The organism is Staphylococcus sp. LKG4-2, from assembly GCF_050955665.1.
Classification (GTDB): Bacteria; Bacillota; Bacilli; order Staphylococcales; family Staphylococcaceae; genus Staphylococcus; species Staphylococcus saprophyticus.
The window spans coordinates 1,384,118-1,499,460 of record NZ_CP194532.1 but is presented as its reverse complement, the minus strand read 5'-3'; the positions used below and the strand labels follow the sequence as shown (position 1 = coordinate 1,499,460).

Below are 115,343 nucleotides of genomic sequence, written 5' to 3'. Positions count from 1 at the left end.
ATAGAGCCTCCGCCACGACCGATAATAATTGTATCAACATTCAAAGCATCAGCTTGATTAATTTTTTCAATAATGTCGCTTTTAGCTTGTTCTCCTTGAACAAGTGTATTGATCTGAACTTGTTCTGCTAACGGATACCTACTATTAATAGTCGTATGAATATCTCGTATTGCAGCGCCAGTTCCGGCTGTTAGCACAGCTATTTTTTGGGGGAATTTAGGTATCACTTTCTTATGATTTTGATCAAAAAAGCCTTCTTTAGTTAATTTCTTTTTTAACTGCTCTAATTTTTGATAAAGATTACCTATTCCATCCATATGCATTTTATTAACATATATTTGATAATTACCACGACGTTCATAGACAGAAACACGTGCTTCTAATAGCACTTCGTCCCCTTCTTTAGGTTCAAAATCAATTTTTGATGCATTTCCTTTAAACATCATTGCACTGATGACACTGTTTTTATCTTTTACATTAAAATACAGATGTCCACTACTATGCTTTTTAAAATTAGATAATTCGCCTTTAATCAATACGGATTGTAAATGAGGATCTTGATCAAATTTATATTTAATATATTTAGTTAACGAAGTTACACTTAAATATTCTGACATGTTATATCACTCTTCTATTCAATATTGCTCAATACACCGTTTATAAATTTGTAATGATCATCATCACTGAATTGTTTTGCTAATTCAACAGCTTCATTGATAATTACTTTTTGTGGTGTTGAACTATGTAACATTTCAAATGTAGACATTCTTAAGATAATTCGATCAGATTTTAACAATCGTGCTAAAGTCCAGTCCTTTAAATGAGGTTGGATTTTTTCATCTAGCACAACTTCGTGATCTTTAACACCAGTTACTAACCAACTGATGAATTCGAATTCTAAATCTGGATTATCATCTTTAATAAAACTGATTGCTTCTTCAATTGTTAAATCGCTATTTTTCATTTCAAGTTGAAATAGAGTTTGAAAGGCTTGCGTTCTGGATTCTTTTCGACTCATTATAAACTCCTTCAAGCATAGTATTATAGTAAACCATTAACGAAAAGAGATGCTTAAAATAGAAGCAATCGCTTTTCGCAAAATGAATTTAAAGTAAATTTGCTTTTATAATTTTAATTTATTGGTTCTATATGTGTAATATGAATATTGATTTGACTAGGTTCAATTGTTGTCATCGTCGTTAACGAATTATAAATAGCTTGTTGAATTTTTTTAGCAGTTTCCGATATATTGATACCATACGCTAATGAACAATATACATCGATATAGATGCCTTCATCATTTGTATCTACTTTAACACCGCGACTAAGCTGTTTTTTGCTAATGTTTTCAATGCTGCCTTTTTTTAATTCTTTAAAATGCCCTTGTATACCTTTTACTTCTGAAGTGGCAATACTAGCTATGACTGTTAATACCTCGGGTGCTATTTCTATTTTACCTAATTGGGAATGTGAGGTTTCTGAAACTTTGACCATGTCAATTACCTCCTATTTAGATTGATCATCCATAATATTATGTGTTTCTAAAAACTTCGTATTAAATACGCCGCTTCTAAAAATATCATTATTTAGTAAACGAATATGGAATGGGATTGTTGTATCAATGCCAAGAACAAGATACTCACCTAGTGCGCGTAAACCTGTCATAATTGCTTCTTCTCGTGTTGGTTCATGAACAATGAGTTTCGCTACCATAGAATCATAATAAGGTGGAATCGTATAATTAGTATAACAAGCTGATTCAATTCTCACACCAAAACCGCCTGGAGCTAAATATTGAGTGATTTGACCTGGAGAAGGCATGAAATTTTTATATGGATTTTCAGCATTGATTCTGAATTCCATTGCATGTCCCTCGATTTTAATATCTTTTTGTTTGAAAGGAAGTTTTTCACCCATTGCAACCTTCAATTGTAGTTTAACTAAGTCTACACCCGTAACCATCTCTGTAACTGGATGTTCAACTTGAATTCGCGTGTTCATTTCCATAAAATAAAAGTCATTCGTATCTAAGTCATAAATGAATTCTATCGTCCCAGCATTTTCATAATTTACGGCTTTTGCTGCTCTGACTGCTGCATTTCCCATTTCTTGGCGTTTTTCTTCGGTAAGTATCGGTGAAGGAGCTTCCTCAACTAATTTTTGCATTCTTCGTTGAATTGTACAGTCACGCTCACCTAAATGTACAACATTACCAAAGCTATCACCCATAATTTGTATTTCAATATGACGGAAATTTTCAATGAATTTTTCTAGATATAAGCCATTATTGCCAAATGCGGTTTCTGCTTCTTGTTGTGTCATTTTAAAACCAGTTTCAAGTTCTTTTTCGTCACGTGCCACTCTAATCCCTTTACCACCGCCACCAGCAGTTGCTTTAATGATTACTGGATAGCCAATTTCAGTAGCGATTTTTTTAGCTTCATTGATATCTTGAACTAACCCCTCGCTACCAGGAACTACAGGTACTTCTGCACGTTTCATTTCTTCTTTAGCTACATCTTTAATCCCCATTTTTTGAATTGATTCATAGCTAGGTCCAATAAATTTTAACTGGCATGCTTCACATAATTCTGCGAAATCTCCATTTTCTGCTAAAAACCCGTACCCTGGATGAACACCGTCGCATCCAGTAGAAGTTGCTATTGATAAAATGTTTGGGATGTTTAAGTAAGAATCTTTAGATTGAGTTGGGCCAACGCAATATGCTTCATCAGCAATTTGAGTATGTAGTGCGTCTTTATCTCCTTCAGAGTATATTGCCACTGTTTGCAATCCAAGTTCATGACATGCACGAATAATTCTTACTGCAATTTCTCCTCTATTTGCTATTAAAATTTTATTCATTATTTCACCTTAAATAACGGTTGGCCATACTCTACCATTTGACCGTCTTCTACTAAAATTTCTGCAATTTCCCCAGTTACTTCGGCTTGAATTTCATTAAATAATTTCATCGCTTCTAATATACAGACAGTTGATTCGTTTGTAACAGAATCACCAACTTGTACGTAAGCACTTTCTTCTGGTGATGGCGATTTATAAAATGTACCTACCATTGGCGCATTAATAGTTTGTAGGTTATCGTCAGTTGTACTTGCATCGCTAGTAGTTTCTTCTGTACTACCTGTAGCTACTGGATTTGATGCTACACCTTGTTGCGGCGCTAATTGTTGCATCGGTTGTTGTGAAATTTGTGGTGTAATGATTTCAGTTTCTTTTTCTTTTTTTAAATTAACAACATTGCCCTTGTCTTCTATATTAATTTCAGTCAAACTTGATTGATCAAGAATTTCAATTAATTCTTTAATTTCTTTAAAATTCATAAATACTGACTCCTTCAGATTGTTTTCATTTACCTAGTTTATTTTACTTTAGAGATATGCTCAATTCAAGCATATACATACTTTCTATATTAAACTGATTCACTTTTGTAGTGTTCCATATAACTATACCTTATTTCAAAAGTAAACTATTAGTGCAATTTTAAATAATATTATTTGATTCTATCTATTTTAACATAATAAAAACCTTTCCAAAGTATAGCGCATTGGAAAGGTTTTTTTAAATGTAATTTCGATAAGTAAATACAAAATTAAACTATTATGCTCTTGAGATGTAACTACCGTCACCAGTATTAATCACAAGTACATCGCCTTCATTTACAAATAAAGGTACATTTAACGTATACCCTGTTTCTACTGTTGCTGATTTAGTTGCACCATTTGCAGTATCACCTTTGATACCAGGTTCTGTTTCAGTTACAGTAAGTTCAACTGTTTTAGGTAATTCAACACCTAATGTTTCATTTTCATAAGACTGAATTTGAACTTCCATATTAGCTTTTAAGAAGTTAAGTTCATATTCTAAATAGTCAGCTGGTAATTCTGTTTGTTCAAACGTTTGATTATCCATGAAAACATGTGTATCACCATCTGCATATAAATACTGCATACGACGGTTTTCAATTAAAGCAGTTTCTACTTTCTCTCCGCCTCTAAATGTTTTCTCCTGGATTGCACCCGTTCTTAGATTACGTAACTTAGAACGTACAAAAGCAGAACCTTTGCCTGGTTTTACGTGTTGGAAATCTAATACTTTCCAAATACCATTATCTACTGATATTGTTAAGCCTGTTTTAAAATCATTAACCGAAATCATTCAGTTTCCTCCTCGATTATAAGGTCTTCTATAAAATAATAAGGTTTTTAGAGCATTTAGTAAAGCGTTCACAGCCATTTTCTTTAATTAAAATGTCATCTTCTATACGAACGCCACCTAGACCATCTATATAAATGCCAGGTTCAATTGTAACACAATTATTGACGTCTAATTCAGTTTCAGATTTTCTAGAAAGATTGGGACCTTCGTGAACATCTAACCCTATACCGTGACCTAACGAATGTCCAAAGGCATCTCCATACCCTTTTTCCGTAATGTAATCTCTTGCTACTGCATCTAGAGCTTTACCTGTAATGCCTTTTTTAGCTGCTTCTATTCCTTTTAAGTTCGCTTCTAAAACAATATTGTAGATTTCTTTAAGTTGTGGGTCTGGCTCACCGATTGCAAATGTTCGTGTAATGTCTGAACTATAGCCCTTGTAATAAGCACCAAAATCTAAGGTGATCATTTCACCATGATTAATTACTTTATCGCTAGCTACACCATGTGGTAAAGCTCCTCTTACGCCTGAAGCGACTATGGTATCAAACGATGTCCCTTCTGCGCCTAATTCTAACATTTTACTTTCTAACTTTGCTTTTAGTTGCTGTTCCGTCATACCAGCTTTTGCAACAGTTAATATATACTCAAATGTTTCATCAACAATGTCTGAAGCTTTTTGTATTAGCTGAATTTCTGCTTCATTTTTTACTTCACGAATTTTTTCAATTACACCACTAATACTAATTAAACTAATGTAGGCTTTACTCAATTGTAAGTAAGTATCATAACTAACTAGATTACCTTCAAATCCGACATTTTGCACACTTAAGTTTTCAAGTTGTTGCTTTATTTCATCAATTAAGGAACCTTGTTGTTTGATGATTTTAAAATCTGGTGCTTGCGCAGTGGCTTGCTCTATGTATCTAAAGTCAGTAATTAATAAATTTTGTTCTTTCGTTATTATTAATGCACCACTTGTACCTGTGAAACCGGATAAATATCTTCTGTTAAAATCTGATAATATGACTGCTGCTTCTAAATGTTTTGTTTCTAAGGCAGAATTTAATTTTTCAATTCTAGTCATCTTTCTTCCTCCTATTTAATAAATTTGTACATTTTCCATTTATACATTAAAATGATAGCATAATTATTATATAAATTTATAGTTTTTGAATTAGGAGCGTATTATGAAGAAAAAAATTGTAGCTATTTTAGGTGCTTCATGTTTGTTAGTTGGTTGTGGTAGTCAAAATTTAGGGCCACTAGAAGTAAAGACCACGCAACTTCGCGATGAAAATCATAAGTTGAAAAGTAACATTCAGGATTTAAAACAACAAATTAGTAAAGAAAAAAGTAACATCACAGCTTTGGAAAAAGATAAAAAAAACATAGCTACAGCTAAAAATAACAATAAGAAAGTTACAAACTTAAAAGCATCTTCTACATATTATCAAGACATTGCTAAATCTATTAAACAGTACGATGTAATTGAAAGTGATGTCACGAAAAATAAAGATGATAAAAAAATTCAAGAAAAACTTACCGATATCACTAATAAAATTGATACAGCCTTTACTACGTACAAAAACGATATAAATAAAGAAAAAATGAGTAGTGATGACAAGGAAAAAAATAAAGACATTACTAAACTCAATAAAAAATTAAGTGATGCAATGAGTGATATTAGAGAAGGTTACAATGGCAAAGATAAGAAAAAAATTCAAAAGGGACAAAATGCTTTATCAACTATAAGTATCAATAATAGTCAAAGTTAGAATCACATAGGAGTGTTTTAAGTGAAACAAGCGATATTTTATATTGTCATCGCCGTGGCAGTAGTTGGATTAATTCTTAATTTAGATGCATTTATTTTTAGTTTTGTAAGAATGGCAATTAGCTTAGCGGTATTTGCTGGAATTATTTACGCAATTTATTATTTCTTCTTTTTGACAGAAGATCAACGTAAATATAAGCGTGCGCAACGTAAATATAAAAGACAAAATAGAAAGAAAAAATAAGTGCTATTTTAAAAGCGCAACGACATTGAATGTCGTTGCGCTTTTTAATACTTTTTCATTTATTTTCTATAATTCCATTCATCCGATTTATACTTTTCAATTAAGGTATTTATTTCTTCTTTTTGGTTTTGATTAAGCTCTAGTGGTTTGAAATTGATGTCTAAGCCTTTTTTAAATCCAATTTCAAAAGCTTCTTCCATTTCTTCTAGTGTAATATATCGATCTGAAATATCATTAATGGCGACTGCTTTGTCTACAAAGGCTTGTTTCATTTTATCTTTTAAACGCTCATTTTTGAATATAAACATGTCAAATAGATCGTCAATGTCCACATCTTGCAATAACGAACCGTGTTGTAAAATAACGCCTTTTTGTCTAACTTGGGCGCTACCTGCTATTTTTCTACCTTCTACTACTAATTCATACCAGCTCGGAGCATCGAAACATACAGCACTTCTTGGTTGTTTGAGTTTAGCTCTTTCTTCTTTCGAGCGAGGAATGGCAAATGAAGCATCAAAACCTAAATGCTTAAACCCTTCTAACAATCCCTCAGAAATTACTCTATAAGCCTCTGTAACCGTCGAGGGCATGTCTGGATGTGATTCTGGAACAATGACACTATAAGTTAATTCTTTGTCATGTAGCACACCTCTACCGCCTGTTTGACGTCTGACAAGTCCATATCCTTTTTCTTCAACTTTATCGATATCAATTTCTTTTGTAAGCCTTTGAAAGTAACCAATAGATAATGTTGCAGGATCCCAAGTATAAAATCTAATGACAGGATCTATTTCCCCTCTGGAAACAAAATTCAGTAAGGCTTCATCCATCGCCATATTAAAATAAGGATCTTTACTCCCAGTATTGATAAAATTCCATGTTTCTGTCACATTCAAAACTCCAATCGCTAAATTAAATTGTGATAACATATATTTTGTGTTATCGTTTTCAATAATTGTATAAGTTTGTCAGTCTTTCTTATTAATCAAAAGCAAAAATATTTTGATAAATTGGGCTAACAGTCTTATAATATATAATATCGGTTAATTAGGGAGGATGCAAGATGAGTAATTTTTGGTTTATAGCGTTAGCAGTTTTAATAATTATTATCGCTTACATGCTAATCAATTATCTTCTTAATAAAAGAGCAGTCACAGAATTAAACCAAAATGAATTCCATAATGGTTTGCGTAAAGCTCAAGTTATTGATGTAAGAGAAAAAGTAGATTATGATTACGGCCACATCAATGGTGCGCGTAACATACCAATTACTATGTTTAAACAAAGATATCAAGGTTTGAGAACAGATCAACCTATTTATCTGTGCGATGCTAATGGCATTGCCAGTTATCGTGCCGCTAGAACTTTAAAGAAAAATGGGTATAAAGATGTTTATATGCTTAAAGGCGGATACAAAAAATGGACTGGTAAAATCAAATCTAAAAAGTAGTTTAAATATTTCACTTAATAATAAGCGAGTCACTATATTTCATGTATAGTTACTCGTTTTTTATTAAAATAGACAAAAATAAATCCGGATAATTAATTATCCGGATTTATTTAATATAATACTTATTCTTTTTCAGAACGAAGATTTTCAAATTTTAAAACAGGTTGTCTAGCTGCTTTAGTTTCATCTAATCTATCTATGATTGTTGTATGTGGTGCTTCTAAGACTTTATCTGGATCTTCTTTTGCTTCATTTGCAATTTCAATCATTTTATCACAGAAATAATCAAGGGTTTCTTTAGATTCTGTTTCAGTTGGTTCAATCATCATACCTTCCTCAACATTAAGTGGGAAGTAAATTGTTGGTGGATGAACACCGAAATCAAGTAATCGTTTAGCCATATCTAACGTTCTGACACCGTGTTCTTTTTGTTTTGAACCACTTAATACAAATTCATGTTTACAATATTGTGGATAAGGGATTTCGAAATGATCCTTCAATCGAGCTTTAATATAATTTGCATTTAATACAGCTGCCTCAGAAACTTCTTCAAGTCCTTTATTCCCCATCGTACGAATATAAGTATAAGCTCTTAGATAGATACCAAAATTACCGTAAAAAGGTTTTACACGTCCTATAGAATTTTCGATATCATTATCATATTTATATACATCGTCTTCTTTGACTACCATTGGTTTTGGTAAGAAACTAGCTAATTCTTTTTTCACACCGACTGGTCCAGAACCTGGTCCACCGCCACCATGAGGTCCAGTAAATGTTTTGTGCAAGTTAAGATGTACCGCATCAAACCCCATGTCTCCTGGCCTTACTTTGTCCATAATGGCATTTAAATTCGCACCATCATAATATAATAATCCGCCAGCTTCATGAACAATATTTCTTATATCCATAATATTTTTTTCAAATATACCTAATGTATTAGGATTTGTAAGCATAATTGCTGCAGTGTTTTCATTTACAACTCTTTTTAAGTCGTCAATATCAACTTCACCGCGTTCGTTCGATTTAACTGTAACCGCTTTGAAACCAGCAAATGCTGCAGAAGCTGGGTTAGTACCATGTGCGGAGTCAGGTACAATAACTTCATCACGATGTCCTTCACCATTTTTTTGATGGAATGCCTTGAATATCATCAATGCAGTCCATTCACCATGTGCACCGGCAGCTGGTTGCAACGTTACTTCATCCATACCGGTTATTTCTTTAAGTTCTTCCTGTAAACTATGAATTATTTCTAAAGAACCTTGAACTTGTGATTCATCTTGCAGTGGATGTGACTCGGCGAATCCTGGTATTCTTGCTATTTTTTCATTGATTTTTGGATTGTATTTCATTGTACATGAACCTAAAGGATAAAATCCTGAATCAACACCAAAGTTTTTATTAGAAAGCTCAGTATAATGACGTACTAAATCTAATTCAGCGACTTCAGGTAGTTCTGCTTTATTTTTTCTTATAAATTTGTCGTCTAATAATTTTTCTACTGCACCGTTATCTATTTCTTTTTTGGGTAACGAATATGCATAACGACCTTTTTTAGAACGTTCAAATATTAATGGACTAGATTTACTTACTACCATTTAATTCACCTGCTTTCTTAACAAATGTATCTATCTCATCTTTAGTTCTTAATTCTGTTACTGCTACTAACATTTGATTTTCATAATCCTTTGAGACTTCACTTAAATCAAAACCGCTAATAATATCTTGTTGTAGTAATGCATCATTAATATCTTTTACAGGTTTATTAAACTTCACGACAAATTCATTAAATGATGTGCCATTTGAAACTTCTAAACCAGCTTCTTTAAATTGTGCTTTTGCATAATTAGCATTTTCAAAGTTTTGTACTGAAATGTCATAAATACCTTGTTTACCTAATGCGGACATGCAAATTGAAGAAGCTAATGCATTTAATGCTTGGTTTGAACAAATGTTTGAAGTGGCTTTATCTCGACGAATATGTTGTTCACGTGCTTGTAGCGTTAAAACGAAACCACGATTTCCATCTCCATCTTCAGTCTGTCCAACCAAACGTCCCGGTATTTTTCTCATTAATTTTTTCGTTGTTGCAAAGAAACCACAATGCGGACCACCAAATTGCGCTGGTATACCAAATGGTTGTGTGTCTCCTACAACAATATCCGCTCCAAAACTACCTGGCGGTGTCAATAAACCTAAAGCAAGTGGATTGGCATAAACAATAAACAGTGCCTTTTTGTCTTCAATAAATGAATGTATTTTTTCTAAATCCTCAATAGATCCATAAAAGTTTGGATACTGCACAGCAACTGCCGCTGTATCATCGTCAATTGCATTTTCTAATTTTTCTAAATCTGTAATTGTACCATCAAGGTCTACTTCTACAACTTCAAATTCTTCTCGAGTTTTAACGTAAGTTTTTAATACTTGCAAAGCTTGATAATGTAGTCCTTTTGAAACAACTATTTTATTTTTACGCGTTTGATTAAATGCTAAAATACATGCTTCTGCGAAACTTGTAATACCATCATACATAGATGAGTTTGCAATATCCATATCTGTTAATTCGCAAATTAATGTTTGGAATTCAAAGATAGCTTGTAATTCACCTTGCGAAATTTCTGGTTGGTATGGAGTATAAGCAGTATAAAATTCAGAACGAGAAATCATTGCATCTACAACTGCTGGTGCGTAATGATCATAAACACCTGCGCCTAAAAATGAACTATGCGTTTCTTTAGTTACATTTTTGCTTGCAATTCTGCTTAAGCGTTTTGTCAATGTCGTTTCAGCTTCACCATCTGGTATGGCCAACTCTCTATTTAATAAAATATCTTTTGGAACATCTCCAAATAATTCACTTATAGAGCTTGCTCCGATTGTATCCAACATTTCTTTTTTATCTTGTTCAGTTAATGGAATATAACGATGACTCACAGTAACACCCCTTTGATTTATTTACTAATCTGATTTTTTTTAACAATTTTAGCTTTAACTTGTCTTTTTCTAACCTGTACAACAACTTCTTTTCCCATTTCAAAAGCATCTCGATTGATTAGGGCTAGTCCAATTGATTTACCAGTTAAAGGTGATTGCGTACCTGAAGTAATTTCTCCAATTTGATTACCGTCTAAATCATATACTTCATACCCTGTTCTTGGAATACCTTTGTCGATCATTTCTAATCCTACTGTTCTTCGTTTAGAACCATTCTCTTTTTGATCTTTTAGTACTGATTTACCAATAAAATCGGCTTCTATTAATGGTTTTGCAGCAAATGCTATACCCGCTTCATATGGTGTGATTGTTTCGCTTAAATCTTGACCGTGTAATGGCAGTCCAGCTTCTAATCTTAATGTGTCTCTAGCACCTAAACCGCATGGTGTCACATCATTTTTTAGAATTTCATCCCACAAATATGGTGCATCGTCTGCATTACAGTATATTTCAAATCCATCTTCACCTGTGTATCCAGACTGTGACAGTATTACATTTTTACCAAAGAATTCAACGTTTTGTTCAAATTCAAATGGTTTCATTTCAGATACATCAATATTTACATATTGTTGGACTAAATCACGTGCTTTTGGCCCTTGTATAGCTAGTTGACCATATTCAGTTGATACATTAATAACTTCAGCATCAAATGCTTTAGCTTTTTCGTACATCCACTCAAAATCTTTTTCAGTATTTCCAGCATTAACAACTAAAAGATAAACATTTTCTTCTAATTTATAAGTAATTAAATCATCAATGATGCCACCTTGTTCATTACATAAAGCTGTATACTGCGCTTTATGCGTTGTTACATTGTCAGTATCATTTGAAAGCAAATACTGTACTAAATTAGAAGCATCTGAACCTTTTATGATAATTTCTCCCATATGACTTACGTCAAATAAACCCATTTCAGTTCTAACTGCATTATGTTCTTCTTTAATACTAGAAAATTGGACTGGCATAGCCCATCCACCAAATTCTACGATTTTAGCCCCACTATCTACAAAAGTTTGATATAGTGGTGTTTTTTTAAGTTCATTGGACATGAAGAAACCTCCTAAAGATTATATAATAAAAAAACAGGGTAGCCTAAACTACCCTGTTGTAATATTTCAGGAATGCGTTACAGTATTATCCTTTTGCCTGAGAGTTTCGTAAAAACTTGCACCTTCGGCGATGGACTAAAGTTAAGTTATATTAAGTATAACTACCATTCTCTCTAATACTGATCATTCGCAAACAATCGCTTCCATGATATCATTTTGTAAATCTGAAAGAGATTGACTACTATTTACTTTTATGAATGCGATTTCATTATATCTTGAAACCCTAGATGAATACAAGCTTTTTAATTCAAATAACGATTTATTATTTGCATTTGGTCTATTGCTGTCATTTTTAATTCTTTTGTAAAGAATTTCTATATCACAATCTAACCAGATTACTTTTGGCTGTTCTTTTAATATTCGGAATGATTCATCGCCTTCTATTATACCACCGCCGGTTGAAATGATATCATAACGTTGAACACATTCTTGTAGATATTCATTTTCTAATTTTCTAAATCCTTGCTCACCAATGGCTTCGAAAATTTCAGGGATAGATTTATTTTCCTGTATTGCTATATGTTCATCTAAGTCAATATAGGAGAGTTGATTATTACTTGCTAGAAATTGACCCAAAGTTGTCTTACCTGTTCCCATAAATCCAATAAGTATGAGTGGTTCTATTTTATTATTCAAAACTAACTTCCTTTTTTATGTATGTGTTTATTTGATCTTTATAATACGATTCAATATTATCTAAGATTTTTAATTGTAATCCAATTTGAAATGTATAAATCGTAATTAAAGATAAATATAGCATAAATATGACTAGCATAAAAGGATACATATAAGCAGGATGATTAGAAAACAATTTTCTTTTCATAATAAATACCTTTCTCAAAAATTTTAAAATTAATTACTACAGATTTATCATTAACAATTTTGAACTTTGCACTAACAACATTATGTAATGTAGTAATGTTTCCTTTTCCATCTAACGTTTTAATTAATTTGTTATTTTTAAATTCATAAATGATGTTTCTCTGTTTATTTCTAATTACAATATGGTGTTCATCGGATTGATTTTTAAGAACATAAGCATTTTCTTTAATTAAATCTTGTGTCAAATCTCTTGAGAAAAATGCCAAGTCTACTTCTTGAGCATTCATAATTTGCTCATTGATGGTGCCTGTCGTTCTAATTAATGCGGGTAATATTGAAAAAATGAGTATAGTTATAAAAAGTGCAAACAAGACTTCTATATATGTAAAAGCTCTAAATTTATTTGAAGAAACATTTTTCATATGCTTCTCCCTTTTTGAAAACACAAATTTTGTCGTTACTCATTTTAACGCTATAATCTTCAATCATAATTCCACTTTTCAATTCCTGTCTTTTATAGTGGTAAAGTGAATTAAGTAATATTCTAGTTAGATCTATTTCATGGCTTTTGTGTTGAATATCCAACTTTAATTGCAATATCATAGGTATAAATAAGATACAAATCAGTGTGATAATTGAAAAAGATAAAAGACTATCCATCAATAACGAGGCATTAACATTAAATTTTCTCATATCTAATACGTCCTTTTTCAATATGAAATATGATTTTATAAAGATTTTTATTCGTTTTTAGGTAGACACTTCCAAATTTGTTTGTTTCTCCAATTTTATTAAATGTTATAAATTTCAAATTTGTTCTTGGATGTATAAAGCTATTTAAAGGGAGTATTATTGCTTTGGCGCTTTTATTAGAGGGGAATTGTTCATTAATAATAATTTTATTAGAGTAATCATTAAAGACCAGTGTAATTGATTGGTTATCTTTAATCGCTTTAGATTTAATATAGTTGAATTGCATAATTAAATTATTAATTTTACGTTGTTCTATTTTGTTATTATTAGTATCGAAAGCACTGATATTAAATAGTTGGAAATATAAGAGTAAACTAATAATACAGACCACAAAAAGCATTTCTATATAAGTAAATGCGCTTTTAATTTGCAACAGCTTCACCATTGTTAATAGTGATGGCTGCACCAGATTTACATGACTTTTGATTTTCTTTAATGTATCCTTCTGTAACTAAGTCTTCTATAGACGATGGCTTTTTATTAAACTTTAAAGCATACGCTTCAATTTGGCTATCAATCATTTTAAGTTGTGCCTCACATCCAGTATTTTGCAAATGAGACGATTGTTTAGCTATATTGGGTATAATTAATATTAATAATAAGCTAATTATTAATAATACAAGTAACATTTCTATTAATGTAAAAGCATTTCTATTAATTTTTAGTTTTTTCATAATTGATTTAACTTCCTCTATTCGTAATTATTTAATTGTTTGCATTAAATCAAACATAGGCAACATAATAACTAGATATAATGACACTATTAATATAGCAATTAAAGAGAAAACAATAGGTTGTATGAACTTTATGATTAAATGAATCAACTGTTCTATTTGAGACAGTATCATTTCACTATATAGTTTCATTTCTATCTCTAGCCTCCCTTTTTTCTCACCTTCTTCAACAAAAATAATCAAATTTTTTTCAAAACACTGTAAATGCTTTAATACTTCACTTAAATTTAATCCTTGTTGTATCCCTTTTGAAATTTCATTTGCTAAAAATATTAAATATTCATCTTGCTGTTTAGCGTATATTTCAACAATCTTTTGTAAAGTTATACCATTTTTATAAAATAAAGATAATTCAGAAGCTAAGCAAAATGTTTTATAATACTTGAAAAATTTCGAAATAATGGGTATTGATAAGAGGATTTTATGCTTTATTTCTATAGATGACTTTCTATATATGATGAAAATACCTAAAATGATTAGTATAAAAATTATTGAACTATATAGGAAATACGATGGGAGGTTTGTGATGAATAAAGATAGATAGAGTTGTAATGGGGAAATACTTACATCCATACTACTATATAAATTTTGAAACTCGGGGATGATTGTATGGTTTAAAATAATTAACATTATCAAAAAAACGATAAGTAACAACGCGGGGTATTGTATTGTTTTTAAAAAGCGTTGCTTCGATTTATAGTTTTTTACTAAATATTCATAAGCGTGTGGCAAAGTAATAGTTAAATCTCCAAATATTTCTGCAAAATTGATTAACGTTACGATGGATTTAGGATAATTTAGTAACCTTAATATTTTTGCGCAGCCAGCACCATTATTTAATTCTGTTTCAATTTGCAACTTTAATTGGCGATTTTTAATGTTTGTATATTGAATTAAAAAAAGACATGCTTCACTTAGCGTATAACCGCGGTCTAACAAATCTTTTAATTTTATCAATAACGTTATTTTGTTTTTTTCTGATAAATTGAAAATATTTTTAAATTTAAATATAGCGCTCCATAGTTTCCTCACAAATAACACCTGCTTTGGCTAATTGAGTTAATTGAGTAGACAAATTAGAAAATGAACTAGGTAATGTATAGTCATTGTCTATTAAATGATTTATTTGTGCTTTAGTAAGTTGTTCATATACAAGTTTTCTTTGATTATTATAAGTCGTAATTAGTCTTTGGTTTAAAACGGTTAATAAAGCTTGTTTCATTTCTTGCATCGTTAGTCCCATTTCTTTAAGCCTTAATAATGCGCCTTTACAGTTATTAGCGTGAATTGTTGTTAATACTAAATGACCACTTAGACTCGCATGCATTACTTGTTTAGCTATTATGGCATCTCTAATTTCACCAATCAAAATAATGTCAGGATCACATCTTAAAATCGCTTTAAAAGTATTTGCATAATTGATACCTGCTTTTTCATTAATCGATACTTGTGTAATTCCAGATACTAGCTGCTCCACTGGATCTTCAACTGTTATGATATTTAAATCTAACTGCTCTTTTGCATGCATGACCATTTGATACATTAAAGTGCTTTTTCCGGAACCAGTGGGTCCACTTAATAATATAAGCCCCTGTTTTTTATTCATTAATTTATATAATGTACCTAAATTACTTGTATCACTTCCTTTTTGAAAATACTGTGGAACAATTCTGATAACACAACTTTCTATTCCCAGAGATAAAGGTAGCGTGGATATTCTTAAAAAGTAAATTTGCTTGAATTTGTAAGTATATCTACCACTTTGAGCAACATTATGTTTAGACACATCTAAACCAGCTTGATATTTCATATAGGTTAATAATTTCAAATAAATATGTTGCTGTATGGATTCAATTGGTGCAAGCGTATCTTGAACTCTGAATTTAATATATATTTTGTCATTTGAAGGAATAAAGTGCACATCAGTGGCCTTTGTACTAATCGCTTTTTTAAGTATATTATTAAATAAAAGTTTCAAAAAATCCACCTCCTACTTATATACACGTAAGAGATGGATAAATTACTTCTAATCTACTTATAAAGTTTGCGTTAAATTGAAAGCTATTCACCCATGCAAATATGGGTTAAGTTGTTCATCTTCAACAGTTGTATATGGTCCATGTCCAGGGAATAATGGTAGGTCCTCTTCAAGCGTAAATAATTTATCAAGTATCGAATCTACTAAAGTTTCATAATCTCCTTTATATAAATCCGTTCTACCGATACCTTGTTTAAACAAGGTGTCTCCTACAACTGCAAAATCTTTAAATACAAAAGTTAAACTACCTGGTGAATGACCTGGCATATGCAGGACATTGAACTCAAAGTTAGCAATATTTGTCTGGCCTTCAGTTAATGATTGTGGTGTCACTGAACTAATAACTTGTGGAAGGCCATATTGTTTGAATTTTTCTGAACCGTTTTTTTGAGTATCTGTTAAAAAATCAAATTCTGCTTTATGCATGTACACGGGTACTTGATACTTTTCTACAATAGCATCTAATGCACCTATATGGTCAAAATGTGCATGCGTTAATAAAATTGCAGATAATGGCTTATTAATTTGATTTAATTTTTTAATAATCAAGTCGCTATCACTTGCAGGATCAACTAAAAGTACATTTGTCTCATTTTCTATAAAATAAGCATTTGTATCGACCAATCCTAAAGTTAAACTTGATATTTTCATTATGCTTGCCCTCCATTATTCAAATGGTTTTCCACAGATTTTAGTTTATCATTCATTTTACGTGATTTATCTCTTCTATCATCAATTCTAATATTTGTACAAACACGATCTAATCCTTTGTCAAAAGGTAACTCATGAATTGCTTGCACAACTTCGAATAGATCTTTCAAGTCACCTTCAATTAAAGTATTCATAGGTGTCAGTTGATAATCTATTTTCCCTTGATTTTTATACTCTTTTAATTTCGTTTGTATTTCAGCAATATATTTACTTACACTTGGCCCTTCTGTACCAACTGGTATAACGACTACATCTACAATTGCCATTATTTTGCACCTTCCTTTTCAATTACATAAGTATATATTAAACCTGCAGCACCTGTAATGCCTGCATCATTGCCAAGTTGCGCTTGTACGATTTCAGTATCTTTCTGTGCTGGAGTGAAAGTTAAATTATGATATTCCGTTTTAATGTTTTCAATCAAAATAAGTCCCGCAGTTGACATACCACCACCTAAAACAATGTATTTAGGGTTACTCGTTACACTTAAAATACTACATAAATAAGCAATATAATTAGCAACGCGTTCTGTGATAAATATGCAGAATTGATCTCCTGCTTTCGCCGCATCAAAAACAGCTTTTGCAGTTACATTATTTTCTTTTATTAATTGGAGTATAGATGACTTAAAAGTTAATTTTGGATAATAAAAGTTAACAAGATTAACTACGCCTGTAGCAGATGCAACTGTTTCAATACAACCCGATTTACCACAATTACATTTAAAACGTTGGTCATGGTCTACTCGGAAATGACCAATTTCAGCTCCTGAACCATTGTGTCCATGTACGATTTCGCCATTCGAAATAATACCTCCGCCAAGTCCTGTGCCAAGTGTAATTGCAACTACATCATCAACACCATTACCTGCACCTTTATGTTTCTCTCCTAGTGCAGCTACGTTAGCGTCATTATCAACATAAACTGGACAATCAACAAATTGTTTGAAAATATTCCTAACATTTACTGGTTCCGTCCAATATAAATTGACTGCACCGTTAACTTCACCCGTTTCAAAATTAACAGGACCAGGAACTCCTATACCAACACCGATAACATCAGAAAAAGTATAATCAGATTGATCAATATATGCGACAAAAGCATTATAAATATTTTTCAACAATTGATAACCCGTTGTATCTGATGTATCCGTGTTAATTGACCATTTTGAAATACGATTTAAATTTTCATCAAAACAACCTAATTTACAAGTTGTACCACCTATATCTGCTGCTAGTATGATTTTATTCATATATTACTTACTCCTTCTCTGACTAATGATTAATCTGCATTTTAAATATTCATCTTTTGATATAAGATTATAATCATATAAAGATTTTATCTCTTGTTCCATCATTTCATACATATCCGCTTTATCTTTAAAGTATATAATAAAGCCGAATTTTTTTAAAAGTTGCTGAACATCGTAAAATGAATTAATTTTCTGAATCACTATTATCGCTCAATTCTTTATTTAAATTAATATAATCTCTATTATTTGGATTAGCTTTTAATGCATTTTTGATATACTTTTTAGCTTTATCATTATTATCCAATGATTTATTTGCAATTGCGAGTTGGTAATTTAAGATACCTGAATTAGGGAAATATCGTAAGCCACGTTCCCAAGATGCGATGCCCTCAGCTTTAGAATTTTGTGTTGTTTTAATCAATCCACTTAAATAATATGTTTCATCATCTGCATAGCTTTTATTGATTGTACGTTGAACCATATTTTTCGCTTCATCATAATTACCTTGTTTCATTTCTTTAGTAATAATGCTGTTATAGATATTATCTTCCTTAATGGTGAAAATTCTAACCTGAGCAGCTAAAAATAAAACAAGAATAGTAATTAAAATAATCCAAAAACGTGTTTTATTCGTTTTGAAATAATATCCCATTAATGTAATCAATAATCCGCCAATAAATCCACCAATATGGGCCACGATATTTATATTTTGCATAAATAAAGATAAACCAATCATAATGACAAGTACAATTAATAATTGACCGATAAGCTTACGATTAAATTGTTTGCCTATATACATAAATGTGAAAATTGCACCAATAAGGCCAAAAATCGCACCGCTAGCTCCTACCGAAACGGTATCAGTATTAAAAGATAAAGAAGCAAAGTTACCAAATAAACCAGCTACCAAATAGATAACGAACATACGCCAATGACCTACAATTGATTCAACTATTTTACCAAATATGAATAAACTCAACATATTCATTAATATATGTTCAAAATTATAATGTAAAAATATAGATGTTATCAAACGATACCATTCACCATGAACAACATTAAAATGCACTAATCCACCAACATCTAAAAGCTTTAAATCTGAGGAACGATTTAAAAACAATACCATAAATAACCAAATCACAACATTTAATATGATTAAAGCATAGGTCACTGGAGAAAACTTCAACATGTGTTTTTCAATTGGATTCGTATTTAAAGCACGCTGTTTATAATACCCTTTTGTTTGCTTTGTATTTCTTTTATATAATTGTTTGATAAAGACATTAGGGAGCAAGCGTTCCATATGATCTACTTCTCTAATTATCTTGACCTTAAATTTTACTGGATGATTTTCATTTAAATTTTCATCTGTAAAATGCTTATCAGTAAAAATAAACAATTCATAATTATTAGGTTCAAAACCTAGAAAAGTACTGATATCTTGCTGATTTTCTTGGATTCTGCTTTTATCAAATCTCACTTCTTGTGTTGAATTTGCTCCATATTTGAAAATAACGATACTACGCTTACGTTGATTCGCTAACCAAACTTCGTTAGTTTCTTGATTTTTATGTACAACATGATAATTTAGATATTTAATCCAAGTGTAAATACACTTCCAATAATGCTTTTCTGTAATCATTTTCCCCTCCATTATCTTGTTGTCGCTATGATTAGTTTTTCTACAGGTTGATCATGTGTTTCAACTTTAAAGTCACTTAATTGAAAATCATAAATTAAACTCATCGTTAGTTGATTATATGTACTGATAAATTTATCAAAGTAACCGCCACCATAACCAATTCTATAGCCACTATCATTAAAAGCTACCCCAGGAACAACTAATAAATCTAATTCATTGGATATTTCAGTCTTTGTATTTATATGATTTATCCCTTTAGCATCTTTATCAATATGCTTTAAATCGTCAATATGTTTAAAAGACATTTCACGCAATTGGTAATTTGTTTCAGGTACAAATACTTGTTTACCATCGTCTAGCATCTGTTGAATCAAAGTATATGTATTAACTTCGTGTGGCATGGATAATACAATACCTATACGAGAAGCAGTGCGGTATTCATCGGTATTAAAAAATTGATTAGCTAAAAACTGATCTGCTCGTTGTTTTTCCTGTTTGTTTAACATAAAAGATTTCATTAATTCAATATGTTTTTTTCTCAATAATTTTTTATCCATTTTGTACACCTTCCCGTAATTCATACTTTTATCATTATAACGTTAATGAATTATAATGTCATTAAACTGCAATTTGAATCACAATTTTTTTATAAGATTTAAGTTATGAAAATTTAAAATGTTAATTATAAATTGATTTATTCACTCATTTTAATAAACCAGATAAAAATAACCAGATTCTAATAGAATCTGGTTTAAATAATATTAATTATTTTGTTTCACGGTGCATAGTGTGCTTGTTATCACGTGCACAGTGTTTTTTCATTTCTATACGTTCAGGATTAGTACGTTTATTTTTTGTAGTGATGTAGTTTCTTTCTCCACATTCTGTACAAGCTAGAGTTACGTTTACGCGCATGCTAATTCCTCCTTACCTTTTCAAAATACGACTAATTAATCATACCATTTAGTTATAAAATTGAAAAGTATTATTTTTCAATAAAGGCGACTATACCAGTATTTTCAATAAAATTGATGCTAAAATATTAATCTTTTGACTTTTCTTTGAAATAGTAATTAATAACATCTCGTCCTAAATCGCCACCATTTAACCATGGCTCAGGTACTGGTTGGTTTGTATATACAATAGAAAATGCAAGCTGTGGATTTTTGATTGGCGCATAACCAATGTAAGTTGAATTAACTCTTGGTTCGCCATCTTGAAATACTTCCGCAGTTCCAGTTTTACCAGCTGATGGTACTTCTGTATCTTTGAAACTTTGATAACCAGTTCCATCTTTTTCGTTAAATGCCATTTTGAATCCTTCTTGTACTTCGTTCACTTCATTTTGTGTATTATTAACTTTATTCAACACTTGACCTTTCACTTTTTCTTTAACTGGCCCAAGCGTTTCTTTGTTAGTCGCTTTTCTAATTTCTAAACCAACATGTGGTTGAACTCTATAACCATTATTACCGATTGTTGAAACGTATTGAGATAATTGCATAGGAGTGTAGGTATCATATTGTCCTATGGCTAAATCAAGGTAATTACCAGGATTGTCTGTTAATGGCTCAATTTGTCCGTTTGTTTCATTTGGTAAATCAATACCTGTTTTCACTCCTAAACCAACCTGATTTAAACCTTTACGCAATTTTTGTCCAGCGCTCGTAATATCGGTTGGTAATGACATATTCGGAGTATAAGGTGATCCGGCTAATTTTAATGCTGTTTTGAACATATAAACGTTTGATGAATGCATGAGTGCTTCTTTATCGTCAATTCTTACTTTACCATCTTGGTTGAAATAAGAATGTTTTGTTAAACCACCAGCGAATTTAAGCGGCTCATCAATCATTTCTTCTCCAACTTTAATTGCATTATTTTGATAGCCAGCAAGTAGCGTGCCGCCTTTTACTGAGGAACCAACTGCATATTGAGAAGTAAATGTTCCAATATCATAATCTGTTAAATCACCATTTTTATCTATTTGCTTACCTGCCATTGCTAAGATATCACCATTATTTGGGTTTTGCACAACAATTAATGCATTGTCCATATCTTTAGCGCCTTCACTACGCAATTTTGAGATTTGCTTTTCTAAATATTCTTCAGTTTTCTTCTGTAAATCTATATCAATACTTAATACAAGATCATCGCCACGTGAACCTGGATTAATTACTTTAGAGTCTATAACTTCACCTGATTTATCAGTGGTATATTTCATTTCTTTTTTCTTACCTTTTAAAATATCATCATATTGATATTCTAAATATGATTTACCTACACGATCGTTTCGAGAATACCCTTTGGCTAAATACTGCTCAGTCAATTCTTTTGGAATACCTTCTTTAGTCGTAGAAACGTCACCGAAAATGCCTCTTAACGTATCACCATATGGATATTTTCTATCCCAATCCATAGTCGTATTTACACCCGGCATATCAGATAATTTTTGCGAAACGGCTGCATACTCTTCATCACTTACATCTTCATTTTTAATTGTTTGTGGATCAAGTGCAGAACCAGACATCATTTCTCTATAAATAGCAAGGATTTGTAAATCTTTATCATTTAGTGAGTTGATTTGATTTTTACCTACTTTATTATATAAAGCATCATCATATTCATCTTGGGTAATATTACCGTCATCTAACAATACTTGCTCGTTTTTCATTAAACTTTTAGCTTTATTTGGATGAAGTTGTATCCAATAATCTTGTTTATCACGATCAGTAATTTTATCTGTATCCATTTTAATAAGTTTTGATAATTTTTCAGCAGTTTTCAATACTTCTGATTGTGAAGTTTTTCTTCCTCTTGCATATGTAATCGCTTTTTTAGAAGCATTGTCGACAAGGACTTTGCCATTCCTATCTAGAATACGACCTCTAGGAACAGCTTCGTTGACTGTCAGGTTTTCACTATTTTTAATAAGTTGCTTATAATGAGAACCTTGTGCAATTTGTAAATATCCTAATCTTAAAACAATTATCGCAAAAATGAATACAATGATTCCAAATATAAAGCTAATTCTTTTATTCATCGTATTTCTAATTTTTTCATCATTTGATTTTTCTTTTAATCTTTTTAGCAAAACAGCATACCTCTATTCAATAGTTCTCACTACAAATGATATATGAAATCAGTCAATATTTCTATTATTTTAGTTAAAAAAATGACGACCTTTGAAAAGGCCGTCATAATCGTCCGCGCAATTATTTTGCAGCGTTATATAATTCGTCAACTTTTTCCCAATTAACAACATTCCAGAAAGCACTAATATAGTCTGGACGTTTATTTTGGTATTTAAGGTAATATGCGTGTTCCCAAACATCTAATCCTAAGATTGGTGTTTTACCTTCAGTTAATGGGTTATCTTGGTTAGGTGTTGTAACGATTTCTAAGTTACCGTTATTCACAACTAGCCATGCCCAACCTGAACCGAAACGAGCTGCTGCTTTGTCAGCAAATTCTTCTTTAAATGCATCTAAAGAGCCCCATTGTTCTTTAATTTTATCAACAACAGTACCTTTTTCTTCTGAGTTTGGAGTTAATAATTCCCAGAATAGTGAGTGGTTTAAGTGTCCACCACCATTATTTCGAACAGCTGTTTGAATATTTTCTGGAACACTGTCTAAGTTTGCAACAATTTCTTCGATTGATTTAGATTCTAAATCAGTTCCTTCTACTGCTGCATTTAATTTAGTTACATAAGTGTTATGGTGTTTGTCATGGTGAATTTCCATTGTTTGTTTATCAATGTGTGGTTCCAATGCATCAAAACCATAAGGTAAATTTGGTAATTCAAAAGCCATAAATAATCATCCTCCTAATTAATCTTTAAATAAAGCATAACAATTATTAATGATGACAACAATTAATATGCTTAAACATTAATTGTAATGTCATAATATAGTATTTGTTATCTTTAGTTACTCTATTAGTATATCTCAAAAACAGCTTATTTAAACATGTTTATCAAACAATTTTAAAAATTCACTTTAATTCATACTAATGACCTATGTTTAAAAAGAGATAAGCTTGTAGAAAGAATGAATTTGTCACGTTTTACATTAAATCAATTACTCATATATTATGCTTTTTGGCACGATTCGCATATGCCATAAACTTCTAATTTATGTGTGTGAATATCTACTTTTGGTAAAAATGCTTTAATTTGATCAATTGGACAAAAATCTATTACTTTTGTATCGCCACAGGATTCACAAATAAAATGATGGTGATGATGATCAGTACATGCAATTCTGAATTTCATTTCTCCATCTAATTCAGTACCTTCTACAATACCTAAATCTTTAAATAAATGTAAGTTTCTATAAATTGTATCGAATGAAATGCCAGGGTAATTTTTGTCCATTTTTTGTTGTATTATTTTTGCATTGATGTATTTATCTTCTTCTACAAAAATATCAATCATTTCACGTCTTTTATTTGTATATTTGTGTCCATGATTTTTAATAATGCCAATAGCTTCTTCAGTCTTCATCTTTAGCAACTCCTTTAATCGATTTTACTTTTAATCTTTGATACATCATCGTTATTGCTAAAATAAGTACAAGTAGTACTACTATTACACCGCCAGGAGATATATTCATATAAAATGCTAGAACAAGTCCAGCGATAACAGAAAACTCTCCAATAATCACGCTCAATATAATTAATTGTTTAAATCCTTTAGTTATTCGCATTGAAACTGCTACTGGTAACGTAATTAAAGCACTTACCAATAATATGCCTACAACACGCATAGAAGCAGAAATTACCATTGCAACGATAATTATAAATAAAAATTGTATCCATTTTGGAATTCCAATTACTTTACTATATTCCTCATCGAACGATAATATAAATAGTTCTTTATAAAATGAGAAAATAAATATGAGTACGATAACTACAATCACGATAATAGTTGATAAATCACTTAATGTAACAGCACTGATTGAACCAAATAATAGCCCAACTATTTCTTGGTTAAATCCATCAGCGAGTGATATAAAGATAGCACTTAATGCAATACCTGCGCTCATGATGATAGGTATCGCAATTTCCTGATAATTACTATAAGATGTTCTTAAATTCTCTATAAGTAAAGCGCCTATAATAGCAAATAAAATACCAAACCACATTGGGTTAATAAATACAAATGCTGGTATCACCGTTATAATGAACATGCCAAAGGAAATACCTCCCAGTGTAACATGACTGAGTGCATCGGCAATGAGTGACAATCTTCTAACAACGATAAAAGCACCAATAAGTGGTGCAATGAAACCAATTAATATACCACTGATAAGTGAATATCTCATAAAATCAAAATTCAGTAGGGCTTCTATCATGATGAACAACACTCCCTACTATGTTGATGATCAACAAATTGTATTGGATGACCATAAATTTTTGAAATTTCTACTTCGTCTAGAGATTTAAATGCTTCTGTTGTTCCATGGAAATGTAAATGTTTATTGAGACATGCAACCTCTGTAGCTGTATCGGCAACCACACCAATATCATGCGTTACTAGTATAATTGTTACGCCTTCATTTTTGAGTCTTTTCAACGTTTCATAAAATTCACTAACATGTTTTGCATCAATACCACTGGTCGGTTCATCTAAAATTAATACCGAAGGCTCACTTATAAGTGCTCTAGCTATTAAGACGCGTTGTTGTTGTCCTCCGGATAATTCAGCAATGTTTTTATCTATTAAATGTTCTATATTCAGTCTTTTTAATACAATTTCTACTTTTCTCTCATCTTTTTTATTGAACCATTGAAACAGTCTTTTACGTTTAGTTAGACCACTTATCACAACTTCTTTAACACTTGCAGGGAACCCCGCTTTAAAGGCTTGTGCTTTTTGTGAGACGTAACTTATTTTTAACAATGATTGTTTGCCATTATAATCTTTTCCATCCACATATATTTGACCTTTTTGGATAGGTAATAACCCTAGGATAATTTTCAATAGTGTTGATTTTCCAGCACCATTGGGTCCTACAATTGCAACAAACTCTCCTCGATTAATTTTTATATTTATATTTTCAAGTACTTGTTTGTTATCAAAATAATAATCAATATTTTTTAATTCGAATACTGGTGTAGTCATGTTTTCACCTCGTTCTATACTATACAACGTCGAACCCAATATGTAAATAGTAATGTTTCCGAATTAACAAAAAAGAGTAAGCACAAATAGCCTATTTTATATCTAGGATACTTACGCTTACTCAATTCAATATATTAGTTTAATTTTAAACAAACATTATTGTTGTAATATTTTATTTTTTAAATCTTCATCAAATTTTTGCTGTTTTAACATTTCAATTTCTAATTTATATGGTGGTTTTTTATTTTTTTTATCTTCACCTACATAAGGTGTTTCTAATATCTTAGGTATATCTTTAAATGTATCATGATGTACGACATAATTTAATGCATCAAAGCCAATATATCCAAAACCGATATTTTCGTGTCTATCTTTATGTGCACCAATATCATTTTTACTATCATTGACGTGTACTACTTTAATTCTATCTACACCGATAATTTTATCAAATTCATTTAGTACACCATCAAAATCTTCTTTAACATTATAGCCAGCATCATGTGTATGACATGTGTCGAAACAAACCGATAAACGATCATTATGGTTTACACCATCTATAATTCTTGCTAGCTCTTCAAAGTTTCTACCTACTTCAGAACCTTTTCCAGCCATCGTTTCTAATGCAATTCTTACATTATTATCGTTCGTTAAAACTTCGTTTAAACCTTCTATAATTTTTTTAATACCAGCATCTGTACCTTCTCCTACATGAGAGCCTGGGTGTAAAACAATATCTTGTGCACCAAGTGCTTGTGTTCTTTCGATTTCACTTTGAAGAAACTCTACACCCAATTCAAAGACATGGGGTTTAACAGTATTTGCGATATTTATAATATAAGGTGCGTGAACAACAATATTGGAAAGACCATGTGCTTTCATTATCTCATGACCTTTTTCAATATTTAATTCTTCGATAGGTTTTCTTCTAGTATTTTGAGGTGCACCCGTGTAAATCATAAAAGTAGATTCGCCAAATTTATGTGCTTCTTCAGCTGAACCTTCTAACATTTTTTTACCATTCATAGATACATGTGATCCTAATAACATAAAATTCACCTATCCTTTTCTATTTTTTCTATCTTGACGACTTTTCTGTTTACTAAATTGTTTACGTTCCTTACGTTTTAAATCATCTAAATCTCTTTTGAATTTTTTCTTATAGCCTGGCTTTACTTTTTTCTTATTCGTTTTAACTTTATATTTCAATTGATTTGTTAAGTGATCGTCTTTATTTTTACGCGTTTGTCGCATATTATGCGCTTTTATTGGTTTTAATTCATCGTCTTTGATATCTACATTTTCGAATTTATAACCTCTTTGCTCAATTAATGCAATATTATGCTCTTCATCAGGACTGTACAATGTAATTGCTACACCTTTGTATTGACCACGTCCTGTACGTCCAACTCTATGTGTAAAGAAATCAATATCATTAGGCACATCGAAGTTAATTACATGGCTTACACCGTCAATATCTATACCACGTGAAGCTAAATCACTTGCAATCACAAATTGGAATTCTAAATTTCTAATTCTTTTCATTTGTTGTTTACGTTCTCTAGGTGTAAGACCACCGTGAATCATCCCTAATTTTAAACCAGCAGCATTTAATTGTTTTGCTAATTCATCTGCACTATCTCTACTGTTACAGAATATAATACATAAATATGGATTTAATATATCGATCAGTTTTAGTGTTTTTTCTATTTTTGCTTCACCTTTTGTAGGTATTAAATAAAATTCGATATTTTTCTTATTTTTTTCTGTGTTTTCAATTTCTACAAATTCTGGATTTTCTAAATATTTATTTAAAAATGGGTGCAATGACTTAGGAATAGTTGCACTAAATACTGCAATATGTGCATTTTCATCTAGTCTTGTTGCTACGTAATCCACTTCATCTATTAGTCCTAAATCAATCATTAAATCTGCTTCATCAATCACCAAATAAGAAGCTAAGTGTACATGTAAATCCCCATGTTTAGCTAAATCGTTAATTCGAGTTGGTGTGCCTATGATAAGTTGCGGTTGGTTCTTAACTCGGCTACGATCTTTTTCGATATCTGTGCCGCCAATGAAGAGTTTTACAGATACGTCTTCTTTGAATCTTGTTAAATGACTTGCTACATCAAATAGTTGTTGTGCTAGTTCACGTGTTGGTGCAACAACTATTGCTTGTGGTTCTTTATAGTCTGTATCGATTGAATTTAATAATGGTAATAAAAACGCATGTGATTTTCCTGTGCCTGTTTGTGATTGACCAATTAAATTCACTTGTTTAATTATCTTTGGTATGACACGTGTCTGTATTTCAGTCGGTTGATTAAAATTCAAATCTTTCACAGCATCTATAAGACCTGCTTCTAAATTAAATTTTTCAAATGGGTGATTTGCCATGTCTTGGCCTCCTTAAATCTTCATCTTGTCTATTATAAAGCAAAACACTATAATTTTGAACTAAATTATTGATTTGGAATCTGACTTTGAACCTTTAAGTAGTCTTTGTAGAGAAATACGCACCTTATCAAAATAATTTCGCAGAACAATCTTACTTTTTACTCTACAGCATTTAAAATGGTTGAGATACTTATTTATATCTCAACCACTTATTAACTTATTTAGTGTATCTACCATAAAAAAGTATCCCTAATAATTCATATAGTATTTTACTATTTGTTGTTTCTATTGATTCGGGCATATTTTGGTTTAAGATAACCTATAAATTTTTAAAATTTTAATTATAGATAGTTGAAGGGATCTGTATTAAGTTTTGACGCTATAATTTTAAAATCTTCTGTTTCATTATTTAACCAATCTACTAATAACTCACATAAACCTTCTTTCATTACATATTCACTGTAATGATTAATATCTAATAGATTCATACCTGCGATTTTTGCATCTAAAGCATCATGGTGTTTTATGTCTCCTGTTACAAATATATCTGCACCTTTATTTATAGCGTCAAATTCAAATCCAATACCTGAACCACCAATAATTGCTACTGTTTTAATGTCTGCATCTAAATTACCTGTAAATCTAACACTAGGCATTTTCAAATTCGTTTTCACATGGTTTACAAATGCCATTGTATTCATCGTTTCTTCCAATTCACCAAGCATTCCCAAGCCATAATCTGCTTCTTTTTGTAATTCTATAAAATCAAATACAGGTGTTTCATATGGATGGTGTTGCATTATAAGTTGTTGAGCTAGTTGTTTCTGATTATAATCAATCATAAATTCTAATTTATATTCTTCAACAGATGAAATTTGGTCTAATTCACCAATGTGCGGATTGGCACCCTCAATCGGTTTGAATTGTCCATTTCCTGGGGTTTCAAAGAAACAATATTGATAATCCCCTTCTTCTGCTAATCCTGCTTCACTTAATTTATTTTTAAAGTCTATTAAATTTTCTTTAGGAATAAAGACTTGAACTTTATAATAGGAGCGTAACTCAGGATTTAAAATACGTTGATGATTTAACTTAAGTTTATTGGCAAGCATTGCATTAACGCCTTTAGGGTAAACATCTAAATTTGTATGTAGTGCAATGACATTCATATCATGTTTAATTAATTTTCTTAAAATTGCACCATAACCATCATCTTGTGTTATTTGTTTGATTCCTTTGAAGATAAGTGGATGGTGACAAATAATGGTATTACAGTGATTTTTTAATGCGTCATCTACTACTTCTTCAGTACAATCAAGTGCAGTCATAATGCCTGAAATCGTTGCGCTTTTATTGCCAATTAACAATCCTACATTATCCCAAGATTCAGCAGAAGCAAATGGAACATGCTTATTAATGATATTCAGTAAATTTTCTATGTTCATTTAAATCACCTCATTAATTAAATTAATATCCTTATCAATTTCTCTTAAACGTTCTGTATGTACATTTGGATTCAAATTACTTTTTATTTTTAACAATGCGTCATGTTCGCGTTTCCATTTTTTATAAAATAATGGGGTTTTATTTTGGAGTAATTTTGGGCCAAATTTTATTTCTTGTTCAGTCATAGGTTCACAATGATTATTATAATCAGCAACAAGTATTTCATAGATGTGACCTTTTTCTTCCAAAATTTCTTCTGCGATTATAGTGTAGTTTAACTTTAATAGTTGCTCACGTATTGCACTAGATTGAATATTACTTTGTAATATCAGTCTAGGTTTGTTTTCTAATTTTTCAGTGCCTTCATTTAATATTTTAGCGATTAATGGACCACCCATGCCACAAATTGATACAGAAGTGACATGGTCTTCGGGTCTTATAACAGTTAAGCCATCTCCGAGCCTAACATCAATTTCATGACTCAGTTTATAATCTCGTACATTGCGAATAGACGCATCAAATGGTCCTTTAATCACTTCCCCAGCAATTGCAGAATCAATTAAATGATTTTCAATGGCATAAATTGGTAGGTAGGCGTGATCTGATCCAATGTCAGCTAAACAATTACCTTGAATAAAAGTACTTACTTTTTTTAATCTCTGATTTAATGGAATCATATTGTTACTCCTCTGATATATGTAAAAAAGGAGCGGGATTGAAATCTAAAAATGTAATTAGATTTCGTATGCCCGCCCCCTACAAAGATAAATTGATTTCAAAATACTTAGCGTGAGTGAATTTAGAAATCAGTCAGTCATTGCTTTAACAATTTATACACAATAACGTGTGGTTTCCAATTTATGTTTATATTACTTGTTAGTCCATAAAGTCTTTTAGACGTTTACTTCTGCTTGGGTGTCTTAGTTTTCTAAGCGCTTTTGCTTCTATTTGACGAATACGTTCTCTAGTAACGCCAAATACTTTACCTACTTCTTCTAATGTGCGCGTACGTCCATCATCCAAACCAAAACGTAAGCGTAGTACATTTTCTTCACGGTCCGTCAATGTATCTAAGACATCTTCTAATTGTTCTTTTAACAATTCATAGGCCGCATGATCAGAAGGACTTTGAGCCTCTTGGTCCTCAATAAAATCACCTAAATGACTATCATCTTCTTCACCAATTGGTGTTTCAAGTGATACAGGTTCTTGAGCAATTTTTAAGATTTCTCTTACTTTTTCTGGTGGTAAATCCATTTCTTCCCCTATTTCTTCAGGTGCAGGATCTCTACCTAAATCTTGTAATAATTGTCTTTGAACACGAATTAATTTGTTAATTGTTTCTACCATGTGTACCGGTATACGAATTGTACGTGCTTGGTCAGCAATCGCACGAGTGATTGCTTGACGAATCCACCAAGTTGCATAAGTTGAAAATTTAAATCCTTTATTAAAATCGAACTTTTCTACTGCTTTGATTAAACCCATATTACCTTCTTGAATAAGGTCAAGGAAAAGCATGCCACGACCTACATATCTTTTAGCAATACTTACTACAAGTCGTAAATTGGCTTCAGCTAATCGAGATTTCGCAACTTCATCGCCCTGCTCAATTTTTTTCGCCAATTCAATTTCTTCTTGAGCGTTTAATAAATTTACTCGTCCGATTTCTTTTAAATACATACGCACTGGATCATTTATTTTTACGCCTGGAGGTGCACTTAAATCATTTGGATTTAATTTGGAATCTTTATCTGAACTATCTTTTTCATTAACTAAACTTATGTCATTATCAGTTAATTGATCAAATAATTCGTCCATTTGATCAGAATCCATTTCGAAATTTTGCAGTTTTTCTGCAATTTCTTCATGACTAAGGTGCCCTTCTTTTTTACCTTTTTCAATTAATTGTTTTTTTACATCTTCTAAAGTTAGAGATGGATCAATCGTTTGTTTTTTAACTTTAACGTTATTTCCAGACATGAAATGGCCTCCCGAATATAATATCAAATTGATATCAAAATATTTTTATAGATAAAATTAGTGAAATCTACTCAAAATATTTACTTAGTATACATTTTAGCAACCCCATATAAATAAATATACAGACAAATACATAAAAAATTAATTCATTCTATTTTTATTGTGATTTACAATTTTTTCTAAATAATATTTTTGCAGTTCTAAATCACCTAACCTTGAAGCTTCCCGCAACTTTTGATTAAGCGATTCAATCGTTTCTTCATTTCTATTAGATGTCAGTGTATTTATATAATCGTCAATCTCATATTCATAAGGTTCTTCATTTATCATATAATTATCTAATGATATAAATGCTTCTTTGATTTCATTGATATCGATATACTGTAACACATCACTAATATTAAACGTATCATTTTCAGAGTAAAACTCATGTAAAACATTAAATATACGCTTAAAATATTGATTTGTAAAGTCCTCTGTTTGAAGTAATTTATGATAATTCAAGAAAGTGTCTTTATCGTTCATAAAATGTTTTAATAAAGCACGTTCTGCTTTTTCATGTTTGCTCAAATTATTAAATTCAGGAACAGTGGGTATTTGATAATTGTGTGGTTGATAATAATCTTGTTGCTGTCCTACTTCATTATTTAGACTATCCAAGCTAACTTTAAACAATTCAGATACTTCTTGCAATATTTTTTTGCGTAAAATCGTTGATTGCATAAATGAAATATCATTAGTTATCTCTTTTAAATATCTTTCATATGCTAGATCATTGTTTTCTATTTCGTCTTGATGCGTGTGAATTTTGTAAATGATGAAGGACTTCTTCTCATGTTCAACATAATAATTAAAAGCGTCTGCGCCATGTTTACCAATATATTCATCAGGGTCCATATTTTTAGGAAGTTGTACTACAAAGACGTTAAAGCCTTGTTGTAATAGAGCCTGTCCTGATTTCAAAGTAGCTTCAGTACCCGCAAAATCACCGTCGAACATCAAAGTGACATTTGTTGTTAATTTCTTTATAAAGGCAATATGTTCATTTGAAATCTGTGTACCCATACTAGCAACAACTTGTTTCAATCCTGCTTGATCTGATTTGATTACATCCATAAAGCCTTCTAATAAAATAATTTCATCATTTTTACGTATTGATTTTCTTGCTTTATCTACATTGTAAAGTAATCTTCGCTTTTGAAATATGGGTGTTTCTGGACTATTTAAATATTTTGGCTCTTGATTTGTATATGTTCTACCAGAATAACCAACAGTTCTTCCTTGTGCATTATTTAATGGAAACATGATACGATCACGAAATCGATCATAATAACTAAAATTCTCTTCATTTCGTGACAACAAACCAGATTCATAAGCTAGTTCAATGTCATATTCTTTTTTCTTTAAAAAATCATGACAGAAATGCGCATTATTAGGTGCATAACCAATTTTTCTTGCATCTATTAATTCATCTGTAAAACCACGTTCTTTTAAATAATTTAATGCCGCTTCACCTTCAACAGTTTTCTTCAGTGCGTAATGGTAATAATCTTGCATTAATTCATGCATTTCAATCATTTTTAAATCATCTGAAGCGACTTGATGCCCATTGTCTTGATTAGCATAACTTTGATCGGTTTCAACTTTAATATTTACACGTTCACCTAATTCTTTTACTGCTTCTGTAAATGGGATATCTTTAATTTCTTGTGTGAATTGAAAAACATTACCACCTTTTTTACAACCGAAGCAGTGACAAATTTGTTTATCTTCAGAAACTGTAAATGAGGGTGTTTTTTCATCATGAAAAGGACACAAACCTATATAATTGCGTCCTCTCTTCTCTAACTTCACATACTCACTAACTAAATCAAGTATATCCGTTTTATCTTTTATTTCATTTATCGTGGATTGATCGATTCTCAATATTATCACCTATTAAACATTAGTCATACTATTATAATTGTTTTCGTTAATTTTTGAAATTATTTTGCTCAATAAGACTGATAATATCATTTGCTGTTTCTTCAATAGCCTTATCTGAAACATCAATTATAGGACAACCAATTTTATCAACTAATTCATGGAAATAATTCAGCTCTTCTTCTATGCGTTGTTCAGTAGCATATCTTGCACTTTCACCTAAGCCAAGTTGTCTGAGTCTTTCTTTACGAATTCTATTTAATTTTTCTTCACTAATTTTTAAAGCGATACATTTAGAAGAATCTATATTAAATAAATCATCTGGAGGTGTTACTTCAGGTACGATTGGAATATTCATAACTTTGTAACTTTTATGTGCTAGATATTGTGATAACGGCGTCTTAGACGTTCTTGAAATCCCTAACAATACAATGTCAGCCTTGAATAAACCTTTTGGATCTTTACCATCGTCATATTTAACTGCAAATTCAATTGCATCAATTTTTTTGAAATAAGCTTCATCTAGTTGATGGACTAAACCTGGTTCAAAATACGGCTTTTCATCTATTTGATCTAATAAAATATTCATTAGTGGCCCCATAATATCCACTGCTTTAATTTTAAATTCTGCTAATTTCGCTTCCATGTATTTTCTAATTTCTGGTTTAACTAGTGTATATACCACTATCGCTTCGGTATCTTTTGCTACTGAAATCACTTCATCCACATTTTCTAGTGCTTCTATATAGGGATACCTACTTATTTCACTTTCACATTGTTTAGGATTAAATTGTGAAATGCAAGCTCTTGCTACAAGTTCGGCTGTTTCACCTACTGAGTCGGATGCCACGATTATTTGAATATTTTTCATTTACTTAAAACCACCTATTCATTTAGTAAGGATACAAAGATTTTAGTGATCGTAGTTTTAGAAATACGACCTTTAACTTCATATTTATCATTATCTTTCTTTACTACAATTGGTAATGAATCAATTTCTTTTTCGATCATAAGATTTGCTGCATGTATGACTTTCTCACCTTCAAGTACAAAACTCAAATTCGGCATTCGTGTCATAATAATATTAACTGGCATTGTATGTATATCATCACCAATCATAGAAGCTCTCAGTAAATCTTTACGAGAACAAACACCCATAAAGTCACCATCACTATTAATAACAAACAATGTGCTGACATCTTCTAAAAATATGGTGCAAATTGCATCATAAACTGACGTCTCACTTTTAACGACGACAGGGTGAGACGCATAATCTTTCACAACATATTGCTTCAATTCATCCGCAATTAATTTATTCTGAGGTTTGCCAGAATAATAATAACCTACACGTGGTCGAGCTTCTAATATGCCAGACATTGTTAATATGGCTAAATCCGGTCGCAATGTAGCTCTAGTCAAGCTCAGACGATCAGCAATATGTTCTCCTGTAATAGGCCCATTACTCTTTACTATTTCAATTATTTGTTGTTGCCTTTTACTTAGTTCTATAACACTCACCCCTTTATTCATTCTTCTTAATTATACATTGAATTTTTAATTGCTACAAATACATATATTTACTTGCTTATAAACTATCAATACATTAAAATTAGACTTAAAGCGAGTTAAGGATGGTGAAAGCTTAACAAGTAACAATGGCTAAAATTAAATGATAGTTAAAAGCGAGTGTACACACTAATTTGGGTGGAACCGCGGGTTAACATGAATCTAGTAAATAAACACATATATTACATATGTGATTAAAAAGATTAACTCGTCCCAAGATATAGATTAAACTTTTTGGCTTATTCTGTGTCTTGGGGCGTTTTTATGTAAAAAAGGAGAGTTATATTTAATGACAAAAGATATGGAAACAATCGTCTCATTAGCAAAACATAGAGGTTTTGTATTCCCTGGTAGTGACATTTATGGTGGTCTATCAAATACATGGGACTACGGCCCACTTGGTGTCGAATTAAAAAATAATGTTAAAAAGGCATGGTGGCAAAAATTCATTACACAATCACCATATAATGTTGGTATTGATGCTGCAATTTTAATGAACCCTAAAACTTGGGAAGCATCAGGTCATTTAGGTAATTTTAATGATCCGATGATCGATAACAAAGATAGTAAAATTCGTTATCGTGCAGATAAAATCATTGAAGACTACATGTTAAATGAAAAAGGTGACGAAAACTTTGTCGCTGACGGTTTAAGCTTTGATGAAATGAAACGCATTATTGATGAAGAAGGTATCGTTTGTCCTGTAAGTGGCACAGCGAATTGGACTGATATTCGTCAATTCAACCTTATGTTTAAGACTTTCCAAGGGGTTACTGAAGATTCTACTAACGAAATTTTCCTACGCCCTGAAACTGCACAAGGTATTTTTGTTAACTATAAAAATGTACAACGTACTATGCGTAAAAAATTACCTTTTGGTATAGGACAAATCGGTAAATCATTCCGTAATGAAATTACGCCTGGTAACTTTATCTTTAGAACACGTGAATTCGAACAAATGGAATTGGAATTCTTCTGTAAACCTGGTGAAGAAATTGAATGGCAAAATTATTGGAAAACATTCGCGAGTCAATGGCTTAAAGATTTAAATTTAAGCGAAGAAGCAACGCGTTTACGTGATCACGATGCAGATGAATTGTCTCACTATTCAAATGCGACTACTGATATCGAATATCGTTTCCCATTTGGTTGGGGTGAACTTTGGGGTATCGCGAGTCGTACGGATTTTGACTTGAAAAAACATAGTGAACATTCTGGTGAAGATTTCCAATATCACGATCAAGAAACAGGAGAAAAATATATCCCTTACTGTATAGAGCCTTCATTAGGTGCTGACCGTGTTACTTTAGCATTTTTATGTGATGCTTATGATGAAGAAGGAGTCGAAGGAAGCAAAGATTCAAGAACAGTACTTCACTTCCACCCTGCACTTGCACCATATAAAGCAGCTGTATTACCATTAAGTAAAAAATTATCAGGCGATGCAATTAAAGTGTTCGAAGAATTAAGCGCTGATTTTGCAATTGATTTTGATGAATCACAATCAATTGGTAAACGTTACCGTCGTCAAGATGAAATTGGAACACCATACTGTATCACTTTTGATTTTGATTCTTTAGAAGATGAAAAGGTTACAGTTCGTGACCGTGATACAATGGAGCAAGTTCGTATGCCAATCACTGAATTAAAATCATTCTTAGCTGAAAAAGTTAAATTTTAATTTTAAGAATGATATATTCAAAATCAAATAAAACTTAAATAGCAATTTAAATATTTATGGGACAAGAAACTAAGATTATTTCATTGTAATGGATTAATTTTTCTTGTCCCATTTTTTTATATAAAAAAAACAAACCTATGGTCTGGGCCAATAGGTTTGAATATAAATAATTATTATAAGTTATCTAATCGATATAATTGATTAATTAGTTTTTGACTTTTGAAATACATACCCGCATACTCTTTATACAATAAGATAACAAGTTCTGACATTTCATCGACAATTGTTTCGTGTATGCTCAATGAACTCATTTGATTAATTGGTAACTTCTGAAGGATATCTAATAAATACAACGTTTTGTTTGATAACTGAAATGCGTGTGTATCTTTATATGCAACATTTTCAGAAATTGCACCATCATATTTAAAACTATAACCGACTAATTTTGATTGATCTTCACTTTGAGTTATCACACATCTGTCAAATACTGCATTAAATCCAAATTTTGTCATACATTTTAACAATACAACAACTGACATGAGTTGTGCTGAAATCCCCTGCCTAATCTTATCTAATACAAAATGCAATAATTCGTAACTATTTTTAGAGATTTCATCTGTTTCCATGGAACGGTCGATCGTTTCAGTACACAAACTTGCATAGCTACTTTCATATATATCTAGTCGCAGATGGTAATTTTGGTCAATGACATCAACTGAACTTAAGGTGCCCATACCTTTCCACTTTGAATAAATAAACAAGCCATACACAAATAATTGCGTATTAGCCTGCAAGCCGCTCTTACTTTTCTTGGCTCTTCTTACCATAAGTGGGACTTTAGCACCATATTCATTTAAGATAGTTATAATTTTATCGGATTCGCCATAATCAATGGTTTTTATAATAATCCCTTTTTGTTTGATTAACACACGAATTCACCGACTTTCAACTTTAACTTAATCTCTATCTTCTAAATAACCCATTTGGCGAATGAAATTAACTTTATTTCGCCAGTCTTTTTGTACTTTAACCCATAGTTCCAAGTAAACTTTCGAGCCTAATAAACGCTCTATATCTTGACGCGCACGTTTACCAACCTCTTTTAATTTTTTACCGCCTTTACCAATGACAATCCCTTTTTGAGAATCTCTTTCTACGTAAATAGTAGCTTCAATTCTCACTCTATCTTCATCTTCTTTAATCATACGGTCTACATTAACACCAATCGCATGAGGAATTTCTTCACTTGTTAAATGTAAAATTTTCTCTCTTATCAGTTCTCCAACAACAAATTGTTCTGGATGATCTGATATTTGATCATCAGGATAATATTTAGGGCCTTCTGGTAAATATGATTTTATAACATTAATAAAATGATCTACATTTAAGCCTTCAAGTGCAGAAATAGGTACGATTTCTGTAAAATCCATATATTTTTTATATTTTTCAATTCTAGGCATTAATTCATCGGGATGAACCAAGTCAATCTTATTTAACACTAAAAATACTGGCGTTTTGATTGTTTTTAGCATATCCATAATATATTCGTCGCCTCTACCAATATCCTCATTGACGTTTACCATAAACATAATGGCATCTATTTCAGATAGTGTATTCGTCGCAACGCGCATCATATAATCTCCTAATTTGTGCTTAGGTTTATGAATACCTGGTGTATCTAGGAAAATAATTTGCGCATCTTCTTGTGTCATGACACCTTGAATTTTGTTTCTAGTTGTTTGTGCTTTATCGGACATTATCGCAATCTTATGTCCTATTACACGATTTACAAAGGTTGATTTACCAACATTGGGTCTACCAATGATAGATATAAAGCCTGATTTGTGTTCTGTCATTAATTTAAATCCTTTCCTGAAAATCCTAAAGGCAATAACTCGCCTACTGATAATTCTGTCATATCACCTTTATGATTGGTCATATAAACTGGCATTTCGTCATCACAAAGCTCTTTCATTACTTGTCGACATGCGCCACATGGTGAGGACGGTTCATCTGCATCTACAGTTACAGTAATTGATTCAAAATCTCCTGGGCGGTATCCATCAGCAATTGCCGCAACTAAACTTGATCTTTCAGCACAAATCGCCATTGGATAAGCTGCATTTTCAACATTACCACCGTAATAAGCTTTGCCATCTTTCGTTCTTAAATACGCACCAACTTTAAAATTACTGTAGGGTGCGTACGCATTTGCCTGTGCTTTTCTTACTTCTGAAAAATAATGTGGTTGGTATGCCATTGCTTCATCTCTCCTGTTCAATATTCAACACCATGGAAATGGGTGTATAACTATATTTTATTAAAAGCTTTATTCATTAAGTATAAACAACTTTTGTGAATTTGCACTATTATTTAAAAATATACGGTAAAAAAACAATCAGCCCAATTAAGACAGCTATAATAGCCGCAATAATCACGCTAAAAGCAGCAACGTCTTTCGCTTTCTTAGCTAAAATATGATAATCCGTTGTTACCAAATCGACTACATATTCAATAGCTGTGTTTATCGTTTCAAATGCTAGCACAAGTCCAATCGCTAACAATATAAAAAGCCATTCCACTTTTGTAATATGAAATATAAATCCACAAACAATGACTATCAAACCAAAAATAAGATGAAGTAAGAAATTCTTATCTTTTTTTAATAAAACTATCATGCCTTGAAATGCATATTTAAATCTATCCATACGCGCCTCTAATCTCTAGTTAAGCCGTATGCATTAAGAATTTGATCTTGGCGTCCGAACATTTGTTTCTCATCTTGCTCATTCATATGATCATAACCTAATAAATGTAAAAAGCCGTGTAATGCAAGGAAGCCCAATTCTCTTTCAAATGAATGTCCGTACGAGTCTGCTTGTTCTTGAGCAACATCAGTACAAATAATAATATCGCCTAAAACTCTCGGCATTTCTATACCAGTTATTTCAGGTTCATCTTCCTCTAATGCAAAAGATATAACATCTGTGACTTTGTCTTTATCTCGATACATTTTATTAATTTCTTGAATCTCATCTTTATCTACAAAAGTAACTGACAATTCAGCCTCTTCTTCGATATTTTCTTGTTCCTTTGCAAACGTTAGCAGCTTGTCAATTTGTGTAAACCAATCCTCTTTCACTAAATTAGTATGGTCACTAAAATCTATCGTAAACATTTATTCATCTCCCTCATAACGATCAATAATTTTACTTACTAATGGATGACGTACCACATCTGTTTGGTCTAAATGATGAATACTTAAACCTTTAACGTTTTCTAATTTTTTAATCGCTTCTTTCAAACCACTCTTTACACCTTTTGGTAAATCTACTTGTGTTTTGTCACCAGTGACTACCATTTTTGATCCAAATCCTAATCTAGTTAAGAACATTTTCATTTGTGCATGTGTAGTATTTTGAGCTTCATCTAAAATGACAAACGCATCATCTAATGTTCTACCTCTCATATAAGCTAATGGGGCAACTTCAATGATACCTCTTTCTATAAATCTAGCAGTTTGTTCTCTACCTAAAACAGTATTTAACCCGTCATAAAGCGGTCTTAGATAAGGATCTACTTTTTCTTTTAAATCTCCTGGTAGAAATCCTAAAGATTCGCCAGCTTCAACTGCAGGTCTTGTCAAAACAATGCGTTTTACTGACCCTTTACGTAACTGTTTAGCAGCATAGACTACAGCTAAAAATGTTTTACCTGTACCAGCTGGTCCCACACCAAAAACTAAATCATTATGGTGCATCGCATTTACGTATAAACGTTGTCCCATTGTTTTAGCACGAATCGTCTTGCCAAATGCATCTTTAGTAATTTCATCTTCATATAAATCTAATAAGTATTGAATCGTACCATTTTGTGCCATTTTCACTGCTGCTTCAACATCTTTAATCGATATTGTTACACCTTGTTGTATGACTTTTAATAAATTAATTAGTACGGATTCCGCTTTTTCAACATGCTCAACTTGCTCTCCTTTTACAGCAATTTCTTGACCACGAGCATGTATAATGACATCAAATCCTTCCTCAATTGATTTAAGGTGTTCATCATTATTACCAATGAGTGCTTGCGCTTCATTGATGTCATTTATTTGAATAATTCCAGGCATATAGGTGCTCCTTTACAAGTATATTCGTTTCTTTTATTTTATCCTATTAGATTTTAAGTTACAAAATGATTGTTAACAAATAAATAATCAGCTTGTATAAAAATATACAATTACTGTTTAAAACTATTGATTATACATCTCTATTATATCACGAATACTCAATATATTATTTTAAAGTGAATTGAATAGGACAGAATTTCATTAATTTTAACAGAAGATTTACATTCTATCTAATTTTATAATAAAACGAAAGCTTTATAATGTATAAATATGATTGTGATAATCAGATAAATAAAAGTTCTTACTACGATTATAATATTAAAAACGCCTTATAACATCAAATTACATTGATTTATAAGGCGTTAACTTAAAACATTATATTATAATTGTTTCGGTCTTTCTAATACTTCTGACCAAATAATACCATTAACAACTTCGTCCTCAGCAAACCTGAATTGTTCATTTGTGGCTGTTCCTTGTATCGCATGAGCATTCATAAGTTGTTTTAAACGAAAACGCTTTGTTCTTTCTGATAAATATTTATCAGCTATAATTGCACGTGCTTTTCGTTCAGTTCGTTGCAACTTCTTCTCAGTTTCGCGATCAATTTCACTACGTACATCTTGCATTTGTCCTATTAAATCGGATTCTAATTCTTGTTGTAATTTATCATCTTGCTGTTGTTGTGAACGTTTTGCTTTTTCAGCTTCAGTTTCATTATCCGTTCTCATCGTTCTTGATGAGCGCTCAGGACTCGGTGTTTCCATTTTTTCTGCACGTGTTTCAACCGGTTCTGCTTGTGTCTTAGTAGGTTGAGGAGCGCGTGGTTTTTCACGTTCTTGCGACATAGGGTCTTCATTTAATTGTTTCTCTATTTCTTTAAATGTTTTTCCTATTTCATCAAAAAAGCCACGTTTCTGTGGTTCTCCTCCATGGTCATTTGACCGTTTGTTGACTGGTGGTTTTTGGTTTTGTCTTTCTTTATGGCTATTATCACTAATAGCACCAATTATTGTCACAATCACAGATATTACAAAGATAATAATACCTATACTCATTTAATCACCCCTAATTATTTATCCGGTGATTCATCATCTTTTTGATTCGTACGTTGATTAATAGAATTTCTCATGCCTGTGTCAGCTTCAACATTTTTTAAATTGTAATAATCTTTTACGCCTAAGTTGCCAGAACGTAAAGCTTCAGCCATAGCCAATGGTACTTCTGCTTCTGCTTCAACCACTTTAGAACGCATTTCTTGTACTTTTGCTTTCATTTCTTGTTCTTGAGCTACAGCCATCGCACGACGTTCTTCTGCTTTAGCTTGTGCAATATTCTTGTCTGCAAGCGCTTGTTCAGTTTGTAAATCTGCACCAATATTTTTGCTAATATCAACATCAGCAATATCAATTGATAAAATTTCAAATGCTGTACCAGAATCTAATCCTTTACTTAAAACAGTTTTAGAAATATTATCTGGATTTTCAAGAACTTGTGTATGGTGTTCACTTGAACCTATTGTTGAAACAATACCTTCACCAACACGTGCGATAATTGTTTCTTCACCTGCACCACCAACTAAGCGAGCAATGTTGGCACGAACTGTAATACGTGCTTTTGCTTTAACTTCGATACCATTCATTGCTACACCAGCAATAAATGGTGTTTCAATGACTTTAGGATTAACTGACATTTGTACAGCTTCTAATACGTCACGACCCGCTAAATCTATAGCAGCCCCACGTTCGAATGGTAAGTTGATATCAGCTCTTTGCGCTGCAATATTAGCATCAACAACGCGATCAACATTACCTCCAGCTAAATAATGCGATTCAAGTTGATTTGTAGTTAAATGCAATCCAGCTTTGTGCGCTTTAATTAGCGGTGAAATCACTTTACGTGGAGATACTCTACGTAATCTCATACCTACTAAAGTACCGATGCCTACTTTAACACCAGCAGCAATTGCTGAAATCCATAATCCTACTGGAACAAATGAAAATAGCAACAACAATGCTACTAATACAATAACGACGATTATAATTAATCCGATCATACTTTCTCTCCTTTATGATTCGATTTCTCTTACAACAACACGTGTACCTTCAACTTCTAAGATGGTAACCTGTTTATTCCTTAAAATAAATGAACCATCTGAAACAGCATCGATTCTTTCATTATTTAATGTAATAATCCCTGCTGGTCTTAAGTCCGTTGATGTTGTTGCAGTTTTTCCAACTAAATGAGAGCGATCTTCATGTGAAGTGTAACCTGCCTCTGCATTTGTAGAATCTTTCAGTACAACTTTGTCTAAAAATGGAATTTTGCGTTTAAATCCTTTCACAAGTATCACCCACTCAATAATAGATAAGATTAATGCAAAGACAACATTAGCAATCATGAAGATTAAATTGTCTCCTAAAGTAATAATACTGAAAATAATAAAACCCATACCAATGATGCCAATAACCGCACCGACAACAAATAATTCAATGATAACTAATATGACTCCTACTCCAAAAAGTATCACAGAATAGAAATTAACGTCGCCTTTCACAAAAAATCCTAAGAAAAATATCAATAACGCTATCGTTGATATGATACCAACAACATTAATCTTATTAGAATATAATTGATATAGAAAACCAAGAAAGATAATACATGTTAAAATCAAAGCGCCAATTGGATGTACTATAAAGTTAGCTATATTATCAATCCAATTTCCATCCTCGACTAAATTGGAAGGAAAAATTGTATGTAAACTACTTGAAAGAATCACTCTATCACCTCGCTCTCAATTTGATTATACATGAAACTAATATGCGATTATACCGTTTACACTATAAAAAACTATTATCTTCAAAGAAATTTTCATTATTACTTTTTGCTTTAATAATGGTTAAGTACTACATGCTATGTATAATAAAAAATATGTTGATTTAAAAAGTACAATGGTTTTTTATAAAAAAATAATAGCCTTAGCTGTATATAACAACTAAGGCTATTATGGTTTATAATTAATGTTGGTGTTGAGGGAGTCAACGAAACTATTAATTATTTGAATTTACGTTTACGTGCAGCTTCTGATTTCTTTTTACGTTTAACGCTAGGTTTTTCGTAAAATTCACGTTTACGTACTTCTTGAATAGTACCGCTTTTAGAAACTGTACGTTTGAAACGACGTAACGCATCTTCAAGTGATTCGTTCTTTTTGACTACTGTTTTAGACATGTGTATTTCCCTCCCTCCAAATATCAACGAAACTTTATTATCAATACACGGTATGAACCATGTATAATCTAGTATAATATATCTGATTAATGTGGTCAATTACTAAAATTCAGATTTTGTTATTTTGAATAAATTCTATTAATACATGATTAAATTTATCCGGTTATGGATTTTTATCGTTGTATCATCTTATTCTTTATAATTCATATAACACGCTATTAGCACACATCAATACATTAAACTAATTGTGTAAATCCTTTTCGAAACTCAAAGCACTTAAAACATATAAAGGTGCTGTTTCAGCCCTTAAAATTCTAGGACCTAAGCCAATTTGGTAACCAACATCTTGTAACAGTGAGACTTCATCCTCATCAAGGCCACCTTCAGGTCCAAATATAATTAATACTTTATCATTTGGTTTAAATTGTTGAACTAACGATTTAAATTGACTTACTTCACCACTTTTAGCGGCATCCTCATAGGCAATTAGAATATAATCATACGTTTTGGTACTTTTAAGTACATCGTTTAATGTTGCTTGATATTGAATCGTTGGAATAGCTAATCTATAACTTTGTTCTGCAGCTTCTTTGATAATCTTCTGCCAACGCTCTAATTTCTTTGCAATTTTATTTTCTGTAAGCTTGACAACAGAACGTTTCATACCTACAGCAATAAATTCACTTGCACCTAATTCCGTTGACTTTTGTAGCATCCATTCATATTTGTCAGACTTGATTAGTCCACTACATATCGTTACATTTTGTGGTAATTCTGTATCCACATCAATACGTTCTTCTAACGAAACCATGATACCTTCTGCACCAATATTAACAAGTTTACATTTATAAACATAATGATCAGCAAATGTAATAATGATATAATCATCAACTTGATGTCTCATGACGTTTGAAATATGATGTATATCACCTTGATCAGTTATACAAAAACGCTGATTTACATCAGCGTTTTGATCTATAAAATATCTTTGCATGTCAATCGCTCACTTTCTGTCCGACGATACAAACCCAACTATTGTCATGGTTAATAGAAACTATTTCAAATCCACTGCGTTTCATATGTTCAACAATAGCCTCGTGTTTTTCTTCTATAATACCAGAAGTTATAAAATAACCGTCTTTATTAAGTGTATTATAAGCATCATCTATCATTTCTTCAATAATATGAGCTAAAATATTAGCGATAACAACATCAAATTTTTCAGTTTCTTCTTTTAATAAATTACCTGGGACTGCTTCAATAGCATATTCACAGTTGTTTTTTTGAAAGTTTTCTTTAGCTACTCTAACAGCCATTTCATCTACATCAAGTGCTTTTATACGTTTAACGCCTAACAAATGTGCTGCAATGCTCAGTATACCTGAGCCTGTGCCGACATCTATAACTGAATCACTAGACTTAACATATGCTTCAATTGCTTTTAGACACATACTCGTTGTCGGATGATCACCTGTTCCAAATGCCATACCTGGATCTAACTCAATGCATAATTCACTATCATCTTCCTGTTGGTATGTTTCCCAACTCGGAACAATTGTGAATTTTTCAGATGCGCGAAATGGATGAAAGTAATGCTTCCACTCATTCTCCCAATCTTGCTCTCTAATTGTTTGCTCATCAAAGCTAAACAAATCTAAATCAAGACTTTCAATGTCTTTTAATGATTGAATTAATTTTTCTTGAAAATCTTTTGTATACTTAATTTCGTTAAAATATGCTTTAACTCTCACACCTTGTGTAGGATAATCTTCTGCATTTAATGCATATATTTCACCATACTTATCTTCGAAATCATGTGTTAAATCTTCTGAATCTTCTATAACAACACCATTAGAGCCATAATCTTCGAGTAAATTGGTTATGATTGGTGATACCTCATGGTTAGCAACGATTGCAACTTCAGTCCAGTTCATAAGTTATTCTCCTTTGAAGAATCTTTTTGCTTTATCTCTAAAATTTGATGGCTGCTCAGAAAGCTCCTCGCCATCTATTTCAGCAAATTCTCTAAGTAATTCTTTTTGGCGATTGCTAATTTTTGTAGGCGTAACTACATTGATGTTAATAAATAAATCGCCATAACCGTAACCATGAACATTTTTAATGCCTTTTTCTTTCAGACGGAATTGTTTTTCAGTTTGTGTACCGGCAGGGATTGTTAGCATGACACTACCTTTAAGCGTTGGTACTTTAACTTCATCACCTAAAGTGGCTTGAGCAATACTGATATCTAATGAATAGTAAATATCATCGCCGTCTCTTTCAAATTTTTCAGATGGTTTGACTCTAAACACAATATATAAATCACCTTGAGGCCCACCGTTTTCTCCTGGAGCACCTTCACCAGCTAATCTAATTTGTTGTTCATTGTCTACACCTTCAGGAATCGTCACACTAATTTTAACATTTTTATTTTCAGTACCTTTACCATGACAAGTTGGACAAGGTTCTTCAAATTCTTGGCCTGAACCACTACATACTGGACATACTTTTTCAGTTCTTACTCTACCAAGAATAGTATTTTGTTCAACTGAAACATGACCAGAACCATTACAGTAATGACAAGTTTTTTTCTTAGTTCCTGGTTTAGCACCTTCACCATCACATGTGTGACAAGCAACATCTTTGCGAATAGAAATTTCTTTTTCGCTACCAAAAACAGCTTCATCAAATGTGACAGTCATCGTATATTGTAAATCGTCACCTTTTCTTGGGGCATTTGGATCTCGTTGCTGTCTGCCACCACCAAAGAATGAACTAAAGATATCTTCGAATCCGCCACCGCCGAATCCACTAAAGTCTTGGCCACCGAATCCTTGGCCGCCAAAGCCACCTTGTGGTCCATCGTGTCCGAATTGGTCATAATTTGCACGTTTATTTTCGTCACTTAATACTTCATATGCTTCTGAGATTTCTTTAAACTTCTCATCAGCACCCTCTTCTTTATTTATATCTGGATGGTATTGTTTTGATAATTTACGATAAGCCTTTTTAATTTCATCTTTAGAAGCGCTTTTGCTAACACCTAAAACTTCATAATAATCTCTTTTGGCCACTCATACCTCTCCTTTCACGGTTTTATTAAATCTATTATAAAAAGGAAAAAGTCAAAGCCAATGTTCAATTGACTTTGACTTAATTTGGCTAAGCAATTGTGTCATATATTTCTGTTAATAACAATTATTTAGTCAATGACTCGACTTATTTTTGGTTATCTTGGTTGTCATCATCTTTAACTTCTTTGAAATCAGCGTCTTCAACATTACTATCTTGAGAAGCATTTGCATCTTCACCTTGAGCTTGTTGTTGAGCTTGAGCTGCTTGTTCATAAACTTTTGTAGACAAGTCTTGAACTACTTTTTCTAAGTCTTCTTTTTTAGCTTTGATATCATCAATATCTTCGCCTTCTAGTGCTGATTTAAGTGCTTCTTTTTTGTCTTCAGCATTTTGTTTATCTTCTTCGCTGATGTTTTCACCTAAATCAGTAATTGTTTTTTCAACTTGGAATACTAAGCTATCTGCTTCGTTTCTCAAGTCACTTTCTTCGCGACGTTTTTTATCTGCTTCAGCATTTTCTTCAGCGTCTTTAACCATACGATCAATTTCGTCGTCTGAAAGTGCAGAGCTAGATTGAATTGTAATATTTTGTTCTTTGTTTGTACCTAAATCTTTTGCAGTAACGTTCACAATACCGTTTTTGTCGATATCAAATGTCACTTCAATTTGAGGTACGCCACGTGGAGCTGCTGGAATATCAGTTAATTGGAATCTACCAAGTGTTTTGTTATCTGCAGCCATTGGGCGTTCACCTTGTAATACATGGATATCAACTGCAGGTTGGTTGTCTGCTGCTGTTGAATAAACTTGAGATTTAGATGTTGGGATTGTAGTATTTCTTTCGATAAGCGTATTCATACGTCCACCCATAATTTCAATACCTAATGATAATGGTGTTACGTCTAATAATACGACATCTTTAACATCACCAGTGATAACGCCACCTTGAATTGCTGCGCCCATTGCAACTACTTCATCTGGGTTCACACCTTTATGAGGATCTTTTCCAACTTCTTTTTTAACAGCTTCTTGAACTGCTGGGATTCTAGTAGAACCACCAACTAAGATAACTTCGTCAATGTCAGAACTTGTTAAACCAGCATCTTTCATTGCTTGACGCGTAGGTTCCATAGTTCTTCTGATTAATGAATCTGCTAACTCTTCAAATTTAGAACGAGTTAAAGTTAATTCTAAGTGTAATGGACCATTCTCTCCTGCAGAGATAAATGGTAATGAAATTTGTGTTTGAGATACACCAGATAAATCTTTTTTAGCTTTTTCTGCAGCGTCTTTAAGACGTTGTAACGCCATTTTGTCTTTAGATAAATCTACACTGTTTTCTTTTTTGAATTCTGCAACTAAGTGATCAATAATTACTTGGTCAAAGTCATCCCCACCAAGTTTGTTGTCACCTGCTGTAGAAAGCACTTCAAATACACCGTCACCTAATTCAAGGATTGATACGTCAAAAGTACCGCCACCTAAGTCGAATACAAGTACTTTTTGATCTTGTTCAGTTTTGTCTAAACCATATGCTAAAGCAGCTGCTGTTGGCTCATTAATAATACGTTCAACTTCTAAGCCAGCAATTTTACCAGCATCTTTAGTAGCTTGACGTTCACTATCATTGAAATAAGCTGGAACAGTAATGACTGCTTTATCTACACTTTCACCTAAATAATCTTCAGCTGTACTTTTAAGATTTTGTAAAACCATTGCTGAAATTTCTTGTGGTGTATATGATTTTCCATCAACATCAACTTTATAATCAGTACCCATGTGACGTTTGATAGATTGTATTGTATTTGGGTTAGTAATTGCTTGGCGTTTTGCAACTTCACCTACTTGAGTTTCATCATTTTTGAATGCTACTACAGATGGTGTAGTTCTAGCGCCTTCAGGGTTTTGAATTACTTTTGGCTCATCGCCTTCTAAAATTGCAATACATGAATTTGTTGTACCTAAGTCAATACCTATTACTTTACTCATAAATAAATTCCTCCTGATATATTTAAAAATTTGGTGTTTTCAACAATAAAACGAATTATTGATTTACTTTAACCATTGAAGGTCTTAAAACTCTTTCTTTCAATTTGTATCCACTTTGTAGTTCTTGAGTGATTTGACCTGATTCGAAATCAGGATTGTCATCTTGAACTACTGCTTGATGTACATTCGGATCAAATTGTTGACCTTCTGTCTCAATTTTTTCTAAACCATTATTTTTTAATGCATTTAATAGACTTTCATGAACCATTTCTACACCTTTTTTAAGTGATTTAAATTGTTCATCTTCGCCATCTATTTGTAAAGCACGTTCAATGTTATCTATTGTTGGTAAAATATCATTTAGTACATCTTGTGCTTTATATGCTTTCATTGTTTGATTTTCTTTTTGAATTCTACGTTTATAGTTTTCAAACTCAGCGTATAATCTTAAATATTTTTCTTCATTTTCTTGAACATCTTTTTTTAATTGTTGAATTTCTTCATCTTTAGGATCTACGTCTTCTGCAATTTCTTGTGAATCGTCCTCCTGCAGATTATCTTGTGATGTTTCTGTAGTTTCATCATTGTTTTCAACTGAATCGGTTTGTGAAGTTTCTTCATTAACTTCTTCATTTTCGTTGAAAGCTGATTCGTTTTGCTCTGTCATAGTCTGCCCTCCAATACAATTCTTAATTACCAAATCGTATTTAGTAATCGAATTACGTTCTGATAATTCATTGCTGTTGGTCCGATAACCGCAATTTGACCTTTCAGCCTATCATCAATATGATACTCACTTGTTACGATAGAAATATCACTTAAACTTGATTCAATTTCATGTCCAATTTTCACATTGATGGAAGTATTGGACATTTCATCAAGTAGTTGTGTGATTTTGTTCGATTCTATATACTGTAGAATCGGTTGAATAGATGATACGTTTGATTCATTCAACGCATCTATGAGTTTAACCTTTCCGCCCATAAAAATGCCATTACTTTGATTATCAAAATGAATATCAATCATATTTAGCATGTCTTTTATAAAATCTTTTTCAGTATCAGATTTTACAAAAGCATTTAATTCATTTTCAAAACGGTGGTTATTCCATTCATTATATTTAGCAGTAACAAAATTTGATATTTTGGTTAATTCGTCATTAGATAATGGTACTTCAGATGCTAAATGTAAATGTTCAACATGACCTGATGTAAACACAACCACCATAATAACCAAATAAGCATTTGCTCTAATCAAATGAATATTATTGATTATATCTTGTTTATGATTTGGACGCATTACCAGCGTTGTATATTGTGATGCAATTGAAAGTTCATTAGCAAAATCACTCAATGTAGAGGAAAGGTCATAATGATTTTCAATTACCAAATCTTTTAAACGCTGCATTTTAGTTTGTTGTTGATGAGATGTTTCTTGTAATAATTGATTCACATAATATCTGATACCTGATTCTGATGGATATCTTCCTGATGAAGTATGTGTTTTTTCTATTAGTTCGAGATCTTCTAATTGTTTCATCTCATTTCTAATAGTAGCAGGGCTAACATTTAATTTATGTCGTTCAATCAGTGTTTTAGAACCAATTGGCTGACCTAAATCAACATAATCTTCAACAATTGCATTTAATATGCTTAATTGTCTATCACTAATCATGTTTTCACCTCATTAGCACTCTTTTGTTTCAAGTGCTAATTATAATTTATCAAATTGGTCAAAGTAAGTCAATGTTAAAGCCTCGGTTTTTAATAAAAACTTATACATTTAGTAAAAAAGACTCAAATACAAGGTTTCCGATGACTTTCCCTCTCTCAGTCATTGAAATAAAGCCTTGGTTATCTACAATAAGTTCTCTTTTAAGTAAATCCTCAATTGTTGTGCCATATACTTCATCTATAGATAAATCAAACTTTTCTTTAAATCTAGCTTTATTGACACCTTGGTTCATTCTTAAACCTAAAAACATTTCTTCTTCCATTTGTTCATTTTTTGTTGGTCTCGTGGACTCTAACAAAGGTCTTTCATTGTTCTTTATTTTCTTTATATAGTGATTTACAGGATTAACGTTACTGTACCTTTCACCGTCAACATAGCCGCTTGCACCTGCGCCAAAGCCATAGTAACCTTCATTTTTCCAATAAACTTTATTATGCTCTGATTCGTGACCCATTTTTCCAAAATTAGAAATCTCATATTGATGTAACTCAGACCTTTGCATGCGTTCTAAAAGATATTCATACATTTCTTCCCCGATATCTTCATTAGGTATTTTCAATTTGCCTTTTTTATACATATTATAAAATTGAGTTTTAGGTTCTAAAATAAGACCATAACTAGAAATATGATCAATATCCATCGCCAATGCTTTTTCTAAACTATCTTTAAAATCATCGATGGTCTGTTTTGGTAAGTGATACATTAAATCTAAACTAATAGAAGGAATACCTACGGCTCTCGCATTTGTAACTGCTTGGTATATATCAGATGTATTATGTGTTCTTCCTAATATTTCAAGCAGCTCTGGTTTAAAAGTTTGAACGCCCATAGATAATCTATTCACACCAAAATCCTTTAATAATTGAACTTTTTCCAAAGTCAATTCATCTGGATTTGCTTCAAAACTAAATTCTCCTTTGATTTCGAAAATATCAGTAATAGCTTTAAGTAAACGTTTAAGTTGTTCATAACTAAGTGCCGTTGGCGTTCCTCCACCAACAAAAACAGTTTCTAACACCTTCGTTTTACTATATTGCATTTCTTTAATTAAACAATCTAAGTATTCATCAACTGGTTGGTTATGAATAAAATATTTATTGAAATCACAATACGTACATATTCTTACACAGAAGGGGATATGTATATATGCACTTTTCACTTCCATATTGTGTTCACCTACTTCCCTATTTAAAAACATGATGTTTCATAAAAAACTGGGGCATAAATCGTTCGGATTTAAGGCCCCAAGTTTAAAGTATTATTAATCTTCATCCATTTTGAGTACTGCAAGGAAAGCATCTTGTGGAATTTCTACATTTCCCACTGCTTTCATTTTGGCTTTACCCGCTTTTTGTTTTTCTAATAATTTTCTCTTACGTGTAATGTCTCCGCCATAACATTTAGACAATACATTTTTCCCCATAGATTTAATATTTGTTCTCGCGACAATTTTTTGTCCTACAGCAGCTTGTACTGGTACTTCAAATTGTTGTCTTGGTATTAATGTTTTCAACTTATCGACAAGAGTTTTACCACGTTCGTATGCAAATTCTTTATGCACGATAAAGCTAAGAGCATCGACTTTTTCACCATTTAATAAAATATCCATCTTAACCAGGTCACTTTCTTTATTATCAATAAATTCATAATCAAAAGAAGCATAGCCTTTAGTATTAGATTTTAATTGATCGAAGAAATCAAATACTACTTCTGATAATGGAATTTCATAAATAATATTCACTCGAATATCATCCATGTATTCCATATTAATAAATTGACCACGTTTACGTTGACACAATTCCATTACAGCACCGACATAATCATTTGGTACCATCATAGTCGCACGTACAAACGGCTCATAAATGGTTTCTATTTTATCGCGATCTGGCATATTCGCTGGATTATCTACAGATACTTCCTCACCAGATTTTAATATACATTGGTAAATTACCGATGGCGCAGTTGCGATTAATTCAATGCCGAATTCACGTTCAATTCTTTCTTGAATAATTTCCATGTGTAACATACCTAAAAAACCAGTACGGTAGCCAAAACCTAATGCTTGAGAAGATTCTGGTTCAAATTCTAATGAGGCATCGTTTAATTGCAGCTTCTCTAAAGCTTCTCTTAAATCGTTATAGTCTTTGTTATCAATAGGGAATAATCCACAGAATACCATTGGATTCATTTTTTTATAACCTTGTAGTGGCGCTTCAGCAGGTCTCTCTGCATGCGTGATTGTATCACCTACACGGGAATCATCAACATTTTTAATACTAGCAATGATATAACCTACATCACCCACTGTTAATTCATCTACTGATAATTGTTTTGGGGTGTTAATACCTACTTCAGTTACTTCAAATTCTTTTCCAGTAGCCATCATTTTGATACGATCTCCAGCTTTAACAACGCCTTCCATAACACGTATGGATGAAATGACACCTCTATATGGATCATACTCAGAATCAAATATTAAAGCTTTTAAAGGTGCTTCTGGATCACCTTCAGGTGGTGGTACTACCTCAACTATTTTTTCCAATATATCTTCAATACCTATGTTTGATTTTGCACTTGCAAGTACGACATCCTCTTTATCAATACCAATAACGTCTTCAAGTTCTTGTTTAACGCGTTCTGGCTCAGCTGCAGGCAAATCAATTTTATTGATAACAGGTAGAAGCTCTAAATCATTATCCAGTGCTAAATAGACATTAGCTAGTGTTTGTGCCTCAATACCTTGTGCTGCGTCCACTACTAAAATAGCACCCTCACACGCTGCAAGTGATCTAGATACTTCATATGTAAAATCTACGTGTCCTGGTGTATCAATCAAATGGAACGTGTATGTTTCTCCATCCTTCGCTTCGTATTTCAATCGTACTGCGTTTAGTTTTATAGTAATACCGCGTTCTCTCTCTAAATCCATAGAATCTAGCAACTGTGATTGCATGTCTCTTGTTTCAACTGATTTAGTATTTTCTAAAATTCTATCAGCTAAAGTAGATTTACCATGGTCTATATGTGCGATAATAGAAAAGTTTCTTATATTTTTGCGTCGATTATAACGATCTTGTTTATCCATGTATTATCCTTCTCACTTTCATAATTCTAGCCCGTTTGTATGTATGACATTCTTTGATATAATAACGTTTTTACAAGTTAATTGCAAACTTGCAAAGCCATTAGTTTATAATAATTCAAAATATTAATTCACTTGTTAACACTTTATCAGAATATTTTATAGAATAAGTGTTTCATAACTTTATACATTATTATATCATTTATATTGAATTTACGGGCGGCTCATAAATAAATGATTGCAGAAAGTCGCTTGTTTTGATAAAATATTTCTTGTTGTAATCAAATTCATTTTGATAGCGAAGATCACTTTTAGGAGGTGACACACATGCCAAACATCAAATCTGCAATTAAACGTGTTAATACAACACATACTGCTGAAGAACGTAATATTTCTCAAAAAAATGAAATGCGTACAGCAGTTAAAAGAGCTCATTCAGCTTTAGAATCAAATGCTGATAACAAAGCTGACTTATTGAGTTTTGCTTTGAAAAAAGTAGATAAAGCTGCACAACGCAACTTAATCCACGACAACAAAGCTGCTCGTATTAAGTCATCATTAATGACAGCTGCTAAATAATATTAAAGTTCAAGCAATTGCTTGAACTTTTTTTATATCTTTTTTTAAATAAGTATCCTTTTAAAATACTCCCAATTTAATGTATGCACAGCGGGATAATATTGCTTTGTTTAAAACTACAGCGATAAAATAAATAACTCTAATATGAGATGTTTATCCATATAAGATGATTTTAATTTATAATCCGTCTCAGCACAGGAATCTATAATATTTAGCAAATTTTCAAGTTGGTAGTTTCTTGCTTGATTAAGCGCTAATTTTACTCTGTATGGGTGTACATTTATTGTCTTGGCAATTTGTTGACCACTATAACCCTTTTGACTTAATATTTTAGACTGATAAAAAAGTCGATAATTACTGGTAATTAATGCTAATAACTTAATTGGTTCTTCTTTCATTGCAATCAGATCATTAACCAATTGAATTGCATTTGATTTTTTATTTTTTTGAATATAATCTGTTAGTAAAAACACATTTTGTTCTAAACTTCTATTAACAATTTGGTACACATCTTGTTTATTAATTGTTGATCTGTCACCTAAGAAAAGGATTAATTTTTCGAGTTCTTGTTTAACAATATTAAAATTAACGCCTGTTAATTCTATAAATAGGTCAAGTGCATCTTGTTTGATATCTTTAAAATTTTCATGAAGCTCTTTTTTCATCCACTGCATAATTTCTTCTTCTGACATTTGCTCTATTTTTTTTAATTGGGCATTCTTTTTTAATGTTTTCACCAATTTCTTACGCTCATCTAATTTACTATGATATACCTCAAAAATAATCAACGTATCTCCATCATATTTTTCAATAAATTCAATGAGTTGATCTATGTTATGATTCAAATCTTTAGGAGGTTTTTCACCAGTGAATAGGTATGCATTTTGAACAAGTACTACTTTTTTATCAGAGAAAAAAGGCATGGTCAATGATTCTTCTATTACGGGTGCCAAATCATGTTCGTATAAATTATATTTTACGAAATTAAAATCATCTTTAGGTGCATTTAAATAGTTATTTATTTCTTCTGCTGACTTTTTTTCTATAAGTTCAGGTACTTCTCCGTAAATTGTTATTATATTATTGCTCATATATAGCACCCTTTCATCTCTATTACACATTAAATTATTATATCACGCAGTATTTGTTCTCTCTACCCAAATCATTTACCAAATTGTGATTTAATTTGTATCGAATTTGATAAAGTAATTGTGACTTCCCCAGAGAGACTTGTCATATATATTTTAGATCCTATTGCTTTCAATCTAGTAATAACTTCGGTACTAGGTAATTTATATCTATTATTTTGTCCAACTGAAATTAAGCTGATTTTAGGATGCATTATATTGACAAAGTTAGAACTAGAACTTGTTTTACTTCCATGATGACCTACTTTTAATACATCCAAATTATTAAGTTTGTACTTATTAAGTAAAAGAGATTCATTATGTTTTGAAGCATCGCCCATAAATAACATTTTATATTTATTATATTGTATGTAGGTAATAATAGAATGTTCATTTAGATCGTCTGAATTTTGTATTGTAGCATCTAACAAACGAATATCTGCTTTGCTAAGTACGATATGATTAAAAGTTTTAAAATCTAATAATTTAACCTTATGTTTTTTACATTGTAACGTTAGCGCTTTTAATTGTTCCAAGCTAAAGCTATTTGCATTTATTATTATATGATCTATTTGATATTTTCCTATTAGATAGCTTAATTCTCCCATATGATCAACATGTGGGTGTGTAATAATCAAATAATTAATTTTAGGTAAACCATGCTTTTTTAAAGTGGGCAGAATCTTTCGTTTTGATAGCATGTGGTTGTCTTTCATACCTTTTTTAATCAATACACCCCCAGTATCTATAAGCATAGATTCCTGTTTATCCGTTTCAAATAATATAGCATCTCCTTGGTTCACGTTTAACATAGTTAATCTGTAATCATTTGATTTCGGTAAAATGGTTAAAATGAAAAATATGCTTATTAGAATCAATAAAAAAAGAAAATAATGCTTATGAACGAATAAAATAAGTGCAACAATGATAAGAAACACAGCAATTGCAATAAAAAATGAAGATAATTCGGGGGTGAACCATTTTAAAGTAGAGAATTTCATAAAAATAGAAACAAAGTAATCATGAATCAAGAGCAATATATTTAGGCATTTTGTAAAAATTGTAACTTTAATAGGAAAATGAAGCGAAGCAAAATAAATTAACGAGGCAGGAAATAAAATAAATGTGTAAAACGGAACAAAGAATAAATTAGCTAAGATACCTATCCATTGGATTTGATTAAAATGGGCTGCACTAATAATGGAAGATGAAAGTTGTGCTATAACACTGACAAAAATCATGCTTTTGACGATATTAGCGTCTTTTAAAATCGGGAGTGCAAAAAGAATACAAAAAGTTATAAAAAATGAAAACTGAAATCCAATATTATATATTAATTGTGGAGAAATTAGTGTGATTAAAATAAAAACACCAAAAAGAACATTCATAGAATGTTTGTACAACTTTTTCGGAAGTAATAGAAGAATAAGCGCAACTAACACTGCACGAATAGCACTTGGAGCCATACCAGTGTAAATAGTATAAATGGGTAACAAAATAAAAATAATAGCTTTTATCAAAAATAAGGGACATCTGACTTTAGTCAAAGTATAAAAAATAATACTAACTAAAGCTGTGATATGTGTCCCACTTATTGCTAGTAAATGATAAATACCAATTTCTCTAATTTGATCTAATTGATGGTCTTTTATCTTGGAAGTATCTCCCGTAATCAATGCAATTATTTTACCTGGATCATCGTTGTGTTCTGTAACAAGACGCTTATAAATATATTGCTTATGTAAATCGACCAGAGACATCCAACCCATTGATATTGACTTACAACTTGATAAATCGAAGCTTTTTATATTGATATATAATTTTCTACTTATTCCTTCCCCATTAAATTTAAAAGCACCATGGATTTTACAATCGCGTCGGTATAATTCAGACGAATCCGAAGATTTAACTTTTCTGTTCGGCTTAAAATAATATTGATAATAATCGCTATCAATTTGGAGTTTACCACTTAGAGTATTGTCGCTAATGACAGGTTTAGTGATAAATTTTGCATTAGCAATTAAAGATTTACTTAACATATCATTTTGAAATTCTAACGTTTGATGATAATACCTATAAAATAATCCAAAAGCTATAAAAGGAACAATTATAATCATAATAACTTGCTGCCATTTGAACTGCTTTATTTTAAGTAAAAATATAAGGAATATAAAAAGAAGTATTGAAAGAAATTTGAGATGTAGCCAAAGAATGCCAACTAAATATGCTATGCCATAATAAACCGTGGCTATTTATTTAATAAGTATTGTGCTACATGCTCTTGATCAAATGAAATTTTTTTATACTCAATACCTGCTTGTTTCAATAACTCCAATGCATATGTATGGTTATGATAATCTTCGGCATAATATATTGTATCAATACCAGATTGTATGATTGATTTTGTACAGTTCAAACAAGGGAAATGAGTAACATAGATTGTAGCGCCATCTGTAGAAACACCTTGTTTAGCACATTGAAGTAAAGCGTTCATCTCAGCGTGTATTGTTCTGATACAATGGCCATCCTCTAATAAACACCCTTCATCAATACAATGAACTTCACCTGAAACCGAACCGTTATAGCCCCCTGCAATGATTCTATTATCTTTCACTATAGTAGCACCAACTGACAAACGTTCACACGTAGAACGCAAAGCCAAAAGATGACTTTGAGCCATAAAGTATTCTTCCCATTTGATACGATCCATGATGATTTACCTCCATATATGTATTATATTTTTTGATTAATTATAGATTAATTTGAATTGAACCATAATGCAACTAAAAGTTATATAGTCAGCTTTGAACCGATTTTTTCTAAAGTCTTAGCTCCAATACCATTTACGTCTTTTAATTGCTCTACAGACTCAAAAGGGCCATGTTGTTGTCTATATTCTATAATAGCCTTAGCTTTAGTCGGTCCAATCCCATTTATCGTTAATAACTGAGATTCTGTTGCATCATTAATATTTATTTGTTCTGAGTTTATTGTACTATTACCTTTTTTACTATCTTCTGTGTGGTTATTCTTTAAAGCAAAATGATTCATATTAATGTCTTTTTGATCTTTGTCACCAATTTTCGGAATATAAATGACTTTCTGGTCTTGTAATTTTTCAGCTAAATTCACACTTGAAAGATCAGCATCTTTTAATAAAATTGCTTTGTCCACTAATTGCTTAACCCTATCCGTATCTTTCATCTTATAAATATCAGGATGCTGTACAGCACCTTTAATATCAACAAAAATAAAGCTACCCTTTTTATCATTTTTTACTGATTTTGCATTATCATTATTAGTAGCAATTGTTTTACTATTGGTACTTTGTTCATTAATTAATGTGGAATCATCATTTGTACTTAAGTTTGCATTGCTGTTGTCATCTGTATTGCTGACATTTAAAAATTTATAACAACAAATAGCAAGCAATAGTACTAACGCGCATCCAACTATGATCACTAATTTATTTTTCTCAAAAATTACTTTCCATTTTGACCAGTCTAATTGCAAAAAATCACTCCTTTATACTTAACACGTATAAGGGAGTGATTTTACTTTTATTTTTTAGCTATGAAAAATAATCTATAACCATTTTCAGTGTGATTGTTTATGTCAAAGTCAACAAAAGTCTGTATATGGTTAAAACCTACTTCTTTTAACATCGCTGTATATTCATTTTCAGTATAAGTTTGCTGATAATGTGATTCATCAAACCTAGTATAATGCGTACTATCTTGTTTAATAAAAAACGACATATCGTGCCAAACACTCAGAGGTTCTTCGCCTTGGACAGCTTCCCACCCTAAGAAAACATCTTCGGATTCGTCAATATAACTTTGATTATTAAACAATGTATTCATTTTATAAGCTGTGTGAACATCAAACATAAAGACACCATCTTGAGATAAATGTCGATAAACATTTTTAAATGTATCTGAAACATTTTCTCTTTCAGGTAAATAATTCAAAGAATCACAAAATATTGTAATGACATCAAAATGTTGTTCAAGCTCAAAATCAGTCATATCTGCTTCAATCCAATTAACAACATTAGATTTTTGAGCAGCTATAGCTAACATATCAACACTAAGATCCATTCCTGTCACTTGCTCAAATTCAGTGAACAGCGATGTTAAACTACCGGTTCCACAACCAATATCTAAAATAGAATGCTTTTTACCTGCAAAATGATTAACAATGCTTAGCCAATCTTCATACGGTTGATCTAAGGTTAGCTGATCATAAAACAAGCTCATTTCTTCATATTGTGCCATTTTTAATAAACAGCCTGTCTGTATGATTCAAGAGGTGCATCTCTATACAGTTTTTCAATATTATAATAATCTCTTTCATCTTTATGGAATACGTGTACGACTACATTTGCCAAATCAATAAGAATCCATCTCGCATCATTAAAGCCTTCCATTCGTTTAACTTCAATTTCCGCTTCATTAGCTGCATCTTTGACTGCACGTGCGATAGACTGAACTTGTTTTTCATTATTTCCGTGGCAAACCACAAAATAGTCTGTCATATCACTAATACCTTGCATATTTAAAGAAATAATATCTTCTGCTTTTTTATTCTCAGTTGCTTCCACAGCTAATTTTAATAATTGATCTGATTTCATTTAATCATCCTTTACTCTTTCGTCACTGTAATTGTAATAATTCAAGCATGCAATCGTCGCGTCATAGACATTAATATCTTTATTAATTAAATATAAAACGGTACGCTTAGATATTTCATATATTATTTTATCTAAGCCACCTTTATTGTATGCTAAATCTCTAATTTCTTCAACGCCTGGGGTTTGACGCCCAGGTTCTATATAGTCTGCAATAAAGACAAGTTTCTCTGTTTTTGTCATTTGAGCACGACCTGTCGTATGGTTTTTTATCGCTAATAATACTTCTTCATCATCGATACCATACTTCTCTTTCATAATAACCGCACAAACAGGTCCGTGTAAAATTTCCGAACCATAACTTAATAGATTGCTATCTAAATCATGTTGCGTAACAACTTGATACATCGTTCCTAAATCATCATATTTAGAATAATCGTGTAATACACCCGCAAGTTCTGCTTTATCTTTATCACCATCATAAATATCTGCTAATTTAACCGCAGTTTCAGCCACTCTTAATGAATGGTTAAACCGCTTTTCAGGCAATTTCTCTTTGACAATTTCTATTGCTTCATTAACTTTCATATAATCCTTCCTCTCGGATATATTGTTCAACACTTGGAGAAACGAGTGCTTGAATATTCTCTTTATTCTTCACTCTTTTTCTAATTAATGTTGAGCTTATATCAATACGTGGAATTGTTATCGATAGCATTTCTGATTCGACTTCTTGTGTCGTTTTATCTCTATTGACGATTACAAAAGTAATGTACGATTTTAATTCATTAATCTTAAACCACTTATGCAGTTGATTATATTGGTCTGTCCCTATCACAAGATAAAGTTTTGCATCAGGATGCTTATCTAAAATGTACATCACTGTATCATAGGTATAACTTTGTCCTCGTCTTTCTATTTCATTTAAACAGATACGACCAAAACCCAGATCATCTATAACAGATTGAATCATATCAACTCTATATCGACCTTCCAAATAATCTGTATGTTCTTTTAGCGGAGATATAAAACTAGGTATAAAATAAAATACGTCCGGTTTTATAAATGCGTTAACTTCACTAGCTACGACCATGTGGGCGATATGAATCGGGTTAAATTGCCCACCATATAAGACAATCGATTTAGCCATTATGGTAACTGAATTTGTTTATTATCTTGTGATTCTTTGTAAAGTACAATCATCGACCCGATTACTTGTACAATATCACTACGTGTTGCATCACTTAATGATTGTGCTAAGTCATTTTTATCTTCAAAGTTGTTTTGCAATACATGTATTTTAATTAACTCTCTATTTTCTAGAATATCTTGTATTTGCGCTACCATATTGTCATTAATACCAGCTTTCCCTATTTGAAAAGTTGGATCTACGTTATGGGCTTTACTTCGTAAAAATCTTTTTTGTTTACCTGTTAACATAATTCAATCTCCTTTTATAAATATTTTAAAACAGTGTCTTTCATTATTTGAATTTGTGGTAATTCACCTGTCCAAATTCTATAACTTTCAGCACCTTGGTATACGAACATATCTAATCCATTATGAATAGGATTTCCTTTAGCTTCTGCAATTTCTAAAATAGGTGTCTTAAATGGTACATAAACGATATCACTCACTAACGTGTGACTATCCAAATTATCAAGGTTAATAATAACCTCTTTATTTTGATTCATACCTGCTGGCGTTGTATTGATAATAATATCAAATTCTGATAATGCTGCTTCAGCTTCTTGTAAACTAATTTTATTCACTTCTAATTGCCAACTTTCAAATCGATCCATAGATCTATTGGCTACTGTAAGTTTGGGTCTAACGAATTTTTTTAGTTCATTAGCGAGCCCTTTACTCGCACCACCAGCGCCTAAAATTAATATATATGCATCTTCTAAATCTGGATATACTTGTCTTAAACCTGTTACATATCCAATACCATCCGTATTGTAACCAATCCATTTACCGTCCACAATTTTCACCGTATTAACTGCTCCAACTGTTTTTGATTGTTCATCGATTTCATCCAGATAGGGTATAATACGCTCTTTATGTGGTATTGTAACGTTAAATCCAGAAAGTGCTTTGTCATTAATTATCTCTTTGATACGATGAAAGTCTTCGTTTCTAATATTAATCGCTTCATAAGATGATAAATCATTTAAAGCTGCAAAATTTGCATTATGCATAACTGGTGATAAAGAGTGATCAATAGGATTGCCTATCACTGCGTACTTCACATTAAACCCGCCTTACATTATAGAATTTCGTAATACGACATCGACATTTTTAGGTACACGAACAATGATTTTAGCACCTTCATCAATGGTAATAAAACCTAATCCAGAAATCATAACATCACGCTTTTCTTTACCTGTTTCTAGACGTACGGCTTTAACATTTTGCAAATCAAAATGATCTGGGTTATTAGGGGGCGACAATACATCCCCTAATTGATTACGCCACAATTCATTTGCATTTTCCGTTTTAGTTCTATGGATATTAAGATCATTTGAAAAATAACATACTAATGGTCGTTTACCACCACTTATATAATCAATACGTGCTAAACCACCGAAAAATAATGTTTGTCCTTCATTTAATTGATATACACGTTGTTTAACCTCTTTTTTAGGCATAATTGTTTTTAATTCTTTTTCCGTTACGTAATGCGTCATTTGATGTTCTTGAATCACACCAGGTGTATCATACATGAACGAAGTGTCATCAAGTGGTATATCAATCATATCTAAAGTTGTACCAGGGAATCGAGAAGTGGTAACTACATTCTTTTCACCCACACTGCGCTCTATCAATTTATTAATCAGTGTAGATTTACCTACATTTGTAGTCCCTACAATATAGACATCGTCATTATTTCTCAAAGTATTAATAGCATTCAATAAATCTTCGATACCCTCATTTTTTTCAGCAGAAATTAAAATGACATCTTCTGCATCTAAGCCGTATTTTCTCGCTGTTTTCTTCAACCATTCTTTTACACGGCGTTTATTAATTTGTTTCGGTAATAAGTCTAGTTTATTACCTACTAAAATGATTTGTTTATTTCCAACAATGCGTTTGATTGCATTAATAAAAGATCCTTCAAAGTCAAAAACATCCACAACATTTACAACAATACCTTTTTTGTCTGCTAAGCCATTAAGTAAATTTAAAAAATCTTCACTATCCAAGCCTACATCTTGCACTTCGTTGTAATTTTTTAACCTAAAGCATCTTTTACAAATAACGTCTTCTTTATAAAGACTACTTTCTGGAACATATCCAGGCGCATCTAAATCTTCAGATTGTAAGGGTGCGCCACAACCGATACATTTTAATATCTCAGTTTCTGCCAATCAATTTTCCTCCCATTTAATATAACCTTTTTTTCTAAAATGCTGTAGTAATCTACGTTCAATCATGCGATTAAACTTCGTTATAAATCCATCTGTTTTTTTCACTGGGACAACCATAATTGTGAATAATCCGCGTCTATTTCCGCCAAACACATCTGTTAGCATTTGGTCTCCAATGACAACTATTTCTTCTGGATTCAAATTCATTAATTTAGATGCTTGATTAAAGGCGCGACCTCTGGGTTTTTTTGCTTTAAATATATAGTCCACATTTAATGATTTTGAAAAATTGCCTACGCGTTGTTCGTTGTTATTTGAAACAATTGTTACAGTTATGCCGAGTTCTTTTGCTCTATCGAACCATTCTTTTACTGCTTCTGTTGGATCAGCTACATCCCATCCTACAAGTGTGTTATCTAAATCTGTAATTATACCTTTTACGCCTGAATTTGCGAGTTTTTCTATATCAATTTGAAAAATAGATTGTACATATTCGTTTGGCATAAAATAGTGCTTTATCATACCCATGTTTTATTTCACCTTTTTATATAGTTTTAATTAAACGATCAACAATTTGACTTGAAGCAATTGCTGCTTTTTCTAAGAATGCTTCGAATGTTATACCTGCATCACCATCTGCTAAATCAGAAATAGCACGTGTAATTATGAATGGTAGGTTAAACTGATAACATGTCTGGGCAATCGCTGTTGCTTCCATTTCTGCTGCCATGGCTTGTGGAAAGTTTGTTTTGATATCTGCGCGTTGTTCTGCAGTGCCAATAAAACTATCTCCACTTACAATTAAACCAGATTTAGCAACCCATTTTTGATCATTTATTGCTTCTTTTGCTAATTCAATTAAATGGCTATCCGCAACAAATTGTGCAGGCATTTGAGGAATTTGACCCAATTGATAACCAAATGCTCTTGCATCTGCATCGTGATAAGCTACCATGTCACTTACTATAATATCTCCGACACCAAGTGATTTGTCTAATGCACCCGCCGAACCTGTATTAATAATTAAATCTGGGTGAAAACGATTTATTAATAAAGTAGTAGAAATTGCAACATTTACTTTTCCAATACCACTTTGAGTCAAGATAACTTCTTTATCATGTAAACGCCCTTTATAAAAAACAACATGAGCAACATTAATTATTTCTAAGTTAACAATTTTATCTTTTAAGATAGCTACTTCTTCTTCCATAGCACCTATAATACCTATCATTATATTTCACCTCATTTTAAAATCCTAGCCTTTGTTATTCTACCATATTTGAACACATAGCTCGATAATAGTTCAATGTTTTTGCATAAAATAATAATTATTGAAATTATTTAAACTTTTTAATTATATTAACTATCATAAATTCGTTTATTTTAAAAATTTAACATGAAAAATACCCTGAACTTAATGTATTGTAACCATAAGTCAGGGTATTATCTATTTTCATTTAGCTACCAAATAATTCAGTTAAACCTTGAAGCGAGAAGATACCAATTACAATCGTTACGACTACTGCAACAATCCCGAACCAAAGCATCCATGTCGGGTGTTTGTAATCTCCTACGATTGATTTACGTTTACTAGCAATTAATATCGTACCTAATGTAATAGGTAAAATCAAACCATTTAGTGCACCTGCTACAATAAGTAACGTGACAGGTTTGCCTAAGAATAAAAATACTAACGTTGACACTACAATGAAACTAATTACAATAATATTCGTTTTATTATAAACAGATTTATGTAATGTTTTTAAGAATGTTGCACTTGTATATGCAGAGCCAATAACTGAAGACATTGCAGCCGCAAATAGTACAATACCGAAAATATTTCGTCCTATAGGTCCTAACACATGTTCAAATACAGAAGCAGGTGGATTATCAGCATTCAATGTAACGCCCGTTACTACTACACCTAATACAGCTAAGAATAATAATGTTCTTAGTACACCAGTTGTTAATATACCTGAAATCGCAGCCTTATTTACAAATGGTAAATAATCTTTACCTTTAATTCCAGAATCTAATATTCTATGTGCGCCAGCAAAAGTAATGTATCCGCCAACCGTACCACCAACTAATGTGATAATTGGTAAAACAAGCGCTAGTGGTTGCTCTGGCATCACTAAATGTTTTGCAGCCTCAGCATAGGGTGGATTGGCTTTAAACATAACAAAAGCGACAACGATAATCATCAATACACCTAAAAACATTGTTACGACGTCCATTATCTTTTGTCCACTTTTACTAATAAATATTGCAATTGAAAGAACGGCAGTAATTGCTGCACCTATTTTAACATCTAACCCAAATATCGCATTCAAACCTAATCCAGCACCGGCTATGTTACCAATATTAAAAGCTAGACCACCAATTGCAATGAGGATTGATATAAATGTACCCAGTCCATTAAAAATTTCATTAGCTACTTCTTGTCCACGTTTACCTGTAACAACGAGTACACGCCAAATATTAATCTGTGCACCAATATCAATTAATATAGATAGTAAAATTGCAAATGCAAAACTAGATGCAAATTGTGCTGTAAATACAGCAGTTTGTGTTAAAAATGCTGGTCCTATCGCGGATGTTGCCATTAAAAACACAGAACCTAATAATAACCTTTTGTGATTTTTAGTAAACTGGAAATCTTTTTCGTCTGACCTTAATTTTTCTCCCATTGCTTAGCCCCCTAGCCTTGTAATTGAAATGCCTTCTTTCGTTAATTGTTCTCTAATTTGTGTTACAAATTCAATTGCATGTGCCCCATCGCCGTGCACACAAATAGTATCTGCTTTAATATCTATTGTATTGTTATTTTTTGTAATTACTTTTTGAAATTTAACCATATTTATCACTTGTTTAATCGCTTCATCTGTATTGGTAATCAATGCATCAGCTTCTTTTCTGCTTACTAACTGTCCATCGTCTTCATAACGTCTGTCGGCAAAAACCTCAGAAGCTGTGGACAATCCTAAAGCCTGTGCTTCTGAAATTAATAAAGTATTAGAAAGTCCCACATAGATTAAAGTCGGATCAAAGTCATAAACTGCTTTTGCAATAGCATGCGCAATAACTTTATCTCTTGCTCCCATTTGATAAAGTGCACCATGCGGTTTAACATGATTAATCTTAACGTCATGAATTCTACAAAAACCATTCAATGCACCTAATTGATAAACAACAATATCATAAACTTCTTCAGGAGATAAATCCATATTTCTTCTGCCAAAGCCTTGTAAATCAGGAAGTCCTGGGTGTGCGCCGATACCTATACCGTTGTCTTTTGCAAGTTTAATGGTATCGTTCATCACATGTTGATCGCCAGCATGAAAGCCACATGCAATATTTGCTGATGTTATTAAAGGAATAATTTGATTGTCACCACCAAATGAATAGTTACCAAACGCTTCTCCTAAATCACAATTCAAATCTACTTTCATTTATACTTCCTCCTTTAAAATTTGATGTCTATCTAAAAATTTAATGTCTACTTGGCTTGCATCACCATCAGCATATTCAGGATAAGATAATACAGCATACAGAAAATCAGCAGTTGTCGTAAAACCATCGATGACCATTTCATCAAGTGTTACTTTTAATTTATTAATAGCAAGTTGTCTAGTGGAAGACTTCACAATCACCTTTGCAACTAATGAATCATAATATGGTGAAACTTTATATCCGTGATATAACAAACTATCAACACGTATATTAAAGCCTTGTGGCAGATGTAAAGCTTCTACAGTGCCTGGTGTAGGTTGAAATTGTTTCTCTGGATTTTCTGCATTGATTCTTGCCTCAATGACATGACCATCAAAAGTAATGTCTTCTTGTGTGAATGGTAGTTCATTATGTTGCATGAGATACAATTGTGCTTGTAATAAGTCTCTGTTTGCTCTCATCTCTGTTACTGTGTGTTCAACTTGAATGCGTGCATTCATTTCTATAAAGTAATACGCATCATCCGTAACTAAATATTCAATGGTGCCTGCACTGCGATAATGAGATGCACGCGCCACTTTAACAGCATCATTACACATTGCTTCTCGCATCGACTCAGAAATTGCAGCGCATGGTGATTCTTCAATTAACTTTTGATTTTTCCTTTGTACAGAACAATCTCTTTCACCTAAGTGAATAAAATTATTTTTGCCATCACCGATAACTTGAACTTCCACATGTTTTGCAATAGGGATGAAAGCTTCAACATAAATACGGTCATCATCAAAATACTTTTCACCCTCACTTTTAGCTTCTTTAAAAGCTTTTTCGAGTGACGCTTCTTCTTTGATAATACGTATACCTTTACCGCCACCACCACTCGCTGCTTTTAACACAAGTGGATAACCAATATCTTGAGCAATAGATTTCACTTCACTTATCGAATCAACAGCACTTGTAGAACCCGGAATAATAGGAACACCGACATTATCAACTGTTTGTCTAGCAGTGATTTTATCCCCCATCATTTCCATAGTTGTCTTAGTAGGACCAATAAAATAAATCTCGTTCTCTTCAACTTTTTGGGCAAACGATGCACTCTCCGATAAAAAGCCATACCCTGGATGAATCGCGTTAGCTTGTGTTATTTTGGCTGCGCTAATAATTCTGTCTTGGTTTAAATAACTTTCAAGTGGATTTGCCTCACCTATACAAACAGCTTGATCTGCTAAACTTACATGCAAACTTGATTCATCACCTATCGCATAGATTGCAACAGTTTCAATATTTAGTTCTCTGCACGCTCTTATAATACGTACAGCAATTTCTCCTCTATTTGCTATCAGACAACGATACAATGCAAACACCCCTTTATTTGACTTATTTTACGTTAACAATCAGTTGATTGTATTCTACGCTCGAACCGTGCTCAACTAAAATTTCTTCTACAACGCCTGAAACATCGCTTGTTACTTCATTAAGCACTTTCATCGCTTCAATATATCCGACTGTATCTCCTTTTTTAATTTCGTCACCCACTTGTATAATAGGGTTTGTTAACTCTTTTTCGTCTTGTAAGAAAAATGTGCCTACCATTGGAGATTTAATTTGTTGATATGTATGCTCATTTGTTGAATCATTCTCTTCATTTTTAGCATTATCTATTTTATTACTATCATTTTTTTCTGCTTGGTTTGATGTAATATGATTTGCATCATTCTCAGTAAAATCAAGTTCGATTTCGTTTTCATAGTCTTTATATTTAAATTTTTTAACGTCGTTCTCTTTAACTAATTTAATTAACTGTTCTATTTTTTCAAAATTCATTATAATTCCCCTTTTAATAAATTTTTGATTCGTGACGCTGTTGGTCGAAGTTGTTTTATTTCAAAAATTGGATTTTTTATTATTTCTTTTCTTTTTTCAGAAAAACATTTTTCTTTTTGCTTTAGTGTCTTGATTGCATCTTCGACTGATATCCATTGGAATCGGATGGTTTCACCTGGCTGTTTTTGTGCCAGTATCGATAAATCAGCTGCACAAACTGTTGCAATTTTAGTATAGCCTCCCACAGTTTGCTTATCATTCAGTAAGATAATGGGATTACCATCGTTAGGCACTTGAATACTACCAAGTGCTACTGGTTCTGAAATGATATCTGCAGAATTGGTTGGCGCAATATTTTCGCCTTGTAAGCGGAATCCCATACGGTCAGATTTTTCTGAAATTTCAAACGATTCAGATGTTAATTTTGCTTTTACTTCTTCTGAAAACTGCTCTATTTGTGGCCCTTCTATAATATGAATCGTGTGTTGTTCATCGTTTTCATTTTCAATACGCGCACTTATACCTATCTGAGATAAATAGTGATCGTTTTGTTGAATAGTCAATACATCACCTTTTTTTAAAGCTCGTCCTTTATAGCCGCCAATTTGATTACGGGTGTGTGTGGCATAACTATTAGCTATCAAAGGTACATTGATAGGTTGTCCAAAAGCTATGTATCCTCTGGCACCATGTAACGCTGAATTTAACTTTAATATATCGCCTTTTTGTGCTTTAATAACCGTTTGATGAGATATAGGTTCATCATTAATAGTAGCGTCAAACTGAGCACCTGTTATAACAAAGGTATTATCTGCTGAAAATTGAATGGACGGGCCGATAATTGTAACTTCTATTGCAGGTCCTTCATTATTAATTAATGTTTGTGCAAGTCTATACGCATAGATGTCTAATGCACCAGCTGTTGAAAACCCTTGATTTTGATAACCAATTCGCCCTTCGTCTTGGATTGTACTAAACAAACCGGGCGTTAATATTTTAATACTCATTACTTACTGTCACCCACTTTTCAATATCAAATTGATTACTTTTTTGTTCCTCTTCAATCTGATTTAAGGTTTGTTCATTAATAGCATAAAACTTAATATAATCTCCTGAGTTGTATAAACACATTGGATCTCGATTTATATCAAACACTTGTATAGGTGTTTGTCCGATAATTTGCCAACCACCTGGAGAAGATTTTGGATATAATCCTGTTTGGTTATTTGCAATACCAACAGAACCCGCAGGAATACTTGTCCTCGGTTCCTCTCTTCTGGGTGTATGTAATTGTTTATTTAACCCTCCTAAAAATGGGAAACCTGGCATAAAGCCCAGCATATATATTAGGTAGGTATTTTCAGTATGTAATTTAATAACTTCTTCTGAAGTTAATTGATTATGTTTCGCGACTGTTTCTATGTCTGGGCCACGGTCACCACCATAGTATACGGGTATATGTAAAATTTTAAATTGTGAGTTTGATGTCAGTCCTGCATCAACATCAACATTGCCTAAGTCCAAGCTGTTTATGATTTCTGTCGCATCGCTTTGAGTGATATCGATAGTCAACATAATTGCGCGATACGAAGGTATTATTTCTAAAATAGCTTTATTACTTTGATCCTTAATATACTGTTCTATTCGCTGTACTTCTTTAAAAGTATCAGGATCAATCTGTTCATCAAAATAAATCATGATGGTTTGTTCATTAATGATTTTATATTCCAGAAACGTTGCCCCCTTTGTTAATTATCACAACTTATTATAAAAACAAACTAAGTTGTACATTCAACATTTCTATTATATCATTTATTATAAATTTCTGTTTAATAGCAAATAATTATCATAGATTATAATAAATAATGAATTCGGCTTATATGAAAAGAATCAATATAGATAGCCTAAATAATTTTATAATTGTTATCAATTTATCAGAATATAGTCTGCAAGTATAGAAATATTTTAGCAAAGTGTAAAATCCCCCCAGACATTTAACATGTGTGGGGGGATTTGCACTAAAATTTATTTGATATTTACGATTTTAACATTTATTTCTCCACCATTTGGTAGTGGAACACGTACTTCATCGTCTAATTTTTTGCCAATTAAACTTTTGGCCATAGGTGATTCGTTAGAAATTTTACCTTTAAATGCGTCTGACTCTGCAGAACCAACAATTTGATATTCTTCTTCTTCTTCACCAGGTAATTCAACAATCGTAACTGTTTTACCTAATTGTACTTCGTTATTATTACCTGTATCTTCGATAATAAGTGCATTACGTAACATGTTTTCTACACGTTGGATATCTTGCTCAATAAAACCTTGTTCATCTTTTGCCGCATCATACTCTGAGTTCTCTGATAAGTCACCAAAAGAACGGGCAATTTTAATTTTTTCAACGACTTCAGGTCGTTTAACAGTTTTTAATTCTTCAAGCTCATGTTCTAATTTCTCAAAACCTTCTTGCGTCATTGGATATTGCTTTTGGTTTTCCATTATGTCATCTTCCTTTACTTATAAATACTATTGTTTACTAACTAAAGTTTGAATCTTCGTCGTCATTATATCGATAGCTACTTTATTACTTCCGCCTTCTGGTATGATAATATCTGCGTATCTCTTAGTTGGTTCTATGAATTGATTATGCATAGGCCGAACTACATTCAGATATTGATTAATAACAGATTCCATTGTACGTCCTCTTTCTTCGGTATCACGAAGCAGACGTCTTAATATGCGCAGATCAGCATCTGTATCAACATAAATTTTGACATCCATTAAATCTCTTAATGTTTTGTTTTCAAGTGCAAATATACCTTCTACGATGATAACATCTTTTGGCTCAAATGCAATCGTTTCCTTACTTCTCGTATGATTTGAGTAGTCATATGTTGGCACTTCAACCTGCTTACCATTCCTCAAGTCATTCAAATTGTCAATTAATAAATCATTATCAAATGCAAATGGATGATCGTAATTGGTTTCTAAACGTTCATCAAAAGTTAAATGTGATTGGTCTTTATAATAATAGTCTTGAGCCAATAGTGCAACACTATGACCTTCTAAATTTTTCATTATTTCGTTTGTAACGGATGTTTTCCCCGATCCTGAACCACCGGCAATGCCTATTATTGTTGTACTTTTCATTATCCAATTTCCTTTCTCATCATGTTATTCGCATAAATTGGATGATCGACTTTAATTTGAACTATCTGCAACGGATGGCGTGCAGCATCAAGTTCATTTCCCTCTTCATCATAAATTGTTTCCACAACTTGTCGAAAAGTATCAATTTCTGGTCCAAAAAATTCAATTTCCTGTCCAGGTTCAAATTTATTGCGTTGTTGTACTGTAGCAATTTTAGTCGCTTTATCATAATCTAACACTAACCCACAGAAATCATAAGCAGAATTTTTCTTATTTTGTTGACCAAACATTTGCTCTTCATAACCTGGTGTACCTTCTATAAATGCAGATGCAGTATCTCTATTAGCGCATTTGTCTAGTTCAATCAACCATTCTGGCTTAATCTTAAAGTTCTCTGGATCACTTGCATATGCGTCTATAACTTTTCTATAAATTGAGACTACTGTCGCAATATAATGTATGGATTTCATGCGTCCTTCAATTTTTAAAGAATCTACACCAATATCCATCATATTAGGAATCGATTCTATTAATTTCAAATCTTTAGGGCTCATTGCAAAAGGTGCAACCTCATGATCACCATAATATAAATCTAATTCCCCATCAGATTCAATATGTAATAAATCATAATCCCATCGACAACTTTGACAACACCCACCACGATTTGAGTCACGCGCAGTCATATGATTACTTAATGTACATCTTCCTGAATAAGCAATACACATTGCACCATGTATAAAAGATTCAATTTCAATATCAACTTTTTCTTTCATCTCTTTCATTTCCATAGCACCTGTCTCACGTGCTAAAACAACCCTATCTAAACCTTCTTCTTTCCAAAACTCAACTGCTTTGTAATTAGAAAGTGATTGCTGTGTTGAAAGGTGGATTTCCAATTCTGGCGCTACTTTTTTACAAGTTTCAATTATAAGCGGATCAGCAACGATAATACCAGTTGCACCTGTTAATGCTAAATCGCGTAAATAGGTGTCTAAGCCGTCTATATTTTCATCATGAGCAATTATATTAGTGGTTACGTATATTTTAGCACCATAACGCTTTGCAAATGCAACACCCTCTTGGATTTCTGGCATTGTAAAGTTATCTGCATTAGATCTCAAACCATATTCTTGTCCACCGAGAAAAACAGCATCTGCACCATAATGTATAGCTATTTTAAGTTTCTCTAAATTACCAGCAGGGGCAAGAAGTTCAGGCTTTTTCATTTTAGGTTTATTTTGAACATTAATTTCTTCTAAAATTTTCACGAGTTAACCTCCATTAGTATACTGTTTGTTTATATAAGAAGCCTTCGTCAAACGGGCGATGTTCCGGTTGTATTGCTTCTATTGGATCGACAAGCATGAATTTTTCATCTTCATATGCATCTGGGTCCTCATTATACAGATCTATTGCTTCTCTGTATTGTTCAGTACAAATATTGATATAACTTTCTGACTGTAAGATGCCGTCTATTTTCAGTGAATCTATACCCGCTTCAAGTAATGGTTCCAATTCTTCTATTAAGCAAATATCGTTTGGTGACATAATATGTGTTCCATTATAATCTTCATAAACTGGGTATTTATTATCACGTTCTTCGTCATATAATAATAAATCATTCGTTTCATCGTTACGGGAGATCTTCATTTGACGTTCTTGGAAAGTGTAATAATTACCTAACAACATACGCTTAGATTGGAACATGCAAGTCATACCATGAACTTGAACTTCAATTTCAACATTCGCATGGGCTTTGATATTAAGGATTTCGTCCAAACTCAATTCTCTAGCAAGTTGTGCACGTGCAGCTCCTTTTTCTCCCCAATAATTACATTGAAAATAATTAGTCACCAGTGCTTCTGCATCCCAATGTAAAGGAATTGGATCTGTGTGTTGTTTAACATACATAACAACAGCTGGGTCTCCAAAGATAATTCGATCAACTTTTATTTCATGAAGAAAATCAATATAAGCTTCAACTGCACTTAAATGATAGTTATGGAATATACCATTTACTGCAGCATATGCCTTTTTACCATTACGATGAATCATATCCACTGCTTCAATCATTGCTGCTTTATCAAATTCTCCTGCTAATCTCAAACCAAATTTTTGCTCGCCAATGACAAAGGCATCAGCACCTTTTTCAATTAATGTTTCGATATGTTTAACCGATTTGGGTGTCACTAATAATTCTGTCATTTAGATTCTCCTTTAATTGAAATGGCTAATCCATCATCAATATTTAAAAAGTTAGTCGTATAAGCTTCGTTATTCATAAGCCATTCGTTATATTCAATCACCTTTTTAACCATTTGGCGCACATTGCGAGTCCGCACAACTGAAATATCAGAAACAAAGCCATGATAGAGTACATTATCCGTAATAACTACGCCACCTTCTTTTAATAAAGGTGTATATAATTCAAAGAATTTCTTAGACTGTGCTTTAGCAGCATCAATAAATATCATATCGAAACTTTCTTGTTCGACATTATGAAATTGCTCTAACGCGTCACCCTCAACCAATGTCACTTGATTTGAAAAATCGTATTTCCTAATATTTTCTTTTGCTTGCTGTTGCATATCTGAATCACGTTCAATTGTCGTAATATGTACATCCTTAGATACAGATGCAAATTGCATTGCACTATAGCCAATCGCTGTACCAATTTCTAAAATATTTTGTGGTTTATGCAGCCTAATCAATTGCTTAATCATTTCTAAAGTAAGTCTGTCTACAATAGGGACGTTATTCGCTTCTGCATATGGTCTCAAAGACTCTATCGTTTCATCGGTTTGTTTATGTAAATTTAATAAATAGGATTGATTATTATCCATTTTCAAAACTTCCTTCGTTATAATATAATACATAAGTTTTAACAATAAAATAGGGAGTAGTATAGAAGCCTTTTGTACATAAGGTTCCTTGCCCCATCCCGGCAAAAATGGCCAATTAAAAACTCAAAATACTTATAGATTTGCGCTAGAATGCGTCATTTTATGTATGACCATCATATTTTCTTTAGAAATTATGCTTTAACATCTATTATCATTGTATTTTCAACTTAATCAGTTACCGCACAGACTATCAATCACACTAGTCATTGGTGCTCGTGCTAGTTTAATTTTAGTAAAGATGAAAAATATATTTACATATAACATTTATATGGTCTATTCCATTATTAATAAATGCAATTTCAAAATCGTATGTGTTTGAATTTAACTTTATATATTTTACCATAAACACCCCGATAATATAAGCATAAATTCCGTAGTTAGTTAACTCTTAAATATATAATTATCATTAATCATTCGATTTTTATTCGTTTATTTACAGAAAAAAACCATACTGCTTTTCCAGTATGGTTTACTTCATAGTGACTTATATTTAAAGAACGATTTTTTAATTATTCGTGGTCATGATCGTGGTCATGATCATCCATTTCTGTATTAACGACTTCTTCAATCATATCCCATTCTTCGTCAGTTTCCACTGGTAAGAATTTGCCACCTTCACCATTTTCATCTGGCTCATTAATCATAGGCACCAATTCAATTAAATCGTCATCATCTGATTCTGCACCTTCTTCAGCAAGAATAACGTATTCTTTTTTGAATTCTGGGTGGAAAAATTCTAATACTTTACGATATAAGACTTCATTACCTTCTTCATCATATAATGTAAGTAATTCCTCTTCATTGTTAATTTCTAATTGAGAATCATGGTTATGCTCTGTCATTATTAAAAGCTCCTTTTTATTGTAATGAGTCTAAATAGCCTTGCAATATAAATACTGCTGCCATTTTATCTATTACTTTTTTTCGTTTCTGTCTAGAAACATCCGCTTCAAGTAATGAACGCTCCGCAGCCATAGTGCTTAGACGTTCATCCCACATAATTATTTCTAATGATGGCAGTGCTTCTTGAAGTTGCTCCTTGTATTGTAACGAAGCCTCGCCTCGAAATCCAATAGAATTGTTCATATTTTTTGGTAATCCAATAACTACAGTACCAACGTTATCTCTTTTTATAATTTTTACTAATGCTTCAATACCTAATTCATTGTTCTCTTCGTCTATACGGAGTGTGTCTAATCCTTGGGCTGTCCAACCCATCAGATCACTTATTGCAATGCCAACAGTCTTACTTCCTACATCTAATCCTATAATTTTATGCTTTAACATAAACTAATTCGATTTCTCTTGCAAATAGTTTGAAACTAATTCTTCCATGATATCATCGCGATCAATACGACGAATTTGATTTCTAGCTTCGTTATTACGTGGAATATATGCAGGATCTCCTGATAATAAGTAACCAACAATTTGGTTCACAGGATTATATCCTCTTTCTTCTAAGGTATGATAGACATTTTGTAATACTGTTTTGACATCTTCTTTTGGAATTTCATCATAATTAAATTTCATTGTTTTATCAAAATTTTCCATTGTTCTTACACTCCTTTGTATCGAGTAAAAAAAGTTCTTACTTATATTCTACATTAGAATCGAATCAACTTATAGAGATTTAATGTAATCTTTAATGAAACGTAATGATTCTGTTATGTTCTTTGGTTCAGTACCGCCGCCTTGAGCCATATCAGGGCGTCCGCCACCTTTACCGCCTACTACAGGAGCCATGTTTTTAATGATATCTCCTGCTTTCACTTTATCAGTTAATGCTTTTGGTACGGTAGCTACTAATGACACCTTACCATCTATATTACTAATAAGTACAATAACAGTATCTTGTAATTTTGATTTAAAATCATCCATAGTTTCACGTATTGCTTTAGCATTAGGAACGTCTACTTCCGTTGCTAAGACTTTCAATCCATTAATTTCTTCTACTTGATTAGTGATGTCACCCATTTTTAATGATGTCACTTCTTTATTCTTTTGTTCAAGTTGTTTTGTAAGCTCTTTTTCTTCGTCTTGCATATGAACGATTTTCTCTAATACTTGGTCATCTGATTTTACTTTTACTTGCGATTTAACTGCGTTAAATTGAGATTGAATCGTTTCTAAGTATAAGAAAGCTGATTTACCAGTCAATGCTTCTATTCGACGCACTCCAGCACCTGTACCAGACTCACTTACTATTTTAAATAAACCGATTTCTGCTGTGTTGTTCACGTGAATACCACCACATAATTCAATTGAAAATGGGGCCATATTTACAACTCTTACAATTTCACCATATTTTTCACCGAAAAGTGCCATAGCACCTAGTTGTTTTGCTTCAGAAATTGGCATTTCTTGAATATCTACTTCAATACTGTTCCAAATTTCTTCATTAACACGACGCTCAACCGTGTCAATTTCCTCTTGTGTCATTGGGCCAAAGTGTGAAAAGTCAAATCTTAGACGATCTGCTTCAACAAGTGAACCTGCTTGATTAACGTGATCTCCAAGGACTTCTTTTAATGCAGCGTGTAATAAATGTGTTGCACTATGGTTTTTCTTGATTGAACGACGTTCTTTGTGATTCACACTCGCTGAAACTTCAGCATTCTTCTTAACAGTACCAAATTGAATCTCACCTTTGTGCAAATTCTGACCATTTGGTGCTTTAGTCACTTCAGTAACTGCGATTTCAAAGTTTTCATTACTAATTGTACCTTGGTCTGCCACTTGACCACCACTAACAGCATAAAATGGTGTCTCACGTAAAATAAAGTAAATCGTCTCTCCTGCTTCTGCAGATTCTACAAGTTCACCATTTTGGATAATATCTGTGATGACAGAGGCTTTGTCCATAACATCATACCCAACAAATGTGCTATCTGTGGTAATCTTTTTCAATACTTCACTTTGAACTTGCATAGATTGTGAATTTTGTCTTGCTTGTCTTGCTCTGTCTCGTTGCTGTTGCATTTCTTCTTCGAATGTTTGCATATCTATTGATAAATTTTCTTGTGTCGCAATTTCTTCTGTTAACTCAACTGGAAAGCCGTAAGTGTCATATAATTTAAAAGCGTCTTTACCACTGATTTCATGGGTAGATGTTTTCGCTTGTGCAACTAAGTTATTTAGAATAGCTAGACCTTCTTCTAATGTTTCATGGAAGCGTTCTTCTTCTGATTTAATGACGCGCTTAATAAAGTCTGCTTTTTCTTTAACATTAGGATAATATGGTTCCATAATGTCAGCTACAATATCAACTAGACGATACATAAATGGTTCATTAATATCTAATGATTGACTGAATCTTACTGCTCTACGTAATAAACGACGTAAAACATATCCTCTTCCTTCATTAGCTGGTAGTGCACCATCTGCAATGGCAAATGCAATTGTACGAATATGGTCGGCAATCACTTTAAATGCCACATCATAGTTATCATTTTCCAAGTATGTTTTACCTGATACTTTTTCTACTTCATGAATGATAGGCATAAATAAGTCTGTTTCATAATTTGTACGCACATTTTGAGCAAGTGATGCCATTCTTTCAAGACCCATGCCGGTATCAATATTTTTATTAGGCAGTGGTGTATAAGTATGATCTTTATTGTGATTGAACTCACTAAACACTAAATTCCATACTTCAAGGAAACGTTCATTTTCTCCCCCTGGATACATTTCTTCTGCAGGATCATCTTGTCCAAAATCTTCTCCACGATCATAGAAAATTTCCGTATTTGGACCTGATGGGCCTTCACCAATATCCCAGAAGTTGCCTTCAATGCGAATAATACGACTTTCCTCAAGTCCAATGTCTTCATTCCAAATTCTATACGCTTCTTTATCCTCTGGATGTATTGTCACATATAGAAGTTTAGGTTCCATTGCCATCCACTTTTCACTTGTTAAAAATTCCCATGCAAATTCTATAGCTTCTTGCTTAAAGTAATCCCCAATTGAAAAGTTACCTAACATTTCAAAAAATGTATGATGACGTGCTGTGAAGCCAACATTTTCTATATCATTTGTACGAATTGCCTTTTGAGAATTAACTATTCTTGGTTTTCTAGGTGTTTCTCTACCATCAAAATATTTTTTCAGTGTAGCTACACCAGAATTAATCCATAATAGTGAATCATCGTCAATAGGGACTAATGGTGCAGAAGGTTCTACCATATGGCCTTTTTCTACGAAATAATCAATAAAATTTTGTCTAATTTCACTTGCTTTTAAGTTTTTCATACTTAAAATTCCTCCATCTCAACTCATGTTAGTTCTTTAAATAATTAAAAAAGAAAATAAAAAACGCCCATCCTCATAAAGGGACGAACGTTTCGCGGTACCACCCTAGTTATAAGTGTTAACAAATTAATTCAATCTTAATTGTAAGTATCACACAGATCAAACGACTGACTTTAATTCCCTAACATACACTTATCACTTAATTAGTTATTATGCTTGCTGACACAAAGTAGCATTCAACTATACCGACTGTACTTTTCACCAACCAGTACATCTCTTTTCGCTCAGTATAATTTACTCATCTTTATGTGAAGTTAATTATATTGTATTTATTTTCTTGTCACATGTCAATCTTCAACGAAGTCATATGGGGAAATATCTCCCATATTAATCATTGGGTTAATTTTAAAAATATTGTCTTCAGTTAGAATGATATCAGCATCAAATGTGTCGCTGATTTCTTCTTCAGTAGATGCATCGTTATTAAAGTAGGCTTTTAAAAATGTGCATAACTGTGTCATTCTCACTTGTCCATGCGTTTTTAAACCAATATCAAAGGCTTGCGGATCACCTAAAAAGACAAGGGATTGTTTAGCCCTTGTTAAGCCAGTATATAATATGGGCTTTTGTAGCATTCTAAAGTATTGTTTTACCATAGGCATGATGACTATTGGGAATTCAGAACCTTGTGATTTATGGATCGACGTACAATAAGCATGAGTTAATTCTATTAAATCTTGACGAACAAAAGTAATTTCATTACCTTCAAAATCAACGACTAATACATCTTTGTTCAACGCATTTTCTTTTGCCCAAAAAACACCCACGATTACACCAATATCACCGTTGAAAATATTATCATTAGGCCTATTTACAAGTTGCAAGACTTTGTCACCTTTTCTAAAAAACACATCACCAAATTCTATTTCACGTGTATCTTTATCCTTAGGATTTAAAATATCTTGTAATACCATATTAAGTTTTTTAATGCCTGCTGACCCTTTATACATTGGTGCAAGCACTTGAATGTCACTCATATCATAGCCTTTATTCACAGCGCTTGAAACAACTTTTTCCACAACTGTCGGAATCTGATCTGTATTACAATTTATAAAATTTCGATCATGAAAACGTTGGGTTATATCAATCGGTTCACCTAGTTTCATCCGATGCGCTAATTCAATAATACTAGAACCATCTTGTTGTCTATAAACTTCTGTTAAATTAACACGAGGTATCACTTTTGAATCAATTAAATCTTTAAATACTTGACCAGGACCTACAGAAGGCAATTGATCTTCATCACCTACTAAAATGATTTGTGCATCTATTGGAACTGCACTTAAAAATTGGTGAAACAGCCAAGTATCAACCATAGACATCTCATCAATGATAATTAATTTTGCTGATATTTCATTATCTAAAATATCTTCCGGTTGTGTATCCTGATTCCATCCGATTAAGCGATGAATTGTCATGGCTTCTAAACCTGTCGACTCTGCCAAACGCTTTGAAGCTCTTCCTGTAGGCGCACCTAATACGACTGGATAATCATCATTTTGATAATCATCATAATTTAATGAGAGACCATGAATTTCTGCATATAATTCTACAATACCTTTTATCACAGTTGTTTTACCTGTACCAGGGCCACCTGTGAGCAGCATAATTTTAGAATTAATAGCAGTCTGTAACGCATCTTTTTGTGAATTTGCATAATTAACTTGATTGCGCTCTTCAATTTCTCCAATCTTCATTAAAAGATCAGACTGTTCTATTTGTTTGAGTTTATTCGTATACGCATAATTGCGATAAAGATTCTGCACACTTTTTAATTCTGAATAATATAAACTCGGAATTGCAACTTCATTTTCTTGTTGAATGAGTTTGGTATCATTTACCAATTCTTGTAATACATGATTCAATTGTTGCATTTCTATTATTTCACTAGGTGCTTGAGAAAGCATATCTTGAGTCATTTCTAATACATTTTGAGTAGGTAAATATGTATGTCCTTGCTTAATACATTCTTCTTCAAGTACATATAACAAACCCGCTTTTAGTCTTTCTGTATCATTGAACTGGATTCCAACATTACGTGCTAAGGTATCAGCTTTATTAAATCCAATTCCTTTTACATCATATACGAGTTGATAGGGTTTATTTTCAACAACATTAAGTGTTTCTCCTAAATACGCTTGGTAAATCGCCATAGCTAGTTTTGGTCCAAACCCTAAATCATGTAAGCGTATGATAATTTGCTCCGTCTCTTGATTACTAGCAATTTGTTCAGCAATTTGTTTTTGCTTTTTCTTAGGTAAACCAGGTACTTGCTCTAATACCGACGGGTCATTCAAGATATCGTTTATAGCATTTTCACCTAGTTTATTAACAATACTTTGCGCAGTTTTTTTACCAATACCTTTAAATAAATCACTTGATAAATAACTAATAATTGCCTCTTTAGTTTGTGGTAATTCTTTTTCAAACGTTTCAGCTTTAAGTTGTTTACCATACTTCGGATGTGTAACAACTTGGCCTTTGAATGTATAAACATCACCTTCAGCAATTTCTGGGAAAAACCCTACAATCGTAGGCATTGAATCAAATGTTTCACTTGACTCAATTGTATCAACTTTTAAAACCGTATAAAAATTTTCTTTATTTTGAAATAAAATCGCATCAACGGTTCCTTTAATCATTGAATTATTAAATAGTGTAGGGTCTCCCATCAGTTATTCCTCCTCTGCGATAGATTTAAATGTTTTTATAGCATGCTGACTCATAACATGTTCTGGATTTGCGTCTACAGCAGCTTCAAAATATTCGATTGCTTGTGCTGTATCTTCAGTCTGCATATAAGTTGCCAAACCTAAATTATATAATGCATCTGAATGTTTATTATCCATTTCTAACACCGACTTAAGTTGCTTTATCGCTTGCTCAAACATTTCTAAATGACAAAGTACAAGCCCATACTGAAATTGAATCTCAACATCATGACGGTCATCTTGTTCTGCTGCAGTCATTAAAAAAGGTAAAGCCTCTTTAAATGCTTCTAATTGACTAAATGACATACCAATCATATAGTTAGTATCGACTTGATCAACGTTAAATTTCAACGCTTGTTGATACAATTTAATCGCTTCATTAAAGCGGCCTTCATTGTAATATACATTCCCGAGATTATAATAGATTGCGCCATTTTGTGGATCTAAAGTAATTGCACGTTGAAAGAATTTTTCTGCTTTATCTACTTCGTTCGCTTCAGCTAATAAAATCCCTGCATTTATGTAATTTTCCACTTCTTTTGGATTTGCTTCTATGTTTTCAAATAATGCTTTTAATGCTTCTTCAAAATTGCCTTGTTTAATTAAATTATATATCTGTTCTTGATTCATTTCTAACCCTCATTTCTGACTACTTATTATAACATTTACCACGGTATTTGAAATAATAATTTCAAAAAAAGAAATCGTTAGTTACTATTTTGAATAGCTTACTAACGATTTCGAATAAAATTCAAAAGTAATATTTATACAACGTAACTTAGTTGACCAGATTCTTTATAAACGTCATCTATCGTTGCGCCACCTAAACATACATCACCATCGTATAAAACGACAGATTGGCCAGGTGTAATGGCGCGAACTGGTTCATTAAATATCACGCGTATAGCATTTTCGTTTTCATTTTTTACAAATACTTTCGTATCTTTTTGACGATATCTAAATTTAGCAGTACATTCGAAACCATTTTCTAGATCTACATCATTTACGAAAGAGATATCAGATGCTATAAGATAATCGCTGTATAATGCGTCATGATGGAATCCTTGTTCCACATATAAAATATTGTCATCTAAATTTTTACCTACAACAAACCATGGATCACCATCGCCACCAATACCTAATCCGTGACGTTGACCAATTGTATAATACATCAAGCCAGCATGAGTGCCGATTTTTTCACCTTTTAGTGTTCTCATTTCTCCAGATTGTGCTGGTAAATATTGTGATAAGAATTCTTTGAAATTACGTTCGCCAATAAAACAGATTCCTGTTGAATCTTTCTTTTTAGCTGTAGCTAGGTCTTGTTCTTCTGCTATTCTGCGTACTTCTTTTTTCTCTATATCTCCTATTGGGAACATCACACGTGACAACTGGGATTGAGATAACTGATTCAAGAAATATGTTTGATCTTTATTATTATCAACACCTCTTAGCATTTCAACATGACCATCTTCATGACGACGCACACGTGCATAATGTCCAGTTGCAACATAATCTGCACCGAGTTTTAACGCATGTTCTAAAAATGCTTTAAATTTAATTTCTTTATTACACATAACATCTGGATTTGGTGTACGTCCTTTTTTATATTCGTCCAAGAAATAAGTAAACACTTTATCCCAATATTCTTTTTCAAAATTAACTGCATAATATGGAATACCTATTTGATTACATACAGCGATGACATCATTATAATCCTCTGTTGCAGTACAATATCCATTTTCATCCGTATCATCCCAATTTTTCATAAAAATGCCAATTACATCATATCCTTGTTCTTTTAAAATATGTGCTGTAACTGAACTATCAACGCCGCCTGACATGCCAACTACTACGCGTGTATCTTTATTTGACAACTACATTTCCTCCCTAAATTTATGGTATATTTTGTGAATTTCTGAAACTATATATTTAACTTCTTGTTCTGTCGTCTGTTCATTAAAGCTAAATCTAACTGAGTGCTTCGCTCGCTCATCATCACTATACATTGCTTGTAACACGTGTGATGGCGTCGTTGTTCCTGCTGTACATGCCGAGCCTGATGATACATAAATATTTGATAAATCTAATAATGTGAGCATTGTTTCAACATCTACAAACGGTAAATATAAATTAATGATATGTCCTGTTGAATCTGTCATGGATCCATTGAGTTCAAATGGAACTGAGCGCTCTTGTAACGACACTAGAAACAAATTCTTTAAATTCATAAGATGCACATTATTTTCATCTCTATGCTCATTAGCTAATTTGATTGCTTCAGCTAAACCTACAATTTGTGGCACATTTTCAGTACCAGCTCTACGTTTTGCTTCTTGTTCTCCACCTAATTGTTGATACTTTAATTTAGTTTCTTCTTTAAGCAAAAGTACGCCGACACCTTTTGGACCACCAAATTTATGCGCAGTAATACTCATAGCATCCATATTAAAATCATGGAAATCAATTTCTAAGTGTCCAATAGCCTGAACTGCATCAACATGGAATAATGCATTCGATTCTGAAACAATTTCTTCAATATCATACATTGGTTCAACAGTCCCAATTTCATTATTAACAAACATAATTGAAACTAAAATGGTTTCTTCAGTAAGTGCATTTCTTAATTGATTAAGGTTAATCAATCCTTCTTTATCCACTTCTAAATAAGTAACTTCGAAACCTTCTTTTTCGAGTTGTTCAAATACATGAAGTACAGAATGATGCTCAATCTTAGTAGTAATGATGTGTTTACCTTTGTGCATGTGCTCATAAGCAATACCTTTAATTGCAGTGTTATTTGATTCAGTTGCACCACTAGTAAAGATGATTTCACTTGGCTTAGCATTAAACGATTTAGCAATTGTACGACGCGCATCATCTAAGTATTTTCTGGCATCCCTACCCATGCTGTGAATTGATGACGGATTACCAAAATGTACGGAATAGACTTCCATCATTTTATCAATAACTTCTTGTTTGACGGGTGTTGTTGCAGCATAATCTGCATATACTTCCATGTTTGACACTCCTTAAATTTTTATCAATGTTCCAATAATAGCACCATATAATTTATTTTTCTAGTCGTCTGTTTCAAAATGGCCATTTTCATCTATATCTCTGAAATCATTTAATAAATTCAACGTATTCTGCGTATTAATCTTTTGTTCACTATTCATTGTAACATTAAGTAATTGTTTGTTTTTTACAACCCAATGTGTCGCATCAAAATGCTTTTGCAAATATGAATCATGTGTAACAATCAACACTTGTCCCTTGAACTGTTTGATCATATTTAAAATTAAGCTTTGCGTTGTAATATCAAAGTAATTCGTTGGTTCATCTAAAATGAGTAAATTAGCATTTGAAAAAAACAATAGTACAAATTGCAATCTGCTTTTTTCACCCATAGATAAAGAACGAATCGTTTGTTGTATTTTATCTTTATCAAAACCGAACGAAGCCAAGATTGTTTGAGCATAACTACGTGTCATATGATCTATTGACATGACCATATCTAATGGTGTTTGTCTGTAATTCAAATTATTATTTTGTTGATCAAAATACGCAATTTTTACTGAAGGCGTTACATAAACTGTACCTTTATCCGGTTTCACTTGTTGTCTTATAAGCGCAATTAGTAATGATTTACCACTACCATTCGGACCAGTTAATAAAATATGTTCATCTTTTTTAATTTCAAAATTTGCTTTGTTATAAATTATTTTTTGTTCAATACTTATACATATATCTTCTAATTTCACTAATTCTCGATTACGCACTAATTGTTCATCATTAAAATGAAACTTTCTATCTTGTTTATCCGGAGACTCAAACTGCTTTTCATTTAATTTATGTGTTAACTGAGCATTTTTTACTTTTGCTTTTTTAGCTAGTTTGCTAAGACGCTTTTGTTGTTTAGGGTCACGCACACTGGTCGTAGCTTTGGCAGTTGAATGCCATTCATTCACGCGTGCAATTGATTCTTCCAGCGCTTTGATTTCTTTTTGTTGCTTATCATATGCATTTTTATGAGATTGAAATTCTAATTGTTTGACTGAATGGTATTGATTATAATCACCTTGAAATTTTCTCGATGTTTTTCTAGTGATTTCATAAACATGACTCGCAGTTTGATTTATAAAACCACGGTGATGTGAAACGTAGAGTATCGTTTGCTTAGACTTATTTATTTCTATAATTAAATTATCTAGCATTGCTTGATCAAGATGATTTGTAGGTTCATCTAATATAATTAGCGGTTTTTCAGATATAAACGCTCTGATTAATGCAACGCTTGTTTGTTGTCCGCCACTTAATAATCGTATTTGCTTATCTAAATCTTGTTCACTTATATTAAAACGCTTTGCGGTAGTAATTATTTTTTATTCTATCTCATAACCATTTAAAGCGATATAATCACTTATCTTGTCATAATCGGTTACAATTTGCGTTTTCAAAGTTGCAACCTCAGGAAATATTGAAATGATAAAGTTCATCGTGGTTAAATCAAATACTTGCGTCAAGTCTTGCTTCATTAAATATGATTGCGTTTCATATTTTAAATTTAAAGCATTTAACAATGTTGACTTGCCGATACCATTATCACCAATCATTGCAACATGCTCACCTAGTTCGATATCAATATTTACGTCTTCTATCAATATTTTACCAAACTGTTCAAATGGTTTTTCTGAAAAATAAAAAGACATATCATCTTCCTCGCTCTCAATAAGGACATGACACATCTTTAAATATTATAACTGTAAAAGATTATAAGGTGCTTTCACATAAAAATACTAACCAGACAATGCCTATCCCATAATAGTTTTATTTTCTTGTACATCGTTGATATTTACCTTATGAGCATTATCCATAGTATTTTTCTTAAGCCACCTCTCGTTTTAATTTCATTAATTATAACAGTGAGCAATTTCTTACGCAAGTTTAAAAACCACTGTTATAATTCTTTATATTAGTTATCTAAAGGAGGATTACGTTAATTATGAAAGATTTAAAGTTATCGGCACTTAACTTAGTGCCAATTCGTGAAGGTCAAAATGACCAGAATGCCATAGAAGATATGGTGACGTTAGCACAACAATTAGAATCCTTAGATTATGAGCGTTATTGGATTGCCGAACATCATAACGCGCCTAATCTAGTCAGTTCAGCGACCGCATTGTTGATCCAACACACTCTAGAACATACTTCAAAAATACGTGTTGGATCTGGAGGAATCATGTTACCTAATCATGCACCTCTGGTTGTCGCTGAACAATTCGGTACAATGGAAACAGTGTTTCCAAATCGTATAGATTTAGGTTTAGGTCGTGCACCAGGAACAGATATGATGACGGCTAGCGCGTTAAGAAGAGACCAGCATAATGGTGTTTATGAATTCCCTGAAGAAGTTGAACAATTGACAACTTATTTCGGACCAGCAAATAAACAGGCTTATGTTCGCGCGTATCCTGCAGTAAACAAAAACGTTCCTATTTATATACTCGGTTCTTCAACTGACTCGGCTCATTTAGCTGCGCGTAAAGGACTTCCTTATGTATTTGCGGGTCACTTTGCTCCTCAACAAATGAAAGATGCTATACAAATATATAAAGACTTATTTGAACCCTCAGAGGTATTGAGCGAACCTTATGTTATCGTTTGTTTAAACGCCATCGTCGCAGATACAGATGAGCAAGCTGAATATTTATCAACGACACAAGCGCAAGTGATGGTCAGTATAACTAGAGGAAGAATGCAGCCAGTTCAACCACCAACAGACGATTTAAGAGGTTTATTAACGCCTACTGAATTTGAATTAGCGAAACAGCGAATGGCACAATCACTCATAGGTTCAGAAGAAACTGTGAAAGCTAAATTAAATTCATTTATAGAAGAACATGGTGAGATAGATGAACTAATGGCAATCAGTTACATTTACGATCAAGATGCACAGGTAGAATCTTACCGTAAATTAAAACATGTGATTGAATCTCTATAACAGTATGTATATACAACGCTAATAAAATTCAATGCACTAGAGCGCGTAAGTGTACTATACATTGGAATATCAACTCAAGTAACAATTAAAAAGCACAACTTACTTTATAAAAGTAAGTTGTGCTTTTTATTTAATCGAATAAACTATTATTTTTCGTCTTTTTCTTTTTTATAATCTTTATTATCGTTATCACTGCCACCAGTGAATTTATCGATTTGTTCAGATGCTTGTTTAGCTTTTTCATTATCTGTATCTTTTAATTTATCTGATACTGTTTTTGCAGTTTCTTTTGCTTTTTCAGAGAAATTTTCAGCCATATGAATCGCTCCTTTTAATTAATTGAATTAGTGTAAATTATTTTTTAAATTTATCGATAACTTCGTTAGCTTTATCTTTTGCATTTTCTACAAACTCTTTAGCTTTACCTGAAGTTTTATCTTCTTTACCTTCGTTTTCTAATTCTTTATTATCAGTAACGTTTCCAACTGTTTCTTTCACATTACCTTTTGCTTGTTCAAATTTATTTTCATCTGCCATAATAATTACCTCCTTGCGATATATAATATACATACCACTCAGTAAACTAATTAAACATACAAATAAAAAATTTTTGTTTTTTACTAACATAGATATATAAACTATTAAAAATGATGGCTTACACATTAAATATAAAACATATAACCGTCTAAGTTATTAGTTTCTTTATACTCAGCTAAATATTTTAAAGATGTATTATCAAGTACATCTCTTACCGCATCTCTCATTCTGATCCAAAGCTGTTTCTGTGCAGGTGGTTCAGACTCTATGCTTTCGACAAAGGTAATTGGTCCTTCAAGTAAGCGTATAATATCACCAGCAGTAATTTCATCCGCTGGTACTCTTAATTGATAGCCACCTTTTGCACCACGAACACTTCGAATTAATCCGGCATTTCTTAATGTACCTACTAATTGCTCTAGATACAGATCACTTAAGTTGTTTTCTTCTGCTATCGATTTTAATGACACACATCCTTGACCTTCTTTTTTGGCAAGCGATATCATTAATGTTAACCCATATCTTCCTTTTGTTGAAATTTTCATTATATTACCTCACTTAATTCGAATACTATATATTAACATTCTATCATTTTTTAAGTTAATATAGAATAAGAAAGGTGTGAAAGATTTTGACAAATGAACCATTAGCTTCAAGAATGCGTCCAAATAATATCGATGAAATCATTTCTCAAGAACACTTAGTTGGACCAAAAGGAATTATTCGAAGAATGGTTGAAACTAAAAGACTTTCTTCAATGATATTTTATGGACCTCCTGGTATTGGTAAGACGAGTATCGCGAAAGCCATATCAGGAAGTACTCAATTTAAATTCAGACAGTTAAACGCTGTTACAAATACTAAAAAAGATATGCAACTCATTGTAGAAGAAGCAAAAATGTCTGGACAAGTTATTTTATTACTAGATGAAATCCACCGTTTAGATAAAGCGAAACAGGATTTTTTATTACCACATTTAGAAAATGGAAAAATTGTGTTAATCGGTGCTACGACGTCAAATCCCTATCATGCGATAAATCCTGCGATTCGATCTCGTGCTCAAATTTTCGAGTTATATCCACTTGACGAAAACGATGTCAGGGTATCATTGGATAGAGCATTAAATGATTCTGAAAGAGGTTTAGCTAGCTACAATCCAAAGGTCGATGAAGACGCTATGGCTTATTTTACAACCCAAAGTCAAGGTGACGTTAGGAGTGCATTAAATGCCTTGGAACTAGCCGTATTGAGTTCGGAAAATATTGATCAACAACGACATATTACTTTGCAAGATGCAAAAGATTGCCTACAAAAAGGCGCTTTTGTAAGTGATAAAGATGGCGACATGCATTATGATGTGATGAGTGCATTCCAAAAATCAATCCGCGGTAGTGATGTTAACGCTGCGTTACACTATCTTGCCCGTTTAATTGAAGCTGGGGATTTACCCACAATAGTTAGAAGATTACTTGTAATCAGTTTTGAAGATGTTGGACTAGCTTCTCCAAGTGCAGGTCAACGTACACTAGCTGCAATTGAATCAGCTGAAAGATTAGGTTTTCCTGAAGCTAGAATCCCATTAAGTCAAGCAGTCATAGAACTTTGTTTATCTCCAAAATCAAATTCAGGTATCAATGCGATTGATGCAGCCCTTTCCGATATTAGAAAAGGTCATGTTGGTCAAATACCAGATCATCTAAAAGACGGTCATTATGCTGGCGCAAAAGAACTTGGTCGTTCTATTGGTTATAAATATCCACATAACTATGAAAATGGTTTTGTCACACAACAATATCTACCAGATAAATTGAAAAATAGAATATACTATGAACCAAAAACAACTTCAAAAAGTGAGCAACAATTTAAAGCTGTGTTCGATCATATTAATCAATCGCAGCAAAAAAATAAAGGCTAAAGCCACATTACCTCAAATATGATGAAATCACTTTCTATTTTAATCCTTACAAATATGAAAAGCGCTAACCCAATGAAGATGGATTAGCGCTTTTTAATTTAGGCCTTATTATTACTTTTAATTGTTTAAATTAAACATCGCACAAAAATAGTCTTTTGTAGCACTTATTATTTTTTATCCTTAATTCTAGTTACAGGTATATCTTTTAAAATGTCATTAACAACGTAACTAGCACTAATTAAACCCACTACACTCGGTACAAAGGCATTAGATGAAGGTGGAATTTGTGCCTTTCTTGTTGAAGCATTTGCGTCTCCAACAGTTTCTTTAACATCTTCTCTAATGACGATTGGACTTTCATCAGAAAAGACCACTGGTATCCCTTTGGTTATACCTAATTTTTTTAATTTTCTACGAATGATTTTAGCCATTGGATCCATATATGTTTCTGAGATATCGGCAATTTGGAATTTTGTAGGATCTGTTTTATTTGCCGCACCCATGCTCGAAATCACAGAAATCCCTCTATCCAAACACTCTTTCATAAGATGAACTTTATACATAATTGTATCACTTGCATCGACAAAATAATCGATATCATAATTATTAAATAATTCCTCATATGTATCCTCAGTATAAAACATATGTAGAGGTGTCAACTTACAATCAGGATTAATAAGTTTAATGCGTTCCTCCATCAATGTTACTTTACTTTGCCCAATGGTTGTTGTCAAAGCGTGAAGTTGTCTGTTGACGTTAGTAATATCAACATCATCTTTATCTATAAGAATAATATGTCCAATATTAGTTCTTGCAAGTGCCTCAGCTGCGAATGAACCTACGCCACCTACACCTAAGATAACAACAGTCTTTTGTTTTAAAAGCGCCAGGCCTTCCTGACCGTATGCTAATTCATTTCTAGAAAATTGGTGTTTCATGTCATACTCCTTATTCATAAAAAATTATTTATTTTAAAAATCATATTGTCAAAATTATATTTTCGTCGTTCATGTATTTTAAAAGTATAGTTTATCGTTTAATATCAAAAAAATACGCAAGACCGAAGTCTTGCGTACCGATAGAGTCCGTTAGTGCCGTAGTTATAAAATGCTTGATCATTCGGCCTGCTTATAACAGGTGGGTGCCCTGTTTCTTGTTTTGCAAGTCCTCCTAAATGAGGCGTGTGCGCTGCAAGAAAACCCATTGGGCTCCCGGATCAAAGAGTGTTAGGCCCAAATATGAAGCAAACTTACGAACACTACAGATGACTATCTTATGGAATAATCATAACACAATATTAAAATATAGCAAGAATTAAAACTTCGTGAACATATTAATGACGTATACGTAATGATAGTTCTTCTAATTGATTTTCAGAAACTTCACTTGGTGCATCTGTTAATAGACACGTTGCTGAAGCCGTTTTAGGGAATGCAATCGTATCACGTAAATTCGTACGACCAGTTAATAGCATAACTAAACGGTCAAGTCCTAACGCAATACCACCATGTGGTGGTGCACCATATTTGAATGCATCAAGTAAGAAACCAAATTGTTCCTGAGCTTGTTCTTCAGTAAAGCCTAAGACTTCAAACATTTTAGCTTGCAGCTCTCCGTTATGGATTCTGATTGATCCGCCACCTAATTCGTAACCATTTAACACAACATCGTATGCATTAGCTTGTGCATTTTCAGGTTCGCTATCTAATTTTTCAATATCTTCTTGTTTTGGTGCTGTGAATGGATGATGTGCTGCAGTATAGCGTTTGAGATCTTCATCATATTCTAATAATGGCCAATCTGTTACCCACAAGAAATTCAATTTAGATTCGTCTATTAAGTCTAACTCTCTTGCAAGTTTAAGTCTAAGTGCACCTAAACTTTGAGCAACAACATTGGGTTTATCAGCAACAAATAATACTAAATCTCCAGATTCTGCATTTGTTAATGATTGTAATTTTTCAATATGTGTTGTTTCAAAGAATCTAGCGATTGGACCACTTAAACCGTCATCAACCACTTTGACCCAAGCCAATCCTTTAGCGCCATAAATATTTACAAATTCAGTTAATGCATCAATATCTTTTCTAGTATATTGATCAGCTGCCCCTTTTGCAACGATTGCTTTAACTTGGCCATCATTATTAACGGCATCTTTAAATACTTTGAAGTCCATCTCTTCGCCAAGTTCAGATACATTAATTAACTCCATTTCAAAACGTGTATCTGGTTTATCTGACCCATAACGTTCCATTGCTTCATTATATGTCATTCTTGGGAATGGACGTGGAATTTCAACATCTTTGACATCTTTTACGACATTTTGCAACATTTCTTCACCCATATCCATGACATCTTCTTGATCAACAAAGCTCATTTCGATATCGACTTGAGTGAATTCTGGTTGACGGTCGGCACGTAAATCTTCGTCACGGAAACATTTGACGATTTGATAGTATTTATCAAAACCACTAATCATTAATAACTGCTTAAAAATTTGAGGTGATTGTGGTAATGCATAAAACTCTCCATCATGTACACGAGAAGGTACAAGATAATCACGCGCACCTTCAGGCGTTGATTTAGTTAATACTGGCGTTTCGATATCAAAAAAGCCTTCTTTATCTAAATATTGTCTTATTGAACGTGTTGTTTGATGTCTCATTTTAAAAGTTTGTGCTAATTCTTGTCGTCTTAAATCAAGATATCTATATTTCAATCGAATGTTTTCATCAACATTTTGATTTTCTTCATTAATAGCAAAAGGTGGCGTTTCTGATTTATTAATGATATTGATTTCTGATACTTGCACCTCTACTTGACCCGTTGCAATTTTAGGATTGACTGTTTGAGGGTCACGTTTTTTAACTAGACCTTTAACCTCTACAACATATTCCGATCTTACGGTTTCAGCAGTTTTCAATGCTTCTTCAGAAAAATCTGGATTAAACACGATTTGTACATAACCTTCACGGTCACGTAAATCAACAAAAATTAATCCTCCCAAATCTCTACGGTTGTGTACCCAACCCTTTAATGTAACTTCTTGATCTAATAAAGATTCTGTTACTAAACCACAATATGTTGTACGTTTACTCATTTTATCTTCTCCTTATTTTTTAAAATAATTAACTAATTTATCTAAATCAACGCTTTCACTTTCACCTGTTTGCATATTTTTAACGTTAATTTTATTTTCTTGTAATTCTTGCTCACCAATAACAATTGTGTAATTAGCATTTAATCTATCCGCTTGTTTCATTTGACCCTTAACTTTACGTTGTAAGTAATCTTTATCTGCCTTAACACCATTTCGACGTAAATCATTAAGTAATTTAACTGCATATCGATCTGCTTCTTCACCCATCGTAACAATGAATAAATCAAAGTCATGTTCAGTATCTAGTTCAATGTTTTCTTCATCAAGTGCTAACAGTAACCTTTCAATACTTAAAGCAAAACCTATACCTGTTTGGTGAGGTCCATCTAATAACTCTAATAATCCATTATAACGACCGCCACCACATAAAGTTGTTATCGCACCATTATAGTTAGGATTATCAATCATTAATTCAAATGCAGTATGCGTATAATAGTCTAGGCCTCGTACCAAATTAGGGTCTTCAACATAAGGTACACCTAAGTCATCTAAATGTTGTTTGACATCTGCATAATACTGCTTAGATGTTTCATTTAAAAATTCTGTAATTCTAGGCGCAGTTTTCACTGCTTCTTTATCTTTATCTATTTTACAATCCAATATTCTCATTGGATTCGTGTGCAATCTTGATTGACAATCACTACAAAAGTCGCCAATAACTGGCTCGAAATGTTTAACTAAAGCTTCGTTATATTCATGACGTGAATCGATATCACCAATACTATTAATCACTAATTTTAAATGTTTTAACCCAAATGATTGATAAATGTGCATTGCCATAGCTAATACTTCAGCATCAATACCAGGGTTTTCAGCACCAATTGCTTCAACTCCAAATTGTGTAAATTGGCGATAACGTCCTTTTTGTTTGCGTTCATATCTAAACATCGGACCATTATAATAAAGCTTAATAGGTTGATTTGGTAAACCTTGCATTTTATTTTCAATGTATGAACGAACTACTGCAGCAGTCCCTTCTGGACGTAACGTAATGCTTCTATCACCTTTATCTTTAAAAGTATACATTTCTTTTTGTACAACATCTGTAGAATCTCCTACACCACGTGCAAACAATTCAGTACTCTCAAAAATAGGTGTACGAATTTCTTGATAATTATATACTTCCATTAATTCATCTAATCTTGCTTCTATAAAACGCCATTTTTTAGTTTCATTTGGTAAAATATCTTGCGTCCCTCTAGGTATATTGATCATAGAATCTCTCCTTTTATGCAATAAAAAAACCCTTGCATGACTAATAAGTCATACAAGGGACGAATTTCCGTGTTGCCACCCTAATTGGTTATAAGTTGTAATTTATAACCCACTTCTTACGATTAACGCTCGTTACGCGGCTTTTTTAAAAAGCACCTGTTCTTGTGTTATATATTTCTAACTTAATTTGCATAATTTTTCAGCCATGAATTATGTCTCTACACACTTAAAATGCTACCATTTCAATTAGAAATTTCAAGAATCATATCGGTTTTAATATAGAATTCATATTCAATGATAACGACTTTGTTAAAAATATGCAACCTTTTTATTCTGAAAAATACGCCCGTAGTCCTTCAACAATTGCTTGTTCTACAATATGACGATGTAATTTTTCTGTAATCATATCTTCATCTGTTGGATTACTAATATAACCTAGCTCTAATAAGACAGCAGGGACGTTTGTTTGTCTCAATACTTGAAAGTTTTCTTGTCTTGCGCCTTTATTGGTTAATAACGCTTTCTTCTGCAAGCTCGCACTTAAGGTTTCAGCTAATGCTTTTTGATTGTCTTTAAACCAATAGACTGTACTTCCATTTGCTTTGGAAGATTTAAGTGAATCATTATGTATACTAATATAAGCATCACCTTTAATATTACGGTCATCAAGTGTTACATAAGTATCAGACTCACGCGTCATACTTACTGTTGCGCCTTCTTTCTCAAGAAGTGCTTTTAATTCTTTAGCCGTTTTTAAAGTATATACTTTCTCTTTGCTTTTTTTGTGGGTATTACTTGATGCACCCTGATCACTACCACCGTGACCAGGATCAAGTACAATTGTTTTATCTTTTAATGGTTTAGCATTGGGATTCTTATCTGCTTGAATATTCAAATTGGTATGCCAACCTGCTACCCAACCTTTTTCTTTGTTATTACTGGATACAACTTCTATCCATTTACCAGTTTTGCCTATTTTATGGAAATTTTGTCCTTTGTCAATTGAATGTATTTCAGGATAAGCAGCGCTAGGTCCTGTTCTCAATTCAGCATCTTCAGTAATATAAATTGTACTACTGTCTTCGTCATTATGATTTAAGAAAGCAATGGTCATAAAAACAAAGAGTACAAATGCAACAACGACAATAAGTGTGGGGATGTTTCTAAGATTATGTTTTTCTAACCAATCATTGAACTTCTTCATATGATTTTGCCATCCTGACTTTCATAAATAATCGTTACAGGACCATCATTGGCAATATCAACAAGCATGTCTGTACCAAATTCACCGGTTAATACATTAATACCATATGAGCGTAAAGTATCATTGAATTGTTCATATAATTCATTAGCGCAATCAGGTGACATCGATTGTGTGAATCCTGGTCTATTTCCTTTTCTAACATCTGCATACAAAGTGAATTGTGAAATAGACAATATTTCTCCTTCAACTTGTTGTAAGTTTAAATTTAATTTACCATCTGCATCCTCAAATAAACGTGCATTAACAATTTTTTTCGCTAATGTAGCAATATCTGCTTCAGTTGATGATTTTCCTACACCAACTAATAAACAGTAGCCTTTATTTATTTTATTATCTACTGAGTCATTTGTGACTGAAGCGTGTTTCACTCTTTGAACTACGATTCTCATTTGGTTGCACCTCTAATTCCATACTCTAGTGACTGTGTATACATCGCCGAGCTGTTTAATTTTATCTACAACTTGGTAAACTTCATTTACATTTTTTACCATAACACTAATATTAATCACTGCATTTTTGTCAATATCTGAACGGCCTGAAACTTTGACTAAGTTGCTTTGTGTTGAATTGACAGCTTGTAATACTTCATTTAAAAGACCGTTTCTATCGTAAGCAGAAACTTCTAAATCCACTTGATAGCGTTGCGTTGAATCCTTTGAGCGTACCCATTCAACATGTATCAATCTTTCTTTTTCATTCTTGATATTTGGACAGTCCGTTCGGTGAACTTTTATGCCATGACCTTTAGTGATATATCCAACGATATCATCTCCGGGTATAGGATTACAACATTTTGATAATCTAATTAATACATTTTCAATACCTTCTACATATACACCACTATCGGTTGTAATATCATCTTTAATTGGTACAGATTTAGTAATTTCTTGTGCTTCATTCAAGGCTTTTTGTTTATCGATAATACGTTGTTTTTCAGTTAATTTATTGACTATTTGTAGTGCAGTTACGCCACCAAAGCCTACAGCTGCAAATAAATCATCTTCATTTGCAAAATTATATTTATCATTAACGACAGCGATATTATCATCCGTTAGCACGGTATCAACTCTAAAGCCTTGGTCTTTAATTTCCGCTTCAATCATGAATTTACCTTTTTCAATATTTGAAGAACGGTCTTGCTTTTTAAAGAAACTACGTATTTTACTTTTAGCACTAGATGATTTTACTATTTTCAACCAATCTCTACTAGGACCATAAGAATGTTTACTCGTTCTGATTTCTACTATATCACCAGTTTGTAACACATAATCTATCGGCTCAATTTTACCATTTACTTTTGAACCAATCATCTTATTACCTACTTCACTATGTACCGCATAGGCAAAATCGATAGGAACCGCACCATATGGTAATTCAATTACATCACTTTCTGGCGTAAATGCGTAGACTTTATCACTTTGCAAGTCAAATTTAAGAGTTTCCATAAACTCTTCAGCATCAGAAGTTGTATTATTTGTTTCAGCTAATTCCTTAATCCAATTCAATTTATTATTAAAATTTTGTGACTTCTCAGTTACTTTCTTACCTTCTTTGTATGCCCAATGTGCTGCAACACCGTGCTCTGCAATTTCATGCATTTCAAAGGTTCTTATTTGAATTTCTAATGGATCGCCATTAGGGCCCACGACTGTAGTATGTAATGACTGGTACATATTCTGCTTCGGCATAGCAATATAGTCTTTAAATCTGCCTGGCATTGGTTTCCATAATGTATGCACTAAACCTAACACAGCATAACAATCATTAATTGAATTGACGATGATACGTATTGCTAATAGATCAAAGATTTGATCAAATTGTTTCTTCTGTTTAACCATTTTTCTATAAATGCTATAGATATGTTTAGGACGACCATTAATATCCCCTACAATATTCATACTAGTTAAATCAGACTGAATTTGATTAATCGCGTTTTGAATATACTCTTCTCTTTCACTGCGTTTCTTTTTCATGAGATTCACGATTCTAAAATATTGTACAGAATCTGTATATCTTAAAGCCGTATCTTCTAATTCCCATTTAATCGTATTAATCCCTAATCGATGTGCTAATGGTGCATAAATTTCTAATGTCTCTTTAGAAATTCTAATTTGTTTTTCCCTTGGCATTGCTTTTAATGTTCTCATATTATGTAATCGGTCTGCTAATTTAACTAAGATAACTCGAACATCTTTAGCAATAGCAATAAATAATTTTCTATGATTCTCTGCTTGTTGTTCTTCTTTAGATCGATATTTCACTTTTTTTAATTTTGTTACGCCTTCAACAATTACTGCAATTTCTTCATTGAACATGCCTTTCACATCATCAAATGTATAAGGTGTATCTTCAATTACATCGTGTAAGAAACCTGCAACAATCGTTGGACCATCTAAATGCATTTCCGTTAAGATACCTGCAACTTGAATTGGATGCATAATATAAGGTAATCCATTTTTTCTAAATTGGCCTTCATGTGCTTCGTAGGCTATATGATAACTTTTTAATACAAATTCATAGTCCTCTTTTGATAAATATGATTTTGCTTTAGATAGTACTTCATCTGCACTATATGGATATTCATTGTTCACTTAAGACACCCCTATACTAAATATTAATCGCTATTAGATACCCAGTATTATATTTCGTTAGCTTCAATAGCTTCTATTCATTGTATTATTTTCGATTATAACGTTTTTTTACGTTATTAGGCCAAATTTTGTATAATAGTTATATAATACTACATGTTATTAAATAAATAAATGCGTAGGCCATACGAATAATAAAATCCAGTTTAAAATTATTCTAATTTTCATTTCAAAGTATCATTTAGAACAGTCTATATTTGAATAAATAAAAAAGCCAGATAGCACATGCCTTAAAATGTGCATATCTGACTTCTTTTACTAGATTAATTTAATCTTCATATGAAATTAAACTCATTACATCATAGTCTTTAATTTTTTCAATACCGTTTAAGTATTTTAATTCTATTATGAATGCGATGCCAACAACAATGCCACCTAATTTTTCAACAAGTTTAATAGCAGCTTCAATTGTTCCACCTGTAGCAAGTAAATCATCCGTGATTAATACACGTTGTCCTGGTTTTATAGCATCTTTGTGCATTGTTAACACATTCGTGCCATATTCTAAATCATATTCATAACGGATAACTTCGCGTGGAAGTTTGCCTTCTTTACGCACTGGTGCAAAACCAATGCCCATTGAATATGCCACTGGACATCCAATGATGAAACCACGCGCTTCAGGTCCAACAATAATATCTACGTCTCTAAGTTTCGCATATTCAACAATTTGATCAGTAGCGTAACCATACGCTTCTCCATTATCCATAATTGTCGTTATGTCTTTAAAATTCACACCCGGTTTTGGCCAATCTTCAACTTCAGATACATATTGTTTTAAATCCATTCAAACTTCCTCCTATTTATCTACCAGTTCAGTTTTAATCCATTTTTTTAAATTAGCGAAATCATCATAGAGAAGCACTTTTTCAACTTCTATTCTATCTAGTCTGCCTTGATAGTATTTACTAGATTCTATTTCTCTCTTTGTTGAAACACTATTCATTTTAATTATACCATTTTCATCTTTTATAAACTCTAAATCAAGAAAAACTTTTAGAATGAATTTAAGCATACTTGGTTGTATATTTAAAAATTGGCATAATTGCATGCCTTCTTTAGCTAAATCTGTTTCTTTTTTAGTTGCCAATGCTTTAAAGCATTTTTTGAATGTTTCCATTTTGGGCATACCTTCAAAATAAATTGAGCGTTCGTGATTAAGCACCAAGTATATTTGAGAAACATCAACTGTTTTAAGTGTTGTTTTTATAGCTTGAATTGAAGGTGGTAAATCTCTAAATACATATTTATCATATGATTGGTCAATTGTATCACCATAGTAGTAATAATTATCATCTAATTTTTCACTCTTGTTATGAATGAGATATGCAACGTTACTTGAGTCTTGTTCAAATCCACTCACTTTACTTTTGCTTCTATAATCTAAAATTTGTAAATTATTACTTGCTAAATCTTGAATCATAAATTGTGGAGATTGAAATCCGTTCCATTCATTTATTTGAAGTGTACCTATTACATTTATAGGTTGCTGTTCTCCTAGTTCTTTCACAAGATGACCATTCTGCCAAAAAATAGCTTGCAATTGGCTATCACCTAATACCATTTTCAAATGTTTTTTATCTTGGCCAATGGCTTTAGCTTGATTGACTATGACGCCTTCTAATTCAAAACATGGGCTTGAAAAGTCAGTACCAAATGGTCTAAGTCTTTGAATATCTTGAATATTCTTGATTGTTATATCTGTTTCTGCTACTTTAACATCCACTTTTTTACGCGGTTCTAGTGATGTTGTTGATGCTAATTGTGCCATCCAATCATTTAAGCCTTGTCTTAAACTTTCGATATTTTCAATTGGCATTGTGATTCCAGCAGCCATATGATGCCCACCAAATTTTGAAATTAAATCTGAATGTGCATTTAAAATTTCAAACATTGAGACTTGTTCTATACTGCGTGCAGAACCTTTCGCATGATCTTGTGCTTCATCAATATTTAAAATCAATGTTGGTAAGCTATATGTTTCTACTATCTTAGATGCAACAATGCCAAGTACACCTTCATGCCAATCTGCCTGTGCTAAAAGTAAAAACTTTGTCCCTTGTTTGACTTGATCCTCAGCAGCAGCTAATGCTTCTTCTGTAATTTGGGCAACGATATCTTTTCGTTCTTGATTAAAGAATTCAACTTGTTCTGCTAAAAATTCTGCTTCTTCATCATTATCAGTCATCAATAACTCAGCAGCTAATGCTGCATCTTCGAGTCTACCTACCGCATTCAATCTTGGGCCAATAATAAATCCGATCGTTTCTTCCGTAATTACATCATTATAACCCGCTTGTTTAAGTATTGCCTTAATTGATGCTGGACAATGATCGTTTAGTATTTCTAAACCTTTTTGGACTAAAGCTCTGTTTTCATCAGTTAATGATACCAAATCGGCAACCGTTCCAATAGCAACTAATCCAAGAAAATAAGCTGGCGGTTCATCTAATAAATTTTGCGCTAATTTATATGCAACACCAGCACCACATAAATATTTAAAGGGATAGTCAAACTCAGGATGCATTGGATGGACAATAGCAAACGCACTAGGCATTGTTCTACCAATTTCATGATGATCTGTAACAATAACATCGACACCTAAATCTTGAATCATCTGTATTTCATCATGACCTTGTATACCATTATCTACTGTTATTATTAAGGAAATACCTTCCTCATGTGCATTTTTAAAAGCCATTTCATTGGGACCGTAGCCTTCTGAAAATCGATTGGGTATATACCAAGCAACATGTGCGCCTAATGCTTTTAATGTTTCTACTAATATTGTTGTTGATGTTACACCATCTGCATCGTAGTCACCATAAACTAATATTTTTTGATTTTGATCGATGGCTAAATTAATACGTTCTATGGCTTTTTCCATATCGCTCATCAACCAAGCATCATGCATAACTTGTTTATTTTTTAATAATTGATCTATCGCTGCTTTATCGGTAATTTCTTTACTCTCTAATATTTTTTTTACAATAGGAGTTAGTTTTAAATCTAATGAAACATCCTCTGTAATTTCATTTTCTGGTGATTTAACGTCCCAAGTATATTTTGATTTAATCATACTATTCTCCCTCATTTCCACAAGTCATTATACAAAAGAAATCCAAAAATAAAAAGTGGTTCCATTTAAAAATAAAAATCAAGTGCCTGAACAAAGATATAGTTACTACTTTGATAAAGAAAAACGACCTTCTACAATTTATGCAGAAAGCCGTTTCACTATAATTTCAATGACTGATTGTTTATACTAAAATCTTTTCATCATTTGATTTTTTCTCTTTATGAACAATGATTTTGTTATTGTCTGATTTCTTAAGCTGTCGTTTCTTCATAATACCCCATAGCGGTACTGCAATAAATACAGATGAGAATACGCCTGAAATTAATCCAATTAATAAAGCTAATGAGAAGTTAAAGATACTTGGCGCACCGAAAATCAACAATGCAATTACAACAATAAGTACAGTTAGTACAGTATTAATAGAACGTGTCATTGTTTGACGTATAGATCTATTAACAATGTCATCAATTTGTTCATTTTTAGTAATCACTTTTACTTTGTGTAAGTTTTCCCGTACCCTATCGAATGTAACAATCGTATCATTGATAGAATAACCAATTATTGTAAGAACTGCTGCGATAAACGTAATATCGATTTCTATTCTAAATAGACTGAAGACGGCAACTATCATAAAGGCATCATGTAGCAATGCAAGTACAGATGACAGACCCATTCGCCATTCGAATCTAAATGTAATATAAATGATGATACCAATCGCTGCGTAAATGAGTGCTAACATTGCATTTTTAGCTAATTCTTGTCCTATAACTGGTGATACAGTGTTCACAGTCGGTTTATTACCAAATGATTGGTCTACCGTATCTTGAATTTTAGAAACTTCGTCTTTAGACAAGTCATGCTTAAATTGTACTGTTGCGTTTTTATCATTTTCACCAAGAGAAACTTGATCCGGTTTAAAGCCTTTACTTTCTAAAGTATTTGTAACTTTATTCTCGTCGACTTTATTATTAGATTCAAAATCAACTCGAGTACCACTTGTAAAATCAATACCTAAATTTAATCTGAAAATAAATAATATGATAGCACCCACAACAATAATAAGCACGCTTAAACCTAATAAAGGTTTTGCTAATTTCATAAAATCAATGCGCTCGTATGGTGTTTTCAAGTCATGTATTTCTTTTTCTTCATTAGCGTTATGGATATTTTTCTTACTAACACCAAATAGCCATTTGGATTTCTTAAAGAAATTAGATGATATTAATAACGATAATAACCATCTTGATAAGAATACTGCCGTTACGAAAATCATTAGGATACCTAATAATAACATCGTTGCGAAACCTTTAACAGAACTTTCACCAAAGAAGAATAACACTGCTGCTGCAATGACTGTAGTCAGCTGTGCATCGACAATAGTTAAGAAAGAGCTCTTATTAGCTTTTTTATAGGCTTGTTTAAGCGTTCGCCCAATCTTCAATTCATCTTTGATCCGCTCATACATTATAATATTAGCATCGACTGCCATACCTACACCAAGTACTAACGCAGCTAATCCTGGCAATGTTAATACACCAGAAATAAAGTTAAACGCTATTAATGTTAAATAAATGTAAGTTGTTAAAGCGATAACTGCAACTAATCCCGGTAAACGATAGAAACCTAACATAAATAGGTAAATAACAGCAATACCAATTGCAGCCGCTAATACAGTTTTATCTAAAGCGTCTTGACCAAATTGTGCACCTACAGAATTTGAGTATATTTCTTTAAGGTCTACTGGTAATGAACCAGAATTTAATAAATCAGCGATTTGTTTTGCTTTCTCTACGCCTTCTTCACCATTGAAACCACCAGAAATTTCCACACTATCTGAGTTAATCGGTTTGTCTACAGACGCTGCAGAAACGTATTTAGGATCTTTTTTATCCATTTCTTTATGGTAAGTATCACCTTTTTCATGATCTAACCATACAACCATGACATTTTCATCTTTTTTAGAAATTTCTTCAGTTACTTTTTTAAATTTATCGCTATCTTTTAATTTAAAAGTAACTGCTGGTTGATTTGTATTTTGCTTGAATTCTTGTTTAGCTGACCCTTGTTGAATATCTTTACCTGTCAGTTTGACATTGTCATCAGCATCACGAATCGTTAAATTCGCTTGTGAAGATAAGATATCGCGGGCTTGAGATTGATTTTTCACACCTGCTAGCTGCACACGAATTCTATTATTATCTTCGACTTGTATTTTAGGCTCTGAAACCCCTAAGACATTGACACGGTTTTCAAGCGTCTTAGCTGTCGCTTTTACCGCTTTATCATCTATCTTATCGCCTTTTTGTAAAGGATCAACTTGATACAAGACTTCAAATCCACCTTGTAGGTCTAATCCAAGATTGACATCTTTAACTACGTTCTTATATGTAAGTCCCATGCCTGCAAACAACAGAACTACAAGTAATATGAACGCAACTATTCTACTACTTTTCTTCACTTGAACACCTCATTGTAAGCTTATGTTTTAAGAATACTCGATTAAATTATATTAATGCAAGTTTAATGAAACTAGAAAATTTTACTCAACAACCTTATATATCTTAACATATTACAACGAGTGTAAAAACTAACTCAACTAAATTAACCTTGTATATTTCATTGTAACGATAGCAAAGCCCAGTTTTGACTAACATTCGTATAATGTTAAATATATGGTATTACATTAAATTATAACACTCTATAGCGTTAAAGGTCTTACTTGTCATTATAACTAGCTGAAGGTAACCTAATAACCAACATCATCTTATTATATATTAGATTAATTTGATTAAAAGATATAAAAAAAGAACTGATATAAACATATCAGTTCTAACATTTATTATGAAGGATCAACTTGTTTAATAGCTGGTTTTTCTAAAGTGATTTCAGTACCATTACCATTTAAAGTTAATACAACTGTTGTTTCGTCAACACTACGAACCGTACCTTTGATACCGCCGATTGTTGTAACACGTTGACCTGAGCTTACTTGACTAATCATTTCACGATGCTCTTTAGCCTTTTTTTGTTGTGGTCTAATTAAGAAGAACCACATTAATACTAATAATAATATTGGTAATATCAATGAAGTAAATTGCATTATTTTTTCTCCCTTTTAAAAGTTTTTTGGGTTTTCAACATTAAGTCCATACTGTTCAAAGAATTCTTCTTTAAAATCTAGAAGGCGATCTTCACGAATTGCTTGTCGGATATTTTCCATTAATTTCAGCAAGAAATGTAAATTATGATAAGTAGTAAGACGTATTCCAAAAGTTTCTTCTGCTTTTATTAAATGTCTTATGTATGCCCTACTATAATTTTTACAAGTATAGCAATCGCAATTATCATCAAGTGGTCCCAAATCTTCAGCGTATTTGGCATTTTTAATGATTACACGACCATGAGAAGTCATACAAGTACCATTACGCGCTATACGTGTTGGTAATACACAGTCAAACATATCCATGCCTCTAATACTACATTCTATTAATGCGTCAGGCGAGCCAACGCCCATTAAATAACGTGGTTTATCTTTGGGCATAAATTGTTCCGTATGGTGTACCATATCGTACATCACTGGTTTAGGTTCTCCTACAGACAATCCGCCAATCGCATATCCAGGAAAATCTAAAGCTACTAACTCCTCAGCGCTTTGCTTTCTAAGATCTTTATATTCTCCACCTTGTATGATACCAAACAAGGCTTGATCCTCTGGTCTCGAATGTGCTTTAAGACAGCGTTCTGCCCATCTTGTTGTTCTTTCAATCGAGTCTTTCACATATTTATATTCAGCTGGCATAGGTGGACATTCATCAAATGCCATCATGATATCTGAACCTAAGTCATTTTGAATCTGCATAGATTTTTCAGGACTTAAAAATAGTTTAGATCCATTTGTATGATGGCGAAATTCTACACCTTCCTCAGTAATCTTTCTTAAATTACTTAAACTAAATACTTGGAAACCACCAGAATCTGTCAGTATTGGACCATTCCAGTTCATGAACTGATGTAACCCCCCACTCTTTCTGATAATATCATTTCCCGGTTGTAACCACAAATGATATGTATTACCTAGTATAATCTTAGTTTCCATTTGATGTAATTCTTCTGGACTCATTGTTTTTACGGTTGCTTTCGTTCCAACAGGCATAAACATTGGTGTTTCAAACGAACCATGAGGTGTATGAACGATACCTAGTCTTGCACCTGATTGTTTACAAGTTTTAATATGCTCATATGTAACAGCTGGCGTTGGCATATAAAATCCCCTTTCATTCCCTAAATAATTAACATTGCATCTCCAAAACTAAAAAATCTATATTCTGAAGCTACAGCGTGATTGTAAGCATTAATGATATAATCTCTAGAACTAAAAGCAGACACAAGCATAACGAGTGTTGATTTTGGTAAGTGGAAATTGGTAATTAATCCGTCAATTGCTTTAAAATTAAATCCAGGGAAGATAAAAATATCTGTCCATCCACTTTTAGCGACAAATCTATCACTTGATTGCATAATTGTTTCTAAAGTTCTTGTAGAAGTCGTACCAACAGAAATAATTCGATTACCATTGTCTCTTGTACTATTTAAAAGGTTTGCTGTAGCTTCATCCATTTGATAATATTCACTATGCATTTCATGATCATCGATATTATCTACACTAACTGGTCTAAATGTTCCTAGACCTACATGTAATGTAATAAAAGCTATATTTACACCTTGAGCTTTAATACGTTCTAACAATTCATCTGTGAAATGCAATCCTGCAGTGGGTGCTGCTGCCGATCCTGATGCTTTAGCATATACAGTTTGATAACGTTCTTGATCATCTAACCGTTCTTTAATATATGGTGGCAATGGCATTTCACCTAGCTCATCCAAACGCTCTTGAAGGATACCATCATAGTGCAATCGCATGATACGACCACCTTGATCCAGTTCTTCAATGCATTCGGCTATGATTTTCCCTTCACCAAAGGTCAATTTGTTACCAACCTTAATTCTTTTAGCTGGTTTTAATAATACTTCCCAATCATTGCCTTCGATTTGAGTAAGCATTAACATTTCTACCTTAGCACCTGTTTCTTCTTTCATTCCAAATAAACGTGCTGGCATAACCCTTGTATCATTTAATACAAGTGTATCCCCTTCATTAAGGTAATCTGTGACATCTTTAAAATGTTTATGTTCAATATTACCAGATTGTCTGCCAAGAATTAGCAATCTACTTTCATCTCTGTTCTTCAGAGGTGTTTGTGCAATTAATGCTTCAGGCAAGTGATAATCAAATGCTTCAATATCCAAACTTATTCCTTCTTTCTATTCTTCTTGCTAAAATGTTCAAATGCATAAGGTGTCGCTTTTCTACCTCTTGGTGTACGTTCTATAAATCCTTTTTGAATTAAAAATGGCTCGTAAACATCTTCGATAGTTACACGTTCTTCACCAATCGAAACTGCAATCGTATCTAAGCCAACAGGGCCACCTTTATATTGTTCTAAAATACAATTCATCATTTTATGATCAATATAATCTAAACCTTCATCATCAACTTGAAGTAATTGTAATGAAGCTCTTGTTGTGGCAATACTTATTAATTCATCTTCGTTGACTTGTTGGAAATCACGCACGCGTTTCAACAACCTATTTGCTACTCTTGGTGTACCACGACTACGTTTAGCTAACTCAATTGCACTTTCGTCGTCAATGGAGGTACCTAAAACTTCTGCCGTACGTACGATGATTTCTTTTAATTCAAGCTCTTGGTAATACTCAAGTCTTAAATGTACACCAAATCTATCTCGTAATGGTGCAGTTAAGCTACCAGCTCTTGTTGTGGCACCAATTAGCGTGAAAGGCGGTAAGTCAATTCTAATACTCCGTGCTTCCTCACCTTTACCAATGACAATATCTAAAAAGAAATCCTCCATCGCCGGATACAATACTTCTTCAACAACGCTACTCAATCTATGAATTTCATCTATAAATAGCACATCTCCAGGTTGTAAACTTGAAAGAATTGCAGCCAAATCACCCGGCCGTTCTATAGAAGGGCCTGAAATGATTCTGATATTTACTTCCATTTCATTGGCTATAATATTTGATAATGTTGTTTTACCTAAACCAGGGGGACCAAATAATAAAACATGATCTAACGGTTCTTGTCGCATTTTGGCAGCTTTAATAAACACTTCTAAATTTGACTTAATCGTAGATTGTCCAATATATTGGCGTAGTTTCGTTGGTCTTAAAGATAACTCAAATGAAGATTCTTCATCATGCATAGATTGATCAACCATTCTATCATCCATTTTTTTACCCCCTTTTTAAATATAATTGTATATTTATGCTATAAGTAATTGTAAGCCTCGTTTAACCGCATCGTCTACTGAGTCAAATGTTTCTTTACTCAATGATTTTTCAACTTTTGTTAATTCTCGTTTAGAGTACCCTAAAGCTTCTAGAGCAAGCAAAGCTTCTTTAATAATCGGTGCATTAGCGTGGTCCTGAGTATCCATATTTAAAATTTGGCCACTGTCTACATCATTAATTTGGACCTTGCCTTTAAGATCCAATACAATTTGTCTCGCTGTTTTTTTGCCTATGCCAGGAAATTTTGTTAAGTAAGCATCATTTTCATTTTCAATTGCTATTTTGACATCGTTTGGTGAACTACTTGCGAGTATAGCCAATGCTGATTTAGGTCCGATGCCAGTTACCTTAATTAGGCTTAAAAACACATCTTTTTCTTCTTGATTTATAAAACCGTAAAGCAATTGTGCATCTTCTCGCACGATAAGTGATGTATGTACAACCACTTCATGGTCCATGTATTTCTGAAAACGATAAGAATTTGGCGTTTGTATTTCATAACCAACACCTGAAGCCTCAACAACTACGTGTGTAGGGTTTAATTCAGTTAATGTGCCTTTAATATATGCGTACATGAATACACTTCCTTATATAGTCATACTAATTAATTCCACTTTAGAAACATGATCAACGATTCTTAATGCTTCCATTACATCATCAATCTCTAAATCGGTACTTGTAGCATCCAATGAAAGTGTGATGGTTGCTCTACCTTCCATCGGTATACTTTGATGAATTGTCAAGATAGATAAATCTAAATTCGATAATGTATTCAGTACTTCTGCTAACATGCCTACAATATCATTTACGTATAATATCAACGTAAACTCTCTTGTTGATTCGATTTTTTCATCAATTGGAAATATCGTATCTCTGTATTTATAGAATGCACTTCTTGATAAATCAAATTGCTTAACAGCTTCAAATATGGACAGTGATGGATCATTTTTTAAGACTTCTTTTATCTTTAAAGTTTTCACAACAGATTCAGGTAATACATCCTCACGAATTAAGTAAAACTTTTTGTAATCTTTTTTGTCCATATTATGCACTCCTATTCAACAAATTCAAATTCTCCACCTAAAATTCTCACGATATCACCATTTCTACAACCACGTGCTCTTAAAGCATCATCAATACCCATTGAGCGCATTTGACGTGCGAAACGACGTACTGCTGGATCACTATTGAAATCAGTCATCTTGAACATTCTTTCAATTGCCTTACCACTAACAACGTATGCAGCATCATCATCTCTAGTAATAGTGAATTTATCTTGACTAGGCGTATGTTTATAAACAACTCTATTCACACCTAAATCTTCTTCCTCATCTTTACTGAAGTCAATGTCTTTAACTGCTTCTAATTTATCAGCAATCGCATAAAGTAATTCATCTATGTGGTCATGCTTAAATGTAGAAAGCGGTATAATGTGTACTGAATCGTCGTTTATTTCTTCTTTGAATAAAGCTAAATTATCTTCTGCATTCGGCATATCCATCTTATTTGCTACCACTATTTGTGGTCTTTCTTCTAAACGATGTTCATATGCGCTTAATTCTTCGTTAATTACTTTATAATCTTCATAGGGATCTCGTCCTTCAGAACCACTCATATCTATCATATGTACGATTACTTTAGTACGTTCAACATGTTTTAAAAATTGATGCCCTAATCCAACACCTTCGGAAGCACCTTCAATCAGACCTGGTAAGTCAGCCATAACAAAGCTTCTTTGATCTTTAGTAGATACTACACCTAAATTTGGTTTAATTGTAGTAAAGTGGTATGCTCCAATTTTAGGTTTAGCTTTAGAAACGATAGATAACAATGTTGATTTACCGACACTCGGAAAACCTACAAGTCCAACATCCGCAAGTAATTTCAACTCTAAGGTTACTTCAATTTCCTCGCCAGGTTCTCCGTTTTCACTAAAATCAGGCGCAGGGTTTCTTGGTGACGCAAATCGAGAGTTTCCGCGTCCTCCACGTCCCCCCTTAGCTACAACGGCACGTTGGCCATTTTCAACTAAATCTGCTAATACTTCTTCAGAATCTGCACTTTTAATAATAGTGCCTGGTGGTACCTTCAAGACAAGGGGTTCAGCGTTTTTACCGTGCATATTGCTGCTTTGACCACCGTCACCTCTTTTAGCTTTGAAATGTGTTTGGTATCTAAAATCCAATAAAGTTCGTAAGCCTTCATCAACTTCAAATATAATAGACGCGCCATCTCCACCGTCACCACCGGCTGGCCCACCAAATGGTACATATTTTTCTCTGCGATAAGCTGTAATACCATTACCACCATCGCCTGCTTTAAGCGATATTTTAACTTGATCAACAAACATGATTTCACCTCTTTTTTTCAAATTTTAAACTTCTATATCTTTTTTATTATATCATTATCTCATTAACTAGAAAATAAAGACAAAAAATAAACACCAGAAGTGATCACTTCTGGTGTTAACGATGACAAAAATTACTCAGCTGCTGCGTATACAGAAACTTGTTTTTTGTCGCGACCTTTGCGTTCAAATTTAACAACGCCGTCGATTTTAGCGAATAATGTATCGTCGCCACCACGACCTACATTTTCACCAGGATAAATTTTAGTACCACGTTGGCGGAATAAAATAGAACCACCTGTAACGTATTGACCATCAGCACGTTTAGCTCCTAAACGTTTTGATTCTGAGTCACGACCGTTTTTTGTAGAACCAAGTCCTTTTTTAGATGAGAAAAATTGTAAGTTTAATTTTAACATATTCTTGCACCTCACTTATAATTTAGTCTAATATTTTCTTTATATTCCTCTTCAATTGTTTGCAATGATACGAGCATTGCTTGAAGAATTAATTGCGCTTGTTCATTTGTAGTGTCTACACTTCTAACGTGGAAATATCCACCGTCATCATTGTAATCAATGTCGGGCTTCTCACTTGTTAATCCCATTATAGCATTAACACTTCCGAAGAGAACTGCGGATGCACCTGCACAAACTATATCATGTCCATATTCGCCATGTTCTGCATGACCATCCATGATAACATCAGTTACTTGACCGGCATCGTTCAATGTAACATCAACAGTAATCATAATTACGCGTTGATTTTGTCGATTGTTAATTTAGTGTAAGGTTGACGATGACCTTTTTTACGTTTTGAGTCTTTACGACGTTTGTATGTGAATACAGTGATTTTTTTACCGCGACCTTGTTTTTGTACTGTAGCAGTAACTGAAGCACCTTCAACAGTTGGCGCACCAACTTTAACTGCATCTCCACCTACAAATAATACTTTGTCAAAAGTAAATGAATCACCTTCGTTAACATCTAATTTCTCAACGAAGATTTCTTGTCCTTCTTCAACTTTAACTTGTTTTCCACCTGTTTCAATAATAGCAAACATACTTTGCACCTCCTAATAATTTAAGTCACGCCAAACTCAGGTGACATACATGTACTTTAACCTGAATCCGAGCGGTTGTATGTAGCTAAAAACTACTCAACTACTGCATTTTAGCATTACGATTACTTACTGTCAATCTTCATTTGTACTTTTCTGAAGAATTTAGTAATAATTGGATATAGTATCACTAATAAAATGAAATTTAATATTAGTGTTGGTATTAGTCTGAAAACAATAAAGTCTATAAAATTAAATGCAATTAAACCTAATATACTATAAATGATTGCAACGTATATTTCTAAGAATATCGTACTTAACCAAACCGTAATAAATAGCATCGTGTTATCTCTATAAAACGTTTTAAAGAAAAAGTCCATGATGACAACAAATAAAATGAAGCCAAATAAATATAATCCGTAAAAACTACCGAAATAAAGGTCCGTTACTATTCCAAATACAGCAGCTAAAATCATAGCAACACCAAAGCTTCTGTAAACACAAATTAATAGTAAATACATAAGCGTCAAATGAGGTACAAAAACAATGTCCTTATCCCCTATTTGCATTGGAATGACTAACCCAATAACTGTGTCAATATAGAATAAAACTATACCGATTAGAAAGTAGTATAAAGCTCGCATTAATTATCCCCACTTCCATCGTCAGGTATCGTCTTAGGATCTCTTTTAGCTACATAAACATGGTTTAAGTCTGATAAATTAGCTGCCGTTTTAACTCGAACCTCTTTCGATAGCCCATACTCATCATTTTCAACTTTAGATACTTCTCCTATGTAAATACTGCTAGGTAGTTGATCCGCTAAACCACTCGTAACAACTTTATCTCCTTTTTTAATGCTATCTTTGTTATTAATATCAGTAATTACTAATTCTTCACTTTTCGAATCATAATGATCAATTAAACCAAAGACATTTTTACTATCGTGTTGGATATTTACTGATAATCGATTGGCACGTGTATTGGTTGAAATCAAATCAACCTGAGATGAAAATTGATTAACTTTAGAAATACGACCAACTAAGCCTTCTGATGTCATGACAGCCATATTATTTTGAATGCCATCTTTAGACCCTTGATTAATGATTAATGTATTCATCCACTGATCTGGATTCCTAGATAAAACCGTACTAGAGATGGGTTCAAACTTAGATATATCTTCAATATCCAATTCTTTTTTATACTTTTTATTTTCACTTTCTAATCTTTCATTTTCAGCTTCTAATTGCTTCAATTTTTTCGATTGCTCTTTTGAACCATCGTTTGAAAATAGATTATTAATTGATCCAGTCACAAATTGCACAGGATAACTTACCGCTTTTTGTCCAAACGCTACAGAATCCCCTACGTATTGTTCTACCGGTGATTGCGATTGCGAACGTAAAGACACGCCTATTAAGGCAATAAACACAATGATTGCACACAAAATAACAATCAATTTGTTGTTTTTAAAAAACTTTGACAACCTAAACACCTCTATTACACGACTATTTTATGTTCTTCTATCATTTTATATTACTCATAGTTTGAAATAAAGCATGAACCTCAATAATTTTCAAATCAGTTCTTTTTGTTTAGGTATTCTACAAATACAAACTTTAACAAACTACTTTTAATTAATATATAAGAGAACGATACATTGTATTATAACAATTTTCAACGTGAATAGTGTATTAAAATGATCCATATTAAATAAATAAAGTGCTAAGACGTATTATCTATATAAAACATAGTATAGTTACCCACCCATTGTTCAAATCTGAAACTACAATTCAAACAAATAAAAGTCGTTACATTATAATAAAATAAGCCTGAAACGTTTTGGTTTCAGACTTAATTACCTATGAACTAAATATTATGATTTATCTTCTTCTGAAGTTTCAGTGTTAGCGTTCTTTTCGGCTTCTTTTTCATCTTCTTTATATAATGTTTCTTCTTTTCTCCAACGTGCAAATAGATTTTGTGCTTTAGCTTGCTCATCTACTTTTTTATCATTAGATTTTTCTTCACTCATAATTAGACACCAACCTTTAACGTTTTTACTTATATAAGGCTAACGCATTTTAGCATAGAATTCAAACGCCTTACTCGTAGCTTGAAGGTGGTAATAGTTCTATATGTTCACCCAGTTGGTTTAAATCTTGCTCCATCTCTATTTCTGTTCTATATACTCTGATTGAATCTGAGCCAAATTTATAAATAATAAATTCATCTCCGCGCTGACCAGCTAAATAATCATCACTGTATCCCATCCTGTATATGCCAGATACAGACATGAATTCTTTTTTATCTATCCAATCAAAAACATTTTTAGTTTGGCTGAGTGGCACGTTATTCAATATATCATTATCTTTAACAGTATAACGTTGACCTCCAGCTAAATCTTTTTTCGTTTGCGTATGGTTTACAGATGGTTCATCGTTACTAACTGGATTCCATTGTTGGTCTTTTAAAAAAGGTGCATATTTAAGCGCAAAGAATACAATAATAACGATTGCTATAATTGCTACAATATTTTTAATGATGCTAAATATAAAACGCATGAACCATCCTCCTATTAAGTCATGTTAAATTATAAAATTTTACCCATAAAAAATCATCAGTCTGAAGTAGTATTTAAAAAGTTCCCCATAGACTGATGAATAGTCATTCAATTCATAGTACAATTAAAAGCAAAGGGAGTGAACATAGAATGAATATTTTATCTATAATCCTGCTTGCCCTCTTGGTTATACTATTATTTAGAGTAGGTTTATCTTTATTAAGAGTTTTAATATATATTGGAATCATTGTATTATGTATCTACTTAGGATATCAAGGAATTCTTTGGATCATGGATCATTTTAACTACTATTTCAACTTTATAAATTAAATTAATATTTATGAAATTGGAAAACAGTGAATAGATTCATTTGAGTAAGATGCATGTGAATAATCTGAGCCTGAGGCATGAATAGATGCCTCAGGCTTTTTTAATGCATAGTGATAAACATCTCTACGTTATAAAACTGTTTTTAACTCAAAATTAGCGATGGTTTTGCATGCGCTTTAGTTTATAGATGAACCGTAACATTGTCATCCATTCTTGAATTGGAGCATGAAATGATTAATCGAAATTTTGATTTTAGCTTTCTACATCAAATTATTTTTATAATGCATTCATGGTTAAAATTTAATCATACTTAATTCAGTCATACATCAACTATTACTATATTTAAGAGAAACAACTTATTTTTTTACATTATTAGAAAGTATTTGATAAACATAATAACACGCGCTTAATAATAATGCCCATACGATTGATACAATGATTGCACTGATAACAGTATGCCATATCTCAATTTTCGCATGATTAAAGACAATAAATAAAATGGTTACTATTAAAACACTAATGATCGAGATGACAATTGTATTTATTGTCCGTTTCAAATTAATAGCTACTTTCTTTTTTGTCAGTTGCATTAAATATACAAATGGAATTAATAGCCCAATTAAAAATAAAATCCCCAAACATTCTCCCTCCTTAGTTAACTATTTCATTATACCTCATCTATTTTATAACAAAAAATTGAAATTAGACATT

122 protein-coding genes, 1 other RNA gene, 1 pseudogene, 1 riboswitch and 1 other annotated feature (1 of these 126 cut by a window edge) are annotated in these 115,343 nt (G+C 32.4%); of the genes and pseudogenes, 8 read left to right on the top strand and 116 right to left on the bottom strand.

The annotated features are described in order from the left end of the window. From xseA to ACM6UH_RS07420, 7 genes are all read right to left on the bottom strand, one after another. A protein-coding gene (gene xseA, locus ACM6UH_RS07450) for an exodeoxyribonuclease VII large subunit (protein WP_047503891.1) crosses the window boundary here: on the bottom strand, positions 1 to 617 show its 5' portion. It extends 721 nt beyond the left edge of the window; the window shows 617 of its 1,338 coding nt (coding positions 1-617); the start codon lies at positions 615 to 617; its stop codon lies off the left edge, out of view. Positions 618 to 631: 14 nt separating this feature from the next. Next, on the bottom strand, positions 632 to 1,018 hold the full coding sequence (gene nusB / locus ACM6UH_RS07445; RefSeq protein ID WP_011303036.1) for a transcription antitermination factor NusB: 387 nt from the start codon (positions 1,016 to 1,018) through the stop codon (positions 632 to 634). Positions 1,019 to 1,131: 113 nt separating this feature from the next. Next, the gene (locus tag ACM6UH_RS07440; RefSeq protein WP_002483204.1) at positions 1,132 to 1,494 is read right to left on the bottom strand and encodes an Asp23/Gls24 family envelope stress response protein; all 363 of its coding nucleotides are present in this window, start codon (positions 1,492 to 1,494) and stop codon (positions 1,132 to 1,134) included. Positions 1,495 to 1,506: 12 nt separating this feature from the next. Continuing rightward, a complete protein-coding gene (gene accC / locus ACM6UH_RS07435; RefSeq protein WP_002483203.1) occupies positions 1,507 to 2,865 on the bottom strand; it encodes an acetyl-CoA carboxylase biotin carboxylase subunit in 1,359 nt (452 codons plus the stop codon). Continuing rightward, positions 2,865 to 3,344 carry an acetyl-CoA carboxylase biotin carboxyl carrier protein gene (gene accB, locus ACM6UH_RS07430; RefSeq protein ID WP_002483202.1) on the bottom strand — a complete coding sequence of 160 codons (480 nt, stop codon included), beginning with the start codon at positions 3,342 to 3,344 and terminating at the stop codon, positions 2,865 to 2,867. Before accB ends, accC begins: the two co-directional genes overlap by 1 nt. A 277-nt stretch (positions 3,345 to 3,621) precedes the next feature. Beyond that, the gene (efp, locus tag ACM6UH_RS07425) at positions 3,622 to 4,179 is read right to left on the bottom strand and encodes an elongation factor P (protein WP_002483201.1); all 558 of its coding nucleotides are present in this window, start codon (positions 4,177 to 4,179) and stop codon (positions 3,622 to 3,624) included. A gap of 28 nt (positions 4,180 to 4,207) precedes the next feature. Next, on the bottom strand, positions 4,208 to 5,266 hold the full coding sequence (locus ACM6UH_RS07420; RefSeq protein ID WP_011303034.1) for a M24 family metallopeptidase: 1,059 nt from the start codon (positions 5,264 to 5,266) through the stop codon (positions 4,208 to 4,210). Between the two features lie 103 nt (positions 5,267 to 5,369). On the opposite strand from ACM6UH_RS07420, the gene ACM6UH_RS07415 reads away from it, so the two are divergent. Both ACM6UH_RS07415 and ACM6UH_RS07410 read left to right on the top strand, forming a co-directional pair. Next, positions 5,370 to 5,957: a hypothetical protein gene (locus ACM6UH_RS07415; RefSeq protein ID WP_048787385.1), complete on the top strand. Its 588-nt coding sequence runs from the start codon at positions 5,370 to 5,372 to the stop codon at positions 5,955 to 5,957. Between the two features lie 21 nt (positions 5,958 to 5,978). Beyond that, positions 5,979 to 6,200 (top strand): SA1362 family protein, encoded by a 222-nt coding sequence (locus ACM6UH_RS07410; protein ID WP_011303032.1) that lies wholly within the window; start codon positions 5,979 to 5,981, stop codon positions 6,198 to 6,200. Between the two features lie 59 nt (positions 6,201 to 6,259). On the opposite strand, the gene ACM6UH_RS07405 is transcribed toward ACM6UH_RS07410, so the two are convergent. Further along, a complete protein-coding gene (locus tag ACM6UH_RS07405) occupies positions 6,260 to 7,090 on the bottom strand; it encodes a lipoate--protein ligase family protein (protein ID WP_011303031.1) in 831 nt (276 codons plus the stop codon). 173 nt (positions 7,091 to 7,263) lie between these two features. Here ACM6UH_RS07405 and ACM6UH_RS07400 point away from each other — a divergent pair, with 173 nt between their 5' ends. Next, positions 7,264 to 7,650 (top strand): rhodanese-like domain-containing protein, encoded by a 387-nt coding sequence (locus ACM6UH_RS07400; protein WP_011303030.1) that lies wholly within the window; start codon positions 7,264 to 7,266, stop codon positions 7,648 to 7,650. Positions 7,651 to 7,772: 122 nt separating this feature from the next. On the opposite strand, the gene gcvPB is transcribed toward ACM6UH_RS07400, so the two are convergent. The 29 genes from gcvPB to ACM6UH_RS07255 all read right to left on the bottom strand — a co-directional run bounded on the left by gcvPB (position 7,773) and on the right by ACM6UH_RS07255 (position 35,117). Then, on the bottom strand, positions 7,773 to 9,251 hold the full coding sequence (gcvPB, locus tag ACM6UH_RS07395; RefSeq protein ID WP_011303029.1) for an aminomethyl-transferring glycine dehydrogenase subunit GcvPB: 1,479 nt from the start codon (positions 9,249 to 9,251) through the stop codon (positions 7,773 to 7,775). Next, entirely contained in the window at positions 9,238 to 10,590 is a 1,353-nt protein-coding gene (gcvPA, locus tag ACM6UH_RS07390; protein WP_047503899.1) for an aminomethyl-transferring glycine dehydrogenase subunit GcvPA, read from the bottom strand. The genes gcvPB and gcvPA overlap by 14 nt, the downstream gene beginning before the upstream one ends. A gap of 17 nt (positions 10,591 to 10,607) precedes the next feature. Continuing rightward, positions 10,608 to 11,699 carry a glycine cleavage system aminomethyltransferase GcvT gene (gene gcvT / locus ACM6UH_RS07385; protein ID WP_011303027.1) on the bottom strand — a complete coding sequence of 364 codons (1,092 nt, stop codon included), beginning with the start codon at positions 11,697 to 11,699 and terminating at the stop codon, positions 10,608 to 10,610. A gap of 75 nt (positions 11,700 to 11,774) precedes the next feature. Next, positions 11,775 to 11,886: riboswitch (glycine riboswitch) on the bottom strand. Further along, complete coding sequence (locus ACM6UH_RS07380) at positions 11,883 to 12,356, bottom strand: shikimate kinase (RefSeq protein ID WP_002483192.1); 474 nt, start codon at positions 12,354 to 12,356, stop codon at positions 11,883 to 11,885. It overlaps the preceding riboswitch by 4 nt. Positions 12,357 to 12,559: 203 nt before the next feature. Next, positions 12,560 to 13,003, bottom strand: a complete 444-nt coding sequence (gene comGF, locus ACM6UH_RS07375; protein ID WP_011303025.1) for a competence type IV pilus minor pilin ComGF — start codon at positions 13,001 to 13,003, stop codon at positions 12,560 to 12,562. Positions 13,004 to 13,260: 257 nt separating this feature from the next. Next, positions 13,261 to 13,716 (bottom strand): competence type IV pilus minor pilin ComGD, encoded by a 456-nt coding sequence (gene comGD, locus ACM6UH_RS07370; protein ID WP_225791589.1) that lies wholly within the window; start codon positions 13,714 to 13,716, stop codon positions 13,261 to 13,263. Next, complete coding sequence (gene comGC, locus ACM6UH_RS07365) at positions 13,697 to 14,008, bottom strand: competence type IV pilus major pilin ComGC (RefSeq protein WP_011303023.1); 312 nt, start codon at positions 14,006 to 14,008, stop codon at positions 13,697 to 13,699. Before comGC ends, comGD begins: the two co-directional genes overlap by 20 nt. A gap of 27 nt (positions 14,009 to 14,035) precedes the next feature. After that, entirely contained in the window at positions 14,036 to 15,100 is a 1,065-nt protein-coding gene (comGB, locus tag ACM6UH_RS07360; RefSeq protein WP_011303022.1) for a competence type IV pilus assembly protein ComGB, read from the bottom strand. Continuing rightward, on the bottom strand, positions 15,072 to 16,046 hold the full coding sequence (gene comGA / locus ACM6UH_RS07355) for a competence type IV pilus ATPase ComGA (RefSeq protein ID WP_011303021.1): 975 nt from the start codon (positions 16,044 to 16,046) through the stop codon (positions 15,072 to 15,074). The genes comGB and comGA overlap by 29 nt, the downstream gene beginning before the upstream one ends. Before the next feature lie 87 nt (positions 16,047 to 16,133). Continuing rightward, positions 16,134 to 16,757, bottom strand: a complete 624-nt coding sequence (locus tag ACM6UH_RS07350; RefSeq protein WP_011303020.1) for an MBL fold metallo-hydrolase — start codon at positions 16,755 to 16,757, stop codon at positions 16,134 to 16,136. Then, positions 16,757 to 17,083 carry an MTH1187 family thiamine-binding protein gene (locus tag ACM6UH_RS07345; protein WP_002483185.1) on the bottom strand — a complete coding sequence of 109 codons (327 nt, stop codon included), beginning with the start codon at positions 17,081 to 17,083 and terminating at the stop codon, positions 16,757 to 16,759. The genes ACM6UH_RS07350 and ACM6UH_RS07345 overlap by 1 nt, the downstream gene beginning before the upstream one ends. Continuing rightward, a complete protein-coding gene (locus tag ACM6UH_RS07340; RefSeq protein ID WP_011303019.1) occupies positions 17,083 to 18,069 on the bottom strand; it encodes a glucokinase in 987 nt (328 codons plus the stop codon). The genes ACM6UH_RS07345 and ACM6UH_RS07340 overlap by 1 nt, the downstream gene beginning before the upstream one ends. 3 nt (positions 18,070 to 18,072) lie before the next feature. Next, positions 18,073 to 18,270 (bottom strand): YqgQ family protein, encoded by a 198-nt coding sequence (locus ACM6UH_RS07335; RefSeq protein ID WP_037538382.1) that lies wholly within the window; start codon positions 18,268 to 18,270, stop codon positions 18,073 to 18,075. After that, the gene (locus tag ACM6UH_RS07330; protein ID WP_061050598.1) at positions 18,254 to 19,711 is read right to left on the bottom strand and encodes a rhomboid family protein; all 1,458 of its coding nucleotides are present in this window, start codon (positions 19,709 to 19,711) and stop codon (positions 18,254 to 18,256) included. The genes ACM6UH_RS07335 and ACM6UH_RS07330 overlap by 17 nt, the downstream gene beginning before the upstream one ends. Before the next feature lie 11 nt (positions 19,712 to 19,722). Continuing rightward, a complete protein-coding gene (locus ACM6UH_RS07325; RefSeq protein ID WP_011303016.1) occupies positions 19,723 to 20,268 on the bottom strand; it encodes a 5-formyltetrahydrofolate cyclo-ligase in 546 nt (181 codons plus the stop codon). A 208-nt stretch (positions 20,269 to 20,476) separates the two neighbouring features. Continuing rightward, entirely contained in the window at positions 20,477 to 20,626 is a 150-nt protein-coding gene (gene rpmG / locus ACM6UH_RS07320) for a 50S ribosomal protein L33 (protein ID WP_002483181.1), read from the bottom strand. A 127-nt stretch (positions 20,627 to 20,753) separates the two neighbouring features. After that, on the bottom strand, positions 20,754 to 22,805 hold the full coding sequence (locus ACM6UH_RS07315) for a peptidoglycan D,D-transpeptidase FtsI family protein (RefSeq protein WP_061050597.1): 2,052 nt from the start codon (positions 22,803 to 22,805) through the stop codon (positions 20,754 to 20,756). A 121-nt stretch (positions 22,806 to 22,926) separates the two neighbouring features. Continuing rightward, positions 22,927 to 23,526, bottom strand: a complete 600-nt coding sequence (locus ACM6UH_RS07310) for a superoxide dismutase (RefSeq protein WP_011303014.1) — start codon at positions 23,524 to 23,526, stop codon at positions 22,927 to 22,929. A 278-nt stretch (positions 23,527 to 23,804) separates the two neighbouring features. Further along, a complete protein-coding gene (locus ACM6UH_RS07305) occupies positions 23,805 to 24,218 on the bottom strand; it encodes a Fur family transcriptional regulator (protein WP_002483178.1) in 414 nt (137 codons plus the stop codon). Beyond that, complete coding sequence (locus ACM6UH_RS07300) at positions 24,208 to 25,068, bottom strand: metal ABC transporter permease (protein ID WP_041080610.1); 861 nt, start codon at positions 25,066 to 25,068, stop codon at positions 24,208 to 24,210. The genes ACM6UH_RS07305 and ACM6UH_RS07300 overlap by 11 nt, the downstream gene beginning before the upstream one ends. Further along, the gene (locus tag ACM6UH_RS07295; protein ID WP_011303012.1) at positions 25,065 to 25,838 is read right to left on the bottom strand and encodes a metal ABC transporter ATP-binding protein; all 774 of its coding nucleotides are present in this window, start codon (positions 25,836 to 25,838) and stop codon (positions 25,065 to 25,067) included. The genes ACM6UH_RS07300 and ACM6UH_RS07295 overlap by 4 nt, the downstream gene beginning before the upstream one ends. Positions 25,839 to 25,994: 156 nt before the next feature. Beyond that, positions 25,995 to 26,885 carry a deoxyribonuclease IV gene (locus ACM6UH_RS07290; RefSeq protein WP_011303011.1) on the bottom strand — a complete coding sequence of 297 codons (891 nt, stop codon included), beginning with the start codon at positions 26,883 to 26,885 and terminating at the stop codon, positions 25,995 to 25,997. Between the two features lie 9 nt (positions 26,886 to 26,894). Then, on the bottom strand, positions 26,895 to 28,235 hold the full coding sequence (locus ACM6UH_RS07285; protein WP_011303010.1) for a DEAD/DEAH box helicase: 1,341 nt from the start codon (positions 28,233 to 28,235) through the stop codon (positions 26,895 to 26,897). 341 nt (positions 28,236 to 28,576) lie between these two features. After that, positions 28,577 to 29,680 (bottom strand): Nif3-like dinuclear metal center hexameric protein, encoded by a 1,104-nt coding sequence (locus tag ACM6UH_RS07280; protein WP_047503917.1) that lies wholly within the window; start codon positions 29,678 to 29,680, stop codon positions 28,577 to 28,579. Further along, positions 29,681 to 30,358: a tRNA (adenine(22)-N(1))-methyltransferase gene (locus ACM6UH_RS07275; RefSeq protein ID WP_011303008.1), complete on the bottom strand. Its 678-nt coding sequence runs from the start codon at positions 30,356 to 30,358 to the stop codon at positions 29,681 to 29,683. A gap of 199 nt (positions 30,359 to 30,557) precedes the next feature. Continuing rightward, on the bottom strand, positions 30,558 to 31,664 hold the full coding sequence (gene rpoD, locus ACM6UH_RS07270) for an RNA polymerase sigma factor RpoD (protein ID WP_011303007.1): 1,107 nt from the start codon (positions 31,662 to 31,664) through the stop codon (positions 30,558 to 30,560). Positions 31,665 to 31,805: 141 nt separating this feature from the next. After that, positions 31,806 to 33,590, bottom strand: coding sequence for a DNA primase (gene dnaG / locus ACM6UH_RS07265; RefSeq protein ID WP_011303006.1), 1,785 nt, complete (start codon positions 33,588 to 33,590; stop codon positions 31,806 to 31,808). Between the two features lie 46 nt (positions 33,591 to 33,636). Beyond that, entirely contained in the window at positions 33,637 to 34,458 is an 822-nt protein-coding gene (locus ACM6UH_RS07260; RefSeq protein ID WP_011303005.1) for a pyruvate, water dikinase regulatory protein, read from the bottom strand. 14 nt (positions 34,459 to 34,472) lie between these two features. Next, a complete protein-coding gene (locus tag ACM6UH_RS07255; RefSeq protein ID WP_075345136.1) occupies positions 34,473 to 35,117 on the bottom strand; it encodes a helix-turn-helix transcriptional regulator in 645 nt (214 codons plus the stop codon). 325 nt (positions 35,118 to 35,442) lie between these two features. Here ACM6UH_RS07255 and ACM6UH_RS07250 point away from each other — a divergent pair, with 325 nt between their 5' ends. Then, entirely contained in the window at positions 35,443 to 36,834 is a 1,392-nt protein-coding gene (locus tag ACM6UH_RS07250) for a glycine--tRNA ligase (RefSeq protein ID WP_002483167.1), read from the top strand. A gap of 173 nt (positions 36,835 to 37,007) precedes the next feature. Here the strand turns inward: ACM6UH_RS07250 and recO are convergent, their stop codons facing one another. The 18 genes from recO to lepA form a co-directional block, all read right to left on the bottom strand. Then, the gene (gene recO / locus ACM6UH_RS07245) at positions 37,008 to 37,763 is read right to left on the bottom strand and encodes a DNA repair protein RecO (protein ID WP_002483166.1); all 756 of its coding nucleotides are present in this window, start codon (positions 37,761 to 37,763) and stop codon (positions 37,008 to 37,010) included. A 27-nt stretch (positions 37,764 to 37,790) separates the two neighbouring features. Then, complete coding sequence (era, locus tag ACM6UH_RS07240; RefSeq protein ID WP_041080602.1) at positions 37,791 to 38,690, bottom strand: GTPase Era; 900 nt, start codon at positions 38,688 to 38,690, stop codon at positions 37,791 to 37,793. Further along, complete coding sequence (cdd, locus tag ACM6UH_RS07235) at positions 38,690 to 39,094, bottom strand: cytidine deaminase (RefSeq protein WP_002483164.1); 405 nt, start codon at positions 39,092 to 39,094, stop codon at positions 38,690 to 38,692. The genes era and cdd overlap by 1 nt, the downstream gene beginning before the upstream one ends. A 109-nt stretch (positions 39,095 to 39,203) precedes the next feature. Further along, positions 39,204 to 39,542: a diacylglycerol kinase family protein gene (locus ACM6UH_RS07230; RefSeq protein ID WP_047503925.1), complete on the bottom strand. Its 339-nt coding sequence runs from the start codon at positions 39,540 to 39,542 to the stop codon at positions 39,204 to 39,206. An 8-nt stretch (positions 39,543 to 39,550) separates the two neighbouring features. Next, complete coding sequence (gene ybeY / locus ACM6UH_RS07225) at positions 39,551 to 40,012, bottom strand: rRNA maturation RNase YbeY (RefSeq protein WP_011302999.1); 462 nt, start codon at positions 40,010 to 40,012, stop codon at positions 39,551 to 39,553. Then, complete coding sequence (locus ACM6UH_RS07220) at positions 40,013 to 40,960, bottom strand: PhoH family protein (RefSeq protein WP_002483161.1); 948 nt, start codon at positions 40,958 to 40,960, stop codon at positions 40,013 to 40,015. It abuts the gene before it with no gap. Between the two features lie 380 nt (positions 40,961 to 41,340). Next, positions 41,341 to 42,018, bottom strand: a complete 678-nt coding sequence (locus ACM6UH_RS07215; protein ID WP_037538372.1) for a hypothetical protein — start codon at positions 42,016 to 42,018, stop codon at positions 41,341 to 41,343. 14 nt (positions 42,019 to 42,032) lie between these two features. Then, positions 42,033 to 43,016, bottom strand: a complete 984-nt coding sequence (gene floA / locus ACM6UH_RS07210; RefSeq protein WP_011302997.1) for a flotillin-like protein FloA — start codon at positions 43,014 to 43,016, stop codon at positions 42,033 to 42,035. 12 nt (positions 43,017 to 43,028) lie between these two features. After that, positions 43,029 to 43,739 carry an NfeD family protein gene (locus tag ACM6UH_RS07205; protein ID WP_011302996.1) on the bottom strand — a complete coding sequence of 237 codons (711 nt, stop codon included), beginning with the start codon at positions 43,737 to 43,739 and terminating at the stop codon, positions 43,029 to 43,031. 275 nt (positions 43,740 to 44,014) lie between these two features. Beyond that, on the bottom strand, positions 44,015 to 44,191 hold the full coding sequence (gene rpsU, locus ACM6UH_RS07200) for a 30S ribosomal protein S21 (RefSeq protein WP_002483157.1): 177 nt from the start codon (positions 44,189 to 44,191) through the stop codon (positions 44,015 to 44,017). 241 nt (positions 44,192 to 44,432) lie between these two features. Further along, the gene (locus tag ACM6UH_RS07195; RefSeq protein ID WP_047503928.1) at positions 44,433 to 45,185 is read right to left on the bottom strand and encodes a 16S rRNA (uracil(1498)-N(3))-methyltransferase; all 753 of its coding nucleotides are present in this window, start codon (positions 45,183 to 45,185) and stop codon (positions 44,433 to 44,435) included. A 1-nt stretch (position 45,186) separates the two neighbouring features. Next, positions 45,187 to 46,125: a 50S ribosomal protein L11 methyltransferase gene (prmA, locus tag ACM6UH_RS07190; protein WP_011302994.1), complete on the bottom strand. Its 939-nt coding sequence runs from the start codon at positions 46,123 to 46,125 to the stop codon at positions 45,187 to 45,189. 3 nt (positions 46,126 to 46,128) lie between these two features. Further along, entirely contained in the window at positions 46,129 to 47,265 is a 1,137-nt protein-coding gene (dnaJ, locus tag ACM6UH_RS07185; RefSeq protein WP_069822214.1) for a molecular chaperone DnaJ, read from the bottom strand. Positions 47,266 to 47,410: 145 nt separating this feature from the next. Next, positions 47,411 to 49,255 (bottom strand): molecular chaperone DnaK, encoded by a 1,845-nt coding sequence (gene dnaK, locus ACM6UH_RS07180; protein ID WP_061050596.1) that lies wholly within the window; start codon positions 49,253 to 49,255, stop codon positions 47,411 to 47,413. Positions 49,256 to 49,310: 55 nt separating this feature from the next. Further along, a complete protein-coding gene (gene grpE, locus ACM6UH_RS07175; protein ID WP_002483152.1) occupies positions 49,311 to 49,922 on the bottom strand; it encodes a nucleotide exchange factor GrpE in 612 nt (203 codons plus the stop codon). 26 nt (positions 49,923 to 49,948) lie between these two features. Then, on the bottom strand, positions 49,949 to 50,929 hold the full coding sequence (hrcA, locus tag ACM6UH_RS07170) for a heat-inducible transcriptional repressor HrcA (protein ID WP_011302992.1): 981 nt from the start codon (positions 50,927 to 50,929) through the stop codon (positions 49,949 to 49,951). 100 nt (positions 50,930 to 51,029) lie between these two features. Next, a complete protein-coding gene (gene hemW, locus ACM6UH_RS07165; RefSeq protein ID WP_011302991.1) occupies positions 51,030 to 52,154 on the bottom strand; it encodes a radical SAM family heme chaperone HemW in 1,125 nt (374 codons plus the stop codon). Between the two features lie 96 nt (positions 52,155 to 52,250). Then, positions 52,251 to 54,074 (bottom strand): translation elongation factor 4, encoded by a 1,824-nt coding sequence (gene lepA / locus ACM6UH_RS07160; RefSeq protein WP_011302990.1) that lies wholly within the window; start codon positions 54,072 to 54,074, stop codon positions 52,251 to 52,253. 324 nt (positions 54,075 to 54,398) lie between these two features. Between lepA and rpsT the strand changes: the two genes are divergently transcribed. After that, complete coding sequence (gene rpsT, locus ACM6UH_RS07155) at positions 54,399 to 54,650, top strand: 30S ribosomal protein S20 (RefSeq protein WP_002483148.1); 252 nt, start codon at positions 54,399 to 54,401, stop codon at positions 54,648 to 54,650. A 116-nt stretch (positions 54,651 to 54,766) separates the two neighbouring features. On the opposite strand, the gene holA is transcribed toward rpsT, so the two are convergent. The 33 genes and pseudogenes from holA to sal form a co-directional block, all read right to left on the bottom strand. Continuing rightward, positions 54,767 to 55,741 carry a DNA polymerase III subunit delta gene (holA, locus tag ACM6UH_RS07150; protein WP_011302989.1) on the bottom strand — a complete coding sequence of 325 codons (975 nt, stop codon included), beginning with the start codon at positions 55,739 to 55,741 and terminating at the stop codon, positions 54,767 to 54,769. Between the two features lie 71 nt (positions 55,742 to 55,812). Continuing rightward, positions 55,813 to 57,894, bottom strand: coding sequence for a DNA internalization-related competence protein ComEC/Rec2 (locus ACM6UH_RS07145; RefSeq protein WP_047503935.1), 2,082 nt, complete (start codon positions 57,892 to 57,894; stop codon positions 55,813 to 55,815). Between the two features lie 131 nt (positions 57,895 to 58,025). Further along, positions 58,026 to 58,487: a ComE operon protein 2 gene (locus tag ACM6UH_RS07140; RefSeq protein WP_002483145.1), complete on the bottom strand. Its 462-nt coding sequence runs from the start codon at positions 58,485 to 58,487 to the stop codon at positions 58,026 to 58,028. 80 nt (positions 58,488 to 58,567) lie between these two features. Next, the gene (locus ACM6UH_RS07135; protein WP_011302987.1) at positions 58,568 to 59,290 is read right to left on the bottom strand and encodes a helix-hairpin-helix domain-containing protein; all 723 of its coding nucleotides are present in this window, start codon (positions 59,288 to 59,290) and stop codon (positions 58,568 to 58,570) included. Between the two features lie 47 nt (positions 59,291 to 59,337). Beyond that, entirely contained in the window at positions 59,338 to 60,054 is a 717-nt protein-coding gene (locus ACM6UH_RS07130) for a class I SAM-dependent DNA methyltransferase (RefSeq protein ID WP_002483143.1), read from the bottom strand. Between the two features lie 2 nt (positions 60,055 to 60,056). Continuing rightward, positions 60,057 to 60,410, bottom strand: coding sequence for a ribosome silencing factor (gene rsfS, locus ACM6UH_RS07125; RefSeq protein ID WP_011302986.1), 354 nt, complete (start codon positions 60,408 to 60,410; stop codon positions 60,057 to 60,059). After that, positions 60,411 to 60,995: a bis(5'-nucleosyl)-tetraphosphatase (symmetrical) YqeK gene (yqeK, locus tag ACM6UH_RS07120; protein ID WP_069805261.1), complete on the bottom strand. Its 585-nt coding sequence runs from the start codon at positions 60,993 to 60,995 to the stop codon at positions 60,411 to 60,413. Beyond that, the gene (gene nadD, locus ACM6UH_RS07115) at positions 60,985 to 61,557 is read right to left on the bottom strand and encodes a nicotinate (nicotinamide) nucleotide adenylyltransferase (protein WP_011302984.1); all 573 of its coding nucleotides are present in this window, start codon (positions 61,555 to 61,557) and stop codon (positions 60,985 to 60,987) included. The genes yqeK and nadD overlap by 11 nt, the downstream gene beginning before the upstream one ends. After that, a complete protein-coding gene (gene yhbY / locus ACM6UH_RS07110) occupies positions 61,557 to 61,847 on the bottom strand; it encodes a ribosome assembly RNA-binding protein YhbY (RefSeq protein ID WP_002483139.1) in 291 nt (96 codons plus the stop codon). Before yhbY ends, nadD begins: the two co-directional genes overlap by 1 nt. Positions 61,848 to 61,861: 14 nt before the next feature. Next, positions 61,862 to 62,659, bottom strand: a complete 798-nt coding sequence (gene aroE / locus ACM6UH_RS07105) for a shikimate dehydrogenase (protein ID WP_011302983.1) — start codon at positions 62,657 to 62,659, stop codon at positions 61,862 to 61,864. A 12-nt stretch (positions 62,660 to 62,671) separates the two neighbouring features. Continuing rightward, the gene (gene yqeH / locus ACM6UH_RS07100) at positions 62,672 to 63,778 is read right to left on the bottom strand and encodes a ribosome biogenesis GTPase YqeH (protein WP_011302982.1); all 1,107 of its coding nucleotides are present in this window, start codon (positions 63,776 to 63,778) and stop codon (positions 62,672 to 62,674) included. After that, positions 63,779 to 64,306 (bottom strand): YqeG family HAD IIIA-type phosphatase, encoded by a 528-nt coding sequence (locus tag ACM6UH_RS07095; protein WP_011302981.1) that lies wholly within the window; start codon positions 64,304 to 64,306, stop codon positions 63,779 to 63,781. A 16-nt stretch (positions 64,307 to 64,322) separates the two neighbouring features. Continuing rightward, on the bottom strand, positions 64,323 to 65,009 hold the full coding sequence (mtnN, locus tag ACM6UH_RS07090) for a 5'-methylthioadenosine/S-adenosylhomocysteine nucleosidase (protein WP_011302980.1): 687 nt from the start codon (positions 65,007 to 65,009) through the stop codon (positions 64,323 to 64,325). A 226-nt stretch (positions 65,010 to 65,235) separates the two neighbouring features. Further along, positions 65,236 to 66,468, bottom strand: coding sequence for an NRAMP family divalent metal transporter (locus tag ACM6UH_RS07085; RefSeq protein ID WP_011302979.1), 1,233 nt, complete (start codon positions 66,466 to 66,468; stop codon positions 65,236 to 65,238). 3 nt (positions 66,469 to 66,471) lie between these two features. Then, entirely contained in the window at positions 66,472 to 67,230 is a 759-nt protein-coding gene (gene pxpA / locus ACM6UH_RS07080) for a 5-oxoprolinase subunit PxpA (RefSeq protein ID WP_011302978.1), read from the bottom strand. After that, positions 67,231 to 68,589, bottom strand: a complete 1,359-nt coding sequence (locus ACM6UH_RS07075; protein ID WP_011302977.1) for an acetyl-CoA carboxylase biotin carboxylase subunit — start codon at positions 68,587 to 68,589, stop codon at positions 67,231 to 67,233. 22 nt (positions 68,590 to 68,611) lie between these two features. Beyond that, the gene (locus tag ACM6UH_RS07070) at positions 68,612 to 69,058 is read right to left on the bottom strand and encodes an acetyl-CoA carboxylase biotin carboxyl carrier protein (protein WP_011302976.1); all 447 of its coding nucleotides are present in this window, start codon (positions 69,056 to 69,058) and stop codon (positions 68,612 to 68,614) included. Next, positions 69,058 to 70,065, bottom strand: coding sequence for a biotin-dependent carboxyltransferase family protein (locus tag ACM6UH_RS07065; RefSeq protein ID WP_011302975.1), 1,008 nt, complete (start codon positions 70,063 to 70,065; stop codon positions 69,058 to 69,060). The genes ACM6UH_RS07070 and ACM6UH_RS07065 overlap by 1 nt, the downstream gene beginning before the upstream one ends. After that, entirely contained in the window at positions 70,055 to 70,789 is a 735-nt protein-coding gene (gene pxpB, locus ACM6UH_RS07060) for a 5-oxoprolinase subunit PxpB (protein ID WP_077461038.1), read from the bottom strand. Before pxpB ends, ACM6UH_RS07065 begins: the two co-directional genes overlap by 11 nt. A 294-nt stretch (positions 70,790 to 71,083) precedes the next feature. Next, positions 71,084 to 71,560 carry a transcription elongation factor GreA gene (greA, locus tag ACM6UH_RS07055; protein ID WP_002483128.1) on the bottom strand — a complete coding sequence of 159 codons (477 nt, stop codon included), beginning with the start codon at positions 71,558 to 71,560 and terminating at the stop codon, positions 71,084 to 71,086. Between the two features lie 27 nt (positions 71,561 to 71,587). Continuing rightward, positions 71,588 to 72,211 carry a uridine kinase gene (gene udk, locus ACM6UH_RS07050; protein ID WP_011302972.1) on the bottom strand — a complete coding sequence of 208 codons (624 nt, stop codon included), beginning with the start codon at positions 72,209 to 72,211 and terminating at the stop codon, positions 71,588 to 71,590. Beyond that, a complete protein-coding gene (locus ACM6UH_RS07045) occupies positions 72,211 to 73,479 on the bottom strand; it encodes a peptidase U32 family protein (protein WP_011302971.1) in 1,269 nt (422 codons plus the stop codon). Before ACM6UH_RS07045 ends, udk begins: the two co-directional genes overlap by 1 nt. 13 nt (positions 73,480 to 73,492) lie before the next feature. Then, the gene (locus ACM6UH_RS07040) at positions 73,493 to 74,416 is read right to left on the bottom strand and encodes a peptidase U32 family protein (RefSeq protein ID WP_011302970.1); all 924 of its coding nucleotides are present in this window, start codon (positions 74,414 to 74,416) and stop codon (positions 73,493 to 73,495) included. Then, positions 74,413 to 75,054 carry an O-methyltransferase gene (locus tag ACM6UH_RS07035; RefSeq protein WP_002483124.1) on the bottom strand — a complete coding sequence of 214 codons (642 nt, stop codon included), beginning with the start codon at positions 75,052 to 75,054 and terminating at the stop codon, positions 74,413 to 74,415. The genes ACM6UH_RS07040 and ACM6UH_RS07035 overlap by 4 nt, the downstream gene beginning before the upstream one ends. Before the next feature lie 569 nt (positions 75,055 to 75,623). Further along, entirely contained in the window at positions 75,624 to 75,956 is a 333-nt protein-coding gene (locus ACM6UH_RS07030; protein WP_002483123.1) for a DUF1292 domain-containing protein, read from the bottom strand. Positions 75,957 to 75,972: 16 nt separating this feature from the next. After that, entirely contained in the window at positions 75,973 to 76,401 is a 429-nt protein-coding gene (ruvX, locus tag ACM6UH_RS07025) for a Holliday junction resolvase RuvX (protein WP_011302969.1), read from the bottom strand. A 3-nt stretch (positions 76,402 to 76,404) separates the two neighbouring features. After that, positions 76,405 to 76,665 (bottom strand): IreB family regulatory phosphoprotein, encoded by a 261-nt coding sequence (locus ACM6UH_RS07020; protein WP_002483121.1) that lies wholly within the window; start codon positions 76,663 to 76,665, stop codon positions 76,405 to 76,407. A 69-nt stretch (positions 76,666 to 76,734) separates the two neighbouring features. Next, positions 76,735 to 79,365 (bottom strand): alanine--tRNA ligase, encoded by a 2,631-nt coding sequence (alaS, locus tag ACM6UH_RS07015; protein WP_011302968.1) that lies wholly within the window; start codon positions 79,363 to 79,365, stop codon positions 76,735 to 76,737. A gap of 347 nt (positions 79,366 to 79,712) precedes the next feature. After that, positions 79,713 to 82,097, bottom strand: a complete 2,385-nt coding sequence (recD2, locus tag ACM6UH_RS07010) for an SF1B family DNA helicase RecD2 (protein ID WP_048787230.1) — start codon at positions 82,095 to 82,097, stop codon at positions 79,713 to 79,715. Between the two features lie 3 nt (positions 82,098 to 82,100). After that, positions 82,101 to 82,766 (bottom strand): tetratricopeptide repeat protein, encoded by a 666-nt coding sequence (locus ACM6UH_RS07005; RefSeq protein WP_011302966.1) that lies wholly within the window; start codon positions 82,764 to 82,766, stop codon positions 82,101 to 82,103. Positions 82,767 to 82,900: 134 nt separating this feature from the next. Continuing rightward, the gene (mnmA, locus tag ACM6UH_RS07000; protein ID WP_048787231.1) at positions 82,901 to 84,013 is read right to left on the bottom strand and encodes a tRNA 2-thiouridine(34) synthase MnmA; all 1,113 of its coding nucleotides are present in this window, start codon (positions 84,011 to 84,013) and stop codon (positions 82,901 to 82,903) included. Further along, entirely contained in the window at positions 84,014 to 85,156 is a 1,143-nt protein-coding gene (locus tag ACM6UH_RS06995; protein ID WP_002483116.1) for a cysteine desulfurase family protein, read from the bottom strand. It lies immediately after the preceding gene. A gap of 60 nt (positions 85,157 to 85,216) precedes the next feature. Further along, positions 85,217 to 86,848, bottom strand: a pseudogene (gene sal, locus ACM6UH_RS06990) (Sal family ABC-F type ribosomal protection protein). Between the two features lie 293 nt (positions 86,849 to 87,141). Here sal and ACM6UH_RS06985 point away from each other — a divergent pair. Further along, complete coding sequence (locus ACM6UH_RS06985) at positions 87,142 to 88,140, top strand: LLM class flavin-dependent oxidoreductase (protein ID WP_048787233.1); 999 nt, start codon at positions 87,142 to 87,144, stop codon at positions 88,138 to 88,140. Positions 88,141 to 88,286: 146 nt separating this feature from the next. Here ACM6UH_RS06985 and ACM6UH_RS06980 read toward each other — a convergent pair whose 3' ends face one another. From ACM6UH_RS06980 to cymR, 3 genes are all read right to left on the bottom strand, one after another. Further along, positions 88,287 to 88,457: a hypothetical protein gene (locus ACM6UH_RS06980; RefSeq protein ID WP_011302961.1), complete on the bottom strand. Its 171-nt coding sequence runs from the start codon at positions 88,455 to 88,457 to the stop codon at positions 88,287 to 88,289. A gap of 37 nt (positions 88,458 to 88,494) precedes the next feature. Next, positions 88,495 to 88,677 (bottom strand): CsbD family protein, encoded by a 183-nt coding sequence (locus ACM6UH_RS06975; RefSeq protein WP_002483111.1) that lies wholly within the window; start codon positions 88,675 to 88,677, stop codon positions 88,495 to 88,497. A 125-nt stretch (positions 88,678 to 88,802) separates the two neighbouring features. Further along, the gene (cymR, locus tag ACM6UH_RS06970) at positions 88,803 to 89,222 is read right to left on the bottom strand and encodes a cysteine metabolism transcriptional regulator CymR (protein ID WP_002483110.1); all 420 of its coding nucleotides are present in this window, start codon (positions 89,220 to 89,222) and stop codon (positions 88,803 to 88,805) included. An 86-nt stretch (positions 89,223 to 89,308) separates the two neighbouring features. Here cymR and ACM6UH_RS06965 point away from each other — a divergent pair, with 86 nt between their 5' ends. Next, positions 89,309 to 90,592 (top strand): replication-associated recombination protein A, encoded by a 1,284-nt coding sequence (locus ACM6UH_RS06965; protein ID WP_011302960.1) that lies wholly within the window; start codon positions 89,309 to 89,311, stop codon positions 90,590 to 90,592. A 167-nt stretch (positions 90,593 to 90,759) separates the two neighbouring features. Here ACM6UH_RS06965 and ACM6UH_RS06960 read toward each other — a convergent pair whose 3' ends face one another. The 24 genes from ACM6UH_RS06960 to ACM6UH_RS06845 form a co-directional block, all read right to left on the bottom strand. Next, complete coding sequence (locus ACM6UH_RS06960; protein WP_047503958.1) at positions 90,760 to 91,530, bottom strand: tRNA threonylcarbamoyladenosine dehydratase; 771 nt, start codon at positions 91,528 to 91,530, stop codon at positions 90,760 to 90,762. A 140-nt stretch (positions 91,531 to 91,670) separates the two neighbouring features. Then, a non-coding RNA gene (ssrS, locus tag ACM6UH_RS06955) (6S RNA) lies at positions 91,671 to 91,862 on the bottom strand. Positions 91,863 to 91,925: 63 nt separating this feature from the next. Next, positions 91,926 to 93,692, bottom strand: coding sequence for an aspartate--tRNA ligase (gene aspS, locus ACM6UH_RS06950; RefSeq protein WP_011302957.1), 1,767 nt, complete (start codon positions 93,690 to 93,692; stop codon positions 91,926 to 91,928). Between the two features lie 12 nt (positions 93,693 to 93,704). Beyond that, positions 93,705 to 94,967: a histidine--tRNA ligase gene (hisS, locus tag ACM6UH_RS06945; RefSeq protein ID WP_433911946.1), complete on the bottom strand. Its 1,263-nt coding sequence runs from the start codon at positions 94,965 to 94,967 to the stop codon at positions 93,705 to 93,707. Positions 94,968 to 95,295: 328 nt separating this feature from the next. Beyond that, entirely contained in the window at positions 95,296 to 96,171 is an 876-nt protein-coding gene (locus tag ACM6UH_RS06940) for an N-acetylmuramoyl-L-alanine amidase (protein ID WP_011302955.1), read from the bottom strand. Then, positions 96,168 to 96,620, bottom strand: a complete 453-nt coding sequence (gene dtd / locus ACM6UH_RS06935) for a D-aminoacyl-tRNA deacylase (protein WP_011302954.1) — start codon at positions 96,618 to 96,620, stop codon at positions 96,168 to 96,170. The genes ACM6UH_RS06940 and dtd overlap by 4 nt, the downstream gene beginning before the upstream one ends. 12 nt (positions 96,621 to 96,632) lie before the next feature. After that, positions 96,633 to 98,822, bottom strand: a complete 2,190-nt coding sequence (locus ACM6UH_RS06930) for a RelA/SpoT family protein (RefSeq protein WP_002483103.1) — start codon at positions 98,820 to 98,822, stop codon at positions 96,633 to 96,635. Between the two features lie 325 nt (positions 98,823 to 99,147). Continuing rightward, entirely contained in the window at positions 99,148 to 99,666 is a 519-nt protein-coding gene (locus ACM6UH_RS06925; protein ID WP_002483102.1) for an adenine phosphoribosyltransferase, read from the bottom strand. A 12-nt stretch (positions 99,667 to 99,678) separates the two neighbouring features. Next, positions 99,679 to 101,958, bottom strand: a complete 2,280-nt coding sequence (recJ, locus tag ACM6UH_RS06920) for a single-stranded-DNA-specific exonuclease RecJ (RefSeq protein WP_048787235.1) — start codon at positions 101,956 to 101,958, stop codon at positions 99,679 to 99,681. A 181-nt stretch (positions 101,959 to 102,139) separates the two neighbouring features. After that, on the bottom strand, positions 102,140 to 104,416 hold the full coding sequence (gene secDF / locus ACM6UH_RS06915) for a protein translocase subunit SecDF (protein WP_047503968.1): 2,277 nt from the start codon (positions 104,414 to 104,416) through the stop codon (positions 102,140 to 102,142). A 381-nt stretch (positions 104,417 to 104,797) separates the two neighbouring features. Then, complete coding sequence (gene yajC, locus ACM6UH_RS06910; RefSeq protein WP_011302951.1) at positions 104,798 to 105,058, bottom strand: preprotein translocase subunit YajC; 261 nt, start codon at positions 105,056 to 105,058, stop codon at positions 104,798 to 104,800. 15 nt (positions 105,059 to 105,073) lie between these two features. Beyond that, the gene (tgt, locus tag ACM6UH_RS06905) at positions 105,074 to 106,219 is read right to left on the bottom strand and encodes a tRNA guanosine(34) transglycosylase Tgt (RefSeq protein WP_011302950.1); all 1,146 of its coding nucleotides are present in this window, start codon (positions 106,217 to 106,219) and stop codon (positions 105,074 to 105,076) included. Between the two features lie 20 nt (positions 106,220 to 106,239). Beyond that, positions 106,240 to 107,265, bottom strand: coding sequence for a tRNA preQ1(34) S-adenosylmethionine ribosyltransferase-isomerase QueA (queA, locus tag ACM6UH_RS06900; RefSeq protein WP_047503971.1), 1,026 nt, complete (start codon positions 107,263 to 107,265; stop codon positions 106,240 to 106,242). A 2-nt stretch (positions 107,266 to 107,267) separates the two neighbouring features. Beyond that, positions 107,268 to 108,272 carry a Holliday junction branch migration DNA helicase RuvB gene (gene ruvB, locus ACM6UH_RS06895; protein ID WP_047503974.1) on the bottom strand — a complete coding sequence of 335 codons (1,005 nt, stop codon included), beginning with the start codon at positions 108,270 to 108,272 and terminating at the stop codon, positions 107,268 to 107,270. 33 nt (positions 108,273 to 108,305) lie between these two features. Next, positions 108,306 to 108,908, bottom strand: a complete 603-nt coding sequence (gene ruvA, locus ACM6UH_RS06890; RefSeq protein ID WP_433911945.1) for a Holliday junction branch migration protein RuvA — start codon at positions 108,906 to 108,908, stop codon at positions 108,306 to 108,308. 12 nt (positions 108,909 to 108,920) lie between these two features. Then, the gene (locus tag ACM6UH_RS06885; RefSeq protein WP_011302947.1) at positions 108,921 to 109,376 is read right to left on the bottom strand and encodes an ACT domain-containing protein; all 456 of its coding nucleotides are present in this window, start codon (positions 109,374 to 109,376) and stop codon (positions 108,921 to 108,923) included. 11 nt (positions 109,377 to 109,387) lie between these two features. Continuing rightward, positions 109,388 to 110,683, bottom strand: a complete 1,296-nt coding sequence (obgE, locus tag ACM6UH_RS06880) for a GTPase ObgE (RefSeq protein ID WP_047503980.1) — start codon at positions 110,681 to 110,683, stop codon at positions 109,388 to 109,390. 131 nt (positions 110,684 to 110,814) lie between these two features. Continuing rightward, positions 110,815 to 111,099, bottom strand: a complete 285-nt coding sequence (gene rpmA / locus ACM6UH_RS06875) for a 50S ribosomal protein L27 (RefSeq protein WP_002483091.1) — start codon at positions 111,097 to 111,099, stop codon at positions 110,815 to 110,817. 11 nt (positions 111,100 to 111,110) lie between these two features. After that, entirely contained in the window at positions 111,111 to 111,431 is a 321-nt protein-coding gene (locus ACM6UH_RS06870) for a ribosomal-processing cysteine protease Prp (RefSeq protein WP_011302945.1), read from the bottom strand. A 2-nt stretch (positions 111,432 to 111,433) separates the two neighbouring features. Then, positions 111,434 to 111,742: a 50S ribosomal protein L21 gene (gene rplU, locus ACM6UH_RS06865; RefSeq protein WP_011302944.1), complete on the bottom strand. Its 309-nt coding sequence runs from the start codon at positions 111,740 to 111,742 to the stop codon at positions 111,434 to 111,436. Positions 111,743 to 111,755: 13 nt separating this feature from the next. Then, positions 111,756 to 111,829 (bottom strand) — a sequence feature (ribosomal protein L21 leader region). A gap of 35 nt (positions 111,830 to 111,864) precedes the next feature. After that, complete coding sequence (gene mreD / locus ACM6UH_RS06860) at positions 111,865 to 112,383, bottom strand: rod shape-determining protein MreD (protein ID WP_011302943.1); 519 nt, start codon at positions 112,381 to 112,383, stop codon at positions 111,865 to 111,867. Then, complete coding sequence (gene mreC, locus ACM6UH_RS06855; protein WP_011302942.1) at positions 112,383 to 113,225, bottom strand: rod shape-determining protein MreC; 843 nt, start codon at positions 113,223 to 113,225, stop codon at positions 112,383 to 112,385. The genes mreD and mreC overlap by 1 nt, the downstream gene beginning before the upstream one ends. Positions 113,226 to 113,615: 390 nt before the next feature. Next, on the bottom strand, positions 113,616 to 113,774 hold the full coding sequence (locus tag ACM6UH_RS06850; RefSeq protein ID WP_002483086.1) for a hypothetical protein: 159 nt from the start codon (positions 113,772 to 113,774) through the stop codon (positions 113,616 to 113,618). Positions 113,775 to 113,844: 70 nt separating this feature from the next. Continuing rightward, positions 113,845 to 114,303: a DUF4930 family protein gene (locus ACM6UH_RS06845; protein WP_011302941.1), complete on the bottom strand. Its 459-nt coding sequence runs from the start codon at positions 114,301 to 114,303 to the stop codon at positions 113,845 to 113,847. Between the two features lie 149 nt (positions 114,304 to 114,452). Here ACM6UH_RS06845 and ACM6UH_RS06840 point away from each other — a divergent pair, with 149 nt between their 5' ends. Beyond that, a complete protein-coding gene (locus ACM6UH_RS06840) occupies positions 114,453 to 114,632 on the top strand; it encodes a hypothetical protein (protein ID WP_011302940.1) in 180 nt (59 codons plus the stop codon). Between the two features lie 356 nt (positions 114,633 to 114,988). Here the strand turns inward: ACM6UH_RS06840 and ACM6UH_RS06835 are convergent, their stop codons facing one another. Further along, positions 114,989 to 115,270, bottom strand: coding sequence for a hypothetical protein (locus tag ACM6UH_RS06835; RefSeq protein WP_047503983.1), 282 nt, complete (start codon positions 115,268 to 115,270; stop codon positions 114,989 to 114,991). Positions 115,271 to 115,343: the final 73 nt, after the last annotated feature.

What these genes read in the sequence shown, in the direction of transcription:
- recJ (WP_048787235.1), bottom strand. Translation starts at nt 101,958, where the DNA reads ATGATTAAATCAAAATATACTTGGGACGTTAAATCACCAGAAAATGAA.
- mtnN (WP_011302980.1), bottom strand. Translation starts at nt 65,009, where the DNA reads ATGATAGGTATTATAGGTGCTATGGAAGAAGAAGTAGCTATCTTAAAA.
- ACM6UH_RS07305 (WP_002483178.1), bottom strand. Translation starts at nt 24,218, where the DNA reads ATGAAGACTGAAGAAGCTATTGGCATTATTAAAAATCATGGACACAAA.
- comGF (WP_011303025.1), bottom strand. Translation starts at nt 13,003, where the DNA reads ATGAAAAATGTTTCTTCAAATAAATTTAGAGCTTTTACATATATAGAA.
- rpmA (WP_002483091.1), bottom strand. Translation starts at nt 111,099, where the DNA reads ATGTTAAAATTAAACTTACAATTTTTCTCATCTAAAAAAGGACTTGGT.
- prmA (WP_011302994.1), bottom strand. Translation starts at nt 46,125, where the DNA reads ATGAACTGGACTGAAGTTGCAATCGTTGCTAACCATGAGGTATCACCA.
- ACM6UH_RS07400 (WP_011303030.1), top strand. Translation starts at nt 7,264, where the DNA reads ATGAGTAATTTTTGGTTTATAGCGTTAGCAGTTTTAATAATTATTATC.
- ACM6UH_RS07440 (WP_002483204.1), bottom strand. Translation starts at nt 1,494, where the DNA reads ATGGTCAAAGTTTCAGAAACCTCACATTCCCAATTAGGTAAAATAGAA.
- ruvB (WP_047503974.1), bottom strand. Translation starts at nt 108,272, where the DNA reads ATGGATGATAGAATGGTTGATCAATCTATGCATGATGAAGAATCTTCA.
- recD2 (WP_048787230.1), bottom strand. Translation starts at nt 82,097, where the DNA reads ATGGGAGACCCTACACTATTTAATAATTCAATGATTAAAGGAACCGTT.
- ACM6UH_RS07095 (WP_011302981.1), bottom strand. Translation starts at nt 64,306, where the DNA reads ATGGGTATGATAAAGCACTATTTTATGCCAAACGAATATGTACAATCT.
- rpsU (WP_002483157.1), bottom strand. Translation starts at nt 44,191, where the DNA reads ATGTCTAAAACAGTAGTCAAAAAGAACGAATCACTTGAAGATGCGTTA.
- ACM6UH_RS07020 (WP_002483121.1), bottom strand. Translation starts at nt 76,665, where the DNA reads ATGGAAAATTTTGATAAAACAATGAAATTTAATTATGATGAAATTCCA.
- comGC (WP_011303023.1), bottom strand. Translation starts at nt 14,008, where the DNA reads ATGAAAAAACTAAAAATTAATAGAAATGCTTTTACATTAATAGAAATG.
- cymR (WP_002483110.1), bottom strand. Translation starts at nt 89,222, where the DNA reads ATGAAAATTTCAACAAAAGGAAGATATGGGTTAACATTAATGATATCG.
- ACM6UH_RS07310 (WP_011303014.1), bottom strand. Translation starts at nt 23,526, where the DNA reads ATGGCTTTTGAATTACCAAATTTACCTTATGGTTTTGATGCATTGGAA.
- ACM6UH_RS06960 (WP_047503958.1), bottom strand. Translation starts at nt 91,530, where the DNA reads ATGAAACACCAATTTTCTAGAAATGAATTAGCATACGGTCAGGAAGGC.
- ruvX (WP_011302969.1), bottom strand. Translation starts at nt 76,401, where the DNA reads ATGTTAAAGCATAAAATTATAGGATTAGATGTAGGAAGTAAGACTGTT.
- yqeK (WP_069805261.1), bottom strand. Translation starts at nt 60,995, where the DNA reads ATGAAAGTTAATGAAGCAATAGAAATTGTCAAAGAGAAATTGCCTGAA.
- ACM6UH_RS07300 (WP_041080610.1), bottom strand. Translation starts at nt 25,068, where the DNA reads ATGATAGAAGCCCTACTGAATTTTGATTTTATGAGATATTCACTTATC.
- pxpA (WP_011302978.1), bottom strand. Translation starts at nt 67,230, where the DNA reads ATGAAAGTAGATTTGAATTGTGATTTAGGAGAAGCGTTTGGTAACTAT.
- ACM6UH_RS07295 (WP_011303012.1), bottom strand. Translation starts at nt 25,838, where the DNA reads ATGACTACACCAGTATTCGAATTAAAAAATATTGATTATTATTTTGAT.
- ACM6UH_RS07085 (WP_011302979.1), bottom strand. Translation starts at nt 66,468, where the DNA reads ATGGGAGAAAAATTAAGGTCAGACGAAAAAGATTTCCAGTTTACTAAA.
- ACM6UH_RS06995 (WP_002483116.1), bottom strand. Translation starts at nt 85,156, where the DNA reads ATGGAAGTATATGCAGATTATGCTGCAACAACACCCGTCAAACAAGAA.
- ACM6UH_RS07415 (WP_048787385.1), top strand. Translation starts at nt 5,370, where the DNA reads ATGAAGAAAAAAATTGTAGCTATTTTAGGTGCTTCATGTTTGTTAGTT.
- ACM6UH_RS07325 (WP_011303016.1), bottom strand. Translation starts at nt 20,268, where the DNA reads ATGGATAAAAAATTATTGAGAAAAAAACATATTGAATTAATGAAATCT.
- ACM6UH_RS07040 (WP_011302970.1), bottom strand. Translation starts at nt 74,416, where the DNA reads ATGACAGAATTATTAGTGACACCCAAATCGGTTAAACATATCGAAACA.
- ACM6UH_RS07145 (WP_047503935.1), bottom strand. Translation starts at nt 57,894, where the DNA reads ATGATTATAATTGTTCCTTTTATAGCTTTTGGATTATTTTATAGGTAT.
- ACM6UH_RS07035 (WP_002483124.1), bottom strand. Translation starts at nt 75,054, where the DNA reads ATGGATAATAATCAATCCTATTTATTAAATTTACATAAACAAACCGAT.
- gcvPB (WP_011303029.1), bottom strand. Translation starts at nt 9,251, where the DNA reads ATGGTAGTAAGTAAATCTAGTCCATTAATATTTGAACGTTCTAAAAAA.
- ACM6UH_RS06850 (WP_002483086.1), bottom strand. Translation starts at nt 113,774, where the DNA reads ATGAGTGAAGAAAAATCTAATGATAAAAAAGTAGATGAGCAAGCTAAA.
- ACM6UH_RS07330 (WP_061050598.1), bottom strand. Translation starts at nt 19,711, where the DNA reads ATGATTACAGAAAAGCATTATTGGAAGTGTATTTACACTTGGATTAAA.
- ACM6UH_RS07275 (WP_011303008.1), bottom strand. Translation starts at nt 30,358, where the DNA reads ATGATTCCATTAAATCAGAGATTAAAAAAAGTAAGTACTTTTATTCAA.
- efp (WP_002483201.1), bottom strand. Translation starts at nt 4,179, where the DNA reads ATGATTTCGGTTAATGATTTTAAAACAGGCTTAACAATATCAGTAGAT.
- hisS (WP_433911946.1), bottom strand. Translation starts at nt 94,967, where the DNA reads ATGATCAATATACCTAGAGGGACGCAAGATATTTTACCAAATGAAACT.
- ACM6UH_RS07030 (WP_002483123.1), bottom strand. Translation starts at nt 75,956, where the DNA reads ATGACAGAGCATAACCATGATTCTCAATTAGAAATTAACAATGAAGAG.
- floA (WP_011302997.1), bottom strand. Translation starts at nt 43,016, where the DNA reads ATGATCGGATTAATTATAATCGTCGTTATTGTATTAGTAGCATTGTTG.
- greA (WP_002483128.1), bottom strand. Translation starts at nt 71,560, where the DNA reads ATGGAAAACCAAAAGCAATATCCAATGACGCAAGAAGGTTTTGAGAAA.
- ACM6UH_RS06975 (WP_002483111.1), bottom strand. Translation starts at nt 88,677, where the DNA reads ATGGCAGATGAAAATAAATTTGAACAAGCAAAAGGTAATGTGAAAGAA.
- rplU (WP_011302944.1), bottom strand. Translation starts at nt 111,742, where the DNA reads ATGTTTGCTATTATTGAAACAGGTGGAAAACAAGTTAAAGTTGAAGAA.
- grpE (WP_002483152.1), bottom strand. Translation starts at nt 49,922, where the DNA reads ATGACAGAGCAAAACGAATCAGCTTTCAACGAAAATGAAGAAGTTAAT.
- nusB (WP_011303036.1), bottom strand. Translation starts at nt 1,018, where the DNA reads ATGAGTCGAAAAGAATCCAGAACGCAAGCCTTTCAAACTCTATTTCAA.
- ACM6UH_RS07220 (WP_002483161.1), bottom strand. Translation starts at nt 40,960, where the DNA reads ATGCCTGGAATTATTCAAATAAATGACATCAATGAAGCGCAAGCACTC.
- ACM6UH_RS07340 (WP_011303019.1), bottom strand. Translation starts at nt 18,069, where the DNA reads ATGAATAAAATCATACTAGCAGCAGATATAGGTGGTACAACTTGTAAA.
- ACM6UH_RS07420 (WP_011303034.1), bottom strand. Translation starts at nt 5,266, where the DNA reads ATGACTAGAATTGAAAAATTAAATTCTGCCTTAGAAACAAAACATTTA.
- ACM6UH_RS07070 (WP_011302976.1), bottom strand. Translation starts at nt 69,058, where the DNA reads ATGAATTTTGAAAAAATAGAACAGTTAATTAAATTAGTTAAAGAGAAC.
- ACM6UH_RS07215 (WP_037538372.1), bottom strand. Translation starts at nt 42,018, where the DNA reads ATGAGTATAGGTATTATTATCTTTGTAATATCTGTGATTGTGACAATA.
- ACM6UH_RS06980 (WP_011302961.1), bottom strand. Translation starts at nt 88,457, where the DNA reads ATGGCTGAAAATTTCTCTGAAAAAGCAAAAGAAACTGCAAAAACAGTA.
- hrcA (WP_011302992.1), bottom strand. Translation starts at nt 50,929, where the DNA reads ATGATTAGTGATAGACAATTAAGCATATTAAATGCAATTGTTGAAGAT.
- ACM6UH_RS07005 (WP_011302966.1), bottom strand. Translation starts at nt 82,766, where the DNA reads ATGAATCAAGAACAGATATATAATTTAATTAAACAAGGCAATTTTGAA.
- ACM6UH_RS07260 (WP_011303005.1), bottom strand. Translation starts at nt 34,458, where the DNA reads ATGAAAAATATTCAAATAATCGTGGCATCCGACTCAGTAGGTGAAACA.
- ACM6UH_RS07130 (WP_002483143.1), bottom strand. Translation starts at nt 60,054, where the DNA reads ATGGCACAATATGAAGAAATGAGCTTGTTTTATGATCAGCTAACCTTA.
- gcvT (WP_011303027.1), bottom strand. Translation starts at nt 11,699, where the DNA reads ATGTCCAATGAACTTAAAAAAACACCACTATATCAAACTTTTGTAGAT.
- ACM6UH_RS07250 (WP_002483167.1), top strand. Translation starts at nt 35,443, where the DNA reads ATGACAAAAGATATGGAAACAATCGTCTCATTAGCAAAACATAGAGGT.
- rsfS (WP_011302986.1), bottom strand. Translation starts at nt 60,410, where the DNA reads ATGAAATCAGATCAATTATTAAAATTAGCTGTGGAAGCAACTGAGAAT.
- yajC (WP_011302951.1), bottom strand. Translation starts at nt 105,058, where the DNA reads ATGCAATTTACTTCATTGATATTACCAATATTATTATTAGTATTAATG.
- obgE (WP_047503980.1), bottom strand. Translation starts at nt 110,683, where the DNA reads ATGTTTGTTGATCAAGTTAAAATATCGCTTAAAGCAGGCGATGGTGGT.
- ACM6UH_RS07285 (WP_011303010.1), bottom strand. Translation starts at nt 28,235, where the DNA reads ATGGCAAATCACCCATTTGAAAAATTTAATTTAGAAGCAGGTCTTATA.
- ACM6UH_RS06870 (WP_011302945.1), bottom strand. Translation starts at nt 111,431, where the DNA reads ATGATTACTGTTGATGTTACATTGAACGATGCCGGTCAAGTAACTGAT.
- rpmG (WP_002483181.1), bottom strand. Translation starts at nt 20,626, where the DNA reads ATGCGCGTAAACGTAACTCTAGCTTGTACAGAATGTGGAGAAAGAAAC.
- dnaK (WP_061050596.1), bottom strand. Translation starts at nt 49,255, where the DNA reads ATGAGTAAAGTAATAGGTATTGACTTAGGTACAACAAATTCATGTATT.
- alaS (WP_011302968.1), bottom strand. Translation starts at nt 79,365, where the DNA reads ATGAAAAACTTAAAAGCAAGTGAAATTAGACAAAATTTTATTGATTAT.
- ACM6UH_RS07350 (WP_011303020.1), bottom strand. Translation starts at nt 16,757, where the DNA reads ATGAAAATATCAAGTTTAACTTTAGGATTGGTCGATACAAATGCTTAT.
- ACM6UH_RS06925 (WP_002483102.1), bottom strand. Translation starts at nt 99,666, where the DNA reads ATGGATTTAAAACAATATGTATCTGAAGTTGAAGATTGGCCAAAACCG.
- ACM6UH_RS07380 (WP_002483192.1), bottom strand. Translation starts at nt 12,356, where the DNA reads ATGGGAACAGGTAAGACAACTTTGGGTCAATTTCTAGCAAGTAATAAT.
- ACM6UH_RS07065 (WP_011302975.1), bottom strand. Translation starts at nt 70,065, where the DNA reads ATGAGTATTAAAATATTAACGCCCGGTTTGTTTAGTACAATCCAAGAC.
- ACM6UH_RS06885 (WP_011302947.1), bottom strand. Translation starts at nt 109,376, where the DNA reads ATGGACAAAAAAGATTACAAAAAGTTTTACTTAATTCGTGAGGATGTA.
- ACM6UH_RS06840 (WP_011302940.1), top strand. Translation starts at nt 114,453, where the DNA reads ATGAATATTTTATCTATAATCCTGCTTGCCCTCTTGGTTATACTATTA.
- ybeY (WP_011302999.1), bottom strand. Translation starts at nt 40,012, where the DNA reads ATGTTTACGATAGATTTTAGTGACCATACTAATTTAGTGAAAGAGGAT.
- ACM6UH_RS06940 (WP_011302955.1), bottom strand. Translation starts at nt 96,171, where the DNA reads ATGAAGAAGTTCAATGATTGGTTAGAAAAACATAATCTTAGAAACATC.
- yhbY (WP_002483139.1), bottom strand. Translation starts at nt 61,847, where the DNA reads ATGTTAACAGGTAAACAAAAAAGATTTTTACGAAGTAAAGCCCATAAC.
- udk (WP_011302972.1), bottom strand. Translation starts at nt 72,211, where the DNA reads ATGAAAAGTACAACAATAATAGGCATTGCCGGTGGTTCAGGATCGGGG.
- aspS (WP_011302957.1), bottom strand. Translation starts at nt 93,692, where the DNA reads ATGAGTAAACGTACAACATATTGTGGTTTAGTAACAGAATCTTTATTA.
- accC (WP_002483203.1), bottom strand. Translation starts at nt 2,865, where the DNA reads ATGAATAAAATTTTAATAGCAAATAGAGGAGAAATTGCAGTAAGAATT.
- ACM6UH_RS07195 (WP_047503928.1), bottom strand. Translation starts at nt 45,185, where the DNA reads ATGCAAAGATATTTTATAGATCAAAACGCTGATGTAAATCAGCGTTTT.
- lepA (WP_011302990.1), bottom strand. Translation starts at nt 54,074, where the DNA reads ATGGATAAACAAGATCGTTATAATCGACGCAAAAATATAAGAAACTTT.
- accB (WP_002483202.1), bottom strand. Translation starts at nt 3,344, where the DNA reads ATGAATTTTAAAGAAATTAAAGAATTAATTGAAATTCTTGATCAATCA.
- ACM6UH_RS06985 (WP_048787233.1), top strand. Translation starts at nt 87,142, where the DNA reads ATGAAAGATTTAAAGTTATCGGCACTTAACTTAGTGCCAATTCGTGAA.
- holA (WP_011302989.1), bottom strand. Translation starts at nt 55,741, where the DNA reads ATGAGCAATAATATAATAACAATTTACGGAGAAGTACCTGAACTTATA.
- cdd (WP_002483164.1), bottom strand. Translation starts at nt 39,094, where the DNA reads ATGGCATACCAACCACATTATTTTTCAGAAGTAAGAAAAGCACAGGCA.
- rpoD (WP_011303007.1), bottom strand. Translation starts at nt 31,664, where the DNA reads ATGTCTGGAAATAACGTTAAAGTTAAAAAACAAACGATTGATCCATCT.
- dtd (WP_011302954.1), bottom strand. Translation starts at nt 96,620, where the DNA reads ATGAGAATCGTAGTTCAAAGAGTGAAACACGCTTCAGTCACAAATGAC.
- rpsT (WP_002483148.1), top strand. Translation starts at nt 54,399, where the DNA reads ATGCCAAACATCAAATCTGCAATTAAACGTGTTAATACAACACATACT.
- nadD (WP_011302984.1), bottom strand. Translation starts at nt 61,557, where the DNA reads ATGGCTAAATCGATTGTCTTATATGGTGGGCAATTTAACCCGATTCAT.
- ACM6UH_RS07280 (WP_047503917.1), bottom strand. Translation starts at nt 29,680, where the DNA reads ATGAACATAGAAAATTTACTGAATATCATTAATAAGCATGTTCCATTT.
- ACM6UH_RS07230 (WP_047503925.1), bottom strand. Translation starts at nt 39,542, where the DNA reads ATGGATAGATTTAAATATGCATTTCAAGGCATGATAGTTTTATTAAAA.
- ACM6UH_RS07140 (WP_002483145.1), bottom strand. Translation starts at nt 58,487, where the DNA reads ATGGATCGTATCAAATGGGAAGAATACTTTATGGCTCAAAGTCATCTT.
- ACM6UH_RS07345 (WP_002483185.1), bottom strand. Translation starts at nt 17,083, where the DNA reads ATGGCAATTGTAGATGTAGTCGTTATACCAGTTGGTACAGAAGGGCCA.
- ACM6UH_RS07255 (WP_075345136.1), bottom strand. Translation starts at nt 35,117, where the DNA reads ATGAATAAAGGGGTGAGTGTTATAGAACTAAGTAAAAGGCAACAACAA.
- ACM6UH_RS06845 (WP_011302941.1), bottom strand. Translation starts at nt 114,303, where the DNA reads ATGCGTTTTATATTTAGCATCATTAAAAATATTGTAGCAATTATAGCA.
- hemW (WP_011302991.1), bottom strand. Translation starts at nt 52,154, where the DNA reads ATGGAAGTGAAAAGTGCATATATACATATCCCCTTCTGTGTAAGAATA.
- tgt (WP_011302950.1), bottom strand. Translation starts at nt 106,219, where the DNA reads ATGCCAACGCCAGCTGTTACATATGAGCATATTAAAACTTGTAAACAA.
- era (WP_041080602.1), bottom strand. Translation starts at nt 38,690, where the DNA reads ATGACAGAACACAAATCAGGCTTTATATCTATCATTGGTAGACCCAAT.
- ACM6UH_RS07290 (WP_011303011.1), bottom strand. Translation starts at nt 26,885, where the DNA reads ATGTTATTAGGATCACATGTATCTATGAATGGTAAAAAAATGTTAGAA.
- ruvA (WP_433911945.1), bottom strand. Translation starts at nt 108,908, where the DNA reads ATGTACGCATATATTAAAGGCACATTAACTGAATTAAACCCTACACAC.
- mreD (WP_011302943.1), bottom strand. Translation starts at nt 112,383, where the DNA reads ATGCGAGCTTTATACTACTTTCTAATCGGTATAGTTTTATTCTATATT.